76 protein-coding genes, 3 pseudogenes and 2 riboswitches are annotated in these 96,036 nt (G+C 65.9%); of the genes and pseudogenes, 50 read left to right on the top strand and 29 right to left on the bottom strand.

The window, feature by feature from the left end; translation table 11 throughout:
• Positions 1-178: 178 nt before the first annotated feature.
• Positions 179-601, bottom strand: coding sequence for a VOC family protein (locus LU671_RS22995; protein ID WP_203646423.1), 423 nt, complete (start codon positions 599-601; stop codon positions 179-181).
• Between the two features lie 222 nt (positions 602-823).
• On the opposite strand from LU671_RS22995, the gene LU671_RS22990 reads away from it, so the two are divergent.
• Positions 824-5,824: a dermonecrotic toxin domain-containing protein gene (locus tag LU671_RS22990; RefSeq protein ID WP_232856982.1), complete on the top strand. Its 5,001-nt coding sequence runs from the start codon at positions 824-826 to the stop codon at positions 5,822-5,824.
• 2 nt (positions 5,825-5,826) lie between these two features.
• Here the strand turns inward: LU671_RS22990 and LU671_RS22985 are convergent, their stop codons facing one another.
• Positions 5,827-8,331, bottom strand: a complete 2,505-nt coding sequence (locus tag LU671_RS22985) for a UvrD-helicase domain-containing protein (RefSeq protein WP_232856981.1) — start codon at positions 8,329-8,331, stop codon at positions 5,827-5,829.
• 187 nt (positions 8,332-8,518) lie between these two features.
• Here LU671_RS22985 and LU671_RS22980 point away from each other — a divergent pair, with 187 nt between their 5' ends.
• Positions 8,519-9,217: a pirin family protein gene (locus LU671_RS22980; protein WP_203646415.1), complete on the top strand. Its 699-nt coding sequence runs from the start codon at positions 8,519-8,521 to the stop codon at positions 9,215-9,217.
• Positions 9,218-9,266: 49 nt separating this feature from the next.
• On the opposite strand, the gene LU671_RS22975 is transcribed toward LU671_RS22980, so the two are convergent.
• The 3 genes from LU671_RS22975 to hisN form a co-directional block, all read right to left on the bottom strand.
• Positions 9,267-10,223 carry an AraC family transcriptional regulator gene (locus tag LU671_RS22975; protein WP_203646413.1) on the bottom strand — a complete coding sequence of 319 codons (957 nt, stop codon included), beginning with the start codon at positions 10,221-10,223 and terminating at the stop codon, positions 9,267-9,269.
• A gap of 237 nt (positions 10,224-10,460) precedes the next feature.
• Positions 10,461-11,195: a hypothetical protein gene (locus tag LU671_RS22970; protein WP_203646410.1), complete on the bottom strand. Its 735-nt coding sequence runs from the start codon at positions 11,193-11,195 to the stop codon at positions 10,461-10,463.
• Between the two features lie 111 nt (positions 11,196-11,306).
• Positions 11,307-12,098, bottom strand: a complete 792-nt coding sequence (hisN, locus tag LU671_RS22965; protein ID WP_203646408.1) for a histidinol-phosphatase — start codon at positions 12,096-12,098, stop codon at positions 11,307-11,309.
• 229 nt (positions 12,099-12,327) lie between these two features.
• Here hisN and LU671_RS22960 point away from each other — a divergent pair, with 229 nt between their 5' ends.
• Positions 12,328-12,972, top strand: coding sequence for a helix-turn-helix transcriptional regulator (locus tag LU671_RS22960; protein WP_232856980.1), 645 nt, complete (start codon positions 12,328-12,330; stop codon positions 12,970-12,972).
• An 821-nt stretch (positions 12,973-13,793) separates the two neighbouring features.
• On the opposite strand, the gene LU671_RS22955 is transcribed toward LU671_RS22960, so the two are convergent.
• Together LU671_RS22955 and LU671_RS22950 are read right to left on the bottom strand one after the other, a co-directional pair.
• Positions 13,794-14,201 carry a DUF1294 domain-containing protein gene (locus tag LU671_RS22955; RefSeq protein WP_420713668.1) on the bottom strand — a complete coding sequence of 136 codons (408 nt, stop codon included), beginning with the start codon at positions 14,199-14,201 and terminating at the stop codon, positions 13,794-13,796.
• 10 nt (positions 14,202-14,211) lie between these two features.
• The gene (locus tag LU671_RS22950) at positions 14,212-15,042 is read right to left on the bottom strand and encodes an undecaprenyl-diphosphate phosphatase (RefSeq protein WP_203646402.1); all 831 of its coding nucleotides are present in this window, start codon (positions 15,040-15,042) and stop codon (positions 14,212-14,214) included.
• 300 nt (positions 15,043-15,342) lie between these two features.
• On the opposite strand from LU671_RS22950, the pseudogene LU671_RS29795 reads away from it, so the two are divergent.
• The 11 genes and pseudogenes from LU671_RS29795 to LU671_RS22900 form a co-directional block, all read left to right on the top strand.
• Positions 15,343-16,104 (top strand): annotated as a pseudogene (locus tag LU671_RS29795) (cache domain-containing protein); the annotation flags it as partial.
• A 138-nt stretch (positions 16,105-16,242) separates the two neighbouring features.
• On the top strand, positions 16,243-16,977 hold the full coding sequence (locus LU671_RS29790; RefSeq protein WP_442799973.1) for a methyl-accepting chemotaxis protein: 735 nt from the start codon (positions 16,243-16,245) through the stop codon (positions 16,975-16,977).
• A gap of 125 nt (positions 16,978-17,102) precedes the next feature.
• Complete coding sequence (pnuC, locus tag LU671_RS22940) at positions 17,103-17,669, top strand: nicotinamide riboside transporter PnuC (RefSeq protein ID WP_203646398.1); 567 nt, start codon at positions 17,103-17,105, stop codon at positions 17,667-17,669.
• Positions 17,666-18,217 (top strand): AAA family ATPase, encoded by a 552-nt coding sequence (locus LU671_RS22935; protein WP_232856979.1) that lies wholly within the window; start codon positions 17,666-17,668, stop codon positions 18,215-18,217. Before pnuC ends, LU671_RS22935 begins: the two co-directional genes overlap by 4 nt.
• Positions 18,218-18,515: 298 nt before the next feature.
• The gene (locus tag LU671_RS22930) at positions 18,516-18,959 is read left to right on the top strand and encodes a hypothetical protein (RefSeq protein ID WP_203646393.1); all 444 of its coding nucleotides are present in this window, start codon (positions 18,516-18,518) and stop codon (positions 18,957-18,959) included.
• 1 nt (position 18,960) lies between these two features.
• The gene (locus LU671_RS22925; RefSeq protein WP_232856977.1) at positions 18,961-19,533 is read left to right on the top strand and encodes an adhesin; all 573 of its coding nucleotides are present in this window, start codon (positions 18,961-18,963) and stop codon (positions 19,531-19,533) included.
• Positions 19,534-19,585: 52 nt separating this feature from the next.
• The gene (locus tag LU671_RS22920; RefSeq protein ID WP_232856976.1) at positions 19,586-20,896 is read left to right on the top strand and encodes a heme utilization protein; all 1,311 of its coding nucleotides are present in this window, start codon (positions 19,586-19,588) and stop codon (positions 20,894-20,896) included.
• 63 nt (positions 20,897-20,959) lie between these two features.
• The gene (locus tag LU671_RS22915) at positions 20,960-21,640 is read left to right on the top strand and encodes a C39 family peptidase (protein ID WP_203646390.1); all 681 of its coding nucleotides are present in this window, start codon (positions 20,960-20,962) and stop codon (positions 21,638-21,640) included.
• A gap of 33 nt (positions 21,641-21,673) precedes the next feature.
• Positions 21,674-22,411 (top strand): hypothetical protein, encoded by a 738-nt coding sequence (locus tag LU671_RS22910; protein WP_203646389.1) that lies wholly within the window; start codon positions 21,674-21,676, stop codon positions 22,409-22,411.
• 46 nt (positions 22,412-22,457) lie between these two features.
• Positions 22,458-23,738 carry a hypothetical protein gene (locus LU671_RS22905; RefSeq protein ID WP_203646387.1) on the top strand — a complete coding sequence of 427 codons (1,281 nt, stop codon included), beginning with the start codon at positions 22,458-22,460 and terminating at the stop codon, positions 23,736-23,738.
• 129 nt (positions 23,739-23,867) lie between these two features.
• Positions 23,868-26,063, top strand: coding sequence for an LTA synthase family protein (locus LU671_RS22900; RefSeq protein ID WP_232856975.1), 2,196 nt, complete (start codon positions 23,868-23,870; stop codon positions 26,061-26,063).
• A gap of 156 nt (positions 26,064-26,219) precedes the next feature.
• Here LU671_RS22900 and LU671_RS22895 read toward each other — a convergent pair whose 3' ends face one another.
• Positions 26,220-27,545 (bottom strand): sigma-54 dependent transcriptional regulator, encoded by a 1,326-nt coding sequence (locus LU671_RS22895; RefSeq protein WP_203646383.1) that lies wholly within the window; start codon positions 27,543-27,545, stop codon positions 26,220-26,222.
• A 333-nt stretch (positions 27,546-27,878) separates the two neighbouring features.
• On the opposite strand from LU671_RS22895, the gene LU671_RS22890 reads away from it, so the two are divergent.
• Entirely contained in the window at positions 27,879-28,145 is a 267-nt protein-coding gene (locus tag LU671_RS22890) for a hypothetical protein (RefSeq protein ID WP_028690802.1), read from the top strand.
• A gap of 103 nt (positions 28,146-28,248) precedes the next feature.
• Here the strand turns inward: LU671_RS22890 and LU671_RS22885 are convergent, their stop codons facing one another.
• Genes LU671_RS22885 through cobW form a run of 4 tightly spaced genes read right to left on the bottom strand, consistent with a single transcriptional unit; the run spans position 28,249 to position 34,750 of the window.
• A complete protein-coding gene (locus LU671_RS22885; RefSeq protein ID WP_232856974.1) occupies positions 28,249-28,863 on the bottom strand; it encodes a vWA domain-containing protein in 615 nt (204 codons plus the stop codon).
• A 53-nt stretch (positions 28,864-28,916) separates the two neighbouring features.
• Complete coding sequence (locus tag LU671_RS22880) at positions 28,917-29,915, bottom strand: ATP-binding protein (RefSeq protein ID WP_232856973.1); 999 nt, start codon at positions 29,913-29,915, stop codon at positions 28,917-28,919.
• Positions 29,916-29,917: 2 nt separating this feature from the next.
• Positions 29,918-33,679, bottom strand: a complete 3,762-nt coding sequence (gene cobN, locus LU671_RS22875) for a cobaltochelatase subunit CobN (RefSeq protein WP_232856972.1) — start codon at positions 33,677-33,679, stop codon at positions 29,918-29,920.
• Between the two features lie 3 nt (positions 33,680-33,682).
• On the bottom strand, positions 33,683-34,750 hold the full coding sequence (gene cobW / locus LU671_RS22870; RefSeq protein ID WP_203646376.1) for a cobalamin biosynthesis protein CobW: 1,068 nt from the start codon (positions 34,748-34,750) through the stop codon (positions 33,683-33,685).
• A gap of 100 nt (positions 34,751-34,850) precedes the next feature.
• A riboswitch (cobalamin riboswitch) is annotated at positions 34,851-35,050 on the bottom strand.
• 59 nt (positions 35,051-35,109) lie between these two features.
• A riboswitch (cobalamin riboswitch) is annotated at positions 35,110-35,332 on the top strand.
• A gap of 100 nt (positions 35,333-35,432) precedes the next feature.
• Between cobW and LU671_RS22865 the strand changes: the two genes are divergently transcribed.
• The 7 genes from LU671_RS22865 to LU671_RS22835 all read left to right on the top strand — a co-directional run bounded on the left by LU671_RS22865 (position 35,433) and on the right by LU671_RS22835 (position 41,888).
• Entirely contained in the window at positions 35,433-35,618 is a 186-nt protein-coding gene (locus LU671_RS22865; RefSeq protein ID WP_028690797.1) for a CbtB domain-containing protein, read from the top strand.
• A gap of 10 nt (positions 35,619-35,628) precedes the next feature.
• On the top strand, positions 35,629-36,324 hold the full coding sequence (locus LU671_RS22860; RefSeq protein ID WP_203646375.1) for a CbtA family protein: 696 nt from the start codon (positions 35,629-35,631) through the stop codon (positions 36,322-36,324).
• Positions 36,324-36,725, top strand: coding sequence for a cobalamin biosynthesis protein (locus tag LU671_RS22855; RefSeq protein WP_232856971.1), 402 nt, complete (start codon positions 36,324-36,326; stop codon positions 36,723-36,725). Before LU671_RS22860 ends, LU671_RS22855 begins: the two co-directional genes overlap by 1 nt.
• 29 nt (positions 36,726-36,754) lie before the next feature.
• Positions 36,755-37,507: a precorrin-4 C(11)-methyltransferase gene (gene cobM / locus LU671_RS22850; protein ID WP_203646373.1), complete on the top strand. Its 753-nt coding sequence runs from the start codon at positions 36,755-36,757 to the stop codon at positions 37,505-37,507.
• Positions 37,508-37,572: 65 nt separating this feature from the next.
• On the top strand, positions 37,573-37,815 hold the full coding sequence (locus LU671_RS22845) for a DUF1272 domain-containing protein (RefSeq protein WP_232856970.1): 243 nt from the start codon (positions 37,573-37,575) through the stop codon (positions 37,813-37,815).
• A gap of 173 nt (positions 37,816-37,988) precedes the next feature.
• Positions 37,989-38,603, top strand: coding sequence for a response regulator transcription factor (locus tag LU671_RS22840; protein WP_203646370.1), 615 nt, complete (start codon positions 37,989-37,991; stop codon positions 38,601-38,603).
• Positions 38,604-38,606: 3 nt separating this feature from the next.
• Complete coding sequence (locus LU671_RS22835; protein ID WP_232856968.1) at positions 38,607-41,888, top strand: transporter substrate-binding domain-containing protein; 3,282 nt, start codon at positions 38,607-38,609, stop codon at positions 41,886-41,888.
• Here the strand turns inward: LU671_RS22835 and LU671_RS29785 are convergent.
• The 3 genes and pseudogenes from LU671_RS29785 to LU671_RS22825 form a co-directional block, all read right to left on the bottom strand.
• Positions 41,863-42,285 (bottom strand): annotated as a pseudogene (locus LU671_RS29785) (methyl-accepting chemotaxis protein); the annotation flags it as partial. The gene LU671_RS22835 and the pseudogene LU671_RS29785 overlap by 26 nt on opposite strands.
• Before the next feature lie 114 nt (positions 42,286-42,399).
• Positions 42,400-43,116, bottom strand: a pseudogene (locus tag LU671_RS29780) (PAS domain-containing protein); the annotation flags it as partial.
• A 214-nt stretch (positions 43,117-43,330) separates the two neighbouring features.
• A complete protein-coding gene (locus LU671_RS22825; RefSeq protein WP_203646364.1) occupies positions 43,331-44,083 on the bottom strand; it encodes an SDR family NAD(P)-dependent oxidoreductase in 753 nt (250 codons plus the stop codon).
• A gap of 171 nt (positions 44,084-44,254) precedes the next feature.
• Between LU671_RS22825 and LU671_RS22820 the strand changes: the two genes are divergently transcribed.
• A complete protein-coding gene (locus LU671_RS22820) occupies positions 44,255-44,974 on the top strand; it encodes an IclR family transcriptional regulator (protein WP_203646361.1) in 720 nt (239 codons plus the stop codon).
• A 120-nt stretch (positions 44,975-45,094) separates the two neighbouring features.
• Positions 45,095-45,481 (top strand): VOC family protein, encoded by a 387-nt coding sequence (locus LU671_RS22815; protein WP_232856966.1) that lies wholly within the window; start codon positions 45,095-45,097, stop codon positions 45,479-45,481.
• On the opposite strand, the gene LU671_RS22810 is transcribed toward LU671_RS22815, so the two are convergent.
• The 7 genes from LU671_RS22810 to LU671_RS22780 are packed head-to-tail and all read right to left on the bottom strand — an operon-like array spanning position 45,482 to position 51,770.
• A complete protein-coding gene (locus LU671_RS22810) occupies positions 45,482-46,855 on the bottom strand; it encodes a sensor histidine kinase (RefSeq protein ID WP_232856964.1) in 1,374 nt (457 codons plus the stop codon).
• Entirely contained in the window at positions 46,852-47,514 is a 663-nt protein-coding gene (locus tag LU671_RS22805; RefSeq protein ID WP_203646354.1) for a response regulator, read from the bottom strand. Before LU671_RS22805 ends, LU671_RS22810 begins: the two co-directional genes overlap by 4 nt.
• A 2-nt stretch (positions 47,515-47,516) precedes the next feature.
• Positions 47,517-48,158 (bottom strand): tetratricopeptide repeat protein, encoded by a 642-nt coding sequence (locus tag LU671_RS22800; RefSeq protein ID WP_232856962.1) that lies wholly within the window; start codon positions 48,156-48,158, stop codon positions 47,517-47,519.
• On the bottom strand, positions 48,155-48,961 hold the full coding sequence (locus LU671_RS22795) for an SDR family oxidoreductase (protein WP_198742919.1): 807 nt from the start codon (positions 48,959-48,961) through the stop codon (positions 48,155-48,157). The genes LU671_RS22800 and LU671_RS22795 overlap by 4 nt, the downstream gene beginning before the upstream one ends.
• Positions 48,948-49,628 carry a TenA family transcriptional regulator gene (locus tag LU671_RS22790; RefSeq protein ID WP_232856961.1) on the bottom strand — a complete coding sequence of 227 codons (681 nt, stop codon included), beginning with the start codon at positions 49,626-49,628 and terminating at the stop codon, positions 48,948-48,950. Before LU671_RS22790 ends, LU671_RS22795 begins: the two co-directional genes overlap by 14 nt.
• An 8-nt stretch (positions 49,629-49,636) precedes the next feature.
• Positions 49,637-51,103, bottom strand: a complete 1,467-nt coding sequence (locus tag LU671_RS22785; protein WP_232856960.1) for an AMP-binding protein — start codon at positions 51,101-51,103, stop codon at positions 49,637-49,639.
• Entirely contained in the window at positions 51,093-51,770 is a 678-nt protein-coding gene (locus LU671_RS22780) for a thermostable hemolysin (RefSeq protein ID WP_232856959.1), read from the bottom strand. Before LU671_RS22780 ends, LU671_RS22785 begins: the two co-directional genes overlap by 11 nt.
• A gap of 146 nt (positions 51,771-51,916) precedes the next feature.
• On the opposite strand from LU671_RS22780, the gene LU671_RS22775 reads away from it, so the two are divergent.
• Positions 51,917-52,486 carry a hypothetical protein gene (locus LU671_RS22775; RefSeq protein ID WP_232856958.1) on the top strand — a complete coding sequence of 190 codons (570 nt, stop codon included), beginning with the start codon at positions 51,917-51,919 and terminating at the stop codon, positions 52,484-52,486.
• A gap of 60 nt (positions 52,487-52,546) precedes the next feature.
• Here LU671_RS22775 and LU671_RS22770 read toward each other — a convergent pair whose 3' ends face one another.
• On the bottom strand, positions 52,547-54,226 hold the full coding sequence (locus LU671_RS22770) for an MFS transporter (protein WP_232856957.1): 1,680 nt from the start codon (positions 54,224-54,226) through the stop codon (positions 52,547-52,549).
• Positions 54,227-54,429: 203 nt separating this feature from the next.
• Between LU671_RS22770 and LU671_RS22765 the strand changes: the two genes are divergently transcribed.
• Positions 54,430-55,116 carry a helix-turn-helix domain-containing protein gene (locus tag LU671_RS22765; RefSeq protein WP_203646339.1) on the top strand — a complete coding sequence of 229 codons (687 nt, stop codon included), beginning with the start codon at positions 54,430-54,432 and terminating at the stop codon, positions 55,114-55,116.
• On the opposite strand, the gene LU671_RS22760 is transcribed toward LU671_RS22765, so the two are convergent.
• Both LU671_RS22760 and LU671_RS22755 read right to left on the bottom strand, forming a co-directional pair.
• A complete protein-coding gene (locus LU671_RS22760; protein WP_232856956.1) occupies positions 55,099-55,992 on the bottom strand; it encodes a sterol desaturase family protein in 894 nt (297 codons plus the stop codon). The genes LU671_RS22765 and LU671_RS22760 overlap by 18 nt on opposite strands.
• A gap of 213 nt (positions 55,993-56,205) precedes the next feature.
• Positions 56,206-57,033: a DNA-binding protein gene (locus LU671_RS22755; RefSeq protein WP_203646335.1), complete on the bottom strand. Its 828-nt coding sequence runs from the start codon at positions 57,031-57,033 to the stop codon at positions 56,206-56,208.
• Between the two features lie 297 nt (positions 57,034-57,330).
• Here LU671_RS22755 and LU671_RS22750 point away from each other — a divergent pair, with 297 nt between their 5' ends.
• Complete coding sequence (locus LU671_RS22750; protein WP_232856955.1) at positions 57,331-58,119, top strand: formate/nitrite transporter family protein; 789 nt, start codon at positions 57,331-57,333, stop codon at positions 58,117-58,119.
• Between the two features lie 6 nt (positions 58,120-58,125).
• Here LU671_RS22750 and pdxR read toward each other — a convergent pair whose 3' ends face one another.
• Positions 58,126-59,616, bottom strand: coding sequence for a MocR-like pyridoxine biosynthesis transcription factor PdxR (gene pdxR, locus LU671_RS22745; RefSeq protein ID WP_232856953.1), 1,491 nt, complete (start codon positions 59,614-59,616; stop codon positions 58,126-58,128).
• Here pdxR and LU671_RS22740 point away from each other — a divergent pair, their 5' ends adjacent.
• Together LU671_RS22740 and LU671_RS22735 are read left to right on the top strand one after the other, a co-directional pair.
• A complete protein-coding gene (locus LU671_RS22740) occupies positions 59,617-61,344 on the top strand; it encodes an NAD(P)H dependent flavin oxidoreductase family protein (RefSeq protein ID WP_232856952.1) in 1,728 nt (575 codons plus the stop codon).
• Between the two features lie 122 nt (positions 61,345-61,466).
• The gene (locus tag LU671_RS22735; RefSeq protein ID WP_232856951.1) at positions 61,467-63,713 is read left to right on the top strand and encodes a TonB-dependent receptor; all 2,247 of its coding nucleotides are present in this window, start codon (positions 61,467-61,469) and stop codon (positions 63,711-63,713) included.
• Positions 63,714-63,715: 2 nt separating this feature from the next.
• On the opposite strand, the gene LU671_RS22730 is transcribed toward LU671_RS22735, so the two are convergent.
• On the bottom strand, positions 63,716-65,425 hold the full coding sequence (locus tag LU671_RS22730) for a sulfatase-like hydrolase/transferase (RefSeq protein WP_232856950.1): 1,710 nt from the start codon (positions 65,423-65,425) through the stop codon (positions 63,716-63,718).
• 384 nt (positions 65,426-65,809) lie between these two features.
• On the opposite strand from LU671_RS22730, the gene LU671_RS22725 reads away from it, so the two are divergent.
• Genes LU671_RS22725 through LU671_RS22650 form a run of 16 tightly spaced genes read left to right on the top strand, consistent with a single transcriptional unit; the run spans position 65,810 to position 83,810 of the window.
• On the top strand, positions 65,810-67,159 hold the full coding sequence (locus LU671_RS22725; RefSeq protein ID WP_050705465.1) for a UDP-glucose dehydrogenase family protein: 1,350 nt from the start codon (positions 65,810-65,812) through the stop codon (positions 67,157-67,159).
• Positions 67,156-68,220, top strand: a complete 1,065-nt coding sequence (locus LU671_RS22720; RefSeq protein ID WP_232856949.1) for an NAD-dependent epimerase — start codon at positions 67,156-67,158, stop codon at positions 68,218-68,220. Before LU671_RS22725 ends, LU671_RS22720 begins: the two co-directional genes overlap by 4 nt.
• Positions 68,217-68,963, top strand: coding sequence for a sugar transferase (locus tag LU671_RS22715; RefSeq protein ID WP_050705463.1), 747 nt, complete (start codon positions 68,217-68,219; stop codon positions 68,961-68,963). The genes LU671_RS22720 and LU671_RS22715 overlap by 4 nt, the downstream gene beginning before the upstream one ends.
• A 1-nt stretch (position 68,964) precedes the next feature.
• Positions 68,965-69,612: a CpsD/CapB family tyrosine-protein kinase gene (locus tag LU671_RS22710; RefSeq protein WP_050705462.1), complete on the top strand. Its 648-nt coding sequence runs from the start codon at positions 68,965-68,967 to the stop codon at positions 69,610-69,612.
• Between the two features lie 22 nt (positions 69,613-69,634).
• Positions 69,635-70,654, top strand: a complete 1,020-nt coding sequence (locus tag LU671_RS22705) for a polysaccharide biosynthesis/export family protein (RefSeq protein WP_232856948.1) — start codon at positions 69,635-69,637, stop codon at positions 70,652-70,654.
• A 14-nt stretch (positions 70,655-70,668) separates the two neighbouring features.
• A complete protein-coding gene (locus tag LU671_RS22700) occupies positions 70,669-72,243 on the top strand; it encodes a GumC family protein (RefSeq protein ID WP_203646318.1) in 1,575 nt (524 codons plus the stop codon).
• A complete protein-coding gene (locus tag LU671_RS22695; protein WP_232856947.1) occupies positions 72,240-73,472 on the top strand; it encodes a glycosyltransferase family 4 protein in 1,233 nt (410 codons plus the stop codon). Before LU671_RS22700 ends, LU671_RS22695 begins: the two co-directional genes overlap by 4 nt.
• Entirely contained in the window at positions 73,469-74,839 is a 1,371-nt protein-coding gene (locus LU671_RS22690) for an O-antigen ligase family protein (protein ID WP_232856946.1), read from the top strand. The genes LU671_RS22695 and LU671_RS22690 overlap by 4 nt, the downstream gene beginning before the upstream one ends.
• Positions 74,836-75,801, top strand: coding sequence for a glycosyltransferase (locus LU671_RS22685; RefSeq protein ID WP_203646314.1), 966 nt, complete (start codon positions 74,836-74,838; stop codon positions 75,799-75,801). Before LU671_RS22690 ends, LU671_RS22685 begins: the two co-directional genes overlap by 4 nt.
• A complete protein-coding gene (locus tag LU671_RS22680) occupies positions 75,794-76,930 on the top strand; it encodes a glycosyltransferase family 2 protein (RefSeq protein ID WP_232856945.1) in 1,137 nt (378 codons plus the stop codon). Before LU671_RS22685 ends, LU671_RS22680 begins: the two co-directional genes overlap by 8 nt.
• A gap of 9 nt (positions 76,931-76,939) precedes the next feature.
• Complete coding sequence (locus tag LU671_RS22675) at positions 76,940-77,947, top strand: polysaccharide deacetylase family protein (RefSeq protein WP_232856944.1); 1,008 nt, start codon at positions 76,940-76,942, stop codon at positions 77,945-77,947.
• Positions 77,947-79,251: a lipopolysaccharide biosynthesis protein gene (locus LU671_RS22670; RefSeq protein WP_232856943.1), complete on the top strand. Its 1,305-nt coding sequence runs from the start codon at positions 77,947-77,949 to the stop codon at positions 79,249-79,251. Before LU671_RS22675 ends, LU671_RS22670 begins: the two co-directional genes overlap by 1 nt.
• Positions 79,248-81,158: a hypothetical protein gene (locus LU671_RS22665; protein ID WP_232856942.1), complete on the top strand. Its 1,911-nt coding sequence runs from the start codon at positions 79,248-79,250 to the stop codon at positions 81,156-81,158. The genes LU671_RS22670 and LU671_RS22665 overlap by 4 nt, the downstream gene beginning before the upstream one ends.
• A 34-nt stretch (positions 81,159-81,192) precedes the next feature.
• The gene (locus LU671_RS22660) at positions 81,193-81,882 is read left to right on the top strand and encodes a GNAT family N-acetyltransferase (RefSeq protein WP_203646308.1); all 690 of its coding nucleotides are present in this window, start codon (positions 81,193-81,195) and stop codon (positions 81,880-81,882) included.
• Between the two features lie 4 nt (positions 81,883-81,886).
• Positions 81,887-83,059 carry a GNAT family N-acetyltransferase gene (locus LU671_RS22655; RefSeq protein ID WP_232856941.1) on the top strand — a complete coding sequence of 391 codons (1,173 nt, stop codon included), beginning with the start codon at positions 81,887-81,889 and terminating at the stop codon, positions 83,057-83,059.
• Entirely contained in the window at positions 83,031-83,810 is a 780-nt protein-coding gene (locus tag LU671_RS22650; RefSeq protein WP_232856940.1) for a ChbG/HpnK family deacetylase, read from the top strand. The genes LU671_RS22655 and LU671_RS22650 overlap by 29 nt, the downstream gene beginning before the upstream one ends.
• A 116-nt stretch (positions 83,811-83,926) precedes the next feature.
• Here LU671_RS22650 and LU671_RS22645 read toward each other — a convergent pair whose 3' ends face one another.
• Positions 83,927-86,170 (bottom strand): putative bifunctional diguanylate cyclase/phosphodiesterase, encoded by a 2,244-nt coding sequence (locus tag LU671_RS22645; RefSeq protein WP_442964143.1) that lies wholly within the window; start codon positions 86,168-86,170, stop codon positions 83,927-83,929.
• Positions 86,171-86,306: 136 nt separating this feature from the next.
• Between LU671_RS22645 and LU671_RS22640 the strand changes: the two genes are divergently transcribed.
• The 4 genes from LU671_RS22640 to LU671_RS22625 all read left to right on the top strand — a co-directional run bounded on the left by LU671_RS22640 (position 86,307) and on the right by LU671_RS22625 (position 93,164).
• Positions 86,307-89,435: a dermonecrotic toxin domain-containing protein gene (locus LU671_RS22640; RefSeq protein WP_232856939.1), complete on the top strand. Its 3,129-nt coding sequence runs from the start codon at positions 86,307-86,309 to the stop codon at positions 89,433-89,435.
• A 97-nt stretch (positions 89,436-89,532) separates the two neighbouring features.
• Positions 89,533-91,152 carry an NADP-dependent glyceraldehyde-3-phosphate dehydrogenase gene (locus tag LU671_RS22635; protein WP_203646299.1) on the top strand — a complete coding sequence of 540 codons (1,620 nt, stop codon included), beginning with the start codon at positions 89,533-89,535 and terminating at the stop codon, positions 91,150-91,152.
• A 263-nt stretch (positions 91,153-91,415) separates the two neighbouring features.
• Positions 91,416-91,883: a VOC family protein gene (locus LU671_RS22630; protein ID WP_232856938.1), complete on the top strand. Its 468-nt coding sequence runs from the start codon at positions 91,416-91,418 to the stop codon at positions 91,881-91,883.
• Between the two features lie 87 nt (positions 91,884-91,970).
• Positions 91,971-93,164 (top strand): hypothetical protein, encoded by a 1,194-nt coding sequence (locus tag LU671_RS22625; protein WP_232856937.1) that lies wholly within the window; start codon positions 91,971-91,973, stop codon positions 93,162-93,164.
• Positions 93,165-93,250: 86 nt separating this feature from the next.
• Here the strand turns inward: LU671_RS22625 and yiaY are convergent, their stop codons facing one another.
• Entirely contained in the window at positions 93,251-94,399 is a 1,149-nt protein-coding gene (yiaY, locus tag LU671_RS22620) for an L-threonine dehydrogenase (RefSeq protein WP_232856936.1), read from the bottom strand.
• 355 nt (positions 94,400-94,754) lie between these two features.
• On the opposite strand from yiaY, the gene tssI reads away from it, so the two are divergent.
• On the top strand, positions 94,755-96,036 hold a 1,282-nt coding region (tssI, locus tag LU671_RS22615), incomplete at its 3' end, for a type VI secretion system tip protein TssI/VgrG (protein WP_232856935.1).

The following is a 96,036-nucleotide window of genomic DNA, read 5'->3' as shown; positions in this document are numbered from 1 at the left end:
TGCACCAAGGCGGGCAACCATGGCCTGACAGGTTTGGCACGTTGCAACAAATGTAGGAGCGGCCTTGCGTCGCGATGCGCCGCGCGGGCGGCGCTCGATCTGATAGGCGCTGCAAGGGTTGCGGCGGACACCTGGTAGCCTCACTCGGTCAACGCCCAACAAACTTGACGGCCTGCCTCTAAAACTCCCTACCCAACGGCGGCCCCTTGAGTTCGACCCGATTGCCATCAGGGTCATAGCAATACAGCGAGACACCCTCGCCTTCAGCCCCGTAGCGTTTCTGCGCGGCCTCGACCCGTACCCCGGCATCGCGCAGCAGTGCGCTCAGCGACGGTTCGTCGAACGGCTCGATGCGCAGGCAGAAATGATCGACATTGTGCCCGGTCGGGCCGGGCTGCGCGCCGCCCTGGCGCCCCAGCGGGCCGTCGATCGCCACCAGGTCGATCAGGCCGTCGCCGGCCCCCAGGTGGATCATGCCCAGCGAATCCCGGCGTTTGCGCACCGGGCAGCCAAGCAGTTCATGGTAGAAGGCCAGGCTGCGCTGCAGATCGCCGACGCGCAGGACCAGGTGGTCGATATGCAGGATGGTGAAAGCTGGCATGGCAGTGCTCCACGTTCAGGCTTTGTCTAGACCATAGCAGCGTCCCCGCCGACTGACCCTAGGCCGTCGCCGTCAATGGCCGAAGGTGAGTCCGCCGCAGGTGCTGTGGGCCAAACGGTCTGGGGCGTGTCAGCCATCACCCTGGCGACGGCCCAAATATGTACCGCCCAAGACCTTGCCACCCGCACTTGAATGGCCGCTCCCCTTCATTGGAATGCGACCATGCACAGCATCGACCCGCCCTACCACCAGCAACAGATCCTGCGCAGCCTGCCAGGCTGGACCAGACAGCTGCAGCCAGCCCACGCTCAAAGGTTGTTGCGCCGCGCCCACCGGGAGCACGTCCAACCGGACGGGCAGCTCGCGGACTGGTTCGTCCTGGCGTCCCCTGTCCGACAAGCCGAATTGCGCCAAGCCATCAAGCAGCGTGCGGCCAGCAGCAAGGCACTGGCCAAGGCCTTGCAGGGCCTGCAGGGCATTACCGAGTTCTGCGAACCTTTGCTGAAGGCGCGGTTGGGCGTTCAGGTTTCCCTCACGCAAGCGCAGTTCTGCCGTCAACCATTCACCCAGGGTCTGGAGGGCGGGTTCCCCGATCCAGATGCCTCCCATGACAGGCCTCGCCCTGCGATCCCGAGCGAACAGCCGTCCGGCGCCGCCACCCTCACCAGCCTGCTCGAAGCCGCCCTGCACAACTTCGAAGGCATGGCCGAAGTCGGCCCCTTCAGCACCTTGCAGCTCAGCGTCGACGACACCACCCCGGTCCCAGGTCTGAGTACCAGCGCTTTTGTCGGCCACTGCCGTGCGCTCGACCTGGGCAAGCGCTATCAGCAGCACCTGCGAAGCTTCTATGGCGGTAGGCGAAAAAACGTGCTGCAACCGCTGTGGAGCCAGGCGCGGCGCGACGAACTCACCGCGCAGGCGCTGATCGCCCATATGCGTGGACACCTGACCGATGATGGTCTCCAGGCTTTGCTCCAGCTCTGCGCCAGCGACCAGGCGCCAGGTTACGGAGCGGCAACAGCCTCTGTGCGGACCTTGAGCATGCTGGGCACGCAACTGCACGACCTGTGGCTATTGGCGGCAGACGGACAGTCCGATCCCGTCTATATCACCTACCTGCCCTTCGACGACGATCGGCCTGTACAGGAATTCATCAACCTGCTGGCCTTCGGCAGGTACCTGCGTCGCCGCTTGCTGGAGCCCGACTATCGCGAACGTTTTCTGGAACATGTCGCCCTGAAGGATCGCCCGGAGCTGGCAAGAAAACTCAAGGCCAGGTTGTTCGAAGGCCCACTGGCCGAAGTGACCCCTCTCGAGACACCTTCCCCGGCCTTTGCCGAGACCGAGCCCGCCACGCATCCCTGGCAAGGAAGGGAGATTGCCAGCGAATCAGATGATCAGTCAGCACCGCGTCCCGTCCGCTTCCCCGCGCTGGCGGTACATGAAACGCCCATTGCCTTCCCGGTGTGGCCCAAGCTGTTCAACGACCATGTGCAGCGGCTGCTGGACGACGCTCGCAGGATAGCGGTACCGACGGCGGATATCGACACCAAGGCCCGGGAGGAACGCCTGATGCTGTGGGGCGAACGCGGCCTGACCCTGCTGGGGGTGGCGGCCATGTTCGTTCCGGGCCTGGACGTCGCCATGCTGGCCGTAGGCGCCAGCCAGGTGATGAGCAGCATCTTCCACGGTTTCGAGGCCTGGTCCGAAGGTGACAACGCCCAGGCCGTGAGCCAGGTCGAGTCGTTGCTCGTCAACCTCGGCAGTGTGGTCGCCATCGCCGGTGTCGCCAGGCTGGCCAAGGCCTCGGGCTTCGTCGACTGGATGGAAAGCCTCCGGCTCGATGACCAGGAACGGCTGTGGCAGCCTCAGCTCGCGCCCTATCGCAGCCCGGTCGAACTGCCGGTGGACCTGCAGCCGGACGATGAAGGCATCCTGCAGTATGACGATCGGCATTTCCTGGAACTGGACGATGCCCTCCACGAGGTCCGCAAAGATGCCGGGGGGGACTGGCGAATCCTCCACCCGGACGATCCACAGGCCTACCAGCCACGCTTGCACGGCAATGGCAACGGCGCTTGGCGCGTGGCGCACGAGCGGCCTCAGGCGTGGCCTCGGGTCAAGCTGATGCGTCGTCTCGGCCCACTCTGCAAGGGGTTGACCGATGAGGACCTGCTGGCCGCACTCGACAGCAGCGGCCTGGAGCGTGGCGTGCTGGAACAGGCCCACGCCGACGGCAGACGCCCTGCGCCATTGCTCGAGGACGCCCTGCAACGGTTGAACGCCGACAGCACCGCCGACACCATCATCGCCCGAACCCGCCAGGGCCGTCCGCTGGCCGCCTACAAACAATTCGCCATCAGCGTACTCGGCGAACTGCCCGGCTGGCCCGAGGATGTGGCGCTGGAGGTGTTCGACGGTGCCGAGCCCATGGGCAGCGCCACCCGCTATGGCCGCAACCGGCTCGGCGACCAGGTGATACAGGTGACCCGCAGCGACCTTGAGAATGGATACCTGGCCAGGATCGTCCTGGAAAACCTGGACGAAGAAACGGTGGTGGCACTGCTGCCTGAAGGAACTCCAGGCGCTCAACGTCAACAGGCCTTGCAGACGCTGATGGCCGACCGGCTGAGCGCAAGGCGGGCATCGCTGTTCGACAGTCTGTACCGCAGCCAGCCCAAGGCAGCTTCCCCCGCGACCCTGGCCATCGCTCGGCAGTTTCCCAGCCTGCCCTGGCGGGCACTCGACGAACTGGCCGGCCAGGCCAACAGTGCCGAACGGGACAGCCTGCTTGCAGGCCGGGTGCCGCTGCGTATCGCCGAGGAAGCACGGCTGCTGCAAGCCCGCGTGCGACTGGACCGTGCAATTCTGGGCCTGTACCGCAACAGTTTGGCCAACACCGATAGCCAGCTCATCAGCGACAACCTGCTGGCCCGCCACCCGCAATGGTCCGCGCAACAGCGCTATCACGCGGCACTCGCCGACCGATCCGCCGCCGCCCGGCTGATTGGCCAGCAACCCATGCCCACCGGCTTTCGCTCGCCACTGCGGCTGAGCGATGGCCGGTATGGCTACCCGCTCAGCCCTGGGATGTTCGCCTCCCGTGCCGAGCGCGAGTTGCACGCCTTGTACCCCGGGCTCACGGGGCGCGAGATCCGACAATTGCTGGGCACCCTGCGCGCCAGAGGTAGCGCGACCGAGCAGATACAGGTGATGCGCACTCAACTGGCAGTGCTGCGCGAGCAACTTGGCGCCTGGGCCAGCGCAGGCGCCAACGACTGGGGCGAGGAAGTCGGCGCGTTTTACACCACCACCACCGACCGGCTGATCCGGGCCTGGCAACGCCTGGACGGCGAGATGCTCAGCCTGTCCAATGTCGCCCTCGATGCGCTGCCGCCGCTATCGACACGTTTCGATCACATCACCACGCTGACGCTGGAGAACCTCAATGTGATCGAGATACCCGCCGACTTTTTGCAGGCCTTCCCGTCATTGCGCCGAGTCGATGTACGCAGCAGCCCGCAACTCAGCGCCACATCGCTCCTGCGAGCGCTGCGCAATGCCCCGCAACTTCGAGAACTGCGCTTGAGCAGTGCGCGCCTGGGTCAGCTGCCGGTCACCGCCCACGAGGTATTGCCGACCCTGAACAATCTGCGCAGCCTGGAACTGCCCCGCAACCGTCTGACCCTCACCCTGGCGGACCTGCAGATGATCGCAGGCCTGCGCCTGGAGAACCTGGACTTGCGGGCCAACCGCATTGCGCTGGATGCGGACATGGCGGGCGCGTTCCGTTCAATGCGCGAATTGCGGCACTTGCACCTGACCCTGAATCCGCTGGGCCTCAGTCCAGACCTGAGCGGCCTGGAAAATCTGGCCACCCTGCGCCTGGACAGCGGCCAACTTCAGCAGTGGCCCACCGGGCTCAGCACCTTGATGCAACGCACCCCCTGCATGCTGCGCGAAGTGGACCTGAGCATGAATCGCATCGGGCAGGTTCCCGATTTCGACACCCTCCTGAACTCTGCCTATTTCGACCATCTGCTGGCAAGGCGCGCCAATTATCGCTGGCGCTTCAATTACAACCCATTGGATGAACGGACCCGAGAAAGTCTCAGGGTAATCGGCGCCTCCGTCGAGGAAGAAGCAGTCGCGGAACCTCTTCCAGCTTCAGCGCAGCGAACAACCTGGCTGAACAACGCCAGCAATGCCCAGCAAGCCACCTGGAACGCACTATTTGAAGGCGACCGAAATGCCTGCCTGCGTGATGTGGTCGAACAGGTCGGCATGTCGGCCAGTGCGCTGCGTCAACCCGAGGTCTTTGCCCGCCAGGTCTGGACGCTGCTTGACCGGGCAGCTGCCAGTAGCCGCCTGCGCAGGCGGCTGAACGAGGTGGCCGCCGCATTCCCGGTCAGTTGCGGTGATGCCGGTGCCGATGGGTTCGGTACGCTGCAAATCGAAGTCATGGCCTACGATGAAACCGCAGGCATGGAGATTGCCACACCACCTCTGTTCCAATTCTTCCGGCGCCTGTTCCGGCGTGATCAGGTGAACGCCCTGGCACAGGACCTCTATAACGCGCGACTGGCGCGGCGCGATGCACTGCGAGTCTTGGACGCCTGGCAAGCCCGGCCGCTGGGCGAGCGTGGCGCCAGGCCTGCGCTGCCGGACCTGCATCGCTTCGATACGCTGTCGGACGACGTGTTGCACAACGGCCTGGGCGAAGGTCTGGATTTGATCGAGATCCGCCTGGCCCTGCGCACCCGCTTGTCGAGGCGTCTCGATTTCCCCGAACCGCAGCAGGAGATGCTTTACCGGCAAACCGCCGAGGTCTCTACGTGGACCGAAGACGCGGTACATGACGAGGTCGAGATACAAGACGCCAGCGCAGACTTGCGTCGCCAATGGATCTCCCGTCACCCAACCTGGCGCCGTCTACTGCGCCGGGAGTACAGTAACCGCTTCGATGCGCTCAGGCGCCGCTGGGACGTCGGCTTGGATTACCTGGAAGGCAATGAACTGGACGACACGCTGGAACCCCCGGTAATCGAGGCCCTGACCCAGGCACTGGGCCGCAGCCCCCTTGGCGAAGATGGCCAGCCCCTGCGCCAGGCCATCACCAACGAGCCTTACATCGCGGGCATGAAACGCATGGCCCTGGGCCTGGAGGAGGACGAAGACGGCCTCTACCTGCGCCTGACCACCCGCCGCGATCCCAACGACTGAAGCTACTGGCCGCGCAGGTCCTCGAAGAAGACCTGCCGGCCCTGCACCTGGCTTGATGCGCGCGGCTGCCCGGCAGCCTCGCCGCTGGCCTTCTCCACATGCCAATAGCAATGGCGGACCGCCCGGGTGACCGCCACATAGGCCAGGCGCTGCACCTCTTCCTTCTGCGCCGTGTCGAACGCCTGGGCATCACCTGGCTTGCCCAGGCCGGCCAGGCGGTAGACCTGGTTCTTGTACGGCGAGCTGGTCAGGTACTGGCAATCGCCCAGCATGAACACCGCATCGGCCTGCAGGCCCTTGGCACTGTGATAGGTCAGCTGGCGCAGGCGGCGCTGGCCAGGCGGCAAGCTAGAATCAGCCTTAATAACTGCCGATAAATGCTGTTCAATCAATAACTTATCGCTTGTTTTTCGAAACAGCATCATGACCGTTTCGCCACGCTGATAGTGTTCGATCACGGTTTCGGCCAGTGCCGCCTCGTCGCGGTCGAAGACCCGAACCGGCGTCAGCGCTAGCTCGGCCGCAGGCCCCGCGGCCCTGGCCTTCTTCCCGGTGATGGCCGGCGCGCCTTTGACCAGGTGCTCGGCGGCATCGATGATGTGCTGCTGACTGCGGTAGTTTTCCACCAGCATCACCCGCGTGTTGGCGGGGGACAGAAACGCCTTGGTGAACTCCATGAAGTACTTCGGCGAGCTGCCGCGCCAGCCGTAGATCGACTGCCAGTCATCGCCCACGCACATCAGCGACGAATGCTGCGCCACCCGTCCGGCATGCAGGGTCGGCCCACGGCGGCGAATCTCGGTCAGGCTCGCACGCAGCCAGCTGACGATCTGCGGCGAGACATCCTGGAACTCGTCGATCATCAGGTGCGCCAGGGGGCGCAGCAGCGGGTCGGGCAACAGCCCGAGGTTCTCCGGGTTGTTCTCGCCGAACAGGGCGAACATGCGGTTGTAGGTCATAACCGGCGGCGACTGGGCCAGCAGATGAGCCTCCAGCGCCTTCCAGTACAAGGCCAGGGCTTCGAAGAAGACCGCATCGGTGTCGCCGGACGGGAAACTCATGGCCGCCACTGCGGCATTGACGTCCAGGCCCAGGTTCTCGATAAAGCTTGCCGCGGTGACGAAGGCGTCGAGCAGCGGCGCCGGGGCCAGCTCGCCCTTGACCTTGTACTCGAAGCCAGGACCCGCCACGGCATCACCCGCCAAGGATGCCGCCAAGCGCTTTGCCGATGAGTAGTTATCAAGCCATATCAATGGCTTATCACAGAAAGCTTGAAACAGGGTGCGTTTAACCGCCCATTCCGCACGCACCGCCAGCTTGGCGCCAGGGCGCTGGTACTGGCCGCTCTCGGCTGGGTCGAAGCCCAGTACCACCCAGGCATCCAGCCCTTCCAGGCGACCGTGCACATGGAAGCGGCTGCCACGGATCTGCACCGTGTCCCGGCACGGCTCGATGCCCTTGATCGGCCAGGCGCCGGCGGCGAACCACAGGTCCTCGATCACATCGCACAACTCCTCGTCGCGCTGGGCCGCCAACTGGGTCACCTGGGCGCGTTTCTGCACGTCCGGGTGATCCGGATCCAGCGGTTTGAGCAGCAGGGCTTCCTGGCGCAGCGCCCCGATCAACTGGGCAAAACGCGGGCTCTGCCCCATCAGGTCGCGGTAGCACAGGTTGAGTTGCTGGCGCTGGGCGTCGTTCAGGCGCAGGTCGAACGGATTGCTGTCGGCGCTGGCCTCGCTGCCAACGGGCATCTCGCTGCCCAGGGTCTCGAACGCCCGTACCTGGGCGAAACCCGGCAGGCTGCGCACCAGTGGCAGGATGCGCGAGTGGAAGGTGCGCACCAGCTCGCGCCCCTGGGCCGGTGACAGCTCAACCTGCCACAGGGCGAACACCTGCAGCAGGCGCTGGATGAAGTCCTTGCGCGACTCGCGGGTGAAGGTCACCACGGTCAGGGCATCGAGTTCGAAGCCCAGGTAGTGGCGCAGCAACAGGATGCGCAGCACCAGCGAGGTCGACTTGCCCGCCCCGGCACCGGCCACCACGCAAGTGGACGGCGTGTCGCTGAAGATCAGCTTCCACTGCGCCGCGCTCGGTTGCGCCTCGGCAGGCAGGCGCTGGGCGACATCGGCCTTGAAGCGCTTCTTCAGCTCGGTGGTCAGCGGCAGGCGCCAGTCGTCAAACAGGTTGTCGTCCTGGCCCGGCACGGCGACATGCTCGGGGCGTGTATCGCGGATTACCAGGACCTGGCGCCCGGCCTCATAGCCATCCACCCGGCCCCGCTCATAGCCTTCGCGCAGGCCGTCAGAATGGCCGTTGCGCTGCCCCGTGGCGTGGCCCAGGAACCAGGAGTCACGGTGCTGCGCCTGCAGGCGCGACAGGCCACGCCCTAGCAGGCGGGCCGCCAGGCGGCGCAGCCAGGGCAACTGGGCGGGCGGGGTCAGGTCGGCCGGGGCCTGGGGATGCTCGTGAGGCACGGTCACTCCATTGAAAGTCGAAACAACGGGCATGTTCGCCTCATCCACGCAAAAGTGCCAGCGAATGCTTATGGATCAGGGCATTAGGCGATGAAACGCATGCTGATTCACACCAAATATTATCGAATTATCAGATCATATAAAGCCGATATTTACGCTTTTTATCGATCTATTAAAGCCGCATCATGGCCCCATTCCACCGAATCAGAGGAGCATCACCATGCTGCAACTGCGACCCTTCGAGAGCCTTGGCCACGCCAACCACGGCTGGCTGGACGCCCACCATCACTTCTCGTTCGCCGAGTACCATGACCCGGCGCGTGTGCACTGGGGCAACCTGCGGGTCTGGAACGACGACCTGATCGCCGCCGGCGCAGGCTTCCCGCCTCACCCGCACCGTGACATGGAGATCATCACCTACGTTCGCGAAGGTGCCATCACCCACCAGGACAGCCTGGGCAACAAGGGCCGTACCGAGGCCGGCGACGTGCAGGTGATGAGTGCCGGCAGCGGCATCGTCCACAGCGAGTACAACCTGGAGAAGGTCGACACGCGGATCTTCCAGATCTGGATCATCCCCGAGAAGGTCGGCGATGCGCCGTCCTGGGGTACCCGGCCGTTCCCCAAAGGCGAGCGTGGCGAGGGTTTCGTGACCCTGGCCAGCGGTCGCGAGGGCGATGAGCAGAGCCTGCGCATCCGCACCGATGCACGTCTGGTGGCCGCTACCCTGCGCGCCGGGGAAAGCGCCGAGTACCGTCTCGATGAAGGGCGCCGTGCTTACCTGGTACCGGCCAAGGGGCTGGTCGAAGTGAACGGGCTGCAGGCCAAGGCGCGCGACGGCGTGGCGATCGAGCAGGAGACGGTGCTGAAGGTGACCGCGCTGCAGGACAGCGAGATCGTGCTGGTGGATGTGGCCTGATCCACCTCGAACACGGGGCAAGCCCACTTGGGTTTGTCCCGCGCTTTGGCTAGCCTCGCCGCTTGAGCGTTTCCGACGGCAACTCACCGAAACGCTGGCGATAGCTCTCGGAAAACCGCCCCAGGTGCAGGAAGCCGTAGTCCAGCGCCAGTTCGGTGACGCTGCGCACCGCGCAGCTGGGATCGCTCAGGCAGGCCTGCACGCGCTCCAGCTTGCGTTGGCGGATGTACTGCCGGGGCGTGGTGCTCAGGTGGCGATCGAACAGCGCATACAGCGAGCGCACGCTCATGTTCGCCTGCTCGGCCAGCGCCTCGGCGCTCACCTCCAGTTTCAGGTTGCGCTCCACATAGTCCAGAATCCGCTCCAGACCCATGCCCGCCCCGCCCAGCGTCTCCATGCGCACATTGGTGGTCATCAGCGTCAGCAACTTGCTGGCGACGATCTGGCTGTAGTGCCCCTGCACCCGCGGCAGTGAGCCACTCACTTCGGCTTCGTTGCAGATCATGCCCAAGAGATTGAGGAAACCGCCCAGTTCCTCCAGCCGGTAGTGGTTGCGCAGGAAGCGCACACCGCCGCTGGGGCGCTGCCAGCGTTGTTCGGCGCAGATACTGTCGAGCAGGTGCACCGGCAGCTTGAGGATGAACTTCTCGCAATCCTCGGAATAGGTCAGGTCCACCGGGTCGTCCGGGTTGATCAGCAGCAGCTCGCCCGGCACCAGGTGGTGCTCGCGCTGGTGCCCGCGCCACAGGCAATTGCCGTTGAGCAGCACCTGCAGGTGGTAGATGGTTTCCAGTGCCGGCGAGGTAACGCGAACGCTGCCGCCGTAGCTGATGCGGCACAGGTCCAGCTCGGCGAACTTGCGGTGGCTGAGACTGGCCTGGGGGTGGGTGGTGCGGGACAGGCCGATATGGTGCTGGCCCACATGCCGGTTCACATAGTCGGACACGGCATAAGGGTCGGCGTGGTGGAACACGCAGCTTTGCTCGCTCAGCAGGCGGCTTTCCATGGACAAGGCACTCGCCATCGTTATTGTTATGGGCGCCGCCTGCGGCTACCGAGGGGTGCGCAGGTGGTCGTTCACGGTCATTCTATTCAGCCGCGCGGTGTGTGTCGGGGCAGGTGACGGTCGGCTGGCAAAGCCCACACTAAGCAAAAACCCGGGGTCTGGGCAATGCGCAGGCGACAAACGCCGGGCGGACAGCGGACAGTGACCGGGTCAGCTTGTGCGATCAGCGGACATGGATCATTGCACCGGCAGGAAATTCATCAGCAGCAGGCTCTGCGCATAGTTCAGGCCGATCCGTCGGTAGCGCTCATCGAGCATCTGCGCCAGCAGGTCCAGGCGGGCGACGACCTTGCCGAACTCCACGGCGAAGCTCAGGTTGCTGCCCTGCTCGGAGATCTCGTTGGAGAACAGCAGCAGCACGCCGTTGGCATCCTGGCGCTGGCTGAGCATCCAGGTGGCCTTCTCGATGTTGCGGGCAGCGTTGTTGATGAACAACGGGTCAAGGGTGTCGGTCATGTAGAACTCGGTGCGCCCGCCATGGGCGGTAACCAGCATGCTGCCGATGGCGTAGATGAACGCGCCGACCCGATCACCGCGAAATTCAGGGCTCAGGGCGTAGCTCAGGGCCGCCAGGTCACGGCGCTCGCCCAGTTGCGGCAAGGGTTGGCGCTGCTCGATGGCGATGCGGATCTGCCGCGCCGCCGTGGTGGCGTCGAGGTACCCGGACTGTTTCCACTGGCTGGGGTTACGCAGGTACAGCTTGTTCATCAGCAAGTAGAGGCTTTGCAGGTTGTCGCGCATGGCCAGGGTCGCCATGCGGTCGACACTGGTCTGGAACAGCTCGTCCGGCTTGCCGTTGCCGAACTGGGTGAGCATGTCGCGCCCCTGTTGCTGGGTGCAGGCGGCCAGGCACACCAGGGTACCGGCCAGCAGCAGGCGGCGGGGAAACTGAGCATGTCGTCGTACGGCCATCGGCACCGGTGGAAGTCGTCGGCCCAGCCGGGGATCGGCGGGGCCTGGCCATGCATAGAACGCACAAATGCGAAAAAGTGCGATGGCGAGGCCGATTGCGGGCGCACAGCCTTACATGGCGTGACGCAGCATCTCCACCACCTGCGCGTGCAGCGCCGGATCGCCGCAGGCCACCACGCAGCCACCGTCCTGGGCCGAGCTGCCATCCCAGGCGGTGATGACACCGCCCGCCCCTTCGATGATCGGCATCAGCGCCTGCACGTCGTACGGCTGCAGGCTCGCCTCGACGATCACATCGACGAACCCCGAAGCCAGCATGCAGTAGGCGTAGCAGTCGCCGCCGTAGCGCATCAGCCGCGCCTTGCCGGCGACCGCCTCGAAGGCCGCCTTGCGTGCCGGGGTGTCGAACATGTCAGGGGTGGTGCACATCAGCGTGGCCGAGGCCAGGTCGACGCAGGCGCGGGTCTTGAGCTTCGTTTCGCCGCGCCATGCGCCTTGCGGGGTGCCGATGAAGCGCTCGCCGGTGAACGGCTGGTTCATCACGCCGACCACCGGGCGCTCGCCATCGTTGAGAGCGATCAGGGTGCCCCACAGCGGCAGGCCGGTGATGAAGGCTCGGGTACCGTCGATTGGGTCGAGCACCCAGGTCAACGGGCTGCTACCCTGTGCGGCGCCCTGCTCCTCGCCAAGGATGCCATGCGTTGGATAATGAACCTGGATCAGCTGGCGCATGGCCTCTTCAGCGGCCTTGTCGGCGACCGTCACCGGGTCGTACAGGCGTCCGCCCTTGTCCTCGACATCCAGGCTGGCGCGAAAGTACGGCTGGATCGCGGTAGCGGCGGCCTCGGCCAGCTGTTCGGCGAAATGGCGGAATTCGACGATCTGGTCAGCGCTCAGGGACATGGGGCGGGCCTCGTGATGGGAAAGGATCGGCATCATACCCGACTGCACGATAAGGCGGATGCCCGGCGGGATCGATGATATTGTTATGCCATTATTCCTGCTTCATTTAACCGTCACTCAATCGTTGTACTAGGATAGCAAGCAGCTCCAACGGCCCCGCCGGCAGTCAAGGACGCTGGTCACTGGCGTGCGCGGGCCCTTTGTTCCAACGCCTATCATGGATGACACGATGAATTCGCACCTGCTCTTCCCGCAGATCGGCAAAGTCATAGCCAGTACCGGCAGCCGCCATTTTCCGCGGTATCTGCACGACCTGATCCAGACCCACCTGACTATTGATGCCACACACATTCGCCAGTTGCGCGACCCGGTTTGCGCCACCCGCCCGGACGCGACGCTGATCAGCGAGACGGTGTTCAGTGCCGGTGATTCGGGCGAAGACTTCGACGACCCTGCCCGCCTGCACCTGGCGCGACGCAAGGATGGTTACCGCTACGAGATCACGGTGTTGCGGGCTGACCCGCGGGTTGGCTTTTCGGCGACCGAGCGCAGCCGGCTTGAAGACATTTCGCCGTTGCTGATGCCGATGCTGGAGAAGCACATCAATGCCTTGCAGCCAGTTGCGCCTGAACCGGTGGATGTCGACAGCCTTGGACAGCGGTTTCTCGAACGGCTGCGCCAAACGGGGATCAGCTTGTCGGAGCGGGAGATGCAGGTGTGCGAAGGATTGTTGGCCGGGCGTACGGCGCCGCAGCAGGCCGAGCATTTGCGGCTCAAGGTCAATACGGTGGAGAGCTACTTGCGCAGGGCGGCGATCAAGTTGGGGATCAGTGGGCGGCATTCGTTGATGAGGTGGATGTATGCTGAGGGGTGAGTTGGGTTCTTTGGTGCTTGTTTTGAGTTTTTTATGTGCATTCGTAGAAGATATCGACATTTAGTCACCTTTCCGCCCTTACGGCGGGTTACTTTGGTCTTGGCCAAAGTAACCAAAGCCGCCCCGCTCCGTTCATCCGGCCCCTGCGCTTCGCTCCGGGGTTCCCTCGCTCCGTTCTTGCTCCCGGGAGGACCGCGCTGAACGCCCCATCCTGGGGCGCAGCGCTTGACGGCCATCCATGGCCGTCACCTCCCTCCGCAAGAACTCCGCTCGGCCTCCTGAAGTCGCAATTGGTGTTGCCTGAACTATCGCGCGCTTAGAAGCAAGAGCAAGAGCAAGAAATGCGAAGTTAGTTGTTTGACCATTAGTTATGCATTGACTGTTCCGGCCCTTTCGCGGGGCAAGCCCGCTCCTACAGGGTTTTATATAACGGCGACTATTGCGTGGGAGCGGGCTTGCCCCGCGATGCGATCGAGAGATTAACTAAACTTCCAACTAGCGACAGCTGCGCCAGTCCAGGCGCCGCCCGTAACTTCGCGACTTCAGGAGGCCGAACGCAGGCCTTGCGAAGGGAGGTGACGGGCATGGATGCCCGTCAAGCGCTGGGGCCCAGGATGGGCCCTGCAGCGCGGTCCTCCCGGGAGCAAGGCCGGAGTGAGGGAACCCGGAGCGAAGCGGAGGGCCGGATGAATGGAGCGAGGATTTTTTGGTGACTTTTTGATCCTTCAAAAAGTTACCCGCCGTAAGGGCGGAAAGGTGAATAAGCGTCGACATCACAAATGAATGCGCCTACAACTTTCAAAACCACCTAACAACAACCCTCAGATCACAAACCCCCAACGCCCCGCCAAGAACAGATAATCAACCCAAAACACCTGATGCACAAAAACAATCCCCCAGAACACCACCTGATAGGCAACCTTCCGTGTCTTGTGCCGAAACACCTGCTGCGCCAGCAACGCCCCCGGCCATCCCCCCAGCAGCTCGCTGGCATGCAACACCTTCTCCGGCGTGCGCCAAGCCTGGTTCCGCGCCTGCTGCTTGTCCTGCCAGTACAACATCAAGCTGACCAGGCTCACCAGCGGATACATCGCCAGTGGCAGCCAGGTCCCATCACTCAACCCCATTCGCAGGCCACCCACCACCGGCAGCAGGCAAAGCACCACCAGTACCAGCCATTTCAGGCGTGCATGGCGCACGCCCTCCTCGCGCCTAGCCGTAGACTGCATACGGGCCATGTCAACCGTGCGCCGTCGACCAGTCGACCCAACCGAACTCCCAGGTCGCCAGGATCAGCAGGCCAAAGGCAATCCGGTACCAGGCAAACACCGCATAGCTGTGGTTGGCAATGAACTTGAGCAACCCACGCACAGCGATCATCGCGAAGATGAACGACACCACGAAACCGAGGGCGAACACCGGCAGGTCGCCCGGCTGGAACAACTCACGGTACTTGTACCCCGAATACACCGCCGCGCCGACCATGGTCGGCATGGCCAGGAAGAACGAGAACTCGGTGGCCGCCTTGCGCGACAGGCCGAACAGCAGGCCGCCGATGATGGTCGAACCAGAGCGCGAGGTGCCCGGAATCATCGCCAGGCACTGGACGAAACCGATCTTCAGCGCATGGCTCCAGCGCATGTCGTCGACATGATCGACTTCCACCCGATGCTGGCGACGCTCGGCCCACAGCATGATCACCCCGCCCACCACCAGTGCGGCGGCCACGGTAATGGGGTTGAACAGATACTCGTGGATCAGGTCGGCGAACAGCACGCCAAGGACCACCGCCGGGAAGAAGGCGATCAGCAGATTGGCGGTAAAACGCCGTGCCGGCACCTGTGTGGGCAGGCCCAGCACCACGTCGAAGATCTTGCGTCGAAACTCCCACACCACCGCCAGGATCGCGCCCAGCTGGATGATGATGTTGAACGCCATGGCACGTTCGCCGCCGAAGTTGATCAGGTCGGCGACGATGATCTGGTGCCCGGTACTCGAAATGGGCAGGAACTCCGTCAGCCCCTCGACCACGCCCAAGATGATTGCCTGCAAGGCACTCCAAAAATCCATCTTTCCCCCAAGTGCGACGCTGCGCGTGGCAGGCCGCTTGTTTTGATTGACTCAATGATGCCGCACGCGGCGCGTGCTTTTTACAGCGACAGTGGCTCCCAAGGCCAGCTGAAAAGCCCAGCAGCCTAAAGGTTTCATCTGGCGCGGCCGAAATCCTAGCAGAGCCTGTGTTTCAAGGCTTGCGTTACCTGCTACACAGGATGTCAAGAAAGACTCATTAGCCGTTGGTCGAGTGGGGGCCGGCGGCAAAGCATGCTTGGATGCCCTGGATAAAAAGAACAAAGACTGGAGTAACGCATCATGAAGACCCTGAGGTCGATGTCGATCAGCCGCCGTCTGTGGCTGATCCTGCTGGTGGCCGTGGCCATGCTGCTGGTGTTGGGCCTGCTGATGCTGCGCCAGCTCCACGGCGACCTGTACCAGGCCAAGGCCGAAAAGACCCGCCACGTGGTGCAGACCGCCGCCGGCATCCTGACGTATTACCAGGGCCTGGAGGCCGCCGGCACGCTCACCCGCGAAGCCGCGCAGCAGCAAGCCCTGCAAGTGGTGCGCGGGCTGCGCTACGACCAGAACGACTACTTCTGGATCAACGACCTGCAACCGAAGATGGTCATGCACCCGGCCAACCCCAAGCTCGATGGCCAGGACCTCTCGGCCATCCGCGACCCGGATGGCTTTGCCGTGTTCAACGAGATGGTCGCCCTGGCCCGCAGCCAGGGTGCGGGGCCGGTCGACTATCGCTGGCCCAAGCCCGGCGCCAGCGACCCGGTGGAGAAAACCTCCTACATCCAGCTGTTCAAACCCTGGGGGTGGATCATCGGCTCGGGCGTTTACGTCGACGACGTGCAGGCCGAGTTCGCCCGCCAACTGCGCGACGCCTCGCTGGTCGGCCTGGGCATCGCCCTGCTGATGGCCCTGCTGGTGATGCTGATCGCCCGCAGCATCGCCCGCCCGCTGCAGGAGGCGGTACAAGCCATGGGCACCATCGCCAGTGGCGAAAGCGACCTGACCCGGCGCCTGGACACCCATGGCCGTGATGAAATCACCCTTCTGGGCGAACACTTCAACCGTTTCAACGGCAAGCTGCAGGGGGTGGTCGGCCAGTTGCAGGGCGCTGCCCATCACCTGGCCGAATCTGCCGGCCATGTCGGCGACAACGCAGGCGCCGCCCAGGCCCGCAGTACTCAGCAATCGCTGCAGATGGACCAGGTGGCCACCGCGATCAACGAGGTTTCCTACGCCGTGCATGACGTGGCCAAGCACGCCGAACAGGCCTCCAGCGAGATGCGCAACGCCCAGACCCAGGTCGGCCATGGCCAGCAGGCGATCCACGGCAGCCTGCAGCAGATCGACCGGCTTTCGGCAACCATCGAGCAAGCGGTGCAGGTGATCCGTGAACTGGCCAGTCACAGCACCAAGATCGGTGGCGTGCTCGAGGTAATCCGCTCGATCGCCGAGCAGACCAACCTGCTCGCCCTCAACGCCGCCATCGAGGCCGCCCGCGCCGGCGAGCAGGGCCGCGGCTTCGCCGTGGTCGCCGACGAGGTGCGTCTGCTGGCGCAGCGCACCGCTCAGTCGACCGCCGAGATCCAGACCATGATCGAGCACCTGCAGGGTCAGTCCGAGGCCGCAGTGCGGGCCATCGACACCAGCAGCGAAGCCTCGCGCCAGACGGTCGAGCAGGCTCGCGAGGCCGGTAGCAGCCTCGATGCCATCAGCCAGGCGCTGGGCAACCTCGGTGCGCTCAATGCCTCGATCGCCAGCGCCACCCTGCAGCAGTCCCACGTAGTCGAGGAGATCAACCGCAACGTCACCGAAACCGCCGACCTGTCGCAACAGACCGCCGAGGCCGCGCGCCAGTCCAGCGACGCCGGAGTAGCCCTGGCGCGGCTGAGCGAGGACCTGGAGCAACTGCTGCGCCAGTTCAGGGTTTAGTGGCGGCAAGCGACAAGCTGCAAGCGGCAAGAAAGAGCGCCCCAGCAGTGTCCCCGCCACTGCAGCTTGCTGCTTGCCGCTCGAAACTTGTAGCATCCCGCCCTTTCCCCGCCCAAGGATCGCCGATGTCCGGCCTCGAACTCTTCGCCGCCGCGCTCGGCGTCATCGCCGTCTGGCTCACCGTCAAGCAGAACCCCTGGTGCTGGCCGATCGGTTTGGTGATGGTGGTGCTGTACAGCTGGATCTTCTACGAGGTGAAGCTGTACTCGGACATGCTCCTGCAGTTGGTCTACGCGGTGCTGCAGCTGTACGGCTGGTGGCAGTGGACCCGACCTGACCGTATCGAGGATGCCCGCCAGGTGACCCGCCTGGCCCCTGCGCCGATGCTCAAGGGCCTGGCGGCCGGCCTGCTGGCCAGCTTGCTGCTGGGCGCGGGCATGGCGCACTGGACCGACGCCGCCCAGCCCTGGCTGGACGCCGCCCTCACCGGCTTCAGCCTGGTGGCGCAGCTGTGGATGGCGCAGAAGCGCCTGCAATGCTGGGCGTTGTGGGTAGTCGTGGACGTGATCTTCGTCGGCCTGTTCCTGTACAAGGGTCTGTACCTCACCGCCGCGCTCTACGCCCTGTTCACCCTGATCGCCGTGCGCGGCTGGCTGGAGTGGCGCCGCGACCCGGCGCTGGCAACGGTATGAAAGTGCTGGTGCTGTGTGGCCCGGAGTCCAGCGGCAAGAGCTGGTTGAGCGGCGAAATCCAGGCGCATTTCGGTGGCATGCTGGTCGGCGAGTACGTCCGCCATTTCATGGAGCGCGAACAACGCGACACCTGCTATGCCGACATCCCCACCATCGCCCGCGGCCAGCTGGCCTGGGAAGATCAAGGCCGAGAGCAAGCACCGGCACTGCTGATTCTCGATACCCACCTGCTCAGCAACATCCTCTGGAGCCGGGCACTGTTCGGTGACTGCCCCGCCTGGATCGAAGAAGCGCTGACGGCGCGCCATTACGACCTGCACCTGCTGCTGCGCCCTGAGGGCGTCGAATGGGTCGGTGACGGGCAACGCTGCCAGCCCCGCCTTGAGGAGCGCCAGGCGTTCTTTGACGACAGCCTGGCCTGGTTGCAACGCCATCAACAGAACGTGCAGGTCATCGACGGAGACTGGCCACAGCGCAGCGTCACGGTGCTGGGCGCGGTGCAACGCTTGCTTGACGGGAAATGCCCGGCCTTCCCCACTGAATGTTAAACCGCTGATACACACCGACTGGCCTTAGTCCCCGGATTTGCGCGTATTGCCGCAGTTTCGGGGGCAGTGTCACATCGCTGATACACCGCCGTCGCCTCCCCTTCGAAGCCCGATAATACGGGCTTCGCCCCCTTCCTTGCCGGGGATCTGTCTCAGCACTGATACACCAACTCTCTGACGCACGAGCGCTTCCCACACAAGCTCCTGATTTTCAAGCAATAACAAAAACCGGCACAGCTTCTGCTCTCCTTCTGGCAACGCGGCCCCTGGCCCAAACGCCGAAGAAGGAATTGCCATCGTGGGGAAACCAGAAAAAGGCAAGATCTGTCACCTCCTGCTGCTTGGTTGCGCTTTGGGATCCAGCTTCAGCCTGCCCGCCCAGGCAGACAACGGCATCGTCGTCATCACCCGCGAAGTGCAGACGCGCAGCGCGATACGCGCCCCCATGATGCCCGACCCCAATCCGGTCACTGTCAACACCAACCCGTCTGCGCACATCCTCAGGCAGACCAGTGAGCTGAGCGACGGCGACTTCGCCGGCATCACCAGCGGCGCCGGGATCAACTCGCTGATCACCCAGCAGACCAACACCATCGGCAGCAACATCGGCAACCAGACCCAGTTGCCCAACATCGCCGGCGGACGTGGCTCGGGCTCGGGCGGCAACGGCATCGCCAACATGGTCAACTCCAACGTCCAGCAAGGCCTGGGCGCGTTGAAAGTGCTCGGCGGAGGCCAATGACATGAGGCATTCGCTGCTGATCCTGGCCACGCTGTGCAGTGCTTCGGCCTTCGCCCAATCCCCCGTGATCAACAATGCCACCATCGACAGTTCCGGCGCGCAGTATCAAGGCAACCTGGGCGTCAACCAGGCGGCCGGCGACCAACAGCAACAGGTCAACGCCCGAGCCATCGCCATCGGCCACGACGCCAACGCCAGCACCCAGATCCGCCAGCGCCTGCGCACCCATGTCGACCCTGCGCTGGACGCCCAGGCCAGTATCCAGGGCACGGCCTTCAGTCATGGCAACGGCATCCTCGGGGTCAACCAGAGCGCCGGCGCCAGCAACCAGCAAGCCAACGCACTGCGCATCAGCGTCAGTGCCCAACCGCAAAGCATCGACGACAGCGTCCTTCTGCAACAGAACGTGGCGCTGGTCAACAGCTCGGATCCAACTGCCCAGACACCCGGCCATCGCCAGGTCAGCACCAGCGACCAGGCATTCACCGGTAGCCGTGGCGTGGTGCAGTTGAATCAGAGTGCCGGGGTGGGAAACCGAACGGCCAACACCCTGAGCATCCGGGTCGCGGATTGACCCAAACAGGTAACAACAACACTTAACCTAAAATAAAGTACGGAGAACCACCATGAAACCCTCGATGGCACTCAAGCCTCTGGTTTTCGCAATTGCTGCGATCATGGCTGTGGCTGTACAAGCTGGGCAGAATGATCGGCGTGGCAACGACCATCACAATGGTCATCACAACAACGGTCATCACACCCCTCCTCCTACCAAGATCCCGGTGTATGCAACCGCCAATGCCTGGGACAAGCAAAGCAGCACCAACAACCGCATCAGCAATGAAGGCACCGTGAACGAAGCCGAAATGAGCAGCTCGGCTTCCGGCACCAGCGGCAACGTCGGTGTCAACGTGGCCGCCGGCGCCGGCAACCAGCAAGACAACGCCGCCGCCATCGCCAACGCCGGTGCTGACTCGAGCCTGGATAACACCTTCGTGTTCGGCTCCGCCTCGGCCACCGCCGATGTGCGTCAGTACAGCAACAACAACAAGGTCAACAACTACGGCGTCACCAACTCCGGCATCATGAGCGGCTCGGGCAACAACGGCAGCGGCAACATGGGCATCAACATTGCCGGTGGCGACCTGAACCAACAGAAAAACACCATGGCCATTGCCAACTCCAATGCGCCACTGGGTAATGCCACCGCCACCGCCTCCGCCGACCAGAACGGCCCAGGCCTGGTCGTGAACAACAACGCCGACCGCACCTTCCGGGTCGATACGCTGACCTTCACCACCACGAAAAGTGGCAGCGCCTCGTACGACAAGGACTCCAGCTTCAGCAAGGAAGGCAGCTCCTCGTCGAGCTGGGAGGCCGCCGGTGCCAACAGCTGGAGCGCCAGTGGCTCGAAGAGCTCGGACGCCAGTGGTTCGCGTAGCCATGAGTCGAGCTCCTCGGCCAGTGGTTCTCTGAACGCTTCGCTGGATGCCTCGGCAAGTGGCAGCGTGACCCACACCCAGGACTTCGGCCGCCACGAGCGCAGCCGCACCGATTCGTTCGATGCGTCGCTGAGCGCCTCGATCGACGCCTCGTATGACAAGTCGCGCGACAAGTCTTCCAGCTCTTCGTTCGAGAAGTCCTACGACTCTTCGTTCGAGAAGGCCTACGACTCTTCGTTCGAAAAATCGGGTAGCAAAGCCTCCGAGTACGCCAAATCCGGCTCGAAGAGCTACAGCGAGTCCAGCTCGTACGACCTGAGCAACACCGTGTCCTTCCAGGTGCTGACTCCTACCGGCTGGGCTAACCCTGTGACCAACACCGCCACCCTGAGTGGCTCGGTGAATGGCGGCAGCGGCAACCTCGGTGTCAACGTGGCAGCCGGTGTGGGCAACCAGCAAAGCAACTCGCTGGCCATCTCCAACACCTCGTTCTGACAGCTGTGACCTTGAGGCCCCCTTCGGGGGGCCTTTTCCTCAACAGGATCGGGGGACAAGACCATGCGTATGATCGCCTTGGCGTTTTTGCTGTGCATGGCCAGTTACAGCGAAGCGGCGCAGATGCCGCTTTCGGTTTTGCCGGGGGGCGCGGTGATCTACAAGCCCATCCAGAGCATCCGCGAGCGCAAATTCGCCGACCTGGTACAACAGAAGACCGACTTCAGTTGCGGCGCCGCAGCGCTGGCAACCATCCTGCGCCAGGCCTACTGGTTGGACGTGGACGAACACACGATCATCGAGGGCATGCTGGCCCACGCCGACCAGGACCTGGTCAAGGTCCAGGGCTTCTCGATGCTCGACATGAAGCGCTATGTGGAAAGCCTCGGCATGCGTGCCCGCGGCTACCGGGTCGCCGCCGACACCCTGACCAGCGTGCGCATTCCCGTGGTGGTGCTGATGGACATCCGTGGCTACAAGCACTTCGTGGTCCTGCAACGGGTCGACAAAGGCTGGGTCTACATCGGCGACCCGGTGCTCGGCCACAAACGCTACAAGGTCGAAGATTTCCTCAAGGGCTGGAACGGCATCATCTTCGCCGTGATCGGCCAGGGCTACGACAAGACCAACGCCTTGCTCGACCCGCCCCTGCCGCTGAGCGCCAAGGACCGCATCAATTCCTTCACCCCGGTCAAGGATGCCGAACTGATGGACTTCGGCTTCATCCGCAGCGACTTCTTCTAATGATAATCGAGCGCGACGCGTCGGGAGCATCCCATGAAGACTCCAGCCTGGCTTACCCTGATCTGCCTGGCCACCGCCCTGCCCATCCAGGCAGAGACGTTCAAACCCATTGAACTGAAGGATCAGGAGTTGGCCAACCTGCGCGGTCGCTATGTGCTGCCGGGGCGGATAGTCAGCTTCGGCGTGGTCATGAGCAGCACCTGGCAGAACGCCAATGGCGATGTTATCGGCGCGAAGACCTCGATGCAGGTGCAGCAGTCGACCATCAAGCCGCAGTTCTACGTGTCCATGATCGACGAGAAAGGCAGTGGTTCGTCCAGTTCCAAGGGCACCGGCACCGTCACCGGTGGCGGTGGCCTGGACACCACCGTCGGCGTCACCCAGGTGGTGCGCGCGGCCGGTGACAACAACATGGCCAACAACAACGTCGACATCAACGTCACCAAGGCCAACCAGGCCCCCGAGGCGCCACAGCAAGGCCAGGTGCTGGCTGCGGGCTCGACATTGGTCGGCAGCAATGCCGCAGGCTCCCTGAGCGTCTCCGCGAGCGGTACCGGCGTGCAAATGAACGTCGTGGCCAGCAACAACCAGGGCAGCACCCTGCAGCAGATCGCCCAGGGCGGGCTGATGCAGAACGCCACGCTGCTCGGCAGCGGCAACCAGGTCAGCAACCTCACTTCGCTCAACGTCGTGTTGCGCGACAATGTCCCTGCCGCCGCGCTGAACGGCAATCTTGACCAGCTCAAAGGTCTTCGCGCCCTCGGATACTGATCTACGCTCAGTCTCATCGTATGTAGTCAGAAGGGACGGCTAACCCATGCAACGATCGTTGACGTTCAGAGCTGTAATCTGTTTGAGTACATTGGCCCCTGCGACAATGCTTAACGCGGCTCCGGACCCTCAGGTCGAGGCACTGAAGCAGGAATTACGCGAACTGAAGCAACGCTACGAAGCCCAGCAGAATGCCCTGATGGTGCTTGAGCAGCGTGTGCGCCAGGTCGAGGAAACCCCGGCAGCCCCGCCGCCCAAGCGCCTGACCAAATCCCCCTCGTCACCGGCCAAAGGCGCACAGACCGTGGCATCCGGCGCACCGGGCAGCACTGGCAGCTCCTACGGCCAATCGCTCAAGGACGATTCGGAACCCGCGCAAAGCGTTTCCAACCTGTATGATGAGGCCAGTGGCTTCTTCGGTGGCGGCAAGTTCAGCGTCGAGACCGGCATCACCTACACCCACTACGATACCCGCGCCCTGACGCTCAACGGTTTCCTCGCCCTGGACTCGATCTTCCTCGGCAACATCAACCTGGACCGGATCAAGGCCGACAACTGGACCCTGGACCTGACCGCCCGCTACAACATGGATCAACGCTGGCAGTTCGATATAAACGTACCCATCGTTTATCGCGAATCGACCTATTCCTCCGGCGGCGCCGGCGGTGCCGGCCCGGTCACCTCCGATGCGTCGGTCACCCGCGACCCGGCCATCGGCGACGTCAACGTTGGCGTGGCCTACAAATTCCTCGACGAATCGGAGAACTGGCCCGACGCGGTGTTCACCCTGCGGGTCAAGGCGCCCACCGGCAAGGACCCCTATGGCATCAAGCTGGTCGAGGACCCGACCAACAACAACCTGTCGGTGCCGGAGAGCCTGCCGACCGGCAACGGCGTCTGGGCGATCACGCCGGGCATTTCGCTGGTCAAGACCTTCGACCCGGCGGTGCTGTTCGCCAGCCTGTCGTATACCTACAACATGCAGGATTCGTTCAGCGATATCAGCCCCCAGGTCAACAGCAAGGTCAAGGGGGACGTGAAACTGGGCGACTCCTGGCAGATCGGCGGCGGTATCGCCTTTGCCCTCAACGAACGCATGAGCATGTCGTTCTCGGTCACCGACCAGTTCGCCAGCAAGAGCAAGATCAAGCCGGACGGCGGCGACTGGCAGTCGATCACCAACAGCGACTACAACGCCGCCAACTTCAACATCGGCCTGACCTTCGCCGCCACCGACAACCTGACCATCGTGCCCAACCTGTCCATCGGCCTTACCGAGGACTCGCCGGACTTCTCGTTCAGCCTGAAATTCCCCTATTACTTCTGACCCTTCCGCCGGGCCCGATCCAGGGCCCGGGATTTGGTTACCGGTTTTGTAGCGACCGACTTTCCCGGCATCGGCCTGTTATCATCGCGCACAGTTTTGTGACGATTTAATGGCATTAAGGAAAGTTTCGTGAACAACCTGCTCGGTCACCCTCGCGCCCGCCTTGCCACGCTGGCAATCCTGGTGCTGGTGATTCCGCTGACCGCGCGTGCCCTGCTGGGCTGGTCCAACCCCTTCGGCTACCTGTCCGACCTGGCCATCGGCAGCCTGCTGTTGCTGCTCGGGCAGCGTCGCGCCTGGTGGCTGGCCCTGCCGCTGCTGCTGGCCTGGGGCGGCCTGTGGGTGGCCTCCGCCGAGCTGGTCAGTGCCGTCGGCCGGCTGCCCACGGTCGACGACCTGGCCTATCTGGTCGACCCGCAGTTCATGGAGAACTCCACCGCCGGCGCCCTGGCCCATCCCTGGCTGCCCGCCCTGTTGGCCGCCGGCCTTGGCGGCTGGCTGGCGAGCGTATGGCGCTCACCTGTCGGCGCGCCATTGCCACGACGCCTCTGGGCCGTGCCCGTGGTGCTGTTCGGCCTGCACTGGGGCGGCCAGCAGTTGGCCCCCTCCGATGCCGACCAATGGCGCCAGTACGGTCTCACCCACCAGGCGCTGTCGGCGGCGGTGGGCAAACTCCAGCACCAGGCCCTGAGTGGCATGGGCCAGGCGCCAACGATTACGGCGCTGTCCAGCGCCGGCCTGACCCAGTCCGACCTCAATGGCGTCAAACTGCTGGATGCGCCAGGCAAGGCGCGCAACCTGCTGATCATCACCGTCGAGGGCATCCCCGGCGCCTACCTGCGCCCCAACCGCGAGGCACTGGGCAGTCGCTTCGAGCAGGACCTGATGCCGCGGCTCAGCCAGTGGGCCGAGCGCGGCATGAACACCCCCGACTATGTGCTGCACACCCACCAGACCATTCGCGGTCTCTACGCGATGCTCTGCGGCGACTACGACAAGCTGGCCAACGGCACGCCCAAGGGCGTCGAGCTGCTGACCCAGCAGCAACGCAACCAGGCCTGCCTGCCGGCCCAGCTGCGCGAGGCCGGTTTCGCCACCCATTATCTGCAGGGCGCCGGCCTGCGCTTCATGGCCAAGGACCGGATCATGCCGCACATCGGTTTCGACTCGGTGCATGGCCTGGAGTGGTTCGCCAACGACAACTACCTGGAGTTCCCCTGGGGCAAGGACGACCGCGCCTTCTTCGAAGGCGCGCTCGACTACGTCGGTGAGCTGCGCAAGCAACCCCAGCCGTGGATGCTCACCCTGCTCACGGTTGGCACCCACCAGCCCTATTCGGCGCCTGACGCCTACCTGCAACGCTTCGATACGCCAAAGCAGGCCGCGGTGGCCTACCTCGACGATGCCTTGGGCGGCTTCCTCGACAGCCTCGAGAAACAGGGCGTGCTGGAAGATACCCTGGTGATCGTCACCTCGGACGAATCCCACGGCATCGATGGCGTGCGCCTGGCCTCGGCCTGGGGCTTCAACCTTACGTTGGCGCCGGAACAGGCCCAACTGCCCAGGCTCAAACAGGGCACCTACGGCCATATCGACCTGAGCACCTCCCTGCTTGACTACTTCGCCCTGCCGATCCCGGCAGCCCTGGGCGGGCGCTCGCTATACCGCGACTACGACAGCGGCCGCGAGATGATCTCCTTCACCAATGGCATGCTGCGCTACCACGACGGCCAGGGCACCTTCAGCGAGTGCGACTTCCAACTACGCTGCCGACGCTATGCCAGCAGTGGATTCATTGCCGACCAGGCCAAATTCCTCGGCCGTGGCGACGACAGCCTAGGCCCACAACTCAACCTGCTGGCCGCCAGCCTCGACCAGTCGCTGCTGCAGACCCCACTCAACCTGCGCTACCAGTTCGGTGGGCCCTCGCCCATCGCCCTGGCCGAGCGCATCAAGGATGACTGGGCGGACAACCTGATCGGCGCGCAGTACCTGGAGATGCCTGAGGGCTCCCGCACCCGCGTGCGCTTGAAGGTACGGGCGCTGGATCCCCGGCATGCGGCGTTTATTCGCCTCAAGGCCAAGGAACTGGAGCAGGACGTGCAGCTCGGGCTGCCCGAAGAGATGCGGGTGACGGCCGACGAACCGCTGGAAATGGAGTTCGACTTCGACAACCCCACCGTGCGCAAGGCGTTTTCCTTCCATTTGCTGGGGTATGGCGGTGGCGAGGTGGAGGTCAGCGACTTCAGCGTGATCACTGCACTGCCGGATGAGCCGGAGACGGTGGAGGAACTGGCGGATGGGCATCTTGCCCAGTCGAGTTGAGGGATGGTTGTAACGGTCATCCCTTCAAGGATTTTGCATTTATTGCCGGGGTCGCTTTGCGACCCTTTCGCGGCACAAGGCCGCTCCTACAGAGGACCGCGCCCCCTGTAGGAGCGGCCTTGTGCCGCGAAGAGGGCTGCAAAGCAGCCCCTGGCGTCAACGAATCTGATGCTTGTGCAACAACCGATAAAACGTCGGCCGCGAGACCCCCAGCACCTTGGCCGCGATGCTCAGGTTGTCGCTGTGCCGGTTCAGCACATCGCACAGCGCCTGACGCTCGGCCCGGTGCTTGTAGTCCTCCAGCGTGCCCAATGGCTGGTCCTGCTCCTGCAACTCCTGCAGGCCCAGGTCCTGCGCTTCAATCTGCCGCCCCTCGGCCAGCACCAGGCCGCGCCGTACCCGGTTGGCCAGTTCCCGGACATTGCCCGGCCAATCGTGGCGCCCCATGGCCGCAAGGGCGCCGTCGCTGAACGAACGCGGGCGCCGGCCGGTCTCGGCGCTGTAGAACTGGGAAAAATGACTGGCCAGCATCGACAGGTCGCCATGCCGGTCACGTAGCGGCGCGGTCATCACCTGCAGGACATTGAGCCGGTAGTACAGGTCCTCGCGAAAGCGCGCCAGCGCGATGGCCTTCTCCAGGTCCACATGGGTAGCCGCCAGAACCCTGACGTCCACCGCGATAGGCTGATTCCCCCCTACCCGCTCGATGTGCTTCTCCTGGAGAAAGCGCAGCAGGTTGGCCTGCAGCTCCAGCGGCAGGTCACCGATCTCGTCGAGAAACAGGGTGCCGCCATTGGCCGCCTCGATACGCCCCACCTTGCGCTGGTGCGCACCGGTGAACGCGCCTTTTTCATGACCGAACAGCTCGGACTGGATCAGGTGCTCGGGGATGGCGCCGCAGTTGATGGCGATGAACGGCTTGTCGCGCCGTTGCGATTGCCGATGCAGGGTACGCGCCACCAACTCTTTACCCGTGCCGCTTTCGCCACGGATCAGCACCGGCGATTCGGTTGGCGCCAGCTTGCCCAGCAACTTGCGCAACTCGCGGATCGGCCGGCTCTCACCCAGCAGTTCATGCTCGGGCTCATCCACCCGTACCGCGCCCTTGCCGCGCAGCCGCGCCATGCCGAAGGCGCGGCCCAGGGTAACCTGCACTCGCGAGACATCGAACGGCAGGGTGTGGAAGTCGAAAAACCACTCGCAGACGAAATCGCCGACATTCTGCAGGCGCAGCTCTTCGGCGCTGAGCACGGCGATCCATTCGGTATTGCTGCGCTTGATCAGGTCCTTGAGCGCTTCGGGGTGCAGCAGGTGCGAGGCCTGCAGGCGTACCAGGCCGACGTCGCAGGGCTGCTCCATTGCCGCCTCGAGCGTGCTACTTCGCACATCCCAGCCGACACTGCGCAGGCCCGGTAAAAGGCGGTGGCAATCATCGCAGGGGTCGACAATCAGCAAGCGGCGTAGGGATGCGGTATCGAGCATGACCTTTCCTTGGCGCCAGATTTAGGTTTTTTAACTATAAACAGACAGTTGCGACGCCCGAATTAACAGTAGCAATGAACTTGACGCCCCCCACTACCGTTGGTCAGCCCGCCTTGATCCACGCATACGCCTCCGGGAATTTTCCAACTCAATTGCCGTCTTAGGTGCGCTGGGCAGGCAGGAAAACATCATCGATATAAAAAAATTTCAACGGCCATGTGACTTGAACCCTGATCTGGAGCATCAGTACAAATAACCCCGCGCTGTACACTTTTGTGGAATAACACCGCGGCACCTTATTTCGCTGTTTGGGACCATGAGAGAGACCGAACCATGAACGCCCCGCTCCGTGTCAACGAAGCACTGCTGATCGCCGACCACGCCTTCGAACCCTTCCAGTGCGTAGCCTGGGATGCACCCAACGGTACTGGTGAACTGAGCCTGGCAGTGATCGACCGGACCAGCACCCGTATCGGCAGCAAACAAGTGTCCTCGCGCGTCTATTCCGACCCCGCGCAATGGGCCAGCCTGATCGAGGAAGTGCGCGCCGAACTATCCGGCAAAGGTTACGACCTGCAACCCTGGTCAATGCCGAAGTAAAAGAGCACTGTGCCGCCAGTGCGTGGTTGCCACGCACTTGTGCAAGTTTCCCCACTTTCGGGGATAACTTTTTCTATTGCGACATCCTGTCGCAGTTACATCCTTATTTGACCACCGCGAACTGCTCGATATGCCGATAGTCGGCCTGCAGTTGTTCGGCAAGTTGACGTGCCCGGCCCACGCGCACCGCCGCTGTTTCCATATCCACCAGCAACGTCACGCAAGGTAGTGGCTGCAACACAGGGCCCTGTTGCAGGCGACCATCGGTCAACACCAGGCAGCGCTGGGTTTCATGGGGAAGGCGCTTGCTCCGGGCCAGCAACCACTGACGCGCCTCTTCCAGTGCCGCCGGCAACGGTGTACCGCCGCCCGCTCCCAGCGCCTGCAACCAGGGCTGCAAGGCCGCCGAGGCTTTCAGGCCGTGGCGTTGCCATTGCGGACGGTTGCCACTGGCTGTCAGCAAGGCCAGGCGTGCGCGCTGACGGTAGGCCTCATCGAACAACCCGGCCAGCAGACCCTTGGCCTGGGCCAGCGCCTGATTGCGCCGGGTCGAAGCCGACGCATCGACGATCACCAGCCACAGTTCCGGCGCCTGTGCCTGGCGCTGCTGCCAACACAAGTCGCGGCGCTGGCGTGGCCGCCCTTTGAGCAAGGTTGCCAGCCAGGCGATGCGCCCGCTATCGCTGGTGCGCGGGCGGCCCCGGGAAGTCCCCGTCAAATGACCGACGCGAGGCCTGGCATCCGCCACCCGATCATGGGGCGAACGGATGCTCAGGGCTTTTTTGCCCAGTTCGGCACCTCGCGCCGAGCTCCCGTGGCCACTGGCTGGGCAGGCAATGCCCCCCAGTCGCCCTGACCGCCCGGTGCCTCCTGCGCACTCGCCTGCCCGCCCGCCGAAGTGGCCTGGGGTGGCGGCTCCTCAGCACGGCGCCGGTGGCGCAAGGCAAACTCGGCAACCGCCTGTACATCCACCTCCTCGATCACCGAATTACCCCGCCAGGCGGCGTGGGCCCGCGCCGCGCGCAGCCAGACCAGGTCGGCACGCAAACCGTCCACGCCGGCGGCGAAGCAGCGCTCGGTGATCCACGCCAGGGCCTGGTCGTCCAGGGCGATAGATACCAGGCGCTCACGGGCCGACCGGCAGCGTTCGCGCAACGCCGCCTGCTGCTCGGCCCATTGTTCGCAGAACGCCATTGGATCGCTGTCGAAAGCCAGCCGGCGACGAATGATCTGCTGACGCGCCTCCGGCGCCGGCAAACCTTCCAGGGCCACGTTGAGGCCAAAGCGGTCGAGCAGTTGCGGGCGCAGTTCGCCCTCCTCCGGGTTCATGGTGCCGATCAGCACGAAACGGGCCACGTGCCGGTGGGAAATGCCGTCGCGCTCGATGCGGTTGGTGCCGCTGGCGGCCACGTCCAGCAGCAGGTCTACCAAGGGGTCGGGCAACAGATTGACCTCATCGACGTACAGCACGCCTCCGTCGGCATGGGCCAGCACGCCCGGTGAGAACCGCACTTGGCCCTGGCCGAGCGCGACATCCAGGTCGAGGGTGCCGACCAGGCGCTCCTCGGTGGCCCCCAGCGGCAGGGTCACGAACGGGCCGTCGCCAAGCAGATCGGCCAAGCCCCGGGCCAGGGTGCTCTTGGCCATGCCACGTGGGCCTTCGATCAGCACGCCGCCGATCTTCGGGTCGATGGCTGTCAGGCACAGGGCCAGCTTGAGGTCGTCGGCGCCAACCACGGCGGCCAGGGGGAATTGCACGGGTTCGCTCATGTTCAGCTGTCTTCCTCGCCGGCGAGCAACTGCTGCTCGAGGCTTTCACGATAGTCGCCCGGCTCCTGCCACAACCCGCGCTGCTGGGCTTCCAGCAGGCGCTCGGTGAGGTCACGCAGGGCTTCGGGGTTGTGCTCGCGCATGAAATCACGGGTGGCCGGGTCGAGCACATAGGCATCGGCCAGCCCTTGGTAATGATGATCGTCGATCAGGTGGGTGGTGGCGTCGAAGGCGAACAGGTTGTCGACCGTGGCCGCCAGCTCGAACGCACCTTTATAGCCATGGCGCTTGGCGCCGTCGATCCACTTGGGGTTGAGCGCCCGGGCGCGGATGACCCGGTTGAGTTCTTCCTTGAGGGTGCGCACCCGCGGCCGGTCGGCCTGGCTATGGTCGCCGTGGTAGCTGGCCCGCAAGGTGCCGGCCAGGGTTTCGGCGGCCGCCAGCATGCCGCCCTGGAACTGGTAGTAGTCGTTGGAGTCGAGCAGGTCGTGCTCGTGGTTGTCCTGGTTCTGCAGCACCGCCTGTACCTGCGCCAGGCGCTGGGCGAACGCGGCGCGGGCCGGGGTGCCTTCGTCGGCGGCGCCATAGGCGTAGCCACCATGGTTGAGGTAGACCTCGGCCAGGTCGTCGCGGCTGTGCCAAAGGCGCCCGTCGATGGCGTTCTGCACACCGGCTCCGTAGGCGCCAGGCTTGGCGCCGAACACCCGCCAACCGGCCTGTCGCGCCGCCTGTTCGGGCTCGATGCCAGCGCCGAGCAGCGCTTCACGCTCGGCGCGCACCCGTGCGGCCAGGGGGTTCAGGTCGCCTGGCTCATCCAGCGCCGCCACCGCCTGCACGGCAGCGTCGAACAGGCGGATCAGGTTGCCGAAGGCGTCACGGAAAAAGCCCGACACCCGCAGCGTCACGTCCACCCGTGGCCGGTCGAGCAGGCTCAGCGGCAGGATCTCGAAGTCATCGACCCGCTGGCTGCCGGTGGCCCACACCGGGCGCACGCCCATCAACGCCATGGCCTGGGCGATATCGTCGCCGCCGGTGCGCATGGTCGCCGTGCCCCACACCGACAGGCCCAGCTGGCGCAGGTGATCGCCATGGTCCTGCAAATGGCGTTCGAGGATCAGGTTGGCCGAGGCGAAGCCCAGGCGCCAGGCCGTGGCCGTGGGCAGGTTGCGCACATCGACGGTATAGAAGTTGCGCCCGGTGGGCAGCACGTCCAGCCGCCCGCGGCTGGGCGCGCCGCTGGGTCCGGCGGGGACGAAGCGCCCGGCCAGGGCCGCCAGCAGGCCATCGATCTCGGCAGCGCCGCAGGCATCCAGGTCGGGGGCGACCTGCTCGACCAGTGTGCGCAGTACCGCGCGCACCGCGTCCCACCCTGCTTCGTCCGGCAGCGCGACAGCACCCTGCAGGGCCTGCTCGATCAGTGACAAAGCCAACAACTCCAGGCGCTCGCGGGTATCGCCGCAGGTTCGCCAGAGGCTGGCGTCGAGTTGTGCCAGCAGGTCCGGGCGTGGCCCATCCCATGCCTGCCCCAGATCACAGTCCAGCGGGTCGAAACCCAGCGCCAACGCCTTGGCCAGCACACGGATCAGGCTGGCGTTACCGCCCTTGCCATCGCCCCGCGCCACCCGCAGCAACGCCAGCAGCGTATCGCTGCGCAAACGCCCCTGCGGCGACTGGCCGAACACGTGCAGGCCGTCGCGGATCTGCGATTCCTTCAGGTCGCACAAGTAGGTGTCCAGCCGCGGCAGCCACACCGCCGCGTCCTCCATCTGCCCTTCGAGCTGCAGCTCGCGGTCGATATGGTGGGTCTTGACCAGTTCAAGGATGTCCCGCTGCAGCTCGCGGGCGCGGCGCGGATCGAGCAACTGCGCCTCGTAGTATTCGTCGGCCAATTGCTCCAGGTGGCGCAGCGGGCCGTAGGTCTCGGCACGGGTCAGCGGCGGCATCAGGTGGTCGATGATCACCGCCTGGGTGCGGCGCTTGGCCTGGGCGCCCTCGCCCGGGTCGTTGACGATGAACGGGTAGATGTTGGGCAACGGGCCGAGCAAGGCATCCGGCCAGCACTCGGCGGACAGGCCCACCCCCTTGCCCGGCAGCCATTCCAGGTTGCCGTGCTTGCCCACATGGATCACCGCGTCGGCGGCATAGCCGTTGCGCAGCCAGAAGTGGAACGCCAGGTAGCCATGGGGCGGCACCAGGTCCGGGTCGTGGTACACCGCGCTGTGGTCCACCTGATAGCCCCGCGCCGGCTGTATGCCGACGAAGGTCAGGCCGTAGCGCAGGCCGGCGACCATCATGCGCCCACTGCGGAACATCGGATCCTGCTCGGGCGGCCCCCAGCGCTCCAGCACGGCGCGTTGGTTGGCCTCGGGCAAGGCGGCAAAGGCGCGCTGGTAGTCGGCCAGGGCCAGGCTCTGGGCGCAGGGGCGCTGGTCGAGGTGGTCAAGGTCGTTGGTAACCCCGCCGAGCAGTTGGTGAATCAGCTCGGTGCCGCTGTCGGGCAGCCCGGCCACCGGGTAATCCTGCGCTTGCAGGGCCCTGAGGATATTGAGCGCCGCGCCCGGCGTGTCCAGGCCGACGCCATTGCCGATGCGCCCGTCGCGGGTCGGGTAGTTGGCCAGCACCAGGGCCACGCGCTTTTCCTGGTTGTCCAGACGCGCCAGGGTCACCCAGCGCCGTGCCAGTTCGGCGACGAAGTCCATGCGCTCGGGATGGGCCCGGTAGCAGACCACATCGGACTGGCTGCGCTCGCTGCGCCAGGCCAGGTCCTTGAAACTCACCGGCCGGGTGATGATGCGCCCGTCAAGTTCCGGCAGGGCGATGTGCATCGCCAGGTCGCGAGCGCCCAGGCCCTGTTCGCTCTGCTCCCAGCCAGGCTGGTTGTCCTGGGCGCAGATGGCCTGCAGCACCGGTACATCGCGGCGCAGCGGGCGCAGGTTGGGTTGCTCGGGGCTGGACAGGGCGAAACCGGTGGTGTTGATCACCACTTCGGGCTGCACCTCATCGAGCCAGGCCTCGACCTGGTCCAGGCAGGCGCGCTCCTTCAGGCTGGCCACGGCGATGGGCAATGGGTTCAGACCGCAGGCCTGCAGGCGCTGGCAGAACACATCGATGAACGCGGTGTTGGCCGCCTGCAGGTGCGAACGGTAGAACAGCAACGGCGCCACCGGATGCTCCGGGTTCCACTCGGCGTACCAGTCCTCGGGACAAGCCGTGCCCTTGGCTGGATGATAGACCGCCGTGCGCGGCAAGGGCTGTGGCTCGTCCCACGGGTAATCGCGCCCCAGCCACTGGCTGGCCAGGCAGTTGAACAGGTTCACCGCGTTGGCCTTGCCGCCCTGGCGCAGGAAGTGCCAGAGGCGTTCGGCCTGTTCGCCGCGAACCGTGCCCAGGTCGGTGAGCTCAGGGTCGGGGCGGTCGTCGCCGGGCACCAGGATCAGCTGTACCCCTCGCCCCGCCAGTTCGACCAGTTGCTCGACACCATAGCGCCAGTAACCGACACCGCCATGCAGTGATATCAGGATCACCTTGGCATGGCGCAGCACCTGGTCGATATACAAGTCGACCGAGGCGTGGTTCTGCACCTGCATCGGGTTGGCCAGGCGCACGCTGGGGAAATCCGCCGGCAACTGCTCGGCGGTTTCGGCGAGCAGCGCCAGGTGTGAATCGCCGCTGCAGAGGATCACCAGGTCGGCGGGGGTCTGGCCGAGATCGGCGATGCTGTCGTCCGGCACGAAGCCGCCGGGCTGGGTCCGCAGCAGGTGCATGGATCAGGCGCCCAGGGCCTGGCGCAGGCGCGCTTCCAGCTGCGCCGCGTCGAGATCCTGGCCGATCAGCACCAGGCGGGTGATCCGGGGCTCGTCGCTGCGCCAGGCACGGTCGAAATGCTTGTCGAAGCGGGTGCCCACACCCTGGATCAGCAGGCGCATCGGCTTGCCGGGGATGGCGGCGAAGCCCTTGGCGCGCAGGATGCCGAACTCGGTGACCAGCTGGGTCAGGGCATCGAGCAGCAGGCTCTCGTCGGCCTCGGGCAGGTCGATGGAGATCGAGTCGAAGGCGTCGTGGTCATGGTCGTCATGGTCATCGCCGTCGTGATGCGAGTCGTGATGGGTACGGCGACCGTCGATATGCGCCTCGGATTCGGCGCCCACGCCCAGCAACACTTCCAGCGGCAGGCGGCCGCTGCTGGCCTCGATCACCTTGACCGCCGGCGGCAGTTCCTCGGCCACCTCGGCACGGACCTTGGCCAGGCCCTCGGCGTCGATCAGGTCGGCTTTGTTCAGCACCACCAGATCGGCGCTGGCCAGCTGGTCGGCGAACAATTCATGGAGCGGCGACTCATGGTCGAGGTTCGGGTCGAGCTTGCGCTGGGCGTCGACCTGGTCCGGGTAGGCAGCGAAGGTGCCGGCGGCCACGGCCGGGCTGTCGACCACGGTGATCACCGCGTCGACGGTGCAGGCGTTGCGGATTTCCGGCCACTGGAAGGCCTGTACCAGCGGTTTGGGCAAGGCCAGGCCGCTGGTTTCGATAAGGATGTGGTCGAGGTCGCCGCGCCGGGCCACCAACTCGCGCATCACCGGGAAGAATTCTTCCTGCACGGTGCAGCACAGGCAACCGTTGGCCAGTTCGTAGACGCGGCCATTGGCCTCTTCCTCTGTGCAACCGATGCTGCACTGCTTGAGGATCTCGCCGTCGATGCCCAGCTCGCCGAACTCGTTGACGATCACCGCGATGCGGCGGCCCTGGGCGTTGTCGAGCATATGGCGCAGCAAGGTGGTCTTGCCTGAGCCGAGGAAGCCGGTGACGATGGTGACGGGAAGCTTGGCCAGTGTTTTCATGTCGCGATGCCCTTGGCAGCAATGGCGCGGGCATGCAGGACGACAGCCACGGCCATGCCGGCCTGGCGCGTTCGCCACCGGATCACCCCGCCCGGTTGAAAGTCGAAAACGTCACGAGGCAGGTCTCCTGGCTTGCACCGCTGCGGCTCGCTGGCCGGTGGGCCGGCGCCTTCCCGCGCGCCTGCGCAGTGGCTGTGCCGAACCCTTCAGTGCTTACAGTTGCGGGGGCAGCCGCGGCTTGTACCGCGTTCCCGTCTTAGCTCGGGCCAACGCCCGAGAACCTCGCAGCGGCAAGGCTACGCAGTGCCTGCCTGGCGGTCAACCGCCGCGGCGATTGACGCGGGCCCGGCCCCGTGATTTGCTAGCGCATTGCGTTCAGGTGCCCCCACGGGGGTGAAACGGGAAACCGGTGCGTCGCGTCTCCATTCCAGGAGCCGACAAGGCCGGTGCTGCCCCCGCAACGGTAAGCGAGAGAAGCGTCCGGACCACTGTGCCAGCCTCAAGGCATGGGAAGGTGACGCCATGGAAGGAGCTTTGCTCCACCTCGCGAGCCCGGAGACCGGCCTGACGTGCTCACAGTACACCCCGCGGTGGGCGGGCGTCGTCGTATCACTCGGGCCAGCCGTGCCCGGGGTCGTCGCGCATGCCCGTTGCCACAACAAAAGCAGCAGAGGAACGCGTCATGCCCATCACCAGCGCCAAACACAGTATCGCCACCCCCGTCAGCCTCAGCCAGCGACTGATCGTCGCGGTCGGCGCCAGCCTGCTGGGGCTGTGCCTGGTGTACTTCGCCGGTTTCTCGCACATCGAGGCGGTGCACAATGCCGCCCACGACACCCGCCACAGTGCCGCCTTCCCTTGCCACTGAGTAAATCCGCATGATTACGCGCATCGCCCGTACCGCGGGTTTCAGCGGCCTGCTCGCGGCCCTGTTGCTGACCCTGCTGCAAAGCTTCTGGGTCGCCCCACTGATTCTCCAGGCGGAAACCTACGAATCCACTGCCCCGGTCGCCGAACAGCATGAGCACGGCGACGCCGCAGCGCCCCATGAGCATGAACACAGTGCCGAGGCCTGGGCGCCGGAGGACGGCTGGCAGCGCGTGCTGTCCACTACTGGCGGCAACCTGGTGGTCGCCGTCGGTTTTGCCCTGATCCTGGTCGCCCTCTACAGCCTGCGCGAACCGAACCGCGTGGCCACCGGCGCACTGTGGGGCCTGGCCGGCTTCGCCGTGTTCTGCCTGGCACCGACCCTGGGCCTGCCACCGGAACTGCCCGGCACCGCCGCCGCCGACCTTGGCCAGCGCCAGACCTGGTGGATCGGCACCGCCGCAGCCACCGCCGCCGGCCTGGCGCTGCTGGTGTTCGCCCGGCACTGGTTGTTCAAGGTGCTTGGTGTGGCCCTACTGGTGATCCCGCACCTGATCGGCGCGCCGCAACCCGCAGTGCATGAAAGCCTGGCGCCGGAAGCCCTCGAGACCCAGTTCAAGATCGCTTCCTGGCTGACCAACGCCGCGTTCTGGCTGGCCTTGGGCCTGCTCAGCGCGTGGCTTTACCGTCGTTCCAGCCAGGCCTGATGCGCGATCTGCCCGTGCAGCCGGCGATGTTCGCCGGCTTTGGTTGCCGCCGTGGTTGCCCGGTCGAGACACTGGCGGTGCTGCTGCGCCAGACGCTCACCCGCCACGCCCTGCCCCTCTCGGCCCTGCGCGCCATTGCCAGCATCGAGCCCAAGGCTCGCGAACCCGGCCTGCTGGCATTGGCCGAGCGCCTCGGGCTGCCTTACATCTGCTTCGACGCCACGCACCTGACGGTCTTCGAGCCGCTGCTCAGCCATCGTTCGGCCACGGTGTACGCCCAGACCGGCTGCTGGGGCGTCGCCGAAAGCACCGCCCTCGCCCTGGCTGGCGAAAACGGCCGCCTGCATGTGCCCAGGCAAGTACTCGGCGGCGCTACCCTCGCTTTGGCGATCGGCGGATAATCCGCGCCATATTTCTGCAAGGAACCCCCATGACGGTTTATTTCATCGGTGCCGGCCCCGGCGATCCGGAGCTGATCACGGTCAAGGGCCAGCGCCTGATCCGCCAGTGCCCGGTGATCATCTACGCGGGCTCCCTGGTCCCCGCCGCCGTACTGGAAGGTCACCAGGCGCACACCGTGATCAACAGTGCCGAACTCCACCTGGAACAGATCGTCGAGGTGATGCGCCAGGCCCACGCCAATGGCGAGGATGTGGCCCGCGTGCACAGCGGCGACCCCAGCCTGTACGGTGCCATCGGCGAACAGATCCGCCACTTGCGCGAACTGGGCATCGGCTACCAGATCGTCCCCGGCGTCACCGCCACCGCCGCCAGTGCCGCGCTGCTCGGTTGCGAGCTGACCTTGCCCGATGTGGCACAGACCGTGATTCTCACCCGCTTTGGCGACAGTTCGCCGATGCCGGCCGGTGAACAATTGGCCGACCTGGCCCGCCACGGCAGTACCCTGGCCATCCACTTGGGCGTGCGCCACCTGGCCCGCATCGTCGAGGAGCTGCTGCCACACTATGGCGTCGACTGCCCGATCGCGGTGGTCCATCGTGCCACCTGGCCGGACCAGGACTGGGTCAAGGGCACCCTGGCGGACATCGGCGAACGCGTGGCCGCCAAAGGCTTCCGACGCACCGCGCTGATCCTGGTCGGCCATGTGCTGGGCGACGCGCCGTTCGCCGACTCGGCCCTGTACCGCGCCGGTCATGCCCACCTCTATCGCCCAGGCTCGTGAAACGATTGCCGACCGGGGGCGCGGCGTAGCACACTGGATTTTCCAACTGGACGGAAACCAAGCCCATGCTCGAACTGCGCCCCAACTGCGAATGCTGTGACACCGACCTGCCCGCCAATAGCCCGGATGCACTGATCTGCTCGTTCGAATGCACCTTCTGCCGTGCCTGCAACGACCAGCACTTCCACAACCGCTGCCCGAACTGCGGCGGCCAGCTGGTGATCCGCCCCACCCGTGCCGGCAAGGTACTGGACAACAATCCCGCCTCGACACAACGTGTGCACAAGCCGCACGCACCCTGCGCCTGAACCTTCCTTGTAGGACTTTTCTACAGGTTGGTGCAGGTATTTCAACACACCTATACTCGCCTATTACCAAGGCTCCTGAATATCCGTAAGGTGCGCGCTGCCCAGCAAGTCCGCTGCCCAGCGCCTGTAATCGTAGGCTGGAAGCGCGCTGCACTTTGACAGGAGTTACCTGAATGACATCCGTGCTGTTGGTCGATGACCATCACATTGTTCGACTTGCCGTACGCATGCTGCTCGAACGTGAACGCTTCACCGTCGTGGGGGAAACCGGTAAAGGCAAGGAAGCCGCCCGTTTGGCCGAGCAGACCAAGGCGGATGTGGTCATCCTCGATATCGGCCTGCCGGACCTCGACGGCATGGAGGTGATCAAGCGCCTCAAGCTGATCGACCCGCCGCCGCGGATCATGGCCCTGACCGGCCAACCCGCCGACCTTTACGTGCGCCGCTGCATGGACGCCGGCATCTCGGCCTTCGTCAACAAGGACGAAGACCTCGACGCCCTGGTCTTCGCCCTCAAGGCCCTGGTCAAGGGTTACTCGACCTTCCCGCAGATGGCGGTCAACAGCAACACCCTGGAAAGCGAGACCGAGCGCCTGAGGCTACTGTCCAACCGGGAAGTGGAAGTGCTGCGCCGGCTCAGCGCCGGCCAGAGCAACAAACTGATCGGCGAGCAGATGAACCTCAGCGCCAAGACCATCAGCACCTACCGCGGCCGGATCATGGAGAAACTCAAGGTCGAGTCGCTGGTGGAAATGGTCGACCTGGCCAAACGCAACAACGTGGCCTGAGCCATGCACCAGGGGACATCGCTTTGCCTGCTGCTGGTCGCGCTGCTGTCGCTGCCCACCCAGGCGCAAGTGCACAGCGAGCCCCGCCACCTGCTGGCCCGCGCCCTGAGCGTGGCGCCGCCGCTGGCGGTGGCTGCTTCCGACCGCCAGTGGCTCAATGAACGCAGGCGCCTGGTACTGGGCAGCTCGCACCCGGACTACCCGCCCTTCGACATCAACATCAGCCAGGCCGACTACGAGGGCCTGAGCGCCGACTACGCCGGTCTGATCGCCGAACAACTGGGTGTGCCGATCGAGGTGCGCCGTTATACCAGCCGCGCCCAGGCCCTCGACGCGCTGCGTGCGGGCGAAATCGACCTGCTGGGCAGCTCCAATGCCTTCGAAGCCAGTGATGCCGACCTGGTACTGAGCACGCCCTATGCCGACGACCTGCCGGTGATCGTGTCGCGACAGAACCAGAGCCTGCCCGAGGGTGACGACCTGGAAGGCCTGCGCCTGGCCATGGTCGACCATTACCTGCCCATCCACACGGTGCAGCAGCTCTACCCACGCGCGCAGTTGAACCTCTACCGCTCCACCCTCGCCGGTGTCGCCGCGGTGGCACTGGGGCAGGCCGATGTCTACCTGGGCGATGCGATCAGCGCCGACTACGCGATTGCCAAGGGTTTCCAGGAACGGGTCAAGGTCGATCACTTCGTCAAGGCGCCAACCAGCACTTTCGCCTTTGCCCTGGCGCGCGACAACCAACGCCTGCTGCAACTGGTCGACCTCGCCCTGGGACGCATCGCCGACAGTGAGCGACTGAACATCCTGCGACGCTGGACCGGAGGCAGCACCAGTGTCCTGCTCGACCGTCGCCTGGACGCCCTGACGGCCGAGGAGCGCGACTGGATCGCCCGACACAGGCAGATCAAGGTGATGATCAACACCTCTCTCGCGCCGCTGAGCTTCACCGATGCCCAACAGCAACCACGGGGCATCGCCCTGGACTTGCTGGAGCGTATTGGCCTGCGCACCGGCCTGCGCTTCCAGGTCGTCGAGTCGGAATCGTTCGAGGACATGGTCGAGCAGGTTGCCCAGGGCAAGGCCGACATGATCGCTGCCATCGGTTACGGTGTGCTTCGCGCCCAGCGCATGCGCTACAGCCGCCCCTACATGATCAGCCCACGGGTCCTGGTCACCCGCCAGGACGCGCCAGCGCTGGACGCCGTGCAACCTCTGCAAGGCCAACGGGTGGCGTTGCTGCGCGGCTCGCCTTCGCTCGAAGGGCTCGAACGCCAGTACCCAGGCCTGCGCACCGTCGAACGGGAAAACCCCCTGCAACTGATGGAGGCCGTGGCCAACGGTGACGCCGATGTCGCCCTCAGCTCGCAGATCAATGCCACCTACTTCATCAACCAGGTGTTCAACGGCCGGCTCAGGATTGCCGGGTTGCTGGGCGACGAACCGGCGCTGGCGACCTTCGCGGTAAGCCCGACGGAACACCAGTTGCAGGCGATCCTCGACAAAGCGTTGCTGAGCATTCCACCCGACGAGTTGGAGCAACTGGTCAATCGCTGGCGCACCAACACCGTGGTCAGCGACAGTCCCTGGCGCAACTACCGCACCCTGGCCCTGCAGGTCCTGGTACTGGCCGCCCTGCTGCTGACTGGCGTGGTGTTCTGGAACACCTACCTGCGCAAGTTGATCCACCAGCGCAGCGAGGCCCAGCGCGCGCTGCAGGAGCAGCTCGCGCTCAGCCGCGGCCTGCTCGAACAATTGCGCCAGGCCAAGGACGATGCCGAACAGGCCAGCCGGGCGAAGAGCACCTTCCTGGCGGTCATGAGCCATGAGATCCGTACGCCCATGAACGCCGTCATCGGCCTGCTGGAAATGGCCCTGGAGGACAGCCGGCACGGTCATAGCGATCGCCAGGCCCTGGAGGCGGCCCACGACTCGGCGATCGGCCTGCTCGAGCTGATCGGCGATGTGCTGGACATCTCACGCATCGAGTCCGGCCACATGACCCTGCAACCGGTGGCCATCGACCTGGTCGAGCTGATTCGCTCCACCCTGCGGATCTTCGAGGGCAGCGCCCGCCTCAAGGGGCTGGCACTGCGTGCGGTGCTGCCTGCCGCCCCGGCCTGGGTGCTGGCCGACCCGCTGCGCCTCAAGCAGGTGCTGTCGAACCTGCTGAGCAATGCCATCAAGTTCACCGACCACGGTCAGGTCGACGTGTCGTTGCTGATGACCTCGCTCGATGGCGGCCTGCAGCAGGCCAGCTTGCAGATCAAGGACAGCGGCGTAGGCATCGGTGCCAGCGACCAGGCGCGGCTGTTCACCACCTTCTCCCAGGTCGATGGTCGACAGGCGCGCCAGGGTGCCGGCCTGGGGCTGGTGATCAGCCGCGAGCTGTGCGAACTCATGGGGGGCGAACTGACCCTGCACAGTATCGAGGGCCTGGGGACCCAGGTCGATGTCCGCCTCACCCTGCCCGGCGCCGAGCCCAGCGCCGACGCGATGCCCGACAACGCGGTGGTCGTAGCCCTCAGCGGGCCGCTAAAGGTCCTGGTGGTGGACGACTACCCGGCCAACCTGCTGCTGCTGGACAAACAGCTGCGCTTGCTGGGCCACCAGGTGAGCCTCGCCGACCAGGGCAAGGCGGCGCTGGCACTCTGGCAGGCGGATCATTTCGACGTGGTGATCACCGACTGCAGCATGCCGGTCATGGATGGCCATGAGCTGGCCCGCGCCATTCGGGCGCAGGAGCGCGAGACTGGCTCATCGGCCTGTCGCATCATCGGCGTCACCGCCAACGCCCAGGCCGAAGAGCGTCAACGCTGCCTGGACAACGGCATGGATGAATGCCTGTTCAAGCCGATCGGCCTGCAGGCGCTCAAGGCCTGCCTGCCACTGGCTGCCGCGCCCCAGCCTGACCCGGCTGGGGAAGCGCCGCGCTCCAGCGGCTTCGACCTGGCCGAGCTGCGTCACCTCACCCAGGACGACAACCAGCTGATCAGGCGCCTGCTGGAGCAACTGGCACGAAGTAGCGCCGAAGACCTGCAAGCACTGCAGGCGCTCGGCGCCAATCCGTTACCCGAGGCCCTGGTGCCCGTGGTCCACCGGGTCAAGGGGGGCGCCAAGATGCTCAAGGTCAGGGGCGTGAAACAGGACTGCGAGGCCCTGGAGCAGGCCATCGCCCAAGGCGAACCGGTGGACCGGCTGCTCGCCCGGCTCCAGGCCAGCCTGCGCAGCCTGGAACTGGAACTGCGCCAGAGCCTCAGTGCAATTGAAGAGTCGAACTGATCTGGCTGATGGCGTCCACCACGTGCCGCGAACCCTGCTGTATCTCCATGATCACCGTGCCAGCCTCGTTGGCCAGCTCCACGCCGAGCCCCGTACGGGTCAGGCTTGATTGCATGCTGGCCACTGCGGTCAGTGACAGGTCATGATTCTGTCGCACCACCTCGACGATCTCCAGGGTCGCCTTGCTGGTACGCGCCGCCAGGTTACGCACCTCGTCGGCGACCACGGCGAAGCCCCGGCCATGCTCGCCGGCGCGGGCCGCCTCGATGGCAGCGTTGAGCGCCAGCAGGTTGGTCTGGTCGGCGATGCCGCGAATGGTCAGGACGATCTGGCCGATCACCTCGGACTGCTTGCTTACCGCGTCGATGGTGCGGGCAGCGTCGTTCAGCTCGGAGGAAATCTGCTCGATCACCTCCACCGCCTGCTGCACCACCTGGGTGCCCTTGCGCGCGCAGGCGTCGGTCTGCATCGAACTGGCGTGGGCGGCGTCGGCGGCGGTCTGCTGGGTGCTGATCTGACGGGTGATGTCGCTGGCGAACTTCACCACCTTGTACAACCGGCCCTTGTTGTCGAAGATCGGGTTGTAGGACGCCTCCAGGTACACGGTCTGGCCTTGCTTGTTGACGCGTTCGAAGCGGTGCGAATGGTACTCGCCGCGATTGAGCGAGGCCCAGAAGTCGCGGTACTCGGCCGACTCGCGCTCATGGGGCAGGCAGAACAGCCCATGGTGGCGCCCGACCACCTCCTCCAGGCGATAGCCCATGGTGTCGAGGAAGTTCTGGTTGGCCTTGATCACCCGCCCGGCCGGGGTAAACTCGATCACCGCCATGGAGCGGCCAATGGCCTTGAGCAGGCTTTCGCTCTCATGCTCCTCGATCACGTGGCGGGTGATGTCGGAGGCCACCTTGATCACGCTGGTGACCTGCTGGCGCTCGTCGATCACCGGCATGTAGCTGGCCTCCAGCCACACCTCGCGACCGGCCTTGTCCAGGCGTTCGAAGGTGCCGCTGATGGCCTTGCCCTCGCCCAGCTCGCGCCAGAGCTGCTGGTACTCGGCGCTCTTGGCGTAGGTCGGGTCGCAGAAGATCCGGTGGTGCTTGCCGCGGATCTCGTCGGCGTTGTAGCCCATGGTCTTGCAGAAGTGCTCGTTCGCCTCGAGGATCGTGCCATCCGGCGCGAACTCGATCATCGCCATGGAACGGCTGATCGCGGCCAGCTTCGCCTCCATGCCCGCCAGGGCCTGCCGGGCGCGCTGAATTTCGACCAGATCGGACTTGCGATGGTATTCGAACATGGGCCGGGGCTCCTGTATCCACGGAATGCCCTGAGCATAGATCGGCCCAAGCGCCATGCAAGCGATCTGATATCACTTTTGGATTAGGCATTTGTACCGTTTGTCTGCCCGTGGCCTCAACTCCCGCCAGTCCAGGCTCGGGCTGTCGTCAGAACTGCACGCCGCGGGTCAGGCCGCCATCGACCAGCAGGTTGGTGCCAGTGATGAAGCTTGCCGCCGGGCTGGCCAGGAACACCGCAGCCCGGGCTACCTCGTCCGGCCGCGCCATGCGTCCGAGCGGGTTGGCCGCCAGGCTGCGGGCAAACACCTCGGGCTGCTCGCGTTCGATCCGTCCCCAGACGCCATCGACGAAATACACGTTGCCGGGCGATACGCAATTTACCCGGATACCCTCGCCGGCATGGCGCGCCGATAGTGTCTTGCCATAGTGATTCAGCGCGGCCTTGAGCACCCCGTACGGCTCGTCGAAACTGCTCAGTTCACGCCCGGACACGCTGGAGATCAAGACCACCGCCGCTTGCGCGGAAGCCTTGAGCCAAGGCAGCGCCGCCGTAACCTGGCCCACCGTGCCCAACAGGTCGGTTTCAAAGGCCTGGCGCCATATCGAGGCTTCGCTGCCGTGGGCCAGGGCGCTGACGTTGGGCACGACAATATCGATGCCGCCCATGCGCTCGGCGGCAGCGGCGATCCACCCGTCGACCTGCGCGGCATCGGTGATGTCCACCGCCCTGCCGCAGGCCTGGTCGCCAAGCTCGGCCTCGGCCTGGCGCACCCCGGCCTCGTCCCGCGCGCAGAACGCCACCTGGGCGCCTTCGGCGAGAAAGCACTCGACAATGGCCCGGCCGATACCCCGTGTGCCACCGCTGACCACGACCCGGGCACCTTGCAGTTGCAGATCCATGTACTGATTCCTCTGGCTGGTTGAAGTGCCGGCGAGTGTAGGCACAGCCCCCCGTCAACAGTGGAAGCGGGCGCAGAAAAGCCTCAAGGTTCGGCATTGCCGAACTCGAGCGCCTGCGCCGCCTTGCGATTGCAGGCACAATGGGCAGTCATCGAATACCGGGATCACTTTATGTCCGCCAACAGTCGCCAGATCCAGTCCCTGGAACGGGCCATGCACCTGCTCGAACTTATCCGCGCCGAAGGCGGTCGGGCGCGCCTGAACGACCTCGCCGAACGCAGTGGCCTGGGCAAGAGCACGGTGCATGGGCTGCTGGATACCCTGATGTCGCTGGGCTACGTCACTCGCGAGCAGCGTCACTACGCCCTCGGTCTGCGCCTGCGCCAGCTGGCCCAGCCACTGAGCGAGACCGAGCAGCGCCTGCGCCAGGCCTTCACCCCGGCGCTGCGCGCCTTTGCCGACCTGTGTGGGGAGCACTGCTTCCTGGCAGTGCCCGGCGGCACGCGTGCCTACCTCACGCTGGCGGCACTGGATGGCCGGGGTCAGGCTTTGCAACTGCCCGCGGACACCCGTCGCGACGGCCTGGCCACCTCGGCGATCGGCAAGGTGCTGCTGGCCCATGACCCTCAGCTGGCCAGGCAACTGCTGCGCACCCAACCAGTCCCGCAAACGCTCGAGCAGGAGCTGCACCAGGTCGCCAGCCAGGGGTTTGCCCTCGACCTGGCCGCCTCGCGTGGGGACCTGCACTGCTTCGCCCTGCCCCTGCGCCTGCGCGGCCAGGTGGTCGCTGCACTCGGTGCCGGCGGGCCGGCGCAACGCCTGCCGGCGCCGGTGATGCGACGCATGGCGAGCCGGGCGATGCGCTCGCTGTTCGACCTGGTGAAGTGTTGACTCGCGACAAGGCGCAGCAACCTCCACTCAAAGTCTGCGCGCCAATCCACCCGGCGCAGGCGGTCCTTCTATAATCTCCAGGTACCCGCAGCGCGATGCTGCCCCTCCAGAGGGATACACATGAAGATCGTGGTCACCAGCATCCTCGTCGACGATCAGGCCAGGGCCCATGCCTTCTACCACCATGTCCTGGGTTTCGAACCCAAGCACGACATCCCCATGGGCAAGCACCGCTGGCTCACCCTCACCTCCCCCAACGACCCCAACGGCGTCGAGCTGCTGCTCGAACCTGACGCCCACCCTGCGGCGAAGACCTACAAGGCCGCGCTCAAGCAGGCCGGCATTCCCGCCACCTCGTTCGGCGTGCGCGATATCCAGGCCGAGTATGAGCGGCTGTGCAAGGCCGGCGTGAAGTTCACCCAGCCGCCCACGGCCATGGACGCTGTCACCGTGGCCGTGTTCGACGACACCTGCGGCAACCTGATCCAGATCGCCCAGCGGCATTGATCAGCCCTGCTTCACCGGAAAACGCAGCGTGGCGCAAAGGCCCCGTGGCGAGCCATTGCGCAACTGCACGCTAGCGTCCAGGCGCTGGACGATGGTGCGCACGATCGACAGTCCCAGGCCGGCGCCATTGGGCGCATCCTTGCTGTAGAAGCGTTCGAACACGCGCTCAAGATCCGCCGCCTCGATACCCGGCCCTTCGTCCTCGATCGCCAGGACCAACGCATGGTCCTCGCAGCGCAGCGTGACACGTACCCGTCCACCCGGCGGCGAATGGTCCACCGCATTGGTCACCAGGTTCTGCAAGGCAATGCCCAATGCGCCGGCATCGCTGTACAAGCGGTAATCAGCACCCTCGGCAATGTCCAGGGATGGCTCCTGGCCGCGCTCGAGCATCCAGGGTGTCAGCTGCGCCAAGGTCTCGACGACCAGCGCGGCCAGGTCGAGCTCGGCCCAGTCGCGCTGCGCCAGACGCGGCTCGAGCCGCGCCAGGGTCAGCAGCTGGTTGACCACCCGGGTCAGGCGATCGACGCCGCCGATCAGGAATCCCAGGGCCTTGTCGCGCTCGGCCGCGCTGGTGGCGGCCTGGGCGTTCTGCGCATGCAGGCGCAGGATCGCCAGTGGCGTGCGCATTTCGTGGGCGGCGTCGGCAATGAACCGGTGCTCGCGGCGCAGCAGTTCGTCGATCTGCGCCAATAACCGGTTGATCGCCGCCTGCATGGGCTCCAGCTCCTTGGGCAGCGGCACCAACTGCAGGGGCTCAAGGGACTCGGCATGTCGCCCGCGGATCACCCGGGCCATGTTCTGCAGCGGCTGCAGGCCCCAGCCGATCGCGGCCCAGACCAGCAGGGCCAGGGCCAGGCTGCCGAGCAGGAACGGCATCAGGGTATGGCGCACGATACGGTCGATGAGGTCGTAGCGCACGTCATTGCGCTCCCCTACCCAGATCAGCCAGCGCTTCTCCGGCACCGGCAGCACGAAGCCGCGCCAACGCTGACCCTGCACCTGCATGTCGGCAAACCCCGGCGTGCTCGGTGGCGTGGTGAATGCAGGCGCACTGGGCGTGTGCACCAGCAGGTTGGCGCGGTCGTCCCAGACCTGGAAGGCCAGCTTGCTCTCATACGGGTGGCCGACCCGATGGCGCCCCGCCTTGCTCAAGGCCTCATCGAATGCCTGGTACAGCGCCTGGCGGTTCTGCTCCTGCACCGGCAGGCTCATGACCCCTTGCAGCAGGCGTGCGTTCTGCGCCAGGTGGGCGTCGTAGACTTCGGTGATCTCATGACGGCTGTCGTGGTAGTTGTACAGCGCCAGCAGGCCACTGCCGACCAGCAGCAACAGCATGACCCGCCATAGGGTTCGCTGGCGCAGCGAACTCATGCACGCCCCTCCACCAGGTAGCCGATGCCACGCACGGTGCGGATCAGGCCATTGAACAGCTTCTTGCGCAACTGGTAGATGTTGACCTCCAGGGTATTGCTCTCGGGCTCTTCATCCCAGCCGTAGAGCAACCGGGTCAGGCGCTCGCGGGTGAAGACCTTGCCCGGCTGGGCGAGCAGTTCGTGCAGCAGCAGGTACTCCTTGGGCGTGAGCACCACCGGCTGGCCCTTGTAGCGCACCTGCTGGGTGGCCGGGTCGAGGCTGACGCCGGCATGTTCGATCAGCACCCTGGCGCGGCCGGCGCTGCGCCGCAGCAAGGCGCGCAGACGGGCCTTGAGTTCGTTGAGATCGAAGGGTTTGACCAGGTAGTCGTCGGCGCCGGCATCGAGCCCGGCGATACGGTCCTCGAGCGCGTCGCGAGCCGTGAGGATCAGCACCGGCATGGTGTTTTCGGTGGCCCGCAGTCGTCGCAGCAGCTCGAGTCCGTCCAGCCGCGGCAGGCCCAGGTCCAGGACCAGCAGGTCGAAGGTCTCGACGCCCAGGGCGTGCAGCGCGCTCTGGCCATCCTGCAGCCAGTCGAGGGTATAGCCCTCCAGGCGCAAGCCATCGCAGATCCCCTCGCCAAGGGCGGGGTCGTCTTCAACCAGCAGCAGGCGCATGCTCAGTCCTGTTTGTCCCTGATGGCCTTGAGTAAAGCATCGATTTCCCCGCGCCGACCCTCGTCGGCCAGTTCGCGCCCCGGACGTGGCGCGGCGCGCAGCGCCTTGTCCAGGGCGGCGCGGGCCTCGGCGTAGCGGTTCTGCCGGTACAGGTGGTCGGCCCAGAAGTAGTTGCTGTCGATACCGTCGGGGTTGATCGCCAATGCCTGGCGCAGCATGGCTTCGGCCTTGTCCTTGTCGCCGAACCCCAAAGGCCAGCCCGGCACCCGGTCGTACAATGCGCCGAGGCTGGTGTAGGCCGAGCCTTGCAGGGCCTTGGGGTCCATCGCCAAGGCCTTCTCCAGGCTGGCGCGGGCGGCCTTGACCTTGCCCAGTGCGCCGAGCCCACCCGTGGCACCGGCCCAGCTGCTGTCGACGATACCTTCCCAGATCAGCGGCTGCGCCGAGCCCGGGTACTGACGAACCAAAGCCGCCGCGTCCGCCGCCAGGGCCTCGAAGGCTTTGCTGCGCTGCGCCTCGGGCAGTTTGTACTGGATCTGCGCCCAGCGCTGCTGCACCTCGTTCAGACGTTGGCTGCCGGCCTGGTCCAGAGCCCAGACAACCGGCGAGAAGGCCAGCACACCGGCCAGTAACAGACGTTTCATTTGCCTGACTCCTTGCCCGAGTGGGCGCTGTAGCGACGAATCAGCGGCAGTTGTTTGCGCAGGGCACGATCGACCAGCCCGGGCAACATGCCGTTCAAACGCACGAAGAGTTTTTCCGGCCAGCCCAGGTACAACTCGCTGCGGTCGGCCTGGACCGCGGCAAGCACGGCCCGGGCCACATCCCCCGGCTGATCCACGCCGACCTTCAACGCCTGGTTGAGCGCCGTCGCGGCACTGCTGTTCATCGCCGTGCGCGTTGCCCGTGGCGCGGCGTACAGCACGTTCACCGAGGTGTCGGCCAATTCGCGGCGCAAGGCCTCGGAGAAGCCGCGCAGGGCGAACTTGCTGGCACAGTAGGCGGCATAGCCGGGGTAGCCGATCGAGCCGTAGGTGGAGCCGACGTTGACCACCAGCGCCCGAGGCTGCAGGCGCAGCAATGGCAGGCAGCCACGGGTGAGCTGCACCGCGGCCTTGAGGTTGATGTCCAGCAGTTCGTCGAGGGCGGCTTCGTCGAGCTGGTCGAGCAAGGCGAAGCGGTTGATCCCGGCGGCATTGATCAGCACATTGACCCCGTCCATGGCCCGGGCGGCGCTCAGTACCGCCTGGCGACCCTCGGCGCCGCGCAGGTCGGCCGCCTGCCAGCGCAACTGTTGCGGGTAGCGGTTCATCAACTGCGCCAGCCTGCCCATGTGCCGGCTCACCGCCAGTACCCGCGCACCGGCGGCGCACAGCTGTTCGGCCAGTTCCAGGCCGATGCCGCCACTGGCACCGGTCAGCACCACCACGCATTCAGGCAAGCGCATGGCGCACCTCGGTCTGGCCGGCCCGCGGCAAGCCCTGGAACATTTCGGTGTACAGTCGGTACACCACCTTGGCGGCGTGGATCACCGCCTGCTGGTCGTCGCTGTCCTCCAGGCGGTCCATGAGGCCGCGATACGTCAGCATGTGGTCCTGGTCGAGGGCGCCATGGGAGCTGAGGTAGCTGAACGCCTTGTCCGGCAGTCCCAGGCTACCCTGGATCCTGCCGGCGGCCTGGGTGGCCAGGGCGATGCTGGTCCCTTCGAGCACATTGACCATGCCGAACAGCCCTACCGGATTGCCCCGGGCAATCAGGTCGTAAAGGTAGGCCACCATCAGTTCGATCGGCAGTGCCGGCCGGCCGTCACGGGCAGTGGCCGGGTCGGCGCCGCAAGCGGCGATGTCGTCGAGGATCCAGCGCTCATGGCCGTACTCCTCCTCGATGTACTCGCACACCGCGCCGCGCAGCCATTCCAGGCGCGACGGCAACCGCGCGCCGCAGGCCATCATCAGCGGCACGGTATGGCGAACATGGTGGTAGGCCTGGGTCAGGAAAGCCACGTAGCCCTCAAGGCTGACCACCCCGCCCAAGGCATCGCGGATAACCGGGACGCTGAACAAGGCTTCACGCTCCCTCGCAGTCTGCGCTTGCAGGATTTCGAAAAAGGACATGGCGTACCTCACGGATGCTGAAGGTCGGACAACAGTGATTGGTAATGCCGCAGGATCACGTCGCGGCGCGGACGGCCATTGGCGGTCAGGGTGCCCGCCTCGGCGCTGAAAGGTTCGGGCAGGCGTCGCCAGGCATGCACCCGGGCGTAATCCGGCAGGCCGTCATTGCACTGGCGGAGCGCCGTCGCGATCTGCCCATCACTGGCCTGCGGGTCCAGGGGCCAGAGCAGGGCCAGGTTGCCCGGCAGGCCCTCGCCGTGCACGAAGGCCTGGCCAATCACCCCACCCTGGGTCAGTTCGGCCTCGACCCATTCCGGGTTGACGTTGCGGCCGAAGCTGGTGATGAACTGGTTCTTCTTGCGCCCGGCCAGGTGCAGGTAGCCGTCACGGTCCAGCTGGCCGAGGTCGCCGGTCGGCCACCACTGGCCGGTGAACGCAGGCTCGCCCAGATAGCCGAGCAGCGCCGTACCCGCCACCAGCACCTCGCCATCCTCGGCGATGCGCACCTGCACATGGGGCAGCGGTCGTCCGACGCTGCCCGGGCGCAGCGCCCCGGGCCGGTTCAGGCACACCACCGATGCGCACTCGGACAACCCGTACCCCTCGTACACCGGCAACCCCACCGCCGCGGCGCGCGACAACAGGCTGTCGGCCACCCGGGCGCCACCCACGGCAACAAAACGCAGCGGACCGACCCGCATCGCCCCCCGTTCGATAGCCGTGACCAACCCCAGCAGCAGCTGCGGAACCAGGATCAGGCTCTCGGCACCGCTCAGGGCGATGGCCCCGAGCAGACGGCTGAAATCCACCTGGCTGGCGCCGCCAATGCCCAGCTGTGCCTGTGGGTAGAGCACTACGCTGGCGCCTGCCAGAAGCGCCGCGTACACCCCCAGGTTCTCCAGCAGCACCGCCAGCGGCAGCACCGCCAGGTATTTGCCCGGCGCCGCCGCGCGGCTGGCGACCTCCAGTTCGTGGGCCACCCTGACCAGGGCCGTCGCGCCCAGGCACACGCCCTTGGGCGCCCCGGTGCTGCCGGAGGTGTAGGTAATCTTGGCGGTGCCGTCCGGCAGGGGCGGCGACGCGACGCTGTCCCGGCTCCAGAATCGCGCGTCCCGGGTGAATCCGCAGTCGCTCAGTTCCGCCGCCAGGCCGGCATCGGCCAGAACCCGTGTCACGCCACCTTGCACCAGGCAGTGGCGTCGCTGGGCCGCACTGAAGAAGCCCGGAAGCAGCAGGCACGGACGCTCGGCCATCAGTGCCGCCAGATCCCACAGCAGGGCTTGCGGGCCGTTTTCCAGGGCCAGGGCGAAGGTACCGGGCGGTTGTTCGCGCAGCCAGCCCGCCCGCTGCCGAACCTCGCACAGCAGTTGCTCATAAGTGAAACTTTCGCCAGCGCCCTGTACCGCTGGCTGGGCACCGCGGTGTCGGCCATGGACCTGCAGCGTTTCGAAAAAGCTCTGGATGTCATGCGGCATGACCGGCCTCCTGGCGGATCGTCGGCAGGCCCAGCCGCTCGAACACGCCGGCATGGGCCAATGCCGCATGGCCCTGGTCGATGCTGCCGACGAACACCTGCGGGTGATGTGCGTAATAACTGCCCCAAGCGCCGGAGTCATCGTCGATACGCCGGGGGTCGGCTTGAGCAACTACCGTAGGTTCCAGGCCCAGTCGGCGAAAGCTGTTGAGCAACGTCGCCGCACCGGTGAAGGCCACCCAGCTCAGACCGCGGGCAGCCAGCAACCAGGTCACGGCGATGATCATGATCCGCGCGCTGCCGGCACTGAGTGCGGCCAGGTTGCCCACCTCCACCAGCTGCTCGCGGGGCACCGGGCTCCCCGCCACACCCGCCACGGCGCGTTCCAGCGGCATATCGAGGTAGCGCTCCAGAAACAGCGGCGCAGCGGCGGCCAGGCGCAGGCCGGCGGCGGCCATCAGTCGGCCATGGCGGTCCTGCAGGCCCAGCAGCTGCGGCAAGTAGTGATGGACATCGGCATGGTGGACACAGGCGAAGCGTGCGTGGATGAACTGCTCTATGGCAGCGCGACCGGATGTTTCCGGGTCGTGCAGCGTGAGCCGCGCCTGGTGGGGCGCATGGTTGCCAATAGGCAAGGGGAACAGGCTGTTCCAGGTCGGCTCGGTCATGACAGGCCCCCGCAGGTTACAGTGCAGGCAGTATCGGCGGCGAATCTGAAGGCAGCCTGAAGTGACCCACTCGATAGGTGATGGCGGGCCTTGCCAGGACTGCTACATTGCTGACTTCTCCGGCGCAGCCAGAACAAGGACTACCCATGCGCTACGAATTCAGCGAAGTGCTCAACGACCTGATCGACTATTTCCTGCTTGGTGATATCCAGTTGCTCGAACAGTTCAAGGAAGACCACGACCTGCCCGACGACCTCGCCCGCGCCTTCACCCGCACCGACAGCGGCGACCTGGCGGTGGCGCAAGGGGTGATCCTGCCGCTGGCCGGAATCGATAACCTGCCTTATCGCATCCTGTTCACCCTCGACGAGCGCACGCCGGCACTGCTGGAGCCCGGCAGCCGTCTCAAGCATCGTCGTGCGGGGTATGTGCTGCGGGTCGAGAACCGTGCGCTGATACTGTTCACCTGGCGCGTCCTGCAGCACTTCACCAACAAGACCCTGGGCGACCTGCTGGCGCGCTACCAGGAGCCGGGGCGGCCGATCATCGAGCTGGACAACGGCTGGTACGTGGTGGAGGTACTGGCGGGCGCCGTGGTGCGCGACGGGTTGTACGAACCGGCGATCGAGTTCGTGCTGAAGAGAACCTATGCCAAACCGCAGATGGCGGCGGTGGATGTCGGGTACCGATTTACCTTGCGTGGGTACTTCGACTGATCAACCGTCATCGCGGGGCAAGCCCGCTCCCACGAGCGTGTGGAGCGGGCTTGCGGGCGGTCAGGTGTGGTTGATGTCGCGATCCTTGGTTTCCGGCAGGAAGAAGATCCCCAGCACCGCAGTCATCACCGCGATCACGATCGGGTACCACAGCCCGTAGTAGATGTCCCCGGTCGCCGCGACCATGGCAAAGGCCACCGTCGGCAGGAAGCCGCCGAACCAGCCGTTGCCGATGTGGTATGGCAGCGACATGGAGGTATAGCGGATCCGCGCCGGGAACAGCTCCACCAGCCAGGCAGCGATCGGGCCGTAGACCATGGTCACGTAGATCACCAGGATGCTCAGCAGCAGCAACACCATCGGGTAGTGGATCTTCGCCGGATCGGCCTTCTCGGGGTAGCCGGCTTCCTTGAGAGCCGCCGTCAAGGTGGCGGTGAAGGCATCGCCCTGGATCTTCAGGTCCGCCGCAGCCAGGCTGCTGCCCTCGAAGCTCGGGATCACCCGCTCACCGATGCGGATCTGCGCCACGCTGCCAGGCTCGGCTTTCTCGTTCTCGTAGGGGATTGCCCGTTTGGCCAGCAGGCTCTTGGCGATGTCGCAGGAGCTGGTGAACCGGGCCTTGCCCACCGGATCGAACTGGAACGCGCACTGCCCGGGGTCGGCCACCACTACCACCGGGTTCTGCTCCTGGGCGACGAACACGTCCGGGTTGCCGTACTCGGTCAGTGCCTTGAAGATCGGGAAGTAGGTCAGCGCGGCGATGATGCAGCCGGCCATGATGATCTTCTTGCGCCCGATGCGGTCGGACAGGCTGCCGAAGACGATGAAGAACGGCGTGCCGATCAGCAGCGAACCGGCAATCAGCAGGTTGGCGGTCTGCGGGTCGATCTTCAGCGTCTGCAGCAGGAAGAACAACGCATAGAACTGCCCGGTGTACCACACCACCGCCTGCCCGGCGGTGCCGCCGAGCAGCGCCATGATCACCACCTTGAGGTTGTCCCAACGGGCGAACGACTCGGTCAGCGGCGCCTTCGACGCCTTGCCTTCGGCCTTCATCTTCATGAATACCGGCGACTCGTTGAGCTGCAGGCGGATGTACACCGAGATCGCCAGCAACAGGATCGACAGCAGGAATGGTATGCGCCAGCCCCAGGCCTCGAACGCCTCGGTACCCATGGCGGTACGACAGGCCAGGATCACCAGCAGCGAGAGGAACAGGCCAAGGGTGGCGGTGGTCTGGATCCATGCGGTGAAGAAGCCGCGCTTGCCCTTGGGCGCATGTTCCGCCACATAGGTGGCGGCGCCGCCGTACTCGCCGCCCAGCGCCAGCCCCTGCAGCAGGCGCAGGCTGATGAGGATCACCGGCGCGGCCACGCCGATGGTCGCGTAGCTGGGCAGCAGCCCCACCACCGCCGTGGATATACCCATGATCACGATGGTGATGAGGAAGGTGTACTTGCGCCCGATCATGTCGCCCAGGCGCCCGAACACGATGGCGCCGAATGGCCGCACGGCAAAGCCGGCGGCGAAGGCGAGCAAGGCGAAGATGAACGAGGTGGTCTCGTTGACCCCGGCGAAGAAGTGCTTGGCGATGATCGCCGCCAGTGATCCGTAGAGGTAGAAGTCGTACCATTCGAACACGGTGCCCAAGGACGAGGCGAAGATGACTTTGCGCTCCTCCCGGGTGATGCCACGTTGGGGCGCGCTACTGCCCGTGGATGCGCTGTCTAGGACCGCCATGGGTCGCCTCCGTCTGGTTGTGGTAGACCGGAGTGCTCCAGCAGATCCCAAAGCACGCACCCAGGCCCAAGGGCATTGCAGGCTGCGCGAAGCACGACGAGGCATCGGCCTCGGATCGCGGCAAGTCACCTCAAGCATAATCGGCCTTTGAACGATATCCACTCGCATGAGTGTTTATGGGCCAATTTGGATAGGAAGCAGGGATGAACGAACGACAGGACGGCGCTTGGCGAGGTCGACTCTGGCTGGCCGATGACCATTGCCTGCTGTTCGGCACGCCGGGCCGTACCAGTGCACACGCCCACTATGCCCACCAGGTGCTGCTGCCCCTCGAGGGCAAGGTATGCGTTGAGATCGCGGGCGAGCAGCGCAGCGGCAGGTTGCTGGCCATCGGGTCGCTGCAGCCCCACGCCATCCTCGCTCATCAGCCGCCTTGCATCACTCTGTTCGCCGAACCTCTGGCGTTTTCCCTGGAGACCTTGCTCGACGTCTGCCAACAGGCACCCCGTAGCATCCCCGGTCTGGCCCAAGCACTGCGTCTGACACCGCGCCGTTCGCTGGACCCTCGCCTGAACCGGGCACTGGCGCGGATCCGTGCGCTGGACGACCAGCGTCTGCCTGCCACGGCGCTGGCGCAGGAGGCCGCGCTGTCGATCAGCCAGCTGGAACGCTTGTTCAGCGACAGCCTCGGCCTGTCGGTACGACGCCTGGTGCTGTGGCAGCGTCTGCGCCAAGCCCTGCGCCAAGCCCTGACCGGCGCCTCCCTGACCGAAGCAGCCATGGCCGCGGGCTTTGCCGACTCGGCGCACCTTTCACGCAGCCTGCGTCAGCAGTTCGGTATCCGCGCCAGCGAGGCCCTGCGCCACCTGCGCTCAGACTCGCTGGTCTAGGGCCTGGCGCAGGCCGCGTGGCAGTGGTGCCGGCGGCTGCGCCGTGGCTGCCGGGCGAAACGGCTCACGCAGCTGTGCCAGGTATGCTTGCGGGTAGTCCGGGCGATCACCAATGCCCATGTCGTCATCGGCCAGCCCATAACCAGGCAGATGCAGCGCGGTCCCCAGCAGGCGATCCCACAGCGGGAAGAACAGGGCGAAATTGACGTCACCCAGCGTGCCGTACTTCAGATGGTGCAGCCGGTGCACGGGCGCCCAGGCGAACAGATGGCGCAGGCCGCCGATGCGCATGTCGACATTGCTGTGCTGCAGCAGCAACTGCACCGAGATGCTGAAGGCCAGCAGCGCCGCGATATCCTGCGGCAAGCCCAGCAACAGCAACGGCAGTACACCGCCGAGGGCCTCGGCCAGTTGGTGCAGCGGGTGCTTCATCAGGCCGTTGAAGCCGTACAGCCGGGTCACGCTGTGATGCACCGCGTGCAGGCGCCAGAGCAGCGCGCTGCGGTGGCTGGCGTAGTGCACCAGGGTGATGCCCAGGTCGGCCAGGGGTATGGCAAGCAGCAATTGCCACAGCACCGGCCAGTGGCTGGGCCACAGCCCGCTGGCCGGCAGCCAGCCGGCGAACAGTGGAATCGTGGCGATGCTGGCGACATTCAGGGTTTCGTTGACCAGCGCGTGCAAGCCATCGCGCCCGACCTCCCCGTCAGCCTCGCTCCAGGCAGGCTTGTACGGATACAGCGCTTCGCAGGTGAACGACAGCAGGATGGCCACGCCGAGCAGGGGCAGCAGCCAGAGAATGTCGGCGCCGAGGTTGATCAGGTAGACGGCTGTGCCGATGAAACCGAGGAAGAAGCATGGGGCATAGAGGATGCGCATGGAAGGCTCCGGTCATGGATGGAGCCGCGAGTGTTGCCTGGTGCCTGAACGTGACGCTTGAACGAACGGCGCATTTCCTGCCTCAGGCCTGCACACGTCCCTGTAGGAGCGGCCTTGTGCCGCGAAAGGGCCGCAAAGCGGCCCCGGCGATCTTTGCATCGACGCTGAAATCCTGGGGCCGCTACGCAGCCCTTTCGCGGCACAAGGCCGCTCCTACAGGGGACCGTCGATCGCGCCTTGGATTCGTGCCGCCAACTGACGACGCATCTCGTCATTGGCGCCCTGGGCCTGGGCCAGTATCGCCCGCAACCCTTGCACCTGGGCGTCACGCTGCTGCAATTGCTCGTCCAGCAACCTGCTCTGTGCCGTCGCCTGGCGCTGCTCGGCCAGCAGGCGCTCATTGTCGCGGTGCAGGCGGGTCAGCTCATCCTGGCGGGCGATGGCGCCCTGCTGCAGGGTCTGCAACTGGCCCTGCAACTGGCGCACCTGGGTCTCGCTCCGGCGTTGCTCCTGCTGGCGCTGTTCGAGGCTGGCGCGCAGTTGCTCGTCCTTGTCGGCCAGGCGCGCCTGCAGTTCGCCCTGGGACTGGCTCAGACCGGCACTGCGCAATTGTTCGGCCTGCAGGTTGGCCTGGCTGGCGGCCAGGCGTTCGGACTCGACGTGCAGCGCACCACTCAAGGTCTCGACCTGGCGCAGCGCGCCGGCCAGTTCGCGCTGGACCCGTTGCAGCTCAGCCTGCATCGCCGCGCAATGGGCCTGTGCGGCAGCCTCGGCGGCATCGATGCGTGCCTGCCCTTCCTCCTGCAATTGCGCGGCCAGTCGCTCGACCATCCGCCCCAGCGGTTCGCTCAGCGCCGTACTGTTGCCCAGCAGCGACACAGGCTGGCGATCGAGTTCCTTCAGGTAGCGGTGGATGGTGGTCTTCGACCCGGTGTTGCCCAATTCGATACGTATCGCATCGATACTCGGATTCTCACCCCGGGCCATCAGCGCCTGCCGCGCTTGCTGAACAGCTGCCTTGTCGATGCCTATGCGGGCCATTGCTCACTCCACCATTACATACCATGGCATGTACCATGTAATTTGCTGAATACTGCACGTCCCGCGCCGCCTTTTCAAGCGCGTCGGTTGCAGGTCGTCCATTACGGTCGCTTTGATATAGTACAGCCCGCTTGAACACCCGCCCTTCATAGATGATATCTATCACCTCATCCAGCCTATCGATTTGACCGCGTCAAATTGCCTCAGCTAACGTGCCGCCCGCTTCGAAACCTTCCCCGCTGCTGCCAAACCCCGATCCACGGCCTGAGCCGTCGTCCTTGCGTTCGAGTTGTTGAAATGTCTGTGAATACCCCCTCCCGGATCACCGAGCTGGTCATAGAAGCCGGCACCCGTAAAGCCCATCTACCCACCCGCGCCACCCTGATCCTCGGTTTCCTGGCCGGGGCGTTCATCTCCCTGGGTTTCCTGTTGGCGATCCACGTCAGCACCATGATCCCCACACCATGGGCCTCGTTCGGCACCCTGCTGGGCGCCGCGGTGTTTCCCATCGGCCTGATCCTGGTGATCCTGGCCGGGGGCGAACTGCTTACCGGCAACATGATGAGCCTGCCCCTGGCGATGTTCGCCGGACGTATCCGCCTGTGGGCGGTGGCGCGCAACTGGGCCCTGGCGACCCTGGCCAACCTGCTGGGCGCGCTGTTCGTCGCCTACTGCTTCGGCCATCTGCTCGGACTGACCGAGGGACCGTACCTGGGCAAGACCCTGGCGGGCGCCACCAGCAAGGTCAGCGCCGATTTCCTGCATGCCTTCGTCTCCGGCATCGGCTGCAACTGGCTGGTGTGCCTGGCCGTGTGGCTGTCCTACGCCAGCCGTGAGATGAGCGGCAAGATCCTCGGCATCTGGTTCCCGATCATGGCCTTCGTCGCCATCGGCTTCCAGCACGTGGTGGCCAACATGTTCCTGATCCCGGCGGCGATCTTTGCCGGCTACCTGAGCTGGGGGCAGTTGCTGGAAAACCTGGCGGCGGTGTTCCTGGGCAATGCCGTGGGCGGAGCGATCTTCGTCGGCCTGGCCTACTACGTCTCGTTCGGCGCCCCGGCGCAGGAACAGGGCGCGCTGCAGTAGCAGGCTTCAGTCAGCCACGGCCCTCGCGGCCTGGGCCAGACGCTGCACGGCCTGGCGGATCTCGTCCGGATCCAGCGAGGCGAACCCCAGGCGCAGGGCATTCTCGGGTTGGCCGGCGGGTGAAAACTGCCGGCCGGCACGCACCACCAGGTCCAGTCGCAGCGCCTCGACCGCCAGCCGATCCACATTGATCGACGGGGCAAACCTCACCCACAGCGCCAACCCGCCTTCCGGCACCTGCACTGCGATACGCTCGCCAAAGGCCTCCCGCAGGCAAGCCAGCAACATATCCCGGCGCTGCCGGTATTCCCTGGATACCCGCCGCAGATGCTTCCTGAGCTCACCAGCCTCGATCAGGTCGGCGAGCATCCGCTGCATCACCGCATCACCCTGCCCCAGGCTCAGCGCCGCGGTGCGGCTCAGCGTCTCGACCACCGCCGGCGGCGCGACGATGAAGCTGCAACGGAAGGTGCTGCCCAGCGACTTGGACAACGAGCCGACATAGATCACATGGCGCTGCAGGGGATCACTGGCCAGCGGCAGGTAGGGCCGCCCGGCAAAGTGGTACTCGTGGTCGTAGTCCTCCTCGATCACGCAGAAGTCATGGCGCCGCGCCAATTCCAGCAACTGCCGCCGGCGACCGGCGCGCAGACTGACGGTGGTAGGAAACTGGTGGTGGGGCGTGACATACAGAAAGCGCACAGGATGCAGCCGGCACAGCGCTTCGATCTGCTCGACGCGACACCCCTCCTCGTCCAGGTCCACGGTCTCCAGCCGGGCACCCAGCTGGCGAAAGATCTCCCAGGCCGGCGGATAGCTCAGCCGCTCCACCAGCACCACGTCACCGGGCCTGAGCAACACGCTGGCGGCCAGGTACAGCGACATCTGCGTGCCCTGGGTGAGGCAGATGTGCTCGGCCCCCACGTTCAGCCCGCGCTCCTGGCGCAGCATGTCCGCCAGCACCCGGCGCAGGTGATGGCCGCTGCCGTCGCTGCCATGGCGCACGGTATTGGTGGCGAAGCTGTGACGCAGGGCCTTGCGGTAGTAACGGTGCAGGACCGCCTGGGGCAACAGGCGATGGTCACAGGCGCCATTGTCGAAGAACAGTGCCCCGGGGCGCTGGTGCCACGCCGTTGCCTGCTCGCTCGCCGCGAAATACGCAGTGGCAGGCGCATCGCGCAATTTCGGAGCGAATGGCTGCGCCACCTGGCGCGCCGGCGTCGCCTGCGCGGCGAGCTGCTGGCTGACGAAGGTTCCCCGGCGCGGCACGCTGTACAGCCAGCCCTTGGTCGCCGCTTCCTCGTAGGCAAGGATCACCGTCTTGCGATTGACGTCGAGCAGTTGCGCCATGTCCCGGGTACCCGGCAAGGGGGTTCCGGGAAGCAGGCGGCCATCGCTGATCGCGCTGACCAGTCCTTCGACGATCTTTCGATAGGAGGCCTGCGGCTCGCCCCCGTCCAGGTTGAGCAACGGCCGCCATTTGCGTAACTGGACCATGTGAATTATCCAAAACTGGAGGTTTTCCTGGTCCAAGTCTACCGCAACAATCACCGCTCCCACTGCCGCGAGGTCGCCATGCCCAACCACCATGTCATTGAATTGTCGCCCTCGGGCAGAACCTTCGAGGCCGGCGACGAGCTGCTGCTCGACGCCATGCTCGCCAGTGGCCTTGCCGTGCCCTTCTCGTGCCGTCGAGGCGCCTGCGGCTCGTGCAAGGTCAAGGTGGTCGCCGGCCAGTATCGCGACAGGCAGCGCGACGCGGATACGCCCGCGCCCTCCTATCCCCTGGCCGCCGACGAACTGCTGCTGTGCCAGAGCCACGCTTGCGGCGACATGCGCCTGGCGATTCCTGGCTGGTCACTGGACACGCCGACGCTGGCCTTCAGCGCGCGGGTACTGGACAAGCGCTCCCTGAGCGTCGATATCACCGAACTGGTGCTGCAACCCGAACAGCCCGTCGAGGTACGTGCCGGCCAGTACCTCAGGTTCCGCCTCGATAACGGCGACAGCCGCTGCTTCTCCATCGCCAACCTGCCGGCGCAGGATCAGGGACGGATGCTGTTTCATATCCGCAAGGTCGCTGGCGGCCTGTTTTCCGAGCACCTGCTGCCATCACTCGGCATAGGCGACGTGCTGAACCTCGAAGGCCCGGTGGGGGCCTGCACCTGGCAACATGAAGATGAACGCCCCGTTGTACTGTTCGCCACCGGAACCGGCTATGCCGGCATCAAGCCTCTGCTGCTGATGGCCCTGGCACGCGATGCCGAGGTCACGCTGTATTGGGGCGGCGCCTCGCCGGCCGATTTCTACGACCGTGCGTTCCTCGACCAGTGCAGCCAGGCGCACCCTCGGTTTCGCTGGCATTCGGTTCTGGCCACCCAGGCCCGCGTGCAGCAGGTGGCGCTGGCCCAGGCGCATCGCTGGGCCGATACCCAGGTCTACGCCTGTGGCAACGCCACGATGATCCAGCAGGTCCGCGAGCAATGCCTTGGCGCAGGTGTGCAGGCCCATCGCTTCATCGCCGAGGCCTTCGTGCCCAGCGGCGCAGCGCTGCCGCCGACCGCACTGGACCCGCAACTGGAGAAAGTCGGCCCGCGCTACTCGCTGGACGGCATGCTCGCCGCCCGCGAACAGACGGTACGGGCCCTGGCCGCCATCGCCAGCCAGCTGGAAGTCGGCATGACCACCGCCCAGGCCTTGGCCATGGCCGAGCGCACCTTGCGGGCCATGGGCGCCTCGCACACCTGGCACCCGACCTACATCCGCTTCGGCGACGACACCGTGCGCACGCCGCGCCAGGGCATCGACCCGCAGCGCAGGCTGCGCGCCAGCGATATCGCCGTGGTCGATCTCGGCCCGGTATGGGACGGCTACGAGGGCGATTATGGCGATACCTTCGTGTTCGGCGACCATCCCCTGCACCGGGCCTGCGTCGAAGCGCTGCACGCCGTGTTCGACGAGACGCGCCTGGCCTGGCGCCGCGGACTGACCGGGCGCGAGCTGTACAACGTCGCCGAGCGCAGTGCCCAGGCCAAGGGCTGGTGTCTGGAGCGCAACCTGGCCGGGCATCGCATCGCCGACTTCCCCCATGTCCTGTACGGGCAGGAGAAGCTGGCCGACCTGCAGATCGTGCCGGGGGAGATGGTCTGGGTGCTGGAAATCCAGCTGTGCCATCCCAGCGAACCGGTCGGGGCGTTCTTCGAGGATATCCTCATCGCCAGTTGACCCTGCCGGGCTGATCGTCAGCTGCACTGCTGGATGTTAATGATTTGCATTGAGGTTTTCCCGTAGTGGTTCGGAAAGCCTAGTGAATGCCTCACTCACTTGCGAATCGAAAGGAATCCAGCATGTCGCAACAGCGTGTCAGCCCGGCGCAGCAGCCGGCTGTGCCCCACTTCGACCTCAATCGCACCTTCGCCGCCGTGCACATGGCCTTGTTGCTCGGCCTGGGCGGTGCCTCCATGAGCGTGACCGCGGCGCAGACCGTGGAACGGGCCGAGGAAGTGGAAAAATCCCGCCAAGACCAGGCCAGCGGCAGCCTCGAGCTGACCGAGACCCGGGTCGAAGGCGACCTCGACGCCCCGAGCGCACTGCCCCCCGCCTACGCCGGCGGCCAGGTGGCCTCGGGTGGCCGGGTCGGCCTGCTGGGCAACAAGGATTTCATGGAGACGCCGTTCAGCACCATCAGCTACACCGACCAGTACATCCAGGACACCCAGGCCCAGACCGTCACCGACGTGATCGCCGCGACCGACCCCGCGGTGTTCAGTAATGGCCTGAAGGGCACCTACAGCGAGAACTACTCGATCCGCGGCTTCAACTCCAACATCAGCGATGTGAGCATCGGTGGCCTGTACGGCATGGCGCCCTACTACCGGATCTCGCCGGAGATGTACGAGCGCATCGAGGTGCTCAAAGGCCCGTCCGCCCTGCTCAACGGCATGCCGCCGGGCGGCTCGGTGGCCGGCAGCATCAACCTGGTGCCCAAGCGCGCCGGCGCCGAATCGCTGACCCGAATCACCACCACCTACATGTCCGACGCGCAGTTCGGCGGGCACCTCGACGTCGGCCGCCGCTTCGGCGAGCAGCAGCAGTTCGGCGTGCGCTTCAACAGTGTCTATCGCGACGGCGACACCGCGACCGACCATCAGCGCATGAAGGCCGAGCTCAACGCCCTGGGCCTCGACTGGCGCGGCGAGCGGGCGCGCCTGTCCGCCGACCTGTACGAAAGCGAGGACCGGGTCAGGGGCCAGAACCGCGGCATCGGCCTGGCCGCAGGCGTGCCAGTGCCCCGGCCGCCGAAGTCCGAGACCTTGCTCAACCCGGACTGGGGCTTCGTCCAGACCCGCGACAAGGGCGTGATCGTGCGCGGCGAGTACGACCTCAACGACAACCTCATGGCCTATGCCGCGGCCGGCACCAGCAAGACCGACTATGCCTACAGTGGCACCATGCTCGCCGAGGTGTTCAACACCGCTGGAGACATGGAGACGAACATGGGCCAGTTGAAGATCGACCTCAAGAAGACTTCGGGCGAGGCCGGCCTGCGCGGCCATTTCGACACGTTCGGTGTCGGTCACCAATGGTCGCTCAACGCCACGCACTACTCGGACAAGCAGCACGATTATGGCCGACGCAACGTCCCGGGGGCCGAGTGGGTCAACAACATCTACCACCCAGTCTGGGGACCGGAGGCCGCCAGGAGCTACCCGGCCATCGCCCACACCGAGTCGCGCCTGAGCAGCTACGGCCTGGCCGACACCCTGTCGTTCCTCGACGAGCGTCTTCAACTCACCTTGGGCGTGCGTCGCCAGCAGGTGCTGACCGACAGTTTCGACGTCAGCAACGGCGCGCATACCACGCGCTACAACGAGAGCGCCACGACCCCAGCGGCGGCAGTGCTGGTCAAGGTCACCGACGAGGTGTCGCTGTACGCCAACTACATCGAGGGCCTGAGCAAGGGTGCCATCGCCCCGATTACCGCGCCCAACGCCGGCCAAGTGTTCGCCCCCTACAAGTCCAAGCAGAAGGAAGTCGGCATCAAGCTCGACCTTGGCGACTTCGCCCACACCCTGAGCCTGTACCAGATCGAACGCCCCAGCAGCTTCACCGATCCGGTGACCAAGGTGTTCTCCTTCGGTGGTGAACAGCGTAACCGCGGGCTCGAGTGGAGCTTCTTCGGCACCCCGCTGACCGATGTGCGCCTGATGGGCGGCGTGGCGCGCCTCGACCCCAAGGTGACCAAGGCCGAGAACCCCGCCGAGGAAGGCAAGACCGCCACCGGCCAGCCGAAATTGCAAGGCAAGCTGGGCGTGGAGTGGGACACCCCACTGCTCGATGGCCTGACCCTGACCGCCAACGCCACCGCCGTGTCGAAGCAGTACATCAGCGACGACAACAGCCAGTCGATTCCTGGCTACACGATATATGACGTCGGTGCCCGCTACCGGCTGCAGGTGGCCGACCACCCGGTGACCTTGCGCGGCACGGTGGAGAACGTGACCAACAAGGCCTACTGGGGCATGCCGTTGCTCACCAGCCTGGGGCTGGGTGCGCCGCGTACGGTACAGCTGTCTGCCAGCATCGATTTCTGACCTCAGTCCGCCTTGCCTACCGGCATCGGTTGCCCCGCCAGGACACTGGCGGGCGTGACCACCTGCCCCAGGTCGATGTGACGGAAATCCGGCTTGGCCCCCAGCCGCGCATTGAAACGCACGTTGAAGGTGAACGGGTCGTCGGTCGGCATGTCCAGCGAACGGCCGTAGCGCGCGCTCACGGCCGTGCCGTCATAACCCATCAGTTTGAGCAGCGTGGGGAACAGGTTGTAATGGCTGGAAGCGTTGCGATTGGCCTGCAGATGGGCCTGCCAGTCCAGCGTGCGCAGGCCCTCGCCCTGGATCACCACCAATGGCACCAGGCCCTCTTCCGGCACAGGATCGCTGTCGCAATGGGTGTTCAGGCCAGGATTGCCGCGCTCATGCAGGTCCTGGCCATGGTCGGAGGTATAGAGCACCACGGCCTGGCTGAGATCACCCTCGGCGAACAGCCGGCGAAAGAATTCGCCGACATTCCACAGCACGGTGTTCTGGTAGGCGTTGCGATACAACACCCAGTCCTGCGGACGGCCATCGAATCCATCGCGGGTGCCGGTGTCGGCGATATCGACGTAACGCCCCCGAGGCAAGGCGGGCTGGTACTTGAGGAAGTCATCCGGATACTTGTCATGCACCGGGAAGTGGGCGCCGACCTTGTTCACCACGATCAGCTGCGGCCTGCCGTCCTTGAGCAACGCCACCAGCCGCTCCAGCGCCGCCATGTCGCGCTGCACCACGGGGGTGTCGTCGAACTGGATGAACTGGTCGATATCACGCTTTTCGGTCTCGGTCATCAGGTTCTGCAGGTTGCCGCCGGTGCGCTGGCCATCGATATACACCGTTCCCAGGCCCGCGCGTTTGGCGTACTGCCAGATCGACGGCTGGGTCGAGTTGATGCGCAGGTAATCGGTGCGGGTTCCGCCATAGCGCAGGGTGACGTTGGTGTCGGCACTGCAGTTGGCGATGGACGCGGCATAGCCGAAGTTGACGATTGACACGCCGGACTGGGCCTGGCCCAGGTGGCTGGTGACCCCGGCCGGGGTGTTCAGGTCCAGGTAGTTGCCCGAGATGCTCTCGTCGATCAGCAGCACGATATCCCGCGCCATCGCCGGCCCCGCCTGGGCCAGGGTCACTGGCTGGCGCGGCCCGACATGGTCGTGCAGGGTCTCGTAGCCGAACAGGCTGAGGTAGGCCAGCGGCGTGTACATCACCGGCAGCCCGCGGGCGCCCTCGCCGGCGCGCACGAACAGGATGGCGATCAGCGCCAGCAGACCCAGCACCGGCGCCACGGGTGGCAACAGCCACGGTAGCCGAGGGGTCGGCCCCGGGCGCAAGCCAAGACCAAACAGCAGCAACAGCGCCCGTGCCGCGGCCAGGGTAATAGCGTAGTGATATTGCTGCAGGGCCTCCTGAACGAAACCGCCGGCATAGACCATGGACACGAATGCGCTATAGGTCAGGTAGGAGTCGGTGATGCGGTTATAAGCGTCGAGAAAGATCGCACTGACCGTGAACGCCAGCGCCAGCGACCAGCGCAGCCAGCCGGGGCGGCTGAACGCGGCCAGCAGCAGGGCCAGAGCCAATACAGCGAACACCCCCAGGTACAGCACCAGTGGCAGGCCAATACCCAGGGCTTCTATGCGCTCGCGGTAATAGGCATGAAAGCTGGCCAGATAGACCAGCAACAGCAAAAGCTTGATCCATCCGCGCATGTTTCGGCCACTCCGGTCATGGGAATCTCCTCAAACCGTAGCAGTTGTGAAACAAACCACAACGCAAAAAAGTCAAAATTCCGACGACATACCGACACCAGAATCTGGCACCTGCCGCAAGTTGTTGTTGATTCTCCCTATCGTCTGCAACCCGCTTATTTCGGTGCGTCCAACCGTTCATCGGTTCGTCGAACGGCCAATTGCCACTAGCTATGCGCGCTAACACACGGATTGGAAACAGGTTGGTGGCAGAACGCCCGTTTCGCCAGGGTCTGTAAATTCGACGAAACATGCCATTGCTTTGACGCAAATCCACCGGGCTGAGCTATACCCAATTCACACCACTGTTTCATCTCCCTTACTCATCCATACGAGGCACCGCGCATGGACGTGAGCGTTTTTGGCACCGGTTATGTCGGACTGGTACAGGCAGCAGCCCTGGCGGACGTAGGTCACCGGGTCCTGTGCGTGGATGTCGATACCCACAAGATCAACCAGTTGCGCCAGGGTGTACCGCCGATCAGCGAGCCGGGCCTGTCGGACCTGCTCGAGGACAACATCAAGGAAGGCCGCCTGCTGTTCAGCACCCAGGCCAGCGACGCGGTCAGTCACGCCGAACTGATCTTCATCGCCGTCGGCACGCCGCCCGACGAGGACGGCTCGGCCGACCTCAGCCATGTGCTCAACGTCACCCGGCAGATTGCCGCGCTGATGGAGACCGACCATACCCTGATCATCAAGTCCACCGTGCCGGTGGGCACCGCCGACCAGGTCATGGCCCTGGCCCGCGACGAACTGCAGCGCCTGGGCAAGGGCCAGTTGCAGGTGCGCGTGGTGTCCAACCCCGAGTTTCTCAAGGAAGGCAGCGCCCTGGCCGACTGCATGCGTCCGGACCGGATCATCGTCGGCACCCTCGACGAAGTCGCCCATGACCAGCTGGCCGAACTGTACGCGCCGTTCTGCCGCAACCACGAAAAGCTGATGTTCATGGACAACCGCAGCGCCGAGCTGACCAAGTACGCCGCCAACGCCATGCTCGCCACCCGCATCAGCTTCATGAACGAGCTGGCCAACCTCAGCGAACACCTGGGCGCCGATATCGAGGCAGTGCGCCGCGGCATCGGTTCCGACCCGCGCATCGGCTACCACTTCATCTATCCAGGCTGCGGTTTCGGCGGTTCGTGCTTCCCCAAGGACATCAAGGCCCTGCTGCACACCGCCGCCCACAGCGGTATGCCGCTGCGCCTGCTGCAGAGCGTGAATGAAGTCAACGACCAGCAGCGCCGCATCCTCTTCGCCAAGCTCAAGCAGCGCCTGGCGGGCCTGGCCGGCAAGTCCATCGCCCTGTGGGGCCTGGCCTTCAAGCCCAACACCGACGACATGCGCGAGGCCCCCAGCCGCTACCTGATGGAGGCCCTGTGGGCCGAAGGCGCCACCGTGCGCGCCTACGATCCCGAAGCCATGGACGAGTGCCGGCGCCTGTACGGCTACCGTGACGACCTGCACCTGTGCGCCACCCGCGACGACACCCTGCAGGACGCCGATGCCCTGGTGATCTGCACCGAGTGGAAGAACTTCCGCGTGGTCGACTTCTCGATGCTGGCCAGCAAGCTGCGCGAGCGGGTGATCGTCGACGGACGCAACCTGTACAACCCCGAACAGGTCGCCGCCCACGGCCTGCACTACAGCGGCATCGGCCTGCGCCAGGTCGCCCCGCAGGTGGATGCGCCATGAAAGTGCTGGTCACCGGCGCGGCCGGCTTCATCGGCGCCCACACCTGCCGCCAGCTATTGTTCGAGGGGCACCAGGTGGTGGGGCTGGACAACTTCAACGACTACTACGAGCCGGCACTCAAGCATGCCCGCGTGCACTGGGTGCGCCAGACAGTCGGTGATTTCCCGCTGCACTGCCTGGACCTGGGCGACCGCGACGGCATGGCCCGGCTGTTCGCCAGCGAGCGTCCGGAGGTGGTGGTGCACCTGGCGGCCCAGGCCGGCGTGCGCTACTCGCTGCAAAACCCGCAAGCCTACCTGGACAGCAACCTGGCCGGTTTTCTCAACATTCTCGAAGGTTGCCGCCGCCATCCGGTCAAGCACCTGCTGTACGCCTCGTCCAGCTCGGTGTATGGCGCCAACCAGCAGACGCCCTATCGGGTGCAGGATTCGGTGGACCACCCGCTGTCGCTGTATGCCGCCACCAAGAAGGCCAACGAGGCCATGGCCCACAGCTACAGCCACCTTTATGGCATCCCCTGCAGCGGCCTGCGTTTCTTTACCGTGTACGGCCCCTGGGGCCGCCCGGACATGTCGCCGATGCAGTTCGCCAAGGCGATCAGCGAAGGCCGGCCGATCCAGTTGTTCAACCATGGCCGTCACCAGCGCGACTTCACCTACATCGACGACATCGTCGAAAGCCTGGTGCGGCTGATCCCCCTGCCCCCGGTCGCCGACCCGCAGTGGGACACGCTCAACCCGGACCCGGCGAGCAGCCACGCGCCCTGGCGCCTGTACAACATCGGTGGGCAGCGCCCGGTGGAGCTGCTCGACTACCTGGCCCTGCTGGAAAAACACCTGCAGCGCAACGCGGTGATCGAACTGCTGCCGCTGCAACCGGGCGATGTGCTGGCCACCTGCGCCGACGCCAGCGCCCTGGCCAGGGTCACCGGTTTCACCCCACAGATAGGCCTTGATGAAGGGCTCGGGCGCTTCGTCGCCTGGTTCAAGAGCTACCACTCGCCCGCCGCCAGCGAAGCGGCGCCCACGGGCGAGCAGCCAGATCAGCGGAGGGCGGTATGACAGGACAACCCAAGAGCGCGCAACTGCAGGCGCTGTACCAGGACAAACGCATGGACCCGGCGCACCGGCAGCGCATCGATGCCGCCATCCACATGCAGGGCCGCGGTTGGATGACCGGCCGTGCCGGGGGCCGCCCGTGGACGCTGTCGCGGACCAACCGCGTGCTGTCGTGCCTGGCCGCGCTGACCCTGCTGCTGCTGCTGTCGCCGGTGTTCCTGGTGCTGGCGCTGCTGATCAAGCTGTCGAGCAAGGGCCCGGTGTTCTTCGTGCAGAAGCGCACCGGCTACCGGGGCCGCGCCTTCGGCATGTACAAGTTCCGCACCATGGTGGCCAACGCCGAGGCGCTCAAGGACTCGCTGCGCCACCTGAACAAGCACGGCGCCGAATCCATCGACTTCAAGATCGACAAGGACCCGCGCATCACCTCGATAGGCGGCTGGCTGCGCCGCAGCAGCCTGGACGAGCTGCCCAACCTGATCAACGTGGTTACCGGCGACATGCGCCTGGTCGGCCCGCGCCCCACCTCGTTCAACGCCTACCGCTACCACGACAACCACCTGGCGCGGCTGTCGATCTACCCGGGCATGACCGGCCTGTGGCAGATCTCCGGGCGCAGCAACATCGACTTCGACCAACGCGTAGAGCTGGACCTGAGCTACATCAACGAACAGAGCCTGATGCTGGACCTGAAGATCCTGCTCAAGACCCCGTTCAAAGTGTTCACTGGCCACGGAGCAAGCTGAGATGGACGGTTCATCCTCAAGAAGTCTGACCATCGCTACCCCAAGCGAGACCAACCTGACCTCCACCGTGCTCGACCTCGACCAGCGCACCCTGCTGCTGACCGCGGCCAACACCGGCAGCGGCACCAGTACCAGCGCCCTGGCCTTTGCCAGCCAGCTGGCATTGATGAGCGCGGGCAACGTGCTGCTGATCGACGCCAGCCTCAGCCCCGGCGGCCTCAGCCAGCAACTGGGCCTGGGCAAGCTGCGCGGCTACAGCGACCTGCTGTTCAACCAGGACACCCCGCCGCTGGCCCAGGACTGCATCGTGCGCCTGTCCGACCAGCCGTTCGACGTGCTGCCGGTGGGCACCTGGAAACGCGGCCGCGACCGCCTCGACCACGAGCAGTTGCGCGTGCTGCTGCACCAGCTGAGTAACCAGTACCGCTTCGTGGTGATCGATGGCGAAGCCATCTACGCCAGCGCCGACAGCCTGGTGATCGGCACCCTGGTCGACGGCGTGATCCTGGTGGTGTGCGCCGAGGAGACCCGTTGGGAAGTCGCCCAGGCCGCCAGTCAACGCCTGACCCAGGCCGGCGCGCGACTGATCGGCAGCGTGTTCAACAAGCGCAAGTACTACATGCCCAAGTGGCTGTACGAAAATCTCTGAGAGGCCGCACAGGATGAACGCCATGAGATACCCATCGATTGCCCTGTGCGTGCTGGCCCTGGCCGGCTGCGCCAGCCAGGAAGACCGCCAGATGCCGGTGCAGATCCTTACCGCGCCACCGGCCGAGAGCCAGGCCACCGAAGTCGCCCGCCGCGAGCAGGTGCTGCGCCCGCAGGACGTGCTGGAGGTGATCTTCCACGTCAGCAACCGTTCGGCCGGGGTCTACCGCATCCAGTCCGGCGACACCCTGGACCTGAACTTCATGGCCGCCAGCGGCCTGAACGGCAACCAGCTGGTGCAGCCCGACGGCAGCATCACCCTGCCCAGCACCAACGCTGCGGTGCGCGTCGAGGGCATGACCCCCGGCGAGGCCGAGAACGCCATCCGCCAGGCCTACCAGGACAAGCGGGTGTTCAAGCCCAACCGTGACCAGGTCACCGTGCGGGTAATCAGCCCGATGACCGACGAGGTCAACCTGAAGAACGCCCTCAACCACCCCGGCACCGGCATGAGCCGCGACATCACCGTGGGCAACGACGGCCGCGCCACCTTCCCGGAAATCGGTTCGGTGCCGCTGCAGGGCATGACCGTCAACCAGCTGCGCGACTACCTCAACGAGCGCTACGCCACCCTGCCCGGGCGCATGAGCGTGGACGTGCTGCTCAAGTCCACCGCCGCCAACGAGATCTATGTGCTCGGCGAAGTCGGCCAGCCCGGCGCCTTCCAGATCCGCCGCCCAATATCGGTGCTCGAAGCGCTGACCCTGGCCCGCGGCCCGACCCTCAAGGCCAAGCTCGGCTCGGTGGTGATCATGCGCCGTGAAGGCAACACCGTGCACGCGGTCAACTACGACGTCGACCAGGCGCTGTCCGGTGGTACCCAGAAGCTCGCCTACCTGCAGCCCGAAGACATGCTCTACGTGCCCAAGACCAAGCTGGCCAGCGCCGCCGAGCTGTCCCGGCAACTGGCCGACGTGGTGCTGTTCCAGGGCTTCGGCTTCAGCTTCAGCTACCGCGTCGACAACAAAGAAAGCGACGACTGACCGGGGGACGAACCATGACCACGCAACCCAAAGAAAACTACGTACATGAGTTCTTCCGCATCTTCTTCGCCAACCGCCAGCTGGTGAAACGGGTGTTCCTGGTGTTCGCGGTGATCGCGGTAATTTTACCGCTGGTGCTCAAGCAGAGCTTCGACATCACCGCCGAAGTCATCGTGCAGTCCAAGAAGCTCTCGCAGAGCGACACCACCTCGGCGCTCAGCCAGCAGGCCGACCAGTTCATCCCGCCGTCGCTGGCCGACATGGAGACCGAGAGCAACATCCTGCGCTCGCCGACCCTGATCCGTCAGACCATCGGCGAGCTGCGCAAGGAAGGCCACTATCCGGACGAGCCCGGCCTGCTGCGCCGTACCGTGCTCGACCCGGTGCGCCACGCGGTATTCGACCCGCTGCACCGGCTGTTCGGCAACAGCGTGGCCGATGACCGCGACACCCAGCTCGACACCCTTACCGACCAGGCGGTCAAGGACCTCAAGGTCGAGACCCTGCCCGGCTCCAACGTGATCTCCATCACCTACAGCGCCGACGATCCGAAGCTGGGCACGCTGTTCGTCAGTCGCCTGCTGGAGAACTTCCTGGCCAACCGCCAGGACCTGCAGTCCAACGAGCTGCCCGAAGCGTTCTACGAGCAGAAGAAGCTGCACTACCAGGCCCGCCTGGGCGACCTGGAAAGCCAGCGCCTGGGCCTGCTGACCGCCATCGGCTCGTCGGACCCCAAGGAAGAGATCACCTTCCGGCTGAACGCCATCAACACCGAGGAGCAGGCGCTCAACCTGCAACGTGACCGCCAGTTGCAGAACCAGAAGTGGCTCGACTACCTGCAGAGCAGCCTGGCCGCGGCCAGCAAGGCGAGGATGGCCGACTACGCGTTCCCCTACACCTTCACCACCACGGTCGACAACGTCGCCTTCGAGGACCGCGAGATCAAGCAGCTCGGCGAACAGCTGACCACCCAGCTGGCCCGCTACAATGGCGACGCCACGGTGTTCCAGCCAGGCTCCGACCAGATGGTCATGGCCCGCCAGCAAATCGCCCAGTTGCGCGCGCAGTTCCTCAAGATCGTCGAGAACCGCATCCGCGAGCGCCAGCAGGACCTGGCCGTGACCCAGCAGGTAATCGAGCAGAAGACCCAGCGCATCGCCGACTACAGCAAGCGCATCCTCCAGTTGCGCGAGACCCAGAGCAAGACCCGCCAGCTCGACACCGAGATCGACGCCCTGCACAAGGCCTTCTCCACCTACGCCCAGCGTTACGAGGAAAGCCGTGGCCAGGGCCTGCTCGACGGCAGCCAGTCCAACGCGCGGATCCTCAGCGCCCCCTACGAGCCCACTGCGGCGAGCTTCCCGAAACCTGGCCTGATCATTCCGTTCGGCCTGGTCACCGGCCTGCTGCTGGCGATCGCCGTGGTCTACGTCAGGGAGTTCTTCGACCATCGCTTCAAGCATCCGGCGCAGATCAGCCACGAGCTGGGCCTGCCGGTGCTGCTGGTGATCAACGACCAGGCCCCGGCGCTGCCCAACCCGCACAAGAGCTGGTCGCTGCCACGCCTGTGGCACTGGGTGCGCAATTGAACGCCGCGCTGCACGCCGGCCGGCCGATCCTGCACCTGCTCGGCAGTGGCGGGTTCTACGGCGCCGAGCGCATGCTCCTGGACCACTGCCAGGCGACCCCCGGCCAGCATCGGGTGCTGTTTCTCGATGCCCCGGCGGAGCTGGTGGCGCGCTTTCGCGAGGCGGGGGTCGAATGCGACACCTGCCGGGGGCTGGGGGCGGTGCTCAAGGTACTCGGCGCGCAGCGCGGCCAACGTCCATTGGTCAACAGCCACAACTTCAAGGGCCAGCTGTTCGGCTGGATCGGCGCCACCCTGTGGCGCCTGCCGATGGTCAGCACCCAGCATGGCTTCACCCCGCGCAGCCGCAAGCAGCGCTTCTACACCTGGCTGAGCCTGCAACTGTGCCGCACGCCGACGGTGGACACGGTGGTGTGCGTGGCCGAGAGCATCGCCCGCATCCACCGCGATGCCGGCGTTCCCGAGGCCAAGTTGCGGGTGATTCCCAACGGCCTGCCCGAGGCCTGCACGGCTGATGAAGATCATGTAGGAGCGGCCTTGCGCCGCGATGGGCCGCAACGCGGCCCCAAGGCCACCCACGCCGATAAGTCAGGCACATCGGATTACCCCGCAGCGGCGGCCGCTTCGCGGCCGATCGCGGCACAAGGCCGCTCCTACAGGGATTGCGATCATGACAAGGCCCCCTGGCTCGCCGCCTACGTCGGCCGCCTGTCCAGCGAAAAAGGCCCCGACCTGTTCCTCGACACCCTGATCCCGGTGTGCCAGCGCCACCCACAGGTCCACGCCGTGATGCTCGGCGAAGGCCCCGAGCGCGACACCCTGCAGGCCCGCATCGACGCCGCCGGTCTCACCGCGCGCATCACCCTGCCGGGCTTTCAGCGCGACATGCGCGGCTGGATGAAGCGCCTGGACGCTCTGGTCATCAGCTCGCGCACCGAAGGCACGCCGATGATCCTGCTCGAGGCCATGCAGGACGGCGTGCCAGTGGTGGCCTTCGGTGTCGGCGGTATTCCCGACGTCATCGAACACGGGCGCAACGGTCTGTTGGCCGCCCCGCTGGCCAGCGCTGAACTGGGCGAACACCTCGAGGCCCTGCTCGTGGATCCCGCGCAGGCCGCCGAGCTGGTCGCCGGCGCCCGCCGCACGCAACGCGAACGCTACCACCTGCCGACCCTGGCACACCGCTGGGCCCTGGTGTACCGGGGCACGGCCGAGGAGGTTGTCGCATGATCATTCCCCTGTCGCTGGTGGCCCTGGTGGCCTTGCTGAGCCTGGGGCTGCTGGCCAGCCCCTACCCATTCCTGGCCCCCGGCGGCGTGATCGGCCTGGCCGGCGTACTAGTGCTGTACCGCAAGCCAGCCTGGGGCCTGCTGGCGATCGCCACCCTGGTGCCGTTGGAGGGATTGCTCAAGGACGGCCTGGTGTCCGGCGCCAAGCTGGTGGGCATCGGCCTGGTGCTGATCCTCAGCCTGCAGCTGGCAGTGCGCCAGTTGCCCGGCGAGCGCCTGCGCAGCAACCAATGGCGCCTGCTGCTGCCGTTCATGGCCCTGTACCTGCTGAGCCTGTGGGCCAGCGACGACCTGGCGCTGTCGGGCGGTCACCTGCGCGAGTTGCTGGTGGGCCTGGTGGTGTTCGTCATCACCCTGCTGGTCGGCCGCGACCTCAACCTGCCGATGCTGGCCCGGCTGATCACCGTCAGCGTGTGCGTCACCTGCCTGTTCGCGATCTTCTCCACCAAGTACCAGGAACAGGGCCGCGCCTCGGCCATGCTCGACCCCAACGCCTTCGCCCTGCTGATCACCATCGCCATGCCGCTGGGGCTGTGGCTGGCGATCAAGGCCCGGCAGATCCCGGTCAAGCTGTTCTGGGCCGGCTGCTGCCTGTTGCTGCTGGTGGGCATGACCAAGACCGAATCGCGCTCGGGGCTGGTGGTACTGCTGATCAGCCTGGGCATCGTGCTGTACAACTACCGCGAACAGCTGACGCGCATCCGCCCGCGCCACCTGGGCTTCGCCATGCTCGGCCTGGCCATTGTCCTGCCCCTGGGCGTGGCCCTGATGCCGGCGGGCTACGCCGAGCGCATCCAGTCGCTGATGCTGCTCAAATCCGGGGTCAACGCGCACCAGGATGAATCGCTGGGCCGACGCGCCTCCTACCTGGTGGTGGGCAAGGAGATGATCAGCCACAGCCCATTGCTCGGCACCGGGCCCGGCACCTTCCCGCTGCACTACGCCGACACCGGCTTCTCCAAGGCCTTCGCCCCGGTCAACAGCAAGACCACCGACCTCTACCGACGTGCCCACAACACCTACCTGGAGCTGTTCAGCGAGGTCGGCCTGCCGGCGGGGCTGCTGTTCGTCGGCATGATCTTTCTCGCCCTGCGCAACTTCTGGCGGGCCCGCGCCGCCTTCCGCGCGGCCGGCGATGCGGACCGCGCCGACCTGATGACCCACCTGACCATGAGCATGCTGGCCATCGGTCTGTTCCTGATGTTCCTCAGCGCCCCCAGCCACAAGTACCTGTGGCTGATGCTGGCGCTGTCCAGCGTGCTGCTGGGCCAGGCCCGTGAACAACAGCCGGTGGAGGTGGCCCGATGAGCCGGGTGAGCATCGTCATCCCGATGTTCAACGAGGCCCGCCATATCGGCCGCACCCTGGACGCCGCCCGGCGCTCGGCCAGCGCGGCGGGCCTGGCCTGCGAGCTGATCGTGGTGGATAACGGCTCCAGCGACGACGGCCCGCGGATCGCCCGCGAGCACGGCGCCCAGGTGCTGACGCTGCCCGGGGTGGCCATCGGTGCCCTGCGCAACGCCGGCGTAGCCGCCAGCCACGGCGAATGGCTGGCCTTCCTTGACGCCGACATCGAGGTGCCCGAGCACTGGCTGGACCTGCTGCTGGACCTGCAGCGTCGCGGCGAAGGCGATGTCTTCGCCCTCGACTGCGACACCCCGCGCCACGCCCCGTGGTTCGCCCAGGCCTGGCAGCGGCGCACCCTGCGCACCGGGCAGACGGTGCAGGACTGCACCTGGCTGCCCACCCCCAACCTGCTGATGCGCCGCAGCTGGTTCGAGCAGGTCGGTGGTTTCGACGAGCGCCTGCGCACCGGCGAGGACAAGGACTTCACCCTGCGCCTGCACGAGTCCGGCGCCCGCCTGCGCGTGCTGCGCCAGCCCGCGGTGCTGCACTGGGGCTATGAGGCCAACTGGCGCGAATGGCTGGGCAAGGAGATGTGGCGCCAGGGCAGCCACCTGCAACTGCTGCGCAGCCATGGCGTGAGCCTGCGCCTGCTGCGCTTCCCGCTACTCTCGGTGGGGGCGTGGGTGCTGGACGCCATGGCCCTGTCGGCCCTGCTCGACGGATTCCCCCATGTGGCGCTGTTCTTCCTGCTGGTCAGCGCCCTGCCCGCGCTGTTCCTGAGCCTGCGCCAGAGCCGCCGGCACCGTGACCCGCTGCTCACCCTGCAACTCTGGGGCCTGCACTGGCTGCGCCTGCACCTGGCCGGCGCGGCGTTCATCCTCAGCCTGTTCAACCGCACCGCAAGGAGGCCCGCCCGTGGCTGAGTTCATCTTCTGGCTATGCCTGTTGCTGCCGTTGTACGCCTGGGTCGGCTATCCCCTGCTGCTGACCCTGGCCGCGCCGTTCTTTGCCCGTCGCACGCATTCGCCGCTGCCGGCGCAACGGGTGAGCGTGGTGATCGCCGCGCACAACGAAGAGCGGCATATCGAAGCCAAGCTCGCCAGCGTGCTCGGCCAGGACTACCCGGCCGCCGAGCTGCAGGTGGTGGTGGCCAGCGACGGCTCCAGCGACCGCACCGTGGCGCTGGCCCGCGCCCTGGGTGACCCGCGGGTGCAAGTGCTGGACCTGCCGCGCCTGGGCAAGGCCGGGGCGCTGAACAGTGCCGTGCAGGTGTGCACGGGCGACCTGCTGGTATTCACCGACGCCGACAACCAGTGGTCGGCCGATACCCTCGGGCTGCTGCTGGCGCCGTTCGCCGACGCCCAGGTTGGCGGCACCGCCGGGCACATGATCATCCCCGACCCGGGCAAGGGCCTGAGCATCGGCGACAGCCTGTACCGGCACTACGAAGCCTGGGTGCGCAAGGTGGAGAACCGCACCGGTTGCATGGTCTCGGCCGACGGCGCCCTGCTGGCCCTGCGCCGGGCGCTGTACCAACCGATTCCCAAGCAGGTCAACGACGACTTCTTCATCAGCACCTGCGCCCCGGCCGCAGGGCTGCGCATTGTCTACGTGCCCGAGGCGGTGGTGCTGGACCAGGGCGTGGACGAGGCCGACAAGCAGTTCCGCCGCCGCCAGCGGGTCACCGTCGGCGGCCTTTTGAGCCTGGCCGCTCGCCGCGAGCTGCTCAACCCGGCGCGTCACGGCCTGTACGCCATCGCCCTGATCAGCCACAAACTGATCCGCCGCCTGGCCCCGGTGCTGCTGCTGCCATTGCTGCTGGCCAACCTGTGGCTGGCCATCGAGCCCGGCTTCTACCGACTGATCCTGGCCGTGCAGCTGCTCGGCTACGCCGCCGCCATCGCCGGCCTGCTCGACGCCCGCCGCCGCCTGCCGCGCCCGTTCCGCCTGGCCGCCTTCGTGCTGGTCACCCTCGCCGGCATGAGCGTGGGCCTGTGGCAGTTCCTGCGCGGGCACAGCTACAGCCAATGGAACCCCGACCAGAATCGATGAGCGACGGACATGCCGATCAAGACCCATATCAAGCAGGCCAGTGGCTGGTTCTATTTCAAGTCGCCGCGTGGCCGCGCCGAACTGCGCGGCGCCGGGGTGATCCTCATGCTGCACCGGGTGCTGGCCGATGACGCCAGCGCCGCCCTGCCCCATCGCAACGAGCTGTGCGTCGGCCCCCGGGCCTTCGAAGGGCTGCTGCGCTGGCTGCCCCGGCATTTCGACTGCGTCAGCCTCATGGACCTGCTCAAGAGCCACGAGGAGCCCCGAGGCGATACCCGCCCCAAAGTGGCCCTGACCTTCGACGACGGCTGGCGCGACAATGCCGTCAACGCCTTCCCGCTGCTGCAACGCCACCAGGTGCCGGCGAGCATCTTCCTGTCCACCGACTACATCGGCAGCCGCCAGCGCTTCTGGTGGGAAAGCGTCGGCGAAACCCTGTGGGGCACCCATGGCGAGGAGGCTCGACGGCAACTGATCGAGCGCCTGCGCAAGCTCGGCCGGCCACTGCCTGCGGCCTACTTCATGCACGACCACAGCAAGGCCCGCAGCCTGGTACTGGCGCGCTACCTGCAGACCCTCAAGAGCCTCAGCCCCCAGGCCCTGCATGTGCTGACCGACGCCTGCCCGCCGGAGTCGCTGCCCCAGGCCATGGACTGGCAGCAGGTGCGAGCCCTGGAGGATTCCGGCCTGGTGCGCTTCGGCCCCCACGGCGCCAGCCATGCCCTGCTGCCGTACCTGGACGACCACCGCCTCAACGAAGAGCTGCAACGCAGCCACGCCGCGCTCAACGAAGGCTGCCGCGAACCGCTGCCGGTGTACTGCTACCCCAACGGCGATCACGACGAGCGCGTGCGCGCCCGTGTCGCCGCGCACCGCTACCCCTACGCCCTGAGCACCCGCCCGGGCATCTGCCAGGGCCACGACGACCCGCTGGCGCTGCCGCGCATCGGTGTCAGCCAGCGCAATGCCAGCCGGCCCTCGTTGCTGGCCTGGCGCATCAGCCGCGGAGAACGCTGATGAACCGCAACAGCTACCTGCGCCATCTGGCGCTGAGCATGGGCACCAAGCTTGCGATGATCGCCCTGCGCCTGCTGCGCAACGTACTGCTGGCGCGCATCCTCGGCCCCAGCGAGCGCGGCCTGTTCGCCCTGCTCAGCACCCTGCCCGACCTGCTCAGCGCCGCCACCAGCGGCGGCCTGAACAGCGCGGTCGGCTACCAGGCGGCCAAGCAGCGCGACATGGGCCTGCTGCTGACCCAGGTGCTGGTCTACGGCTGCCTGCTGGTCGGGCTGCTGACGCTGGTCTGCGTGTTGCTGGTGCGCGAGTTCGGCAGCGACCTGGAAATTACCGTGCAGCTGGGCCTGCTGGCCTGGCTGTTGCTGCTGGCGGTGCCGATGACCGTACTCAAGAGCGGCCTGCTGACCCTGCACAACGCCAGCGGCGGCGTCGGCGCCTTCAACGCCCTGCGCCTGACCGAGTCGCTGGCGCCGCTGCTGCTGTTCCTCGGGCTGTTCTGGATGTGGCGCGACGAGGCCCTGGAGGCCGCGCTGATCAGCTGGCTGTGCGGCATCGCCCTGGTGCTGGTGCTGGGCCTGTGGTGGCTGCGCCGCCAGCACCCGCTGGCCCTGCGCTGGGATCGCGGCGGCCAGCGCGAACTGCTGAGCTACAGCGCCAAGAGTCACCCTGACCTATTGTTCCAGCAGGTGATCCTGCGCTCGGACTACCTGTTCATCGGCGCCATGCTCGGCAGCACCGCCCTGGGCCACTACGCCATGGCCAGCGCCGCCGCCGAACTGCTGCTGATCGTCCCCGAGGCGGTGACCACGCCGCTGATGAAACGCCTGCTGCAACAGGACGCCGGTATGGAACGCCTGACGCCCCTGGCCCTGCGCCTGACCGCCACGGTGATGCTCGGCGCCTGCCTGAGCATGGCGCTGATCGGCCAGTGGCTGATCGTCACCCTGTTCGGCGCCGACTACGCGCCGGCCTATCCGGCGCTGCTGGCCTTGCTGCCGGGCCTGCTCGGCCTGTGCTACGCCAGCATCCTGCGCCTGGACCTGCTGGGCAAGAACCGCCCCGGCACGGTGTCGCTGCTGATGGGCGCGGGCGCCGCGCTGAACCTGGTGCTCAACGTATTGCTGATCCCGACCTGGGGCATCGTCGGCGCCGCGGCGGCCTCGTCCATCGCCTACCTGGCGGTCACCGTGGCCATGCTGGTGCTGTATTGCCGCCTCAGCGGCGTGCCGCTGGGCCAGACCCTGATCATCCTGCCCGCCGACCTGGCGCCGCTGCGCCAGATGCTGCAACGGAGGGCGGCATGAGAGCCCTGCTGCTGTGCACCGCGCTGCTGGCACAGTCGGCGCTCGCCGCGCCCGTGCAATGGGGCGAGATCCGCGATGGCAGCCTGTACCTGCTCCCGGCCCGCGCCGACGAGCTGCGCATCCAGTGGCGCCCGGCCTGGCAGGCCGACGCCAACCCGGAGCGCCTGTACCTGCTGGACGGCCAGGGCCGCCTGACCGGCGAACGGCGCATCGAGGCCGCGCAGGTGCGCGGCGAGCAGCGCTGGCCCCTGGCAGCCGGTGGCGGTACCTATCGCCTGGAAGTGCCCGGCTACAGCTTCCGCGACTACCGCATCCAGCACGATGCCAGTACCCGTGCGCTGTTCGCACCGGCCAAAGTGCACTTCAGCGCCGAGGTCGGGCCGGGTGTCGAGCTGTACTTTCGGGTCAAGGCCGGCGAACGGGCGGTGTTGGCCGGCAAGCACCACGGCGGCGTCCACGGGCTGTTCGCCGAACGTCTCAGCGATGGCCGGCGCGTGCAGTTGCCACTCAAGCCCTACCGCGCCTACTGGCGCTTCGACCAGCTAGCACTGCCCGTCAGCGGCCGCGACGAGACCTGGCGCCTGGGCCTGCAAGGCAGCGGCAAGGCGGCGTTCTGGCTCGACGGCAGCGCCAACCTGTTCGCCCAGCGCGCCGACGACCTCGGTGACCTGCCCCAACAGCAGGGCCAGGTACGCCTGACCCTCGGCACCAAGCTACTCGGCCCCACGCCGAGGCTAGGGGTGGCCCTGCCCTATGTGCTGCCGCCGGCCTCGAGCTTTGCCGCCCTCGACGCCCTGCGCCCCCAGGCCGCCGGTTTCTACAGCTTCGTCGACGTGCTGCAACGCCAACCCGACTTCGAGAATGCCTGGCGCAAGCTCTACCAGGAACGCTTCGGCATCCTCCAGGACATCACCCTGCTGGCCGGCAGCGCCCGGGTCGCCGACCTGCGCAGCGACCGCACCAGCAGCGATGGGCTCGGCGCCTGGCTCGAAGCGACCAAGGCCCTGGGCGGCAAAGGCATCCACTACCTGGCCTTCGCTGACGAGCCCAATCTCAACTACCGCGACTACGCCAGCTATCGTGACTTCTTCCAGGCCATGGCCAAGCGCGTGCGCGAGTATCCGGGCGCCCGCGAGGCCGGTGTGCGCATTGCCATGCCGGCCTCCTCGCGCCTGCTCGGCGGGCCCTTCACCGACGACGGCAAGCAACGCCGCGGCATCGACTGGGCGCGGCGCCTGCTCGCCGAACAGGGTGCGCAGATCGACGCCCTGGCCTGGCACGAATGGATGGTCCGCGACCTGCTCGCCACCCGCAGCTACCGCGACAGCGTGCGCCAGGCCGCCGAGTTGGTGGGTCTGGACAACCAGGGCCGGCCGCGCAAGGCGTTGCTACTGGACCAGACCAACCTGTCCAGCGGCTCAAGCCTCAGCCCCTACGAGCAGAACACCCATTACGCCGGGCTGTGGTGGACCTCGGTGGTGATCAACGCCGCCGGCGACGGCCTGCTCGACATGCTCAACTGGTTCCATGTCGCCGACGAGCCAGAATGGCCCAAGGGCATGCTGCGCGATGCCGGCGACCAGCGCTACGAGCTCAAGCCGGTGGGCCTGGCCCAGCAGTTCATCCAGCGCCACTGGCTGGACCAGGTGCTGACCCTGGACAACGACGCCTTCGAGGTCGACGCCCTGGCCATGGCCCGCCAGCACCAACGTAGCCTGCTGGGGGTGAACAAGGCCGAGCGCCTGCAACAGGTGGCGCTGGTCCTGGGCGACTGCCCGGCCGGCCAGCTCGAACTGTTCGGCCCCGACAACCAGAGCCGCCGCGCCAGCTTCAGCTGCGCCGATGGCCAGGTCCGTTTTCAACTGCCAGGGCAGACCGTATTCGCCCTGACCTGGAGCGCGTCATGAGACGCACCTCGATCAGCCATGCCCAGGAGGCACCATGACTGCATTTGCCAAGATCCAGGATCGCATCAAGCGCAAGGGACTGCGTGACACCCTCGGTAGCGCCTTGCGGCACTACGTCTTCTATCATTGGGAGCTGCTGTGGATGGAGCGCGACCTGGTCAGCCCGGTGCCGCCGCACCGGCTCAAGCCTTACGGCAGCCTGCGCGTCGAGGGCATCACCGTGCATAACGTGCAGGCCTTCGCCCGCCACTTCGGCGACCGGGTCGAGACCATGCGCGAGCTGGCCGCCGAAGGCCACACCGGGCTGATGTTCCTCGACGACGACAACGACGCCGTGGCCTTCATCTGGGGCAGCAGCCGCCACTATCACGACCGCCACTACTACGGCTGCTGGTTCCCGGTCGGACCGGGCGAGTTCTTCGAGTTCGGCGGCGAGCTGATCCGCAAGTACTGGGGCACCGAGCTGTCGGTGGACCTGCAGCTGGCGTTGTGGAAGGCCATGGCCGCCCAGGGCTGCACCAAGGTGGTGGACGTGTGCGAGCAGCACAACATCCCGGCGCTCAAGCTGCACCTGCGCATGGGCTATCAGGAGCAAGGACGGATCATGAACGTGTACTGCCTGTTCGGCCGCTGGAGGTTCTACCGCGAGAGTCGCTACACGACCTCGCGCCTGGAGCCACTGCGCAAACCGGAGGCCCCGGCCTCCTCGGCCACGGCGGGCTGAAGCCATGGCCCTGCAGCTCAGATGGTGCGCCTCGCTGCGCAGCGACGACTTCCCCGCCGCCGACTACGAGGCGCTGCGCCGGCGCCTGCCCGGCAGCACGCCGTTCAACCACCTCGGCTGGCTGCGCGCCGCCGAGGCCGCCCTGCTGCCCGGCCAGCGGCTCGGTGTGCTGCTCGGCTACCAGGACGAACGCCTGTGCCTGTGCCTGCCCCTGGTCCGCGCCCGGGAGCCCTTCGGCCCACTGTTCGCGCCGGTGGTGCGCCACCTGGGCTATCCGCTGAGCGACCGCATCGCGCTGCTCATCGACCTGCCGGCGCTGTACGCCGACCAGGTCCTGCAGGCCATCCGCAAACACCTGCCCCATGCCCTGCTGCAACTGAACGAGGTGCCGGACAACGCCGAGCACGAAGGCTGGTTGCGCCAGTGGGCCAGCGCCAGTTCCACCTGGCAGCAGCGCCTGACCTGCCGCGTGCCGGTGCACCGCATCAACGAACAGGATCGCCAGGAGGTCAGCGGCGATCCGCGCTACAAGCTGCGCCGCGCGCGCAAACGAATCAACGCCTGCGGCGCCAGCGTGCGCCGCGTCATGGCCACGGCCGAGAACATGGGTGAACTGCTCGACGCCATCAGCGCCGTCGAGGCCGTGAGCTGGAAAGGCGACGACGAGGTCGGCATCTTCTCCGGCCCCCTGCGCCGCCAGTGGATGGAGCAGGCCTTCATCGCGCTGGCCGGCGAAGGCCTGGTGTGCCTGGTGCTGCTGGAGCTGGACGGGCGCTGCATCAGCTACCGCCTGGGCCTGGTGGAGCGCGGCCGGGTCTACGACTACAACCTCGCCTTTGTGCCCGAACACCGCGACCTGGGCAGCGGCCGCGTACTACTGGAGGAGTGGATCCACTGGGGCCTGGACGCCGACTGGAAATGGATCGACGCCTCGCGGGTCAGCCTGGACAATTCCAGCCACCAACTGCACGAACGCATGACCGGCCAGCTCGAACAGTGGCGCCTGAGCAGCTACAGCTGGCGCCCCGACGGCGTGCTGCTGGGCCTGGCGCAGCGCTGCTGGCACTGGCTCAAACCACGCCTGCGCAGGCGCTCGCCGCGCAAAGAAGCCGATGTTGTCGCCCCCACCCCGCCACAGGAGCGCCCGGATGCCATCCCAGGTCATAGTCAACGCTGACGATTTCGGCCTCAGCGCCCACACCAACGCGGTCATCCTGCACGCCTTCCAGGCCGGGCTGATCAGCTCGGCCACGGCCATGGCCAACATGCCGGCCTTCGCCACCGCCTGCGCGCTGGCCCAGCAACCGGCGCTCAAGGGACGCATCGGGCTGCACTTCAACCTCACCTACGGCCGTCCGCTGAGCCAGGCGATCCTGGACGAGCCGCGCTTCTGCACGCCCCACGGCGAGTTCGACCTGCGCCTGAAGCAACGTACCCTGCGCCTGTCGCGCCGCGAGCGGGCCGCCGTGGAAGCGGAGCTTGAGGCCCAATGGAAACACTGCCTGGACCACGGCCTGATGCCCAGCCACCTGGATTCGCACCAGCACGTGCACAACATCTGGCCGGTGGGCACCGTCGTCGCCCGCTTCGCCCGCGACCAGGGCGTGCCGGTGCGCCTGGCGCGCAACCTGGGGCACAACATCGGGCCGGCCAAGCGCGCGTTCAAGACCCTGCTCAACTGGCGCCTGCGCCAGCTCGCCGGGAGCACCGCCGACTTCGTCTGCACCCCGGCCGACCTCAAGGCCGGCCTGGCCCCCGAGCATGGCGTGCTGGAGCTGGTGGCCCATCCCAGCGCGCTGGGTGGGCATGATTTCGGCGACGCCTACCTGGCCAGCGGCGAATCGCTGCTGGCGCTGGTCGAGCAGCGCCTGGGGCAGGTGCCGCGGGTGGGGTATGCGAGCCTGGGTATGCAGGAGGAGATGAGTTGATGGCCGCCGGGTGTTCGACGTTAGAGGTGCATTGCCTATGAGATCGAGCGCCGCCCGCGCGGCGCTCGATCTGATAGGCGCCAAACCTGTATCGACGGGCACTCGCCCCCCTGCCACTAACGCCCCGGCGGCCGATGCCGCCGTTCATGGTTGTCGTCCAGCCAGCGGCGCAAAGCCTCGGCCGGCATCGGCCGCCCGAGCAGGAAACCCTGGCCCTGGTCGCAGCCGGCATGGCGCAGGAAATCGTACTGTTCCTGGGTTTCGATGCCTTCGGCGGTGATGCGAAAACCCAAGGCATGGCCCAGGTCGATGATCGCCCTGGCGATGGCTACCGCATCGTCGTCCCCTGGCAGGTCCTTGATGAAGGCACGGTCGATCTTCAGGTGATCGATCGGCAACGCGCGCAGGTAGGCCAGCGACGAATAGCCAGTGCCGAAGTCGTCCACCGCCGTGGCCACGCCCATGGCCTGCAGCTGCGCCAGCACCGCGCAGGCCTGCTGCTGGCTTTCCATCAGCAGGCTCTCGGTGATCTCCACTTCCAGCAGGTTGGCCGGCAGGCCATGGCGCTCCAGCGCCGAGGCCAGGCTGGTAACATAGTCGCTGCGCTCGATCTGCAGGGCCGCAACGTTGATCGCCAGCGGCCCGGGCAGGCCATCGCCGGCGCGCCACTCGGCCAGTTGCGCGCAGGCCAGCTCCAGCACCCGCTCGCCCAGCGGGATGATCAGCCCGGTGCGCTCGGCCAGGGGAATGAACTCCCCCGGCGAGACCAGGCCATGCTCGGGGTCGCGCCAGCGCAGCAGGGCCTCGACGCCCTCCAGCTGGCCGCTGAACAAATCGACCTTGGGCTGGTACCACAGCTCGAATTCGTTGTGCTCCAGCGCCCGACGCAGGTTGCGTTCCAGCTCCAGGCGCTGCTGCAGGCGCTCGGTCATGTCCGGGTGGTAAGGCCGCCAGGCATCGCGCCCGGCTTCCTTGGCCGCGTACATGGCGGTGTCGGCATGGCGCAGCAGGCTGTCGGCGTCCTCGCCGTGCTGCGGGCACCAGGCCAGGCCGATACTGCCGGTGACCAGGGCGGCGTTGCCATTGAGGTCGAATGGCCGCTGCAGACAGCGCAACAAGGCACGGACCTGGTGGTTCACCTGGCCCTGGGCGCCTTGCAACATGAACACGAATTCGTCACCGCCCAGGCGGCACAGACGGTCCTGGCTGTCCAGTTCCTGCAAGAAGCGCGCGGTCGCCTGTTGCAGCAACAGATCGCCCATCGGATGCCCGAGGCTGTCGTTGACTTGCTTGAAACCGTCGATATCAAGCATCAGCACCGCCAGGCCATGCCCCTGCAGGATCGCCGCGCCCAGCTGCTGCTGGAACAGGATCCGGTTGGGCAGCCCGGTGATGGTGTCGTAATGGGCCAGGCGTTCGAGCTGGGCCTGGTAGCGCTGCAGCTCGCGGTTGCGCTGCTCGAGCAGGCGCTGCTTGCGGTTGAGCTGGGCGACGAACAGGCTGAACAGCCCCGTGCAGCTCAAGGCGAACAGGAACAGCGGCGAGCCGAACAGGTCCAGCCCCGACCAGCCACCCCGTGGCGCCGCCACCAGTTGCCAGACACCGCCCGGCACTTCCACGGTCATCTTCACCTGCGACGTGTCGAACAGCTTCGGATCGCCCCAGATCAACGCACCCTCGGCGCCCTTACCGTCGCCGCCGCGCACGGCGACCTCGAACTCGGTATCCGGGCGCAATCCCGCCGTCAGCAGCAAGCGGTCGATATCGGCGACGATCGACACATTGCCCCAGTAGAAGCGCACGCCGCGCTTGCCAGTGACGAACACCGGGCGCCGGTAGACCAGCGCCCGGCCACCCTGGTACAGCTGCAGGGGACCGGCCAGAACCGGCTGGGCCTGGTCGCGGGCCGAGCGCACCAGCGGGAACTGATCCGGCAGCTGGCGATAGTCCAGCCCGATCAGCCGCTCATTGCCCGCCATCGGGTAGACATCGCCGATCACATCCCCCGGCGCCAGTGCGATGTGACGCATGTAGGGGACCGACTGCAAGGCATCGCGGGCCATGCCGTGAAAGTGCGCCGGGCTGATGCCACCGTCGGCGCTGATCAACTGGGCGATGCCTTCGGCCTCGCCAAATGCCGCGCCCAACTGGGCTTCCAGGGCGCCGCGCATCCCTGCCAGGCGGGCCGCAAGGTTGCCAAGTTGCTCACTGCGCTCGCGCTGCGCATCCAGGTGCCCCAGGACCACTGACAGGCCGATACCCACCAGGGCGAGACCGACCGGCAGCAGGCGATTGAGCGATTGGCGCAAGGTCCCGGCTGGGGCTGGCGTGGGGTCTTGTGGGGGCTGGGAAGTGATCATAGGCAAGCGATGGCAGGCAATTACGCAGTTATCGGCGCTGCGCGGCCAATGTTGAGGCCTGTTTTACCAGTACAAGCATGTACCACCGACAGCTCCGATGCAGCTGCTCTGATGTGCGCTTTGCAAGGAGCCACAGATGACAGCGAATATCCCCCACTCACACCATGCCCTTCTGCAACGCCGACTGCCCGCCTGGACAAGGGAGGCGAGAGCCGAACACTGGCAGCAACTGAGCGACGCCATCCTGCCGGCGCAGGGCCTGCCCGGCGCCGAGGCGGCCTGGTTCGCCAATGCCGCGCCACACCTGCGCGAGGCGGTCGAGGCCAGCCAGGCGCGCCTGATGCAGGCGCAACGTGCGCTGGCACGGCACCTGCGCGGCTTGAAGAACATCAACGAATTCGCCGAGCCCCTGCTCACCGAGCGCTTGCGCACGCAACACGGATTCAGCGCGCCGTTGCGCAGCACGTCGCTGGTCTGGGTGAAGCACCTCTACAGCTTCCAGGTCTACCTCACCCACCACGAACACCGCAGCCTGCTCGAAGCCGCCCTGCACAACTTCAGCGACGCCGTGACCTTCAGCCGCGACAGCGCCCTCGCCCTGGACAGCGACTGGCAGGTCAGCCAGACCGTGGTCACCGGCAAGACGACCCTGGGCGACAGCGAGACCGAAGTCGATATCGACCTGCCTTCGGAGCAGATCCAGATCAAGCCCCTGGCGCTGACACCCGAAGCGTTCGCCAGAACCTGCCGCGAGCTGGATCTTGGCCAGGCTTACCAGGATCACCTCACTACCGCCTTCGCCGCGCCCGGCGTGCGCCCGGCGGCGCTGCGCGTTCACCAGGACAGCCTGCGTCTGGCGGCTGACCTGGCGCGAGTCCGCAACCGCCTCAGTGGTGCGGGATGGGATGCGCTGCAGACCTTGCTGGAAAATGGCAAAGCATTGCCCTGCAGCCAACTGAGCCTGTTCGGCATCACCCTGCACGAGGCGACCCTGATCGATACCGGCACTTCAGGCATCGTGTTGTACCTGCCGGGACAGGCAGACAGCCTGCGCGCCTTCGACAACCTCGAAGCGCTGCATCGCCAGTTGCGCAGCGACTTGCAGCAAGAGCCGTTTCGCCAAGGTTTCATGGCTTATGTACCAAGCGAGCAGCAGGGCCAGCTCGCCAGCCGCCTGCGCCAGAATGCCGGTGGCGACCTGCGCTTGCGCACCCTGCCCATCGCCGCAGACCTGTACATATTTTTCCACGACGACCACCTGGCACGCCTGAAGCACGAAGCCCGACAACTGGCCGTGCCCACTGCGCAAGCCGACGAACAGGCGCTCAAGGCGCGCAAAGCCCTCTGGGAAAGTGCCGGCCTCGACATGCTGATGATCGCCGGCCTGTTCGTCCCCGCCTTGGGCACGGTCATGACCGCGGTGATTGCCTACCAACTGCTGGATGAAGCCTACGAAGGCTATGAATCCTGGCAGGTCGGTGACCGCGAGCAAGCCATGGCCCACCTCAAGTCGGTGGGCCTCAACCTGGCGTTGATCGGCGGATTGCACCTGGCAGGCAAGGTCGTGTCACGCCTGGCCAGCAGCCCGTTGATGGAGAGCCTCGAATCCGTCACCCTCGAAGACGGTAGCCAGCGCCTGCGGCGCGTCGATCAGCGTGACGAGAGCGTCCTGAAGAACGCCCTGAAGGGGCTGTATCTTCCCGAGCAAGCCAGCCTGCTGAGCGAGCGACTGATCATCAATGCGATGCCGCGACTGCCCGGCTGGCCGGAGCATCTGCGTCTCGAGCTGCGGGCGGCGTCGCCCCAGGGTCCGCTGCTGCTGGCCTCCGGCGCCAGGGACAGCAGCCGCGCCTGCACCGTGCTCAAGTCAGCCGACGGCTATGAAGCCTACCTCGGAGAGCGACCGGCCCCGCTTCACCAGGACCACGACCTCTCCCGCGCTGTCATGCAGGCACTGCCTGCCGATGACCGTGCGGCCCTTGGACTGAAGACCACCAGCGTCGGTGAGCTGCGCCAGCGGATCCACGATCTGGCACTGTCGAGCCGTGACATGGCCAGTCGCCTGCTGGAGAACCCGGCGCCGGGCTGGAGCAGTCAAGGCCTACTGCGCGGCGGCCTGGACGCGCCTGCCCTTGCCGCGCAACGCATCGACGTCGGCGCGCTCTTGCGCCGCTACCGGGCGCTCTACCCCGAGTCCGTCGATTTCCAGGTCAACGAACAACTGACCCAATGGTTCGAAGCCGGCCTGGATCCGGCGCAGCAGCTCGCCGAACTGGAGCGGCAACTGCTTGCGTTCCGCGACCAGGTGCGTGCCTGGGCAGGCGAAAACCCATTGCGCCAGGCCGCCGCACGCCGACTGGTGAGCAACTGGCAACGGATCTCGGAGTACTCAGAGGAAGAAGGCCGGGTCATCCACCTGATCAGCCTCGCCGACCTGGCCCTGACCCACCAGGACCTGGCCTCGCTGGCGCTACCTGATCGCTTCACCCATATCCAGCGCATCGACCTGACCGCCAACCCCGCCCTGAGCGAACTGCCCGCGGAGTTCCTCGAACGTTTTCCCCACTTGCAACGCCTGCACCTGATGAACTGCGGCTTCGAGCAAATACCAGCGGTCGCCGTGCCGCACTCACTGGAATGGCTGGATATGCAAGGCAACAGCATCCTCTGGAACGACACCAATCAGGTTGCCCTGGATCGCCTCGACAATCTTCGCTTGCTCGACCTGTCGCACAACCCGCTGGCCCGCAGCCCTGACCTGAGCCGCCTGGCCGCGCTGGACATGCTCAACCTCAACACCTGCGAACTGACGGACTGGCCAGCCGGCATCCGCAACGATGCCGACTGGCGACCCATCGTTTTCGATCTGCGCGATAACCGGTTCACTCATTTGCCGGACGACCTGCGTTTGTCGCGGGTGGCGGGCCAGGCCCTGTGGCTGGAGAGCGCCGAACTCAGCGAGCGCGTCAGCCAGCAGATCCAGGCCTACTACGAACGCGATGGCGTCGACCTGCTGGTGGCCGACGCGGAGTACGAAGACATGCTGGAGGACACCAATGTCGACGACTGGAGCATCTGGAACACCCTGCCGCTGCAGTATCGCCGCGACCTGCGCGGGCTGCAGGACCTGCCGGACTACACTCACGCGCAGCTGTGGCAGCGCCTGCGCACGTTCGCCGACCCACGGGCCATGGACTATGGCCTGTCGATCGGCGCGATGCGGCTGATGGACGCCGAGGTGTTCCCGCCGCCCTTCGAGGAATGACCGCGAGCGGCTGCGCCGGGGTGGCAATTTTCAGCCGGTCGGCGCATGCTCGCAAGCTGAAGCGTTTCATCATCCGGATTTGAGAGGTGCAGTACCCATGGACCGTCTGCTCGATTCGCTGTTTCCCGCCCCCGAGGATATCCCCGAAGCCTGGCGCCTGGGTGCGCCGCTGGAGCAACGCGACTACCTGGTCGGCGGCGAGCTGCGCCGCTGGGACGGGCCGCTGGCCACCGTGCGCAGCCCGGTGTGGCTCAAGGAAGGCGACAGCGAACGCCAGGTGATCCTCGGCAGCGCGCCGCTGCTGGACGCCGACACCGCGCTCACCGCCCTCGACGCGGCCGTGGCCGCCTACGACAAGGGCCGCGGTGCCTGGCCGAACATGCGCGTGGCCGAGCGCATCCAGCATGTCGAGGCTTTCCTGGCGCGCATGCGCGAGCAGCGCACGGCGGTGGTCAAGCTGCTGATGTGGGAGATCGGCAAGAACCTCAAGGACTCGGAAAAAGAGTTCGACCGCACCTGCGACTACATCGTCGACACCATCGACGCGCTCAAGGACCTCGACCGCCGCTCCAGCCGCTTCGAGCTCGAACAGGGCACCCTCGGCCAGATCCGCCGGGCGCCGTTGGGCGTGGCGCTGTGCATGGGCCCGTACAACTACCCGCTCAACGAAACCTTCACCACGCTCATCCCGGCGCTGATCATGGGCAACACCGTGGTATTCAAGCCGGCCAAGTTCGGCGTGCTGCTGATCCGCCCGCTGCTCGAGGCCTTCCGCGACAGCTTCCCGCCGGGGGTGATCAACGTCATCTACGGGCGTGGCCGCGAGACCGTCAGCGCGCTGATGGCCAGCGGCAAGGTCGATGTGTTCGCCTTCATCGGCACCCACAAGGCCGCCAGCGACCTGAAGAAACTCCACCCGCGTCCGCACCGCCTGCGCGCGGCCCTGGGCCTGGATGCCAAGAACCCCGGCATCGTCCTGCCCCAGGTCGACCTGGACAACGCCGTCGAAGAGGCCGTTACCGGCGCCCTGTCGTTCAACGGCCAGCGTTGCACGGCGTTGAAGATCCTGTTCGTGCACGAAGACGTGGTCGATGCGTTCCTCGACAAGTTCCAGCGCAAGCTCGCCGCGCTCAAGCCGGGCATGCCCTGGGAGCCGGGCGTGGCGCTGACGCCGCTGCCGGAGCCGGGCAAGGTCGACTACCTCGACGGCCTGGTGGCCGACGCCACCGCCAAGGGCGCGCGGGTACTCAACGAAGGCGGCGGGCACAGCCGCGGTTCGTTCTTCTACCCTGCCCTGCTCTATCCGGTCAGCCAGGACATGCGTGTCTATCACGAGGAACAGTTCGGCCCACTGGTGCCGGTGGTGCCCTACCGCGACCTGCAGACGGTGATCGACTACGTGCTCGACTCCGACTACGGCCAGCAGCTGAGCCTGTTCGGCAACGACCCCGAGACCGTCGGCGCGCTGGTCGACACCTTCGCCAACCAGGTCGGCCGGATCAACCTCAACGCCCAGTGCCAGCGCGGGCCGGACACCTACCCGTTCAACGGCCGCAAGAACAGCGCCGAGGGGACCTTGTCGGTGCATGATGCATTGCGGGTGTTCTCCATCCGTACGTTGGTGGCGACCAAGTTCCAGGAGGCGAACAAGGAGCTGATCAGCGAGATCATCCGTAACCGGCAGTCGAGTTTCCTGACGACCGATTACATCTTCTGATCCGCATGCCCACCCCCTGTAGGAGCGGCCGCGAAAGGGCTGCGCAGCGGCCCCTGTATTTCAGCGTTGACGCATCAATCGCCGGGGCCGCTACGCGCCCCTTTCGCGGCACAAGGCCGCTCCTACACCTGACCGCATCAGTCCCAAAACAGGTTTTTTAATCGACAATCGATATAAAGCCACTGTCGATTTTCCACCTGCGTAGACGACTCTAATCACCAGGCTGTTGCAAACAACAACCCACGTGAAAGGAGTTTACGAAAATGGCAGTCAAACCTATCCCCGAAGGCCAGCGCAGCATCACCCCTTACCTCGGCATCAAGGACGCCGCCAAAGCCATCGAGTTCTACAAGAAGGCCTTCGGCGCGGTCGAGATGTTCCGCCTTGAAGACCCCCAAGGCCGCGTCGGCCATGCCGAACTGAAAATCGGCGACTCGTCGCTGATGCTCGGCTCACCCTGTGACATGGAGGGCGGCCTCAAGCCCAGCGAGGACATCGAGGTCCCGGGGGTCGGCCTGCACTTGTATGTCGAGGACTGCGATAAGGTCTACGCCAATGCCATCGCCGCTGGTGCTAAGCCGATCAAAGAGGTACAGGACCAGTTCTACGGCGACCGCAGCGGCACCCTGATGGATCCGTTCAACAATCTGTGGTTCGTCTCCACCCACAAGGAAGACCTCACCCCCGAGGAAATCCGCGCCCGCGCCGCCAAGCTGTTCAGCAGCCAGTGAGCGGCGGGCTCCAGGCCGCAAGCTTCAAGTTGAAAGCCGTCGCGCTTTGCTGGAAGCTTGAGGCTTGTAGCTTGGAGCTGCCTCTCAATGCGTATCATCGAAAAATCCGGCGCGCAGGTGCGCAGCCTGACCCTGGCCGAAGAGGAACTGTTGGCCAGCTTCGCCACCGGCACCCTGGCCGGCCCCCGCCTGCTGCAGGCCAATCAGTGGCTGATGAAAGTGCGCAGCGCCAACCAGTGGTTGGCCTGCGATTGCCGCCAGGATGCCCTGCCGGTGCTCAATGTGTCGCTGAACGGCAACACCGGCACCCTGTTCCTGCGCAACAACCCCGACACCCCGGAACACACCCCTGGCTGCCCGTTCAGCAAGGATGAGCGCGAGGCCGGCGCAAGCGCCGAGGACAACACGCCCCCCGCAGCCTGGCTGGCGCCGGATGCGCCGTTGCGGCTGCTCGGCGACTACCGCCGTGCCATTGACGGCGAAACGGCCGCCGGACCACGCGACCCCGGCGAGCGCCGCGAGCAGCAGCGCCTGTTGTCGCTGCTGCTGACCTGGATCGAGGCCAGCGGCCTGAACGTCTACGCCACCCACCTGAAGAAGGACCTCACCGCCCAGTTCGCCGAGCTGCGCGGCGTCGCCGGCCGCTACCCGCTGCTGGAACGGGTGCCGGCCAGCAACTACCTGGAAACACGCCTGGACATGAAGCACATGATGATGCTCAAGGCGCGCCTGCGCGAGGCCACGGTGTTCGGCAACCATCGCCGCCATGGCCTGCTGCTCGACTGCGTCGACCAGGTCAAGGGCCGCAAGCTGTTCAACAACCGCAGCGAGGACGGCTTCGACTTCCAGGGCCACCACCACTACTGGGGCGGCAACCGCGCCTCAGGCCCCTTGCTGGCACTGGCGCTGTACTCGCCGGCCACCGCCGGCAGCCATTTCTACGAACTGATCCATGTCGCCAGCGTGCCGGTGCTGTCACGCGGGCACCTGTTCCCGGTGTACCGCGACGAAGAGCGCGAACCGCTCAAGGCGCTGGTGTCGCTGATCGACTGGATGGCGAGCAAGGGGGTGAAAGTTTTGATGCGCCGCCCGGTGATCGGCGGCCAGGTGATGGACGAACTGGTGCTGACCTCGGACCAGGACCGGGTGCTGTCGGTGTCGTTGCTGGAGCAGCCGATCGGGCCGGAGCCGGATGCCGAGAACTTCAAGCGCTACGCCGACTTCAAGAGCCTGGAGACCTTCCGCAAGTACGTGGCCGGGTTCTTCATGCGCGAACGCTGAGCAAGCCCCACAAGGGCCGATTTTCACGGCCCTTGTGAGAGCTGGCTTGTGTGGGAGCGGGCTTGCCCCGCGATGACTCGACCTGGCTAGAACGCCGCCTTGAAGATCGCCTCGATTTCCACCTGGCTGGCCACCCGCGGATTGGTCAACCCACAGGCGTCCTTCAAGGCATTGGCCGCCAGCACCGGCACATCCTCGACCTTGGCTCCCAGCTCCGCCAGCCCGGCCGGGATACCGATGGCCGCCGCCAGGTGCTCGATGGCCGAGATCGCCGCCCCGGCGCCCTGCTCCGCGTCCAGCCCGCAGACCTTCACCCCCATGGCCTTGGCCACGTCGCGCAGGCGCGCGGCGCTGACCTTGGCGTTGAAGCGTTGCACATGGGGCAGCAGCACCGCGTTGCACACACCATGGGACAGGTCGTAGAAGCCACCCAGCTGGTGCGCCATGGCGTGCACGTAGCCCAGCGAGGCGTTGTTGAACGCCATGCCCGCCAGGAACTGGGCATAGGCCATGTTTTCCCGCGCCACCAGGTCACCGCCGTCGGCGACCGCCTGGCGCAGGTTGTCGCTGATCAGGCTGACGGCCTTGAGCGCGCAGGCGTCGGTGATCGGCGTGGCGGCGGTGGAGACATAGGCCTCGATGGCATGGGTCAGCGCGTCCATGCCGGTGGCGGCGGTGAGGCCCTTGGGCATGCCGACCATCAGCGCGGGGTCGTTGACCGACAGGATCGGCGTGACGTTGCGATCGACGATAGCCATTTTCACGTGGCGCGCCTCGTCGGTGATGATGCAGAAGCGGGTCATCTCGCTGGCGGTGCCCGCCGTGGTGTTGATCGCGATCAGCGGCAGCTGCGGCTTGGCCGAGCGATCCACGCCTTCGTAGTCGCTGATATGCCCGCCGTTGGTGGCGCACAGGGCGATGCCCTTGGCACAGTCATGGGGTGAGCCGCCCCCCAGCGAGACCACGCAGTCGCAGCCCTCGCGACGCAGCATCGCCAGGCCCGCCTCGACGTTGGCGATGCTCGGGTTGGGCTTGGCGCCGTCGAATACCCGCGAATCGATGTCGCGCATGGCCAGCATCCCGGCGATGCGCTCGGCGACGCCGGCCTTGGCCAACCCGGCATCGGTGACGATCAATGCCTTGCGCAGGCCATAGCCGGCGATCGCGGTCATCGCCTCGTCCAGGCAGTCGATGCCCATGATGTTCACGGCGGGGATGAAGAACGTGCTGCTCATGGCCGGATCCTCTCAAGCTGACGGTAGGTTTTCAGCATCCGCCGGAATGGGCGTGGAGGCGTTGATCCAGGGCAAGACTGATGCGGGCCGGCATTCGAAAAACGAATCTAGTTGTATACGGCCGGACTCTTTCACCCAGTAGTAAAAATCAATAAAACGCCAACTAAGAAACATCCTACAAACCCACCAAAATAAGAACGCAAAGTTTATTTAATTATTTGAAATAGCGTTCTAGCCTAGGCCTTCGTCTTTGCCAGGGGCATTTTCTTGCTCGCCATTAACAGGGTCCTACGGACTCTACGGCAGCCCTGACAATTCCAGATAACAACTAGTTACATATAAACACTGGAGTGCCATGACCCGCCAATCCGACCTGAGCTACCGCTTCGAACCCCTGGCCAGCCAGGACCCGTTCGAGGTGGTCTCCTTCACCCTCGACGAAGCCCTCAGCACCCCGTTCAGGCTGGTGCTCGAACTGGTCAGCTACGAAGACAACGTCGATTTCGCCCACCTGCTCGACAAGCCCGCGCTGTTCACCATCCTGCGCGGCCAGCGCCCGATGCGCCATGTCCACGGCCTGATCAGCGCCTTCAGCCAGGGCGACACCGGCAACTGCCGCACCCGCTACCAGGCCGTGATCGAGCCCAAGCTGGCCCGCGCCGGGTTGCGTTCGAACTGGCGTATCTTCCAGCAACAAAGTGTGCCGCAGATCCTCGAAACCCTGTTCAAGGCCCAGCGCATCACCGACTTCGAACTGGGCCACAGCTTCCCCCACGCCCCCCGCGAGTTCTGTGTCCAGGCCGGCGAAACCGACCTCGCCTTCATCACCCGCCTGGCCGCCGAGGAAGGTTTCATCTACCGCTTTGTCCACAGCGCCAAGGGCCATCGCCTGCTCGTCAGCGACCGCGTGCTGACCCTGGGCATGATCAGCTCCAGCCTGGTCAAGCCCGAAGACGATGACGACGAAGGCTTCATCGACGACGACTACCCCGACCCGCTCGCCGTGCTCTACCACGCCAACAGCGGCGGCGACCAGGCCCGCCCCTGCCTGCGCCGCCTGCACTACCGCGAACAGGTGCGCACGGCCCGCCAGGTGCAACGCGACTACTCCTTCACCCACCCGGCCTACCACCTGCAGCAGGAGTTCAACGCCAGCGACCTGCAGCACCAGGCCGACGACTACGAGCGCTTCGACTACCCCGGCCGCTACAAGCGCGACGAAGTCGGCATCCCCTTCACCCGTACCCGCCTCACCGCCCTGCGCCACGATGCGCGCATCGCCGAGGTCGAGGGCGACGACGTGCGCCTGCAGCCGGGCCTGAGCTTCAACCTGGTCGAACACCCCCGCGCAGACCTCAACATCCATTGGCGGGTGGCCAGCGTGCGCCACGAAGGCGCGCAGTTCACCAGCCTGCAGGAGGAAGCCGCCGGCGCCGAGCAAGGCACGCGCTACTCGCAAGAGGCCCTGCTGGTGCCCGGGCGCATCGAGTGGCGCCCCGAGGCGCCGCCCAAGCCGCGCATCGACGGCCCGCACATGGCCACGGTGGTCGGCCCCGAGGGCGAGGAGATCTTTTGCGACGAGTGGGGCCGGGTCAAGGTCAGCTTCCCCTGGGACCGCGAGAGCCGCGACAACGAGT

This window comes from Pseudomonas sp. NMI760_13 (genome assembly GCF_021283245.1).
GTDB classification, from domain to species: domain Bacteria; phylum Pseudomonadota; class Gammaproteobacteria; order Pseudomonadales; family Pseudomonadaceae; genus Aquipseudomonas; species Aquipseudomonas peradeniyensis.
Note: the sequence above shows the minus strand (reverse complement) of the source record. Positions and strands in the feature narration are given on the sequence as shown.

What these genes read in the sequence shown, in the direction of transcription:
- LU671_RS22995 (WP_203646423.1), bottom strand. Translation starts at nt 601, where the DNA reads ATGCCAGCTTTCACCATCCTGCATATCGACCACCTGGTCCTGCGCGTC.
- LU671_RS22990 (WP_232856982.1), top strand. Translation starts at nt 824, where the DNA reads ATGCACAGCATCGACCCGCCCTACCACCAGCAACAGATCCTGCGCAGC.
- LU671_RS22985 (WP_232856981.1), bottom strand. Translation starts at nt 8,331, where the DNA reads ATGCCCGTTGTTTCGACTTTCAATGGAGTGACCGTGCCTCACGAGCAT.
- LU671_RS22980 (WP_203646415.1), top strand. Translation starts at nt 8,519, where the DNA reads ATGCTGCAACTGCGACCCTTCGAGAGCCTTGGCCACGCCAACCACGGC.
- LU671_RS22975 (WP_203646413.1), bottom strand. Translation starts at nt 10,223, where the DNA reads ATGGAAAGCCGCCTGCTGAGCGAGCAAAGCTGCGTGTTCCACCACGCC.
- LU671_RS22970 (WP_203646410.1), bottom strand. Translation starts at nt 11,195, where the DNA reads ATGGCCGTACGACGACATGCTCAGTTTCCCCGCCGCCTGCTGCTGGCC.
- hisN (WP_203646408.1), bottom strand. Translation starts at nt 12,098, where the DNA reads ATGTCCCTGAGCGCTGACCAGATCGTCGAATTCCGCCATTTCGCCGAA.
- LU671_RS22960 (WP_232856980.1), top strand. Translation starts at nt 12,328, where the DNA reads ATGAATTCGCACCTGCTCTTCCCGCAGATCGGCAAAGTCATAGCCAGT.
- LU671_RS22955 (WP_420713668.1), bottom strand. Translation starts at nt 14,201, where the DNA reads ATGCAGTCTACGGCTAGGCGCGAGGAGGGCGTGCGCCATGCACGCCTG.
- LU671_RS22950 (WP_203646402.1), bottom strand. Translation starts at nt 15,042, where the DNA reads ATGGATTTTTGGAGTGCCTTGCAGGCAATCATCTTGGGCGTGGTCGAG.
- LU671_RS29790 (WP_442799973.1), top strand. Translation starts at nt 16,243, where the DNA reads ATGGACCAGGTGGCCACCGCGATCAACGAGGTTTCCTACGCCGTGCAT.
- pnuC (WP_203646398.1), top strand. Translation starts at nt 17,103, where the DNA reads ATGTCCGGCCTCGAACTCTTCGCCGCCGCGCTCGGCGTCATCGCCGTC.
- LU671_RS22935 (WP_232856979.1), top strand. Translation starts at nt 17,666, where the DNA reads ATGAAAGTGCTGGTGCTGTGTGGCCCGGAGTCCAGCGGCAAGAGCTGG.
- LU671_RS22925 (WP_232856977.1), top strand. Translation starts at nt 18,961, where the DNA reads ATGAGGCATTCGCTGCTGATCCTGGCCACGCTGTGCAGTGCTTCGGCC.
- LU671_RS22920 (WP_232856976.1), top strand. Translation starts at nt 19,586, where the DNA reads ATGAAACCCTCGATGGCACTCAAGCCTCTGGTTTTCGCAATTGCTGCG.
- LU671_RS22915 (WP_203646390.1), top strand. Translation starts at nt 20,960, where the DNA reads ATGCGTATGATCGCCTTGGCGTTTTTGCTGTGCATGGCCAGTTACAGC.
- LU671_RS22910 (WP_203646389.1), top strand. Translation starts at nt 21,674, where the DNA reads ATGAAGACTCCAGCCTGGCTTACCCTGATCTGCCTGGCCACCGCCCTG.
- LU671_RS22905 (WP_203646387.1), top strand. Translation starts at nt 22,458, where the DNA reads ATGCAACGATCGTTGACGTTCAGAGCTGTAATCTGTTTGAGTACATTG.
- LU671_RS22895 (WP_203646383.1), bottom strand. Translation starts at nt 27,545, where the DNA reads ATGCTCGATACCGCATCCCTACGCCGCTTGCTGATTGTCGACCCCTGC.
- LU671_RS22890 (WP_028690802.1), top strand. Translation starts at nt 27,879, where the DNA reads ATGAACGCCCCGCTCCGTGTCAACGAAGCACTGCTGATCGCCGACCAC.
- LU671_RS22880 (WP_232856973.1), bottom strand. Translation starts at nt 29,915, where the DNA reads ATGAGCGAACCCGTGCAATTCCCCCTGGCCGCCGTGGTTGGCGCCGAC.
- cobN (WP_232856972.1), bottom strand. Translation starts at nt 33,679, where the DNA reads ATGCACCTGCTGCGGACCCAGCCCGGCGGCTTCGTGCCGGACGACAGC.
- cobW (WP_203646376.1), bottom strand. Translation starts at nt 34,750, where the DNA reads ATGAAAACACTGGCCAAGCTTCCCGTCACCATCGTCACCGGCTTCCTC.
- LU671_RS22865 (WP_028690797.1), top strand. Translation starts at nt 35,433, where the DNA reads ATGCCCATCACCAGCGCCAAACACAGTATCGCCACCCCCGTCAGCCTC.
- LU671_RS22860 (WP_203646375.1), top strand. Translation starts at nt 35,629, where the DNA reads ATGATTACGCGCATCGCCCGTACCGCGGGTTTCAGCGGCCTGCTCGCG.
- LU671_RS22855 (WP_232856971.1), top strand. Translation starts at nt 36,324, where the DNA reads ATGCGCGATCTGCCCGTGCAGCCGGCGATGTTCGCCGGCTTTGGTTGC.
- cobM (WP_203646373.1), top strand. Translation starts at nt 36,755, where the DNA reads ATGACGGTTTATTTCATCGGTGCCGGCCCCGGCGATCCGGAGCTGATC.
- LU671_RS22845 (WP_232856970.1), top strand. Translation starts at nt 37,573, where the DNA reads ATGCTCGAACTGCGCCCCAACTGCGAATGCTGTGACACCGACCTGCCC.
- LU671_RS22840 (WP_203646370.1), top strand. Translation starts at nt 37,989, where the DNA reads ATGACATCCGTGCTGTTGGTCGATGACCATCACATTGTTCGACTTGCC.
- LU671_RS22835 (WP_232856968.1), top strand. Translation starts at nt 38,607, where the DNA reads ATGCACCAGGGGACATCGCTTTGCCTGCTGCTGGTCGCGCTGCTGTCG.
- LU671_RS22825 (WP_203646364.1), bottom strand. Translation starts at nt 44,083, where the DNA reads ATGGATCTGCAACTGCAAGGTGCCCGGGTCGTGGTCAGCGGTGGCACA.
- LU671_RS22820 (WP_203646361.1), top strand. Translation starts at nt 44,255, where the DNA reads ATGTCCGCCAACAGTCGCCAGATCCAGTCCCTGGAACGGGCCATGCAC.
- LU671_RS22815 (WP_232856966.1), top strand. Translation starts at nt 45,095, where the DNA reads ATGAAGATCGTGGTCACCAGCATCCTCGTCGACGATCAGGCCAGGGCC.
- LU671_RS22810 (WP_232856964.1), bottom strand. Translation starts at nt 46,855, where the DNA reads ATGAGTTCGCTGCGCCAGCGAACCCTATGGCGGGTCATGCTGTTGCTG.
- LU671_RS22805 (WP_203646354.1), bottom strand. Translation starts at nt 47,514, where the DNA reads ATGCGCCTGCTGCTGGTTGAAGACGACCCCGCCCTTGGCGAGGGGATC.
- LU671_RS22800 (WP_232856962.1), bottom strand. Translation starts at nt 48,158, where the DNA reads ATGAAACGTCTGTTACTGGCCGGTGTGCTGGCCTTCTCGCCGGTTGTC.
- LU671_RS22795 (WP_198742919.1), bottom strand. Translation starts at nt 48,961, where the DNA reads ATGCGCTTGCCTGAATGCGTGGTGGTGCTGACCGGTGCCAGTGGCGGC.
- LU671_RS22790 (WP_232856961.1), bottom strand. Translation starts at nt 49,628, where the DNA reads ATGTCCTTTTTCGAAATCCTGCAAGCGCAGACTGCGAGGGAGCGTGAA.
- LU671_RS22785 (WP_232856960.1), bottom strand. Translation starts at nt 51,103, where the DNA reads ATGCCGCATGACATCCAGAGCTTTTTCGAAACGCTGCAGGTCCATGGC.
- LU671_RS22780 (WP_232856959.1), bottom strand. Translation starts at nt 51,770, where the DNA reads ATGACCGAGCCGACCTGGAACAGCCTGTTCCCCTTGCCTATTGGCAAC.
- LU671_RS22775 (WP_232856958.1), top strand. Translation starts at nt 51,917, where the DNA reads ATGCGCTACGAATTCAGCGAAGTGCTCAACGACCTGATCGACTATTTC.
- LU671_RS22770 (WP_232856957.1), bottom strand. Translation starts at nt 54,226, where the DNA reads ATGGCGGTCCTAGACAGCGCATCCACGGGCAGTAGCGCGCCCCAACGT.
- LU671_RS22765 (WP_203646339.1), top strand. Translation starts at nt 54,430, where the DNA reads ATGAACGAACGACAGGACGGCGCTTGGCGAGGTCGACTCTGGCTGGCC.
- LU671_RS22760 (WP_232856956.1), bottom strand. Translation starts at nt 55,992, where the DNA reads ATGCGCATCCTCTATGCCCCATGCTTCTTCCTCGGTTTCATCGGCACA.
- LU671_RS22755 (WP_203646335.1), bottom strand. Translation starts at nt 57,033, where the DNA reads ATGGCCCGCATAGGCATCGACAAGGCAGCTGTTCAGCAAGCGCGGCAG.
- LU671_RS22750 (WP_232856955.1), top strand. Translation starts at nt 57,331, where the DNA reads ATGTCTGTGAATACCCCCTCCCGGATCACCGAGCTGGTCATAGAAGCC.
- pdxR (WP_232856953.1), bottom strand. Translation starts at nt 59,616, where the DNA reads ATGGTCCAGTTACGCAAATGGCGGCCGTTGCTCAACCTGGACGGGGGC.
- LU671_RS22735 (WP_232856951.1), top strand. Translation starts at nt 61,467, where the DNA reads ATGTCGCAACAGCGTGTCAGCCCGGCGCAGCAGCCGGCTGTGCCCCAC.
- LU671_RS22730 (WP_232856950.1), bottom strand. Translation starts at nt 65,425, where the DNA reads ATGCGCGGATGGATCAAGCTTTTGCTGTTGCTGGTCTATCTGGCCAGC.
- LU671_RS22725 (WP_050705465.1), top strand. Translation starts at nt 65,810, where the DNA reads ATGGACGTGAGCGTTTTTGGCACCGGTTATGTCGGACTGGTACAGGCA.
- LU671_RS22720 (WP_232856949.1), top strand. Translation starts at nt 67,156, where the DNA reads ATGAAAGTGCTGGTCACCGGCGCGGCCGGCTTCATCGGCGCCCACACC.
- LU671_RS22715 (WP_050705463.1), top strand. Translation starts at nt 68,217, where the DNA reads ATGACAGGACAACCCAAGAGCGCGCAACTGCAGGCGCTGTACCAGGAC.
- LU671_RS22710 (WP_050705462.1), top strand. Translation starts at nt 68,965, where the DNA reads ATGGACGGTTCATCCTCAAGAAGTCTGACCATCGCTACCCCAAGCGAG.
- LU671_RS22705 (WP_232856948.1), top strand. Translation starts at nt 69,635, where the DNA reads ATGAGATACCCATCGATTGCCCTGTGCGTGCTGGCCCTGGCCGGCTGC.
- LU671_RS22700 (WP_203646318.1), top strand. Translation starts at nt 70,669, where the DNA reads ATGACCACGCAACCCAAAGAAAACTACGTACATGAGTTCTTCCGCATC.
- LU671_RS22690 (WP_232856946.1), top strand. Translation starts at nt 73,469, where the DNA reads ATGATCATTCCCCTGTCGCTGGTGGCCCTGGTGGCCTTGCTGAGCCTG.
- LU671_RS22685 (WP_203646314.1), top strand. Translation starts at nt 74,836, where the DNA reads ATGAGCCGGGTGAGCATCGTCATCCCGATGTTCAACGAGGCCCGCCAT.
- LU671_RS22675 (WP_232856944.1), top strand. Translation starts at nt 76,940, where the DNA reads ATGCCGATCAAGACCCATATCAAGCAGGCCAGTGGCTGGTTCTATTTC.
- LU671_RS22670 (WP_232856943.1), top strand. Translation starts at nt 77,947, where the DNA reads ATGAACCGCAACAGCTACCTGCGCCATCTGGCGCTGAGCATGGGCACC.
- LU671_RS22665 (WP_232856942.1), top strand. Translation starts at nt 79,248, where the DNA reads ATGAGAGCCCTGCTGCTGTGCACCGCGCTGCTGGCACAGTCGGCGCTC.
- LU671_RS22660 (WP_203646308.1), top strand. Translation starts at nt 81,193, where the DNA reads ATGACTGCATTTGCCAAGATCCAGGATCGCATCAAGCGCAAGGGACTG.
- LU671_RS22655 (WP_232856941.1), top strand. Translation starts at nt 81,887, where the DNA reads ATGGCCCTGCAGCTCAGATGGTGCGCCTCGCTGCGCAGCGACGACTTC.
- LU671_RS22650 (WP_232856940.1), top strand. Translation starts at nt 83,031, where the DNA reads ATGCCATCCCAGGTCATAGTCAACGCTGACGATTTCGGCCTCAGCGCC.
- LU671_RS22645 (WP_442964143.1), bottom strand. Translation starts at nt 86,170, where the DNA reads ATGATCACTTCCCAGCCCCCACAAGACCCCACGCCAGCCCCAGCCGGG.
- LU671_RS22640 (WP_232856939.1), top strand. Translation starts at nt 86,307, where the DNA reads ATGACAGCGAATATCCCCCACTCACACCATGCCCTTCTGCAACGCCGA.
- LU671_RS22635 (WP_203646299.1), top strand. Translation starts at nt 89,533, where the DNA reads ATGGACCGTCTGCTCGATTCGCTGTTTCCCGCCCCCGAGGATATCCCC.
- LU671_RS22630 (WP_232856938.1), top strand. Translation starts at nt 91,416, where the DNA reads ATGGCAGTCAAACCTATCCCCGAAGGCCAGCGCAGCATCACCCCTTAC.
- LU671_RS22625 (WP_232856937.1), top strand. Translation starts at nt 91,971, where the DNA reads ATGCGTATCATCGAAAAATCCGGCGCGCAGGTGCGCAGCCTGACCCTG.
- yiaY (WP_232856936.1), bottom strand. Translation starts at nt 94,399, where the DNA reads ATGAGCAGCACGTTCTTCATCCCCGCCGTGAACATCATGGGCATCGAC.